The 115,343-nt window shown below is 60.3% G+C and carries 100 protein-coding genes, 1 tRNA gene, 1 pseudogene and 1 riboswitch (2 of these 103 only partly in view); of the genes and pseudogenes, 48 read left to right on the top strand and 54 right to left on the bottom strand.

The window, feature by feature from the left end; genetic code table 11:
• From HPT27_RS02225 to HPT27_RS02210, 4 genes are all read left to right on the top strand, one after another.
• Window positions 1-648: the 3' portion of a type IV pilus twitching motility protein PilT gene (locus HPT27_RS02225; protein WP_172238333.1), read on the top strand. Its footprint begins 387 nt before the window's first position; the window shows 648 of its 1,035 coding nt (coding positions 388-1,035); its start codon lies off the left edge, out of view; the stop codon is at window positions 646-648.
• A 231-nt stretch (window positions 649-879) separates the two neighbouring features.
• Window positions 880-2,013, top strand: coding sequence for a PilT/PilU family type 4a pilus ATPase (locus tag HPT27_RS02220; protein WP_172238330.1), 1,134 nt, complete (start codon window positions 880-882; stop codon window positions 2,011-2,013).
• Window positions 2,014-2,141: 128 nt separating this feature from the next.
• Entirely contained in the window at window positions 2,142-2,639 is a 498-nt protein-coding gene (locus tag HPT27_RS02215; protein ID WP_172238327.1) for a DUF4124 domain-containing protein, read from the top strand.
• A 64-nt stretch (window positions 2,640-2,703) separates the two neighbouring features.
• The gene (locus HPT27_RS02210; RefSeq protein WP_172238324.1) at window positions 2,704-3,003 is read left to right on the top strand and encodes a hypothetical protein; all 300 of its coding nucleotides are present in this window, start codon (window positions 2,704-2,706) and stop codon (window positions 3,001-3,003) included.
• A 38-nt stretch (window positions 3,004-3,041) separates the two neighbouring features.
• Here the strand turns inward: HPT27_RS02210 and HPT27_RS02205 are convergent, their stop codons facing one another.
• The 12 genes from HPT27_RS02205 to gshB form a co-directional block, all read right to left on the bottom strand.
• Window positions 3,042-4,247: an ABC transporter permease gene (locus HPT27_RS02205; RefSeq protein WP_172238321.1), complete on the bottom strand. Its 1,206-nt coding sequence runs from the start codon at window positions 4,245-4,247 to the stop codon at window positions 3,042-3,044.
• A 10-nt stretch (window positions 4,248-4,257) separates the two neighbouring features.
• A complete protein-coding gene (locus HPT27_RS02200) occupies window positions 4,258-5,589 on the bottom strand; it encodes an ABC transporter permease (RefSeq protein WP_172238318.1) in 1,332 nt (443 codons plus the stop codon).
• 9 nt (window positions 5,590-5,598) lie between these two features.
• On the bottom strand, window positions 5,599-6,336 hold the full coding sequence (locus HPT27_RS02195) for an ABC transporter ATP-binding protein (RefSeq protein ID WP_172238315.1): 738 nt from the start codon (window positions 6,334-6,336) through the stop codon (window positions 5,599-5,601).
• Window positions 6,337-6,402: 66 nt separating this feature from the next.
• Window positions 6,403-7,674, bottom strand: coding sequence for an efflux RND transporter periplasmic adaptor subunit (locus HPT27_RS02190; protein WP_172238312.1), 1,272 nt, complete (start codon window positions 7,672-7,674; stop codon window positions 6,403-6,405).
• 377 nt (window positions 7,675-8,051) lie between these two features.
• Window positions 8,052-9,659 carry an EAL domain-containing protein gene (locus HPT27_RS02185; RefSeq protein WP_172238309.1) on the bottom strand — a complete coding sequence of 536 codons (1,608 nt, stop codon included), beginning with the start codon at window positions 9,657-9,659 and terminating at the stop codon, window positions 8,052-8,054.
• Window positions 9,660-9,898: 239 nt separating this feature from the next.
• The gene (locus tag HPT27_RS02180) at window positions 9,899-10,450 is read right to left on the bottom strand and encodes a hypothetical protein (protein ID WP_172238306.1); all 552 of its coding nucleotides are present in this window, start codon (window positions 10,448-10,450) and stop codon (window positions 9,899-9,901) included.
• Complete coding sequence (gene ruvX, locus HPT27_RS02175; RefSeq protein WP_211197816.1) at window positions 10,447-10,890, bottom strand: Holliday junction resolvase RuvX; 444 nt, start codon at window positions 10,888-10,890, stop codon at window positions 10,447-10,449. Before ruvX ends, HPT27_RS02180 begins: the two co-directional genes overlap by 4 nt.
• Complete coding sequence (locus tag HPT27_RS02170; RefSeq protein ID WP_172238303.1) at window positions 10,883-11,908, bottom strand: hypothetical protein; 1,026 nt, start codon at window positions 11,906-11,908, stop codon at window positions 10,883-10,885. Before HPT27_RS02170 ends, ruvX begins: the two co-directional genes overlap by 8 nt.
• Complete coding sequence (locus tag HPT27_RS02165) at window positions 11,901-12,497, bottom strand: YqgE/AlgH family protein (protein ID WP_172238300.1); 597 nt, start codon at window positions 12,495-12,497, stop codon at window positions 11,901-11,903. Before HPT27_RS02165 ends, HPT27_RS02170 begins: the two co-directional genes overlap by 8 nt.
• The gene (locus HPT27_RS02160; RefSeq protein WP_172238297.1) at window positions 12,494-13,387 is read right to left on the bottom strand and encodes an energy transducer TonB; all 894 of its coding nucleotides are present in this window, start codon (window positions 13,385-13,387) and stop codon (window positions 12,494-12,496) included. Before HPT27_RS02160 ends, HPT27_RS02165 begins: the two co-directional genes overlap by 4 nt.
• Before the next feature lie 69 nt (window positions 13,388-13,456).
• Window positions 13,457-14,590: an FAD:protein FMN transferase gene (locus HPT27_RS02155; protein WP_172238294.1), complete on the bottom strand. Its 1,134-nt coding sequence runs from the start codon at window positions 14,588-14,590 to the stop codon at window positions 13,457-13,459.
• Window positions 14,591-14,615: 25 nt separating this feature from the next.
• A complete protein-coding gene (gshB, locus tag HPT27_RS02150) occupies window positions 14,616-15,560 on the bottom strand; it encodes a glutathione synthase (protein ID WP_172238291.1) in 945 nt (314 codons plus the stop codon).
• Window positions 15,561-15,777: 217 nt separating this feature from the next.
• On the opposite strand from gshB, the gene pilG reads away from it, so the two are divergent.
• The 9 genes from pilG (at window position 15,778) to HPT27_RS02105 (ending at window position 29,938) form a co-directional block, all read left to right on the top strand.
• Entirely contained in the window at window positions 15,778-16,176 is a 399-nt protein-coding gene (gene pilG / locus HPT27_RS02145; protein ID WP_172238288.1) for a twitching motility response regulator PilG, read from the top strand.
• A gap of 94 nt (window positions 16,177-16,270) precedes the next feature.
• Window positions 16,271-16,639 carry a response regulator gene (locus tag HPT27_RS02140; protein ID WP_172238285.1) on the top strand — a complete coding sequence of 123 codons (369 nt, stop codon included), beginning with the start codon at window positions 16,271-16,273 and terminating at the stop codon, window positions 16,637-16,639.
• Window positions 16,639-17,181, top strand: a complete 543-nt coding sequence (locus HPT27_RS02135; RefSeq protein ID WP_172238282.1) for a chemotaxis protein CheW — start codon at window positions 16,639-16,641, stop codon at window positions 17,179-17,181. Before HPT27_RS02140 ends, HPT27_RS02135 begins: the two co-directional genes overlap by 1 nt.
• A gap of 172 nt (window positions 17,182-17,353) precedes the next feature.
• Window positions 17,354-19,411, top strand: a complete 2,058-nt coding sequence (locus tag HPT27_RS02130; RefSeq protein ID WP_172238280.1) for a methyl-accepting chemotaxis protein — start codon at window positions 17,354-17,356, stop codon at window positions 19,409-19,411.
• Window positions 19,412-19,462: 51 nt separating this feature from the next.
• On the top strand, window positions 19,463-20,344 hold the full coding sequence (locus tag HPT27_RS02125) for a CheR family methyltransferase (protein WP_172238277.1): 882 nt from the start codon (window positions 19,463-19,465) through the stop codon (window positions 20,342-20,344).
• Window positions 20,345-20,346: 2 nt separating this feature from the next.
• Window positions 20,347-26,592 (top strand): hybrid sensor histidine kinase/response regulator, encoded by a 6,246-nt coding sequence (locus tag HPT27_RS02120; RefSeq protein WP_172238274.1) that lies wholly within the window; start codon window positions 20,347-20,349, stop codon window positions 26,590-26,592.
• 10 nt (window positions 26,593-26,602) lie between these two features.
• Window positions 26,603-29,089, top strand: coding sequence for a chemotaxis protein CheB (locus HPT27_RS19560; protein WP_172238271.1), 2,487 nt, complete (start codon window positions 26,603-26,605; stop codon window positions 29,087-29,089).
• Window positions 29,090-29,125: 36 nt separating this feature from the next.
• Window positions 29,126-29,605, top strand: coding sequence for a chemotaxis protein CheW (locus tag HPT27_RS02110; protein WP_172238268.1), 480 nt, complete (start codon window positions 29,126-29,128; stop codon window positions 29,603-29,605).
• Window positions 29,606-29,683: 78 nt separating this feature from the next.
• On the top strand, window positions 29,684-29,938 hold the full coding sequence (locus HPT27_RS02105) for a hypothetical protein (protein ID WP_172238265.1): 255 nt from the start codon (window positions 29,684-29,686) through the stop codon (window positions 29,936-29,938).
• 59 nt (window positions 29,939-29,997) lie between these two features.
• Here the strand turns inward: HPT27_RS02105 and cobB are convergent, their stop codons facing one another.
• Window positions 29,998-30,762: a Sir2 family NAD+-dependent deacetylase gene (gene cobB / locus HPT27_RS02100; RefSeq protein ID WP_268935759.1), complete on the bottom strand. Its 765-nt coding sequence runs from the start codon at window positions 30,760-30,762 to the stop codon at window positions 29,998-30,000.
• Window positions 30,763-30,980: 218 nt separating this feature from the next.
• The gene (locus HPT27_RS02095) at window positions 30,981-31,712 is read right to left on the bottom strand and encodes a 16S rRNA (uracil(1498)-N(3))-methyltransferase (RefSeq protein ID WP_172238259.1); all 732 of its coding nucleotides are present in this window, start codon (window positions 31,710-31,712) and stop codon (window positions 30,981-30,983) included.
• 286 nt (window positions 31,713-31,998) lie between these two features.
• On the opposite strand from HPT27_RS02095, the gene HPT27_RS02090 reads away from it, so the two are divergent.
• From HPT27_RS02090 to HPT27_RS02040, 11 genes are all read left to right on the top strand, one after another.
• A complete protein-coding gene (locus HPT27_RS02090; RefSeq protein WP_172238256.1) occupies window positions 31,999-33,102 on the top strand; it encodes a Re/Si-specific NAD(P)(+) transhydrogenase subunit alpha in 1,104 nt (367 codons plus the stop codon).
• A 96-nt stretch (window positions 33,103-33,198) separates the two neighbouring features.
• Window positions 33,199-33,492, top strand: a complete 294-nt coding sequence (locus HPT27_RS02085; protein WP_172238253.1) for a proton-translocating transhydrogenase family protein — start codon at window positions 33,199-33,201, stop codon at window positions 33,490-33,492.
• A 224-nt stretch (window positions 33,493-33,716) separates the two neighbouring features.
• Window positions 33,717-35,102, top strand: a complete 1,386-nt coding sequence (locus HPT27_RS02080) for an NAD(P)(+) transhydrogenase (Re/Si-specific) subunit beta (protein WP_172238250.1) — start codon at window positions 33,717-33,719, stop codon at window positions 35,100-35,102.
• 33 nt (window positions 35,103-35,135) lie between these two features.
• Window positions 35,136-36,086 carry a hypothetical protein gene (locus HPT27_RS02075; RefSeq protein WP_172238247.1) on the top strand — a complete coding sequence of 317 codons (951 nt, stop codon included), beginning with the start codon at window positions 35,136-35,138 and terminating at the stop codon, window positions 36,084-36,086.
• A gap of 1,174 nt (window positions 36,087-37,260) precedes the next feature.
• Window positions 37,261-38,715 carry an alpha/beta fold hydrolase gene (locus HPT27_RS02070; RefSeq protein WP_211197815.1) on the top strand — a complete coding sequence of 485 codons (1,455 nt, stop codon included), beginning with the start codon at window positions 37,261-37,263 and terminating at the stop codon, window positions 38,713-38,715.
• An 89-nt stretch (window positions 38,716-38,804) separates the two neighbouring features.
• Window positions 38,805-39,539: an ABC transporter ATP-binding protein gene (locus tag HPT27_RS02065; RefSeq protein ID WP_172238244.1), complete on the top strand. Its 735-nt coding sequence runs from the start codon at window positions 38,805-38,807 to the stop codon at window positions 39,537-39,539.
• Complete coding sequence (locus HPT27_RS02060; protein WP_172238241.1) at window positions 39,536-40,717, top strand: ABC transporter permease; 1,182 nt, start codon at window positions 39,536-39,538, stop codon at window positions 40,715-40,717. The genes HPT27_RS02065 and HPT27_RS02060 overlap by 4 nt, the downstream gene beginning before the upstream one ends.
• A gap of 18 nt (window positions 40,718-40,735) precedes the next feature.
• Window positions 40,736-40,891, top strand: coding sequence for a hypothetical protein (locus HPT27_RS02055; RefSeq protein ID WP_172238238.1), 156 nt, complete (start codon window positions 40,736-40,738; stop codon window positions 40,889-40,891).
• A 75-nt stretch (window positions 40,892-40,966) separates the two neighbouring features.
• Window positions 40,967-41,494, top strand: a complete 528-nt coding sequence (locus tag HPT27_RS02050) for an RNA polymerase sigma factor (protein WP_211197814.1) — start codon at window positions 40,967-40,969, stop codon at window positions 41,492-41,494.
• Window positions 41,491-42,078: a hypothetical protein gene (locus HPT27_RS02045; RefSeq protein ID WP_172238232.1), complete on the top strand. Its 588-nt coding sequence runs from the start codon at window positions 41,491-41,493 to the stop codon at window positions 42,076-42,078. Before HPT27_RS02050 ends, HPT27_RS02045 begins: the two co-directional genes overlap by 4 nt.
• 63 nt (window positions 42,079-42,141) lie before the next feature.
• Window positions 42,142-43,452 (top strand): deoxyguanosinetriphosphate triphosphohydrolase, encoded by a 1,311-nt coding sequence (locus HPT27_RS02040; RefSeq protein WP_211197997.1) that lies wholly within the window; start codon window positions 42,142-42,144, stop codon window positions 43,450-43,452.
• A gap of 45 nt (window positions 43,453-43,497) precedes the next feature.
• On the opposite strand, the gene HPT27_RS02035 is transcribed toward HPT27_RS02040, so the two are convergent.
• Window positions 43,498-43,638 carry a hypothetical protein gene (locus HPT27_RS02035; RefSeq protein ID WP_172238226.1) on the bottom strand — a complete coding sequence of 47 codons (141 nt, stop codon included), beginning with the start codon at window positions 43,636-43,638 and terminating at the stop codon, window positions 43,498-43,500.
• A 256-nt stretch (window positions 43,639-43,894) separates the two neighbouring features.
• Here HPT27_RS02035 and HPT27_RS02030 point away from each other — a divergent pair, with 256 nt between their 5' ends.
• From HPT27_RS02030 to HPT27_RS02020, 3 genes are all read left to right on the top strand, one after another.
• Window positions 43,895-45,742, top strand: a complete 1,848-nt coding sequence (locus tag HPT27_RS02030) for a DUF885 domain-containing protein (RefSeq protein ID WP_172238223.1) — start codon at window positions 43,895-43,897, stop codon at window positions 45,740-45,742.
• A 12-nt stretch (window positions 45,743-45,754) separates the two neighbouring features.
• Complete coding sequence (locus HPT27_RS02025) at window positions 45,755-46,459, top strand: phospholipase D-like domain-containing protein (protein ID WP_172238220.1); 705 nt, start codon at window positions 45,755-45,757, stop codon at window positions 46,457-46,459.
• Window positions 46,460-46,716: 257 nt separating this feature from the next.
• A complete protein-coding gene (locus HPT27_RS02020) occupies window positions 46,717-47,418 on the top strand; it encodes a substrate-binding periplasmic protein (RefSeq protein WP_172238217.1) in 702 nt (233 codons plus the stop codon).
• Window positions 47,419-47,549: 131 nt separating this feature from the next.
• Here HPT27_RS02020 and HPT27_RS02015 read toward each other — a convergent pair whose 3' ends face one another.
• From HPT27_RS02015 to HPT27_RS01995, 5 genes are read right to left on the bottom strand one after another with little or no spacing between them, the layout of a single operon-like run.
• Window positions 47,550-48,275, bottom strand: coding sequence for a lipopolysaccharide kinase InaA family protein (locus HPT27_RS02015; RefSeq protein ID WP_172238214.1), 726 nt, complete (start codon window positions 48,273-48,275; stop codon window positions 47,550-47,552).
• The gene (locus tag HPT27_RS02010) at window positions 48,275-48,979 is read right to left on the bottom strand and encodes a class I SAM-dependent methyltransferase (protein ID WP_172238211.1); all 705 of its coding nucleotides are present in this window, start codon (window positions 48,977-48,979) and stop codon (window positions 48,275-48,277) included. Before HPT27_RS02010 ends, HPT27_RS02015 begins: the two co-directional genes overlap by 1 nt.
• A 55-nt stretch (window positions 48,980-49,034) precedes the next feature.
• Entirely contained in the window at window positions 49,035-50,558 is a 1,524-nt protein-coding gene (locus tag HPT27_RS02005; RefSeq protein ID WP_172238208.1) for a PIG-L family deacetylase, read from the bottom strand.
• 5 nt (window positions 50,559-50,563) lie between these two features.
• Window positions 50,564-51,460, bottom strand: a complete 897-nt coding sequence (locus tag HPT27_RS02000) for a GNAT family N-acetyltransferase (protein WP_172238205.1) — start codon at window positions 51,458-51,460, stop codon at window positions 50,564-50,566.
• Window positions 51,461-51,498: 38 nt separating this feature from the next.
• The gene (locus tag HPT27_RS01995) at window positions 51,499-52,866 is read right to left on the bottom strand and encodes an adenosylmethionine--8-amino-7-oxononanoate transaminase (protein ID WP_172238202.1); all 1,368 of its coding nucleotides are present in this window, start codon (window positions 52,864-52,866) and stop codon (window positions 51,499-51,501) included.
• Between the two features lie 353 nt (window positions 52,867-53,219).
• On the opposite strand from HPT27_RS01995, the gene HPT27_RS01990 reads away from it, so the two are divergent.
• Together HPT27_RS01990 and HPT27_RS01985 are read left to right on the top strand one after the other, a co-directional pair.
• On the top strand, window positions 53,220-55,208 hold the full coding sequence (locus HPT27_RS01990) for an alpha/beta hydrolase family protein (protein WP_172238199.1): 1,989 nt from the start codon (window positions 53,220-53,222) through the stop codon (window positions 55,206-55,208).
• Between the two features lie 75 nt (window positions 55,209-55,283).
• Window positions 55,284-56,042: an RNA methyltransferase gene (locus HPT27_RS01985; RefSeq protein ID WP_172238196.1), complete on the top strand. Its 759-nt coding sequence runs from the start codon at window positions 55,284-55,286 to the stop codon at window positions 56,040-56,042.
• A gap of 57 nt (window positions 56,043-56,099) precedes the next feature.
• On the opposite strand, the gene HPT27_RS01980 is transcribed toward HPT27_RS01985, so the two are convergent.
• The 5 genes from HPT27_RS01980 to HPT27_RS01960 are packed head-to-tail and all read right to left on the bottom strand — an operon-like array spanning window position 56,100 to window position 63,946.
• Window positions 56,100-57,875, bottom strand: a complete 1,776-nt coding sequence (locus HPT27_RS01980; RefSeq protein ID WP_172238193.1) for a cytochrome c3 family protein — start codon at window positions 57,873-57,875, stop codon at window positions 56,100-56,102.
• A gap of 3 nt (window positions 57,876-57,878) precedes the next feature.
• On the bottom strand, window positions 57,879-58,700 hold the full coding sequence (locus HPT27_RS01975) for a hypothetical protein (protein WP_172238190.1): 822 nt from the start codon (window positions 58,698-58,700) through the stop codon (window positions 57,879-57,881).
• A complete protein-coding gene (locus HPT27_RS01970) occupies window positions 58,688-60,370 on the bottom strand; it encodes a cyclic nucleotide-binding domain-containing protein (RefSeq protein WP_172238187.1) in 1,683 nt (560 codons plus the stop codon). The genes HPT27_RS01975 and HPT27_RS01970 overlap by 13 nt, the downstream gene beginning before the upstream one ends.
• Window positions 60,370-62,040, bottom strand: coding sequence for an FHA domain-containing protein (locus HPT27_RS01965; RefSeq protein WP_172238184.1), 1,671 nt, complete (start codon window positions 62,038-62,040; stop codon window positions 60,370-60,372). Before HPT27_RS01965 ends, HPT27_RS01970 begins: the two co-directional genes overlap by 1 nt.
• A gap of 22 nt (window positions 62,041-62,062) precedes the next feature.
• Window positions 62,063-63,946, bottom strand: a complete 1,884-nt coding sequence (locus HPT27_RS01960) for a multiheme c-type cytochrome (RefSeq protein ID WP_172238181.1) — start codon at window positions 63,944-63,946, stop codon at window positions 62,063-62,065.
• Between HPT27_RS01960 and HPT27_RS01955 the strand changes: the two genes are divergently transcribed.
• The 5 genes from HPT27_RS01955 (at window position 63,945) to HPT27_RS01935 (ending at window position 70,605) form a co-directional block, all read left to right on the top strand.
• Entirely contained in the window at window positions 63,945-64,199 is a 255-nt protein-coding gene (locus HPT27_RS01955; RefSeq protein ID WP_172238178.1) for a hypothetical protein, read from the top strand. The genes HPT27_RS01960 and HPT27_RS01955 overlap by 2 nt on opposite strands.
• 75 nt (window positions 64,200-64,274) lie before the next feature.
• Window positions 64,275-66,002 (top strand): multiheme c-type cytochrome, encoded by a 1,728-nt coding sequence (locus HPT27_RS01950; RefSeq protein WP_172238175.1) that lies wholly within the window; start codon window positions 64,275-64,277, stop codon window positions 66,000-66,002.
• Window positions 66,003-66,013: 11 nt separating this feature from the next.
• The gene (locus HPT27_RS01945) at window positions 66,014-67,573 is read left to right on the top strand and encodes a hypothetical protein (protein ID WP_172238172.1); all 1,560 of its coding nucleotides are present in this window, start codon (window positions 66,014-66,016) and stop codon (window positions 67,571-67,573) included.
• 33 nt (window positions 67,574-67,606) lie between these two features.
• Window positions 67,607-68,515 (top strand): PP2C family protein-serine/threonine phosphatase, encoded by a 909-nt coding sequence (locus HPT27_RS01940; RefSeq protein ID WP_172238169.1) that lies wholly within the window; start codon window positions 67,607-67,609, stop codon window positions 68,513-68,515.
• Entirely contained in the window at window positions 68,512-70,605 is a 2,094-nt protein-coding gene (locus HPT27_RS01935; RefSeq protein WP_172238166.1) for an FHA domain-containing protein, read from the top strand. The genes HPT27_RS01940 and HPT27_RS01935 overlap by 4 nt, the downstream gene beginning before the upstream one ends.
• Window positions 70,606-70,776: 171 nt before the next feature.
• Here HPT27_RS01935 and ahcY read toward each other — a convergent pair whose 3' ends face one another.
• A complete protein-coding gene (ahcY, locus tag HPT27_RS01930; protein WP_172238163.1) occupies window positions 70,777-72,177 on the bottom strand; it encodes an adenosylhomocysteinase in 1,401 nt (466 codons plus the stop codon).
• 31 nt (window positions 72,178-72,208) lie between these two features.
• Window positions 72,209-72,326, bottom strand: a riboswitch (S-adenosyl-L-homocysteine riboswitch).
• Window positions 72,327-72,547: 221 nt separating this feature from the next.
• On the opposite strand from ahcY, the gene HPT27_RS01925 reads away from it, so the two are divergent.
• Window positions 72,548-72,847, top strand: coding sequence for a hypothetical protein (locus HPT27_RS01925; protein WP_172238160.1), 300 nt, complete (start codon window positions 72,548-72,550; stop codon window positions 72,845-72,847).
• Between the two features lie 76 nt (window positions 72,848-72,923).
• On the top strand, window positions 72,924-74,069 hold the full coding sequence (locus tag HPT27_RS01920) for a serine hydrolase domain-containing protein (protein WP_172238157.1): 1,146 nt from the start codon (window positions 72,924-72,926) through the stop codon (window positions 74,067-74,069).
• A 102-nt stretch (window positions 74,070-74,171) separates the two neighbouring features.
• Here HPT27_RS01920 and HPT27_RS01915 read toward each other — a convergent pair whose 3' ends face one another.
• The 4 genes from HPT27_RS01915 to metK form a co-directional block, all read right to left on the bottom strand.
• Complete coding sequence (locus tag HPT27_RS01915; RefSeq protein WP_328819928.1) at window positions 74,172-74,675, bottom strand: GNAT family N-acetyltransferase; 504 nt, start codon at window positions 74,673-74,675, stop codon at window positions 74,172-74,174.
• Between the two features lie 10 nt (window positions 74,676-74,685).
• Window positions 74,686-75,078: a nuclear transport factor 2 family protein gene (locus HPT27_RS01910; RefSeq protein ID WP_172238154.1), complete on the bottom strand. Its 393-nt coding sequence runs from the start codon at window positions 75,076-75,078 to the stop codon at window positions 74,686-74,688.
• A 333-nt stretch (window positions 75,079-75,411) separates the two neighbouring features.
• Window positions 75,412-76,323 carry a glutaminase gene (locus tag HPT27_RS01905; protein WP_172238151.1) on the bottom strand — a complete coding sequence of 304 codons (912 nt, stop codon included), beginning with the start codon at window positions 76,321-76,323 and terminating at the stop codon, window positions 75,412-75,414.
• Window positions 76,324-76,509: 186 nt separating this feature from the next.
• Window positions 76,510-77,703, bottom strand: coding sequence for a methionine adenosyltransferase (metK, locus tag HPT27_RS01900; protein ID WP_172238148.1), 1,194 nt, complete (start codon window positions 77,701-77,703; stop codon window positions 76,510-76,512).
• Between the two features lie 215 nt (window positions 77,704-77,918).
• Here metK and HPT27_RS01895 point away from each other — a divergent pair, with 215 nt between their 5' ends.
• Entirely contained in the window at window positions 77,919-80,033 is a 2,115-nt protein-coding gene (locus HPT27_RS01895) for an LTA synthase family protein (RefSeq protein ID WP_172238145.1), read from the top strand.
• 201 nt (window positions 80,034-80,234) lie between these two features.
• Here the strand turns inward: HPT27_RS01895 and HPT27_RS01890 are convergent, their stop codons facing one another.
• The 12 genes from HPT27_RS01890 to HPT27_RS01835 form a co-directional block, all read right to left on the bottom strand.
• Window positions 80,235-80,837 (bottom strand): hypothetical protein, encoded by a 603-nt coding sequence (locus HPT27_RS01890; protein ID WP_172238142.1) that lies wholly within the window; start codon window positions 80,835-80,837, stop codon window positions 80,235-80,237.
• Entirely contained in the window at window positions 80,834-82,192 is a 1,359-nt protein-coding gene (locus HPT27_RS01885; RefSeq protein WP_172238139.1) for a sialidase family protein, read from the bottom strand. The genes HPT27_RS01890 and HPT27_RS01885 overlap by 4 nt, the downstream gene beginning before the upstream one ends.
• Window positions 82,193-82,408: 216 nt before the next feature.
• Window positions 82,409-82,484, bottom strand: a tRNA-Phe gene (locus HPT27_RS01880).
• Window positions 82,485-82,606: 122 nt separating this feature from the next.
• Window positions 82,607-82,879 (bottom strand): oxidative damage protection protein, encoded by a 273-nt coding sequence (locus HPT27_RS01875; RefSeq protein ID WP_172238136.1) that lies wholly within the window; start codon window positions 82,877-82,879, stop codon window positions 82,607-82,609.
• An 87-nt stretch (window positions 82,880-82,966) separates the two neighbouring features.
• On the bottom strand, window positions 82,967-84,013 hold the full coding sequence (mutY, locus tag HPT27_RS01870) for an A/G-specific adenine glycosylase (RefSeq protein ID WP_211197813.1): 1,047 nt from the start codon (window positions 84,011-84,013) through the stop codon (window positions 82,967-82,969).
• A gap of 347 nt (window positions 84,014-84,360) precedes the next feature.
• On the bottom strand, window positions 84,361-84,801 hold the full coding sequence (locus tag HPT27_RS01865) for a hypothetical protein (RefSeq protein WP_172238130.1): 441 nt from the start codon (window positions 84,799-84,801) through the stop codon (window positions 84,361-84,363).
• A 2-nt stretch (window positions 84,802-84,803) separates the two neighbouring features.
• Window positions 84,804-85,709 (bottom strand): 30S ribosomal protein S6--L-glutamate ligase, encoded by a 906-nt coding sequence (gene rimK / locus HPT27_RS01860; RefSeq protein ID WP_172238127.1) that lies wholly within the window; start codon window positions 85,707-85,709, stop codon window positions 84,804-84,806.
• Between the two features lie 18 nt (window positions 85,710-85,727).
• Window positions 85,728-86,372 (bottom strand): ATP-dependent zinc protease family protein, encoded by a 645-nt coding sequence (locus HPT27_RS01855; RefSeq protein ID WP_172238124.1) that lies wholly within the window; start codon window positions 86,370-86,372, stop codon window positions 85,728-85,730.
• A gap of 338 nt (window positions 86,373-86,710) precedes the next feature.
• The gene (locus HPT27_RS01850) at window positions 86,711-87,805 is read right to left on the bottom strand and encodes a nucleotidyltransferase domain-containing protein (protein ID WP_172238121.1); all 1,095 of its coding nucleotides are present in this window, start codon (window positions 87,803-87,805) and stop codon (window positions 86,711-86,713) included.
• Window positions 87,802-88,755, bottom strand: coding sequence for an HprK-related kinase A (locus HPT27_RS01845; protein ID WP_172238118.1), 954 nt, complete (start codon window positions 88,753-88,755; stop codon window positions 87,802-87,804). Before HPT27_RS01845 ends, HPT27_RS01850 begins: the two co-directional genes overlap by 4 nt.
• Window positions 88,752-89,093: a hypothetical protein gene (locus tag HPT27_RS01840; protein ID WP_172238115.1), complete on the bottom strand. Its 342-nt coding sequence runs from the start codon at window positions 89,091-89,093 to the stop codon at window positions 88,752-88,754. The genes HPT27_RS01845 and HPT27_RS01840 overlap by 4 nt, the downstream gene beginning before the upstream one ends.
• Before the next feature lie 6 nt (window positions 89,094-89,099).
• Window positions 89,100-89,702, bottom strand: coding sequence for a hypothetical protein (locus HPT27_RS01835; protein WP_172238112.1), 603 nt, complete (start codon window positions 89,700-89,702; stop codon window positions 89,100-89,102).
• A 303-nt stretch (window positions 89,703-90,005) separates the two neighbouring features.
• Between HPT27_RS01835 and thiS the strand changes: the two genes are divergently transcribed.
• From thiS to trmB, 3 genes are all read left to right on the top strand, one after another.
• Window positions 90,006-90,206 (top strand): sulfur carrier protein ThiS, encoded by a 201-nt coding sequence (thiS, locus tag HPT27_RS01830; protein WP_172238109.1) that lies wholly within the window; start codon window positions 90,006-90,008, stop codon window positions 90,204-90,206.
• Between the two features lie 80 nt (window positions 90,207-90,286).
• Window positions 90,287-91,072 carry a thiazole synthase gene (locus HPT27_RS01825; protein ID WP_172238106.1) on the top strand — a complete coding sequence of 262 codons (786 nt, stop codon included), beginning with the start codon at window positions 90,287-90,289 and terminating at the stop codon, window positions 91,070-91,072.
• A 116-nt stretch (window positions 91,073-91,188) separates the two neighbouring features.
• On the top strand, window positions 91,189-91,911 hold the full coding sequence (trmB, locus tag HPT27_RS01820) for a tRNA (guanosine(46)-N7)-methyltransferase TrmB (RefSeq protein WP_172238103.1): 723 nt from the start codon (window positions 91,189-91,191) through the stop codon (window positions 91,909-91,911).
• 53 nt (window positions 91,912-91,964) lie between these two features.
• Here trmB and HPT27_RS01815 read toward each other — a convergent pair whose 3' ends face one another.
• Window positions 91,965-92,531, bottom strand: a complete 567-nt coding sequence (locus HPT27_RS01815) for a nucleoside deaminase (RefSeq protein ID WP_172238100.1) — start codon at window positions 92,529-92,531, stop codon at window positions 91,965-91,967.
• Between the two features lie 134 nt (window positions 92,532-92,665).
• Here HPT27_RS01815 and HPT27_RS01810 point away from each other — a divergent pair, with 134 nt between their 5' ends.
• Complete coding sequence (locus tag HPT27_RS01810) at window positions 92,666-93,340, top strand: hypothetical protein (RefSeq protein ID WP_172238097.1); 675 nt, start codon at window positions 92,666-92,668, stop codon at window positions 93,338-93,340.
• Window positions 93,341-93,382: 42 nt separating this feature from the next.
• Here the strand turns inward: HPT27_RS01810 and HPT27_RS01805 are convergent, their stop codons facing one another.
• The 4 genes from HPT27_RS01805 to HPT27_RS01790 all read right to left on the bottom strand — a co-directional run bounded on the left by HPT27_RS01805 (window position 93,383) and on the right by HPT27_RS01790 (window position 101,860).
• Complete coding sequence (locus HPT27_RS01805) at window positions 93,383-93,988, bottom strand: outer membrane beta-barrel protein (RefSeq protein WP_172238094.1); 606 nt, start codon at window positions 93,986-93,988, stop codon at window positions 93,383-93,385.
• A 362-nt stretch (window positions 93,989-94,350) separates the two neighbouring features.
• Window positions 94,351-95,778, bottom strand: coding sequence for an exonuclease domain-containing protein (locus HPT27_RS01800; RefSeq protein WP_172238091.1), 1,428 nt, complete (start codon window positions 95,776-95,778; stop codon window positions 94,351-94,353).
• On the bottom strand, window positions 95,775-99,182 hold the full coding sequence (locus HPT27_RS01795) for a UvrD-helicase domain-containing protein (protein ID WP_172238088.1): 3,408 nt from the start codon (window positions 99,180-99,182) through the stop codon (window positions 95,775-95,777). Before HPT27_RS01795 ends, HPT27_RS01800 begins: the two co-directional genes overlap by 4 nt.
• Window positions 99,179-101,860: a PD-(D/E)XK nuclease family protein gene (locus HPT27_RS01790; protein WP_172238085.1), complete on the bottom strand. Its 2,682-nt coding sequence runs from the start codon at window positions 101,858-101,860 to the stop codon at window positions 99,179-99,181. The genes HPT27_RS01795 and HPT27_RS01790 overlap by 4 nt, the downstream gene beginning before the upstream one ends.
• Before the next feature lie 141 nt (window positions 101,861-102,001).
• Between HPT27_RS01790 and HPT27_RS01785 the strand changes: the two genes are divergently transcribed.
• Complete coding sequence (locus HPT27_RS01785) at window positions 102,002-102,847, top strand: M90 family metallopeptidase (RefSeq protein WP_172238082.1); 846 nt, start codon at window positions 102,002-102,004, stop codon at window positions 102,845-102,847.
• A 2-nt stretch (window positions 102,848-102,849) separates the two neighbouring features.
• On the top strand, window positions 102,850-103,185 hold the full coding sequence (trxA, locus tag HPT27_RS01780) for a thioredoxin (protein WP_172238079.1): 336 nt from the start codon (window positions 102,850-102,852) through the stop codon (window positions 103,183-103,185).
• Between the two features lie 595 nt (window positions 103,186-103,780).
• Here trxA and HPT27_RS01775 read toward each other — a convergent pair.
• The 4 genes from HPT27_RS01775 to rsmD form a co-directional block, all read right to left on the bottom strand.
• Window positions 103,781-103,951, bottom strand: a complete 171-nt coding sequence (locus HPT27_RS01775) for a hypothetical protein (protein WP_172238076.1) — start codon at window positions 103,949-103,951, stop codon at window positions 103,781-103,783.
• Window positions 103,952-103,984: 33 nt separating this feature from the next.
• Window positions 103,985-104,698 carry an SIMPL domain-containing protein gene (locus HPT27_RS01770; protein ID WP_172238073.1) on the bottom strand — a complete coding sequence of 238 codons (714 nt, stop codon included), beginning with the start codon at window positions 104,696-104,698 and terminating at the stop codon, window positions 103,985-103,987.
• Window positions 104,699-104,810: 112 nt separating this feature from the next.
• Entirely contained in the window at window positions 104,811-106,517 is a 1,707-nt protein-coding gene (dauA, locus tag HPT27_RS01765; protein ID WP_172238070.1) for a C4-dicarboxylic acid transporter DauA, read from the bottom strand.
• 86 nt (window positions 106,518-106,603) lie between these two features.
• On the bottom strand, window positions 106,604-107,242 hold the full coding sequence (rsmD, locus tag HPT27_RS01760) for a 16S rRNA (guanine(966)-N(2))-methyltransferase RsmD (RefSeq protein ID WP_172238067.1): 639 nt from the start codon (window positions 107,240-107,242) through the stop codon (window positions 106,604-106,606).
• A gap of 207 nt (window positions 107,243-107,449) precedes the next feature.
• Between rsmD and ftsY the strand changes: the two are divergent.
• From ftsY to ftsX, 4 genes and pseudogenes are all read left to right on the top strand, one after another.
• Window positions 107,450-108,412, top strand: a pseudogene (gene ftsY / locus HPT27_RS01755) (signal recognition particle-docking protein FtsY); the annotation flags it as partial.
• Between the two features lie 70 nt (window positions 108,413-108,482).
• Window positions 108,483-108,872 (top strand): hypothetical protein, encoded by a 390-nt coding sequence (locus tag HPT27_RS01750; RefSeq protein WP_172238061.1) that lies wholly within the window; start codon window positions 108,483-108,485, stop codon window positions 108,870-108,872.
• A 75-nt stretch (window positions 108,873-108,947) separates the two neighbouring features.
• Entirely contained in the window at window positions 108,948-109,622 is a 675-nt protein-coding gene (gene ftsE / locus HPT27_RS01745) for a cell division ATP-binding protein FtsE (RefSeq protein ID WP_172238059.1), read from the top strand.
• The gene (gene ftsX / locus HPT27_RS01740; protein WP_172238056.1) at window positions 109,615-110,583 is read left to right on the top strand and encodes a permease-like cell division protein FtsX; all 969 of its coding nucleotides are present in this window, start codon (window positions 109,615-109,617) and stop codon (window positions 110,581-110,583) included. The genes ftsE and ftsX overlap by 8 nt, the downstream gene beginning before the upstream one ends.
• 87 nt (window positions 110,584-110,670) lie before the next feature.
• On the opposite strand, the gene HPT27_RS01735 is transcribed toward ftsX, so the two are convergent.
• Window positions 110,671-112,572 carry a tetratricopeptide repeat-containing diguanylate cyclase gene (locus HPT27_RS01735; RefSeq protein ID WP_172238053.1) on the bottom strand — a complete coding sequence of 634 codons (1,902 nt, stop codon included), beginning with the start codon at window positions 112,570-112,572 and terminating at the stop codon, window positions 110,671-110,673.
• Between the two features lie 291 nt (window positions 112,573-112,863).
• On the opposite strand from HPT27_RS01735, the gene rpoH reads away from it, so the two are divergent.
• A complete protein-coding gene (rpoH, locus tag HPT27_RS01730; protein ID WP_172238050.1) occupies window positions 112,864-113,715 on the top strand; it encodes an RNA polymerase sigma factor RpoH in 852 nt (283 codons plus the stop codon).
• A 95-nt stretch (window positions 113,716-113,810) separates the two neighbouring features.
• Here rpoH and HPT27_RS01725 read toward each other — a convergent pair whose 3' ends face one another.
• A complete protein-coding gene (locus tag HPT27_RS01725) occupies window positions 113,811-114,464 on the bottom strand; it encodes a PEP-CTERM sorting domain-containing protein (protein WP_172238047.1) in 654 nt (217 codons plus the stop codon).
• A gap of 217 nt (window positions 114,465-114,681) precedes the next feature.
• A protein-coding gene (locus HPT27_RS01720; RefSeq protein WP_172238044.1) for a hypothetical protein crosses the window boundary here: on the bottom strand, window positions 114,682-115,343 show its 3' portion. Its footprint extends 85 nt past the window's final position; 662 of the gene's 747 nt are visible here — the last part of the coding sequence; its start codon lies beyond the right edge, outside the window; the stop codon is at window positions 114,682-114,684.

Below are 115,343 nucleotides of genomic sequence, written 5' to 3'. Positions count from 1 at the left end.
GGCCCGACCGGCTCCGGCAAATCGACCACGCTGGCCGGCATGGTCAACTACGTCAACGAAAACAAATACGACCACATCCTGACCATCGAAGACCCGATCGAATTCGTCCACGAATCGAAGAAATGTCTGGTCAACCAACGCGAAGTGCACCGCGACACGCTCGGCTTCAACGAAGCCCTGCGCTCGGCGCTGCGGGAAGATCCGGACATCATCCTGGTTGGCGAAATGCGCGATCTGGAAACCATCCGGCTAGCGCTGACCGCTGCCGAAACCGGCCACTTGGTGTTCGGCACGCTGCACACCACCTCGGCCGCCAAAACCATCGACCGGGTCATCGACGTGTTCCCGGCGGCGGAAAAGCAGATGGTCCGCTCGATGCTGTCGGAATCGCTGCAGGCGGTCATCTCGCAAACGCTGCTGAAGAAAATCGGCGGCGGCCGGGTCGCCGCGCACGAGATCATGATCGGCACCCCGGCCATTCGTAACCTGATCCGCGAAGACAAAGTCGCGCAGATGTACAGCGCCATCCAGACCGGTGCCCAGTTCGGCATGCAGACGCTGGATCAAACGCTGAAAGAGCTGATTCAGAAAGGTCTGATCACGCGCCAGGATGCTCGCGAGAAAGCCAAGGCAAAAGAAGACTTTTAAGCCGCTGGCACTGGTTGCCTTGTGGTGGCTGGCAGCGCCGAGTGAGAACCGGTTCGCAATGCCAGCGACCAGAAGCAAGTGTGACCTGCGCCGCCGCTACACTGCCGCCGCCTGATTTCGACAGCCGAGCTCGACCCGGTCGAGCGGCGGTCGGTTCATTTCGGCAAGACCAAAACAAGTGCGCAAGCTGCGCTGACCCCGCAGCCCGCTTGCCGCACGGAGGATGACGCAATGGATTTTGAAGGCCTGCTCAAGTTCATGGTCAGCAAAAAAGCCTCGGACCTGTTCATCACGTCCGGCGTGCCACCGTGCATGAAAATCAACGGCAAGGTCGTGCCGGTCACGCAAAAGGAATTGTCGGCCGAGAAGGCCCGCGAAGTCGTGCTGTCGATCATGAACGAAGAGCAGCGGCGCGATTTTGCCCGCACCAAGGAATGTAACTTCGCGATTTCGGCCAGCGGCGTTGGCCGCTTCCGGGTCAGCGCCTTCCAGCAACGCAACAACGTTGGCATGGTGCTGCGCCGCATCGAAACCACCATTCCGACGCTGGAACAGCTGAAGCTGCCGGAAGTGTTGAAGCAGCTGGCGATGACCAAACGGGGTTTGGTCATTTTCGTCGGCGCCACCGGCACCGGTAAGTCGACCTCGCTGGCCGCGATGATCGGCTATCGCAACCGCAATTCGACCGGCCACATCATCACCATCGAAGACCCGATCGAATTCATCCACCAGCATGAAAAGTGTATCGTCACCCAGCGTGAAGTCGGTATCGATACCGATTCTTTCGAAGTCGCCCTGAAGAACACCTTGCGGCAGGCGCCGGACGTGATTTTGATCGGCGAAGTCCGCTCGGCCGAGACCATGGATTATGCGGTTGCGTTTGCCGAAACCGGCCACCTGGCGCTGTGCACGCTGCACGCCAACAACGCCAACCAGGCACTCGACCGCATCCTGCATTTCTTCCCGAAAGAAAAACACAATCAGGTGCTGCTGGATCTGTCACTGAACCTCAAGGGTATTGTCGCGCAGCAACTGATCCCGACGCCGGATGGCGCCGGCCGCCGGGCCGCCATTGAAGTGATGCTCGGCACGCCACTGGTCAGCGACCATATCCGCAAGGGCGAAGTGCATCTGCTGAAAGAAATCATGAAGCGCTCGAACGAGCTCGGCATGCAGACCTTCGATCAGGCGCTGTTCAAGCTGTTCAAGGCTGGCGAGATCACCTACGAAGACGCGTTGCATCATGCCGACTCGGCCAACGATTTGCGCCTGTTGATCAAACTCGACAGCGGCGAAGTCGGTCACGACATGGATGTGCAGGGCGGCCTGCAACTGGAAGGTCGCGGTGGCCAGCGACGGTTGTAAACGGTTGTGCCGTGACAGCAAAAGGGGGCGCGGCAGCGCCCCTTTTTTTTATCGCTGATATCGCCCGGCTGGCAGCGGCGGCGGCAAGCGGTACAATTCCCTCCATTCAAGCGAACAAGGACGATGTCATGGTGAAGTGCGGTTTCCAATGCATTGCGAGTGGCCTGCTGGTGTTCGCCGCGGCGCTGGCTGGCAGTGCCGACGCCGGCGGCACCATGTTGTACAAAACCGTCGACAAGAACGGCAACGTCATTTTCACCGATCGACCACCGGCCACCAATGCCGAAGCGCTGGTGGTTGATGAAAGCAAGAAAGCCGGTCCGGTGGTGCAGCGGGAAGTGGCGACCAAACTGTATTGCGGTCAGCTGCAATTGAATTTTGTCCGACAACCGGGTGAGTCGGTTGCCGCGGCACTGAACCGTTTGCAATCGCAGCGGCTCATCTACCAAACCGAACAGGAAAATGCCGAAACCCTGCTGCGTATGCACCAGCGCAAACTGGCCGCCGATCCGGCCGACCGCGATGCCAAGACCGGCTCGCAGAAAGCGTTTCAGAATGCTGGCGACTACCGCTGCGCGGTCAACTATCTGAACAAGCAGGAAGCGATCCTGCAGGCGATTCCATGAGCGCCATGGCAGGCGCGCGCTGAGCAATCCCGCAGGATTTCACCGGCAACCTCAGGAGACCGTATTGGCAATTCTCAACATCGAACGACCGTGGGGCTACTTCGGTTTTGCTCGTTCGTTAAAAATCTGGATTGATGGTAAACACGTGGGCTCAGTTGCCAGCCAGGCAATGGCAACGTTTGAGCTGCCCGCCGGCCAACACCGAATTCAGGTGTCAATGGATTGGTGCAAGTCGGTTCCGGTCGATCTCCTGCTCGAGGAAAAAGCGCCGTGTCACTGCCGTGTGACGACGCCACTTTTCCTGCTCGCCACGTTGTATTGCTTCTTTCGGCCATCGCGCGTCTTTGTTGTTCAGCAGCAATAAAAAAACCGGGCGAAACACCCGGTTTTTTCTCAGCGAAATCAGACGGTCCGGGTCGCAATCGCCGGTGGTGTCCGCGCCGCTTTCAGCGCCGGGGCAAACACTGCCAGCAAACCCAAGGCCCAGATGAACAGCGCGCCGAATGGCAGGTAACGCCAATCGAGCTTGTCCAGTGAATAGCTTTCGACCAGCCAGATGTTCAGGCCGACGCTGAGCGCAATGCCAGCGACGACACCGACGCTGGTGATCAGCCAGTTCTCGGTCAGGAAGTAACGCAGGATGTCCTGCTGGCTGGCGCCCAGTGCGCGCCGGGTGCCAATCTGGCGGGTCCGGCGGTTGACGCTGAAGGTTGCCAGGCCAACGATGCCGAGCGCGGTCACCGCCACGATCAGTCCAATGGCCGAGACCAGCAGAATCGCCATCGCCTTGTCTTCCTGATAGGCGCGTTTGACCACGTCGCTGTGTGCCTTGACGTCGCGGATGATGCGACCGTTGTTCAGCTTGTTCAGGGTTTGCTCGATCACCGGCATCAGATCATCGCGCCGGCCCGGTTCGGTCCGGATCATGTAGCGCATGTATTTTTCGGTGGTCACCAGTGGCAACATCACGGTGCGTTCAAAGCCGCGCCAGTTGATCCACGGCGCCTGCATCCGTTCGACGATGCCGACAATTTCGTAGGCATTCTTGGCGCCGCTATACAAGGTCTTGCCGAGCGCGCCACCGTTCGGGAATAGCTCCTTGGCCATTGCCTGCGAGATGATCACGGCGCGCGGATAATCGAGCGTGCGCTCCGGCAGGTATTTCTGTTCTTCCGGCCGGAAATTGCGGCCCTCGATCAGCTTGAGGCCGAGCGTGTTCAACGCATGCGAATCCACTTCGTAGTACGAAGCACCGGTGTCCTGTTTTTGCTCTTCCGGTACTGCCCGGAAGCCCGACGAGCTGCCGCCGCCACTTTGCGGAATGGCATTGATCGGCGTCGCATCGACCACACCGTCGAGCGCGCGCAACGCCGCCAGATCGGTGTCGACCGTGGTTTGGCCATTGAAGTCATCGACAAAGCCAATGCTCATGACGCTGATCAGGTTGTCGTCGTCCATGCCGGTCGGTCGACCCATCTTGTCGATCCGGCTTTGAATGATGAACACCGCGTTGACGACAATGGCCAAGGTCAGCGCGCATTGCAGCGCGATCAAAATCGCGCCGGTCTTGTTGCGCAATAGCGCACGAAAAATTGGTCCCAATTCCATGAGGTTCCCCTTACTGGGCTTTCAGCAGGCCAGCCGGCGCGAGCCGTCCGACCCGAACGGCGGGATACAAACCGGCCAGCAAACTGGCGGCGATGGCGATGATCAGGGCTTGCATGGCCAGACCGGCATTGAGCGAGGTCAGTGCGCCATAACCGTCGCCATACAGCGCGCGCACGGCGATCAAGCCAAACCAGGCAAACAGCAAACCGAGCAGACCACCGAGCACACCAATCAGCGCGACCTCCACCAGATTCAGCTGCATCACCTGCCACTGACTGGCGCCCAGTGCGCGACGCAGCGCGAGCTCCGGTGCCCGGCCAAGAAACTTGGCCAGCAGCAACCCGATCATGTTGATGAGGCACACCGTCAAAAACAGAAATGACAGACCGACCAGCACCCGATTGTCTTCACCAACGACTTCGCGTTCGGCCATGAAGGTGTTGACGTCGGACAGCCGGTTGTTCAGCGGCCGCTGGAACCGACCGAGCTTCTTCTGCTCGCTGACATAGCTATCAATAAAGGTCTGGTAACGTGCTTTCTGCTCGGCGGGACTTTCTTTATCAGAGCCCCCGAGCTGCGCCCAGAACTGAATCCAGACCAGCTCGGAATTCAGGAAGCTGTCATAGGTGTCGATGTCTTCCGGCTTCCAGCCATTGGTGTTACCCGCCGTGCGCACCTGATACGGCACGGCAATGCCCCATGGCAGGTAAACATCTTCGGCATCGTCGAAGGCGCCATTGTTGACGTCGTAGAATTTCGGCGACGGATCCCAGGTGTCGAGCACGCCAATGACTTTGTAGGCCTTGTCGTTCAGGCGCACCGTTTTGCCGACGCTGTTCTCGCCACCAAACAATTTGTCATTGGCCCGTTTGCCGAGCACGACGACCTGGCTCAGCGCCTTGTCGGCGCTGCTGTCCCAACCGCTGCCGTACTGGAACGGCACGTCGAACAGCGTGAAGAAATCGGCAAAGCTGATCCGCCCCATCACCAGATAGGCCGGCACCGATTTGTCATCCGGCTGCAAGGCAAACGCGCCCTTGTACATTGCCGCCTGATGGCTCGGAATGTCCGAACGCATCAAGGCCATCGCGTCACGATAAGTCAGTTCCGGCGGCGGCTCGTTTGGCTCGTCCCAGGGTTGGTTCGGGTCCCAGCTGTCCAGCCGCACCGCGAACAACTGCTCGCTTTTCTGCGGAATCGGATCGGCCGACATCAGCGAGTACACCGTCAGCGTGGTCATGCAGGCGCCGATGCCGATGGCAATGGCCAGCACCATCAGGCTGCTGAGTATGGGATTGCGCCGCAAGCTCTTCAGCGCCAACTGTAGATAGTAATGAAACATGGCGTTACCTCAGGCTGTTTCTGCGACAACAGCCGCGACCGCAGCAGCAGTACGATTCGATTCGTTTTGATCGCGGACGATATGCAGGTCCGACACCCGGCCATCGAGCACCTGAATATGACGCTGGGCGCGTTTCGCCAACGACGGATCGTGGGTGACCATGATGATGGTGGTGCCGTCATCGTGAATCTGTTCGAGCAGCTCCATCACTTGCCGGGCCATTGTTGAGTCGAGGTTGCCGGTGGGTTCATCGGCCAGCAGGAAACGTGGCGAGCCGGCGAGCGCGCGGGCAATCGCGACCCGTTGTTGCTGGCCACCGGACAATTGCGAGGGCAGATGCTTGGCGCGCGCCGACAGGCCGACCTTGGCCAAGGCGTTATCAATGCGCTCTTTGCGTTCGGCCGCAGTGAACTTGCGATAGCGCAGCGGCACATCGACGTTGTCCCAGATGCTCAGATCCGGGATCAGGTTGAAGCTCTGAAAAATAAAACCGATTTTTTCGTTGCGCAGTTGCGACAGCTCACGATCATTCAGGCCTTTTACCGATTTGCCGTCGAGCTGGTAATCGCCATCATCGAAGGTCTCCAGCAAGCCCGCGATATTCAGGAAGGTGGTCTTGCCGGAACCGGACGGGCCGGTCACTGCAACGAACTCGCCATCGCCCACTTCCAGATGAAACTGGCGCAGGGCATGGGTCTCGACCAGATCGGTCCGGTAAATCTTGTTCAGGTTATTCATCTTCAGCATGGTGTGCTCCTCGCGGCGGCTGTGCGGCAAATCAGTTGATGTTCAGAAAAGTAAGTAGCCAGTGGCTCAGTCATTCAGCAGAACCGATTCGGCATCTTTGAAATCGCTGGTCGATGACACGATGATGCGTTCACCGACCTGCAAGCCTTCGAGTACTTCGACGGCGCCAACGCTGCTGGCGCCGGTGCGAATGGTTCGTTTATGGGCAACGCCGTCCTGAACGACGTAGACGATGCGACCGCCGCCGCTTTCGAAGAACGGGCCGCGCGGCACGGTCACCACCTGCTCGCGCCGTTCGAACAGCACCCGTGCCGACAGCCGCTGGTTCTGGCGCAGATTGGGCGGCGTCTCGCCCTGCCATTGCACGCGGGTCTTGACCAGGTTGTTCTGCACTTCCGGTGAAATTGCCGAGACGTTGCCGAGATAGTTCTGGCCGTTGATTTGAATTTCGGCGGCCATGCCGATGCCGATGTCATCGGCGTAGCTTTCCGGCACATCGAGTTCAGCGGCATACGCGGTCAGATCGACCACGGTGATCAGCTTGGTATTGATCGGTACCACGGCTTTCTGGGCGATGTGGATCGTGCCGACCATGCCATTGACCGGCGATTTCAGCTGCAACGCTTCCACCTGCCGCTTCAAATTGTCGGCGACCAGTCGCTGCCGGGTTTGCTGCGACTGCTTGGTCTTGACGTCGAACTCGGTGCTCTCTTCCAACAATTTGTAATGGGCGACGGCGTTGTCGTAGGTTATGCGGGCCTTGTCGAGTTCGTCAGCCACTTTCTCGTATTCCAGCTTGCTCAGCGCTTGTGACAGCCGCGGGTCATCGGCGCGGCGCTTTTCCCGGTCGGCCGCGGTCAGCGCGACCTGGGCCAGATCGATCTGGCGTTTGGCCTCGAACAATTTTTGCTTGGCTTCGATGCGGGCACGACCGAGTTCACTGGTCATCGATTCATAGGTCGCTTGTTCGCGCGCCAATTCGTTGCGCAGTTCCGGGCTGTCGATGATGGCGAGCAAGCTACCAATCGTGACGCTGTCACCGGCCTGTACCTGCAGCGTTACGGTTCCGGTGGTCGAGCTGTACAAGGTGGGCGAATTGGCCGCGACAATCTTGCCCTGCACCGCGGCATCGCGTTCAAACACGCCGACGCTGACATCGCCAAAGCGCAGCCGCGCCGCCGGCACACTGATGCTGGCCGACGACCAGCGTTCATACGCCGGCCAGGCCAGTGTGCTCAGCACGGTGATGCCAACCAGACTGCCGGCCAGTACCAATTTCTTCCGGCGCGTCGGGGCGCTGGTCAGCACCACATCCTGGCCGGAGGTATCACGAATCATCTGCAGGTCCCCTGTTGCTGAACGGTTTGCCTCACCGGGCGGTTTTTTTGGGCAAGCGTCGGCCGCGACCGCCCGATGGGGCGGCCGGAACAGACGCATCCGCGTGGTGATTGCTGGCCATTACCCGCGAGCTGACGCTTTCTTCACTGCAAAAGGCGCAGGGCGGGTGTTAGGGGTTCTGACGAAACCGGTTCGGAAATGGTTTGGAGGCTGGGCAAAGAAAGGCGTTTTGGTCGGTGCGATGCGGCGGGGAATTGGCGTTACTGGTGGTGTTGGAAGGGGGGGGGCTGTGTGGTTGGACTGGATTCAGTCCGGACTTGCTGACTGGGTCTAGGGTAATTTCTGCTAGCGCCAGCAGCGCCTGAGACAGGCGCTCATCAGGTCGCCGGCCGACGCCCGTTCGGGTCACCGAGCTGACGGATAAAGGCGTCGACTGGCACCGGCTTGCCAAAATAGAAACCCTGACCGAACTGGACGCCCAGCGCTTTCAGCTTGCTGGCCTGCTCGGGGTTTTCGATGCCCTCGGCGATGGTCTCGGCACCGCAGGCGCGGGCGATGCTGACGATTTCCGCCAACAGATTCGATTTGACCGATGCGTCTTCCATTTCAAAAACAAACGACTTGTCGATCTTCAAATAGGTCGGCGCGATCCGCTTGACCAGATTCAGGTTGGAATAGCCGGTGCCGAAATCATCGACGGCAATGGCATAGCCGGCCTGCTTCAGTTTCGGGATCTGTTCGATCAATTCGGCGCTGATGCCGTACTCGGTAAACTCGATGCAGAGTTTCAGATCGTCGCGGCCACTTTGCGCCAGCTGCGGCCGCAGCAGGGCATCAATCTGTTCGAATTTCAGATCATAGGCAAAGAAATTCATCGCAATCTTGAACGGCAGTCCGGCCGGCAGCCGTGGCAACAATTCAGCTAGCGCCTTGCTGCTGACCGCGCGATCGAGCTGCCATTCCAGTTTGTTGCGCTGGATGGCCGGCAACGTTTCATCGGGGTGGCGCAGCAGCGGTCCGTCTTTCAGTCGCATCAGCACTTCGCAGCCAACGATGCGGCCATCGGCCAGACTGACGATGGGCTGGTAATGACAGATCAGATGGGTTTCGTCGCAGAGATAGCGAATGCGGTGATCAATATCGGACAACAGCGTCAGCTTCAGGCGCACGGCGATGGCGGTCAGCAGGCCGATAAAAAAAGCCAGCCCAAGGCTGCCGAGCAGCCAGAACCGGTTGCGTTGCAGCAGTTCACGGCTGCTGATCCTGCTGTGCAAAATCACCCGCGAATCGCCAACCGGTGTCAGCACTTCATAACCTTGCCAGGAGCGCAGCAACAGACTGTCAAAACCCTGCAGCTGCGAGGCGGAGGCGCGCAGCGCCGCAATCACCTCCGGGCGCTGGTCGCGCGCTTGCAGCAGCTTCGGGCCGCTGGCAAAACTCATCCAGATGGCATCGACCGATTCGTAAATCTGCCGGGTGACGTAAGGGTCCATCACCAAATCAAACTGATCACGCAGCACCAGCGTGGCCGGAATATTGCCGCCGCCGATAAACACCGGCACATCGATATACAGCGTGGTCCGGTCGGTAAAAACAAATTCCGATGGCGGGAAGACATAAGGCGACTGCAACGTGCCGAGACCGGTCGTGCACACCAGCTGATGGTCGGCATTGAATACGCCGACATCGCGGATGTAACGGTATTCAAACAGGGTGCGGTTGATGCCGGCCAGATAGTCCGGGGTGCAGTTGCCGGCACCTTGGCTATTGAGCGTGGTCAGCAGACTGCCGGCTTCACCAAACAGGATTTGCACCACCTCAGCGGTTTCGACATGGCGCGAGCGAGTACCGCTGATGTCCATGGCGACGATCATCAGCAGCGCGACGGCACTGACCAGCAGGAACAGCAGCAGTCCGGCCAGCACTGTCCAGGTATTGGCGTGCTGAATCAGCGCTTCGTTGAGTCGCTTCGCATTAAGCGGCATGGTGTACGGCTAACCTGGATAGCGGCATCCGATCGGACCGGACTGAGGCCGGTACGGTCAGTGCCGGCAATTCGCGCCAAAGCGGTGCGGGCCAACTCACATCAATCCGAAGCACATCATTCACGGTATGACGACATCCTGTCCCAGTCACTACTGTCACGGTTCCGGCCCCAGCAAAAGGCAGCCGTCAAAGCGTAGTTGAAATTCGTCCGGCAATTTTTCTGCGTATCGGCAGTCGCTTACACGACTGTCATGATCCGATCCCCAGCTTGTTGCCAGGCCGCTATCAATTGTTCCGGTTCGCCGTCAAAACAGCCGGGCATGCCATCGGGATGCGCGATGCGGCTGACAATCTGCCAGTCATCGAGTAGCGGCAACGCGGCCGTGACATGGCTCGGCAGCATGGGTGTCAGGTAGCGCGAGGGTTGTGGCCGGAACGGCAACGCCGTGTTGAACACCGCCAGCAAGCGCAGTGTGCCGGGCGCGACTTTGCGCCGATGCCGGAACAACCAGGCCAGCGCAGCAAACAAACCGTCATCGTGCGTTACCAGCAACAGCGATGCCGGTTCCGCCAGCACCAACGCCGAACCGGTTAGCTGCAGCGTGAAATCATCAGCTGGCGGCGAATGTGCAACGACATGAAGCGCATCGGCATCGGCACGCAGGATCGGCAGTGCCGCTGGCCCAGCCTGCAAGCGTTGCCCCGGCGCGAATTGCCCCGCCAGCGCGGTTGGTACCCGCCACAGCTGGCGGCCATCGGCGAGGGTTTCGAGTGCTTGCCAGCCCGTCATGACGGGCTCGATTGTTCATGCAGCCACTGCTGCAGCATCAACTCGGCGGCGAGGCTGTCGACGGATTGGTTCTTCAAGGTTTTGTAACCGCCGTAATCAAACAATTGCTGGCGCGCTTCCTTGCTGGTTACCCGCTCGTCAACCGGCTGCACCGGCAGACCAAAGCGGCCATGCAAGCGATTCATGAATTTGCGCGCATTGGCTGTCACCGACAATTCGCTGCCATCGATCGCCAACGGAATACCGATCAGCAACAAATTCGGTTGCCATTCTTTCAGCAGTTTTTCGACTACGGCCCAATCGGGCTGGCCATCGCGGGCCGCGATTGGCGCCAGCATTTGTGTGGTGCCGGTGATCGGTTGCCCGACCGCGACACCGATCCGCTTCAGACCGAAGTCGAAGGCCATCAGGCGTTGAACCGCCGGTTTGCTGTCAGTCATCGATAAAGGTCTCGCTGATGGCCTTGTGCAGTGAGCGGCCATCACGACAATTCAAGCTCGCCAGTGCCGGATCTTCGATCAGGGCAAACAACTCGCGCAGCGCCGCCTCGGCTTGCTGTTCGTCGTCGCTGATGGGGTGCTGCAAATTCCGCAAGGTGCCGCGCAGCAATTCTTCGCTGCGCTGTTTCAGTTGCTGCCGCTCTTGGTCGTTCATCAGCTGAAACGAGCCTTTGTCGAGAGCGTCGCCAAAATGCTGGGCGATGACCCGTTCGGCCAGCGTGCCAACGCGTGCCGTGGCCAGCTGCCATGCCTGCGCTTCGACCACCGCTGCCCGATTGCTCAGCGGCATGTTGTGCTGCACTTGCTTGCTCGACAGCAGCGCACGCAGCTTCAGCACATATTGCGTCAGATAGAGCGCTCCGGTCTGGCCTGCTTCCAGCGCCTGCTGCAGGCGCTGAAACGATTGCTCGAATTGCACGGCATTGAAGCCATTGCTGTTCGATTCGGTTTGGCTCAGATCGCGCTCGAGTTGGTGGGCTGAATAGAGCACATTCGCCACCTGATCCCCGTTATTGCCGAGCCGCAGCAAGGTGTCCGTGTCGTAGCTTTCGTAGCCCGGATAACTCAGCTTGCCGAGTTCACCAAACGCGTCGTTAAAAGGACCGGTCGATTCGATAAACCGGCGCTGCGCATCCAGTCGTTTCAAGCGCTGCGCCAATTCGGGCCGGTACTGTCCAATCAAGGCTTCAAAATCGCCGCTGCAATCGACCGCTGCCGTGCGCTTGCCGGCATCGTCGATACCCACGTCATTACTTTCGTTAATGACATCTGCAGCGGCAATGGCATGCGCGTTGTCGTCAGCAGGCTTCGGCAACCTTGCCGCCTGCGTTTCCGCAGGCAATGCCTTGTCCTGTCCTGGCGTTTCGCTCGTGGCCTTAAGCCACAGCAGTAGCGTAACCGCCGCAGCGCTGAGTAAAACCAGCCATGCCCAGCGATAGCGCCGTTTCGGTTCAGCCATGCCCGGCTACGCCCGACAATCGACTGATATCGATGCCGATCAATTTCGCTGCTTCATTCCAGCGTTGTTCGAGCGGGACATCGAAAATGACCCGGGCATCGGCGGCGACGGTCAGCCAGGCATTGTCGAGCAATTCCTGTTCGAGTTGACCGGCGCCCCAGCCCGCGTAACCGAGCGCAATGAAGGCATCGGCCGGACCCAGGCCTTGCGCCATCGCCTGCAGCACATCTTTTGAGGTGGTCAAGCTGGCCGCCGGGCTGACCGGCCAGGTGCTGATCCAGACACTGCCGGGCCGGTGAATGACAAAGCCGCGATCGGTCTGCACCGGGCCACCAATCAACACTGGCGATTCGATATCGCGGGTGCTGATCGGCAGCTCCAGATGTTGATACAGCTCACCGACCGAAACGTCAGACGCCCGGTTGATCACAATACCCATGGCACCGTCGCTGTTGTGTTCGCAAATCCAGGTGACGCTGCGGGAAAAATTCGGATCTTCAAGCGATGGCATGGCAATCAGGAAATGATTGGCCAGATAGCCGTCGCGATCAGCCTCGGCGGTCGGTTTGTTTGTTTGCTCGCGGCTCATTGCGCGCTGAAACCATTGCCGGGCTCGAACCGCCAGAGCCGGATCACTTGCAGGATGTCGGTGTCTTTGCGCATCTCCGGCGGCAGTGGCGCGAATGGCGCGGCCAAGCGGACGATGCGGACGGCAGCATCGTCGAGCACTTTTTGTTTGGACGACTCCAGCACCCGGATCTCGCGGATGGTGCCATCCGCGTTGATATCGACCCGTAGCACCAATTCACCGAACAGGGCACGCCGGCGCGCTTCCTCCGGATAATTGAGATTGCCGATGCGTTCAATCTTTCGTCGCCAACCGTCGAGATAGGCGGCGTCCTGGGTTTTTGCCGTGCTCGGCGCAACGATGCGACGTTTGGGTTCGCGCGCTTCCAGTTCCTGCTGCGCAGCGAGCTCGGCCGTCAGCGAGGCGATTTGCAGGCTGCGTTCGATCATTGACGCGGTGTCCAGCGACTGCTCACCCGGTTTGATATCCGGCGTTGCTTCGTTGACGTTTTGTTTCAGCGGCCCCTGGCTGGCGGTCAGGATTTTCTGCTTGGCGGTTTGCGGGGCCGGGCCGCCTTGCACCGGCTGACTGGTCGGGCGCGGATCCGGTGCCGGCATCTGCGCCTGACTGGAGGTGCGTGGTGGTTTCGAGGTTTTGCTTTTGCCGCCACCTTCCTGATTGGCTTGCGCCAGAAAATCCGGCCGCTCCGGTTTTTTCTCGTTGTAGCTGGAGGCGAGGATCACATCGAGGGTGATGGGCCGCTTCGGGTTCAGCAATTCCGGCGCAACAAAACCGATGCCGAACAGCACCAGGGCATGCAGGCAAGCCGCCAGAAACACTGAAAATGCCATCCGATCACCGGCACTCGGTTGCGGCGTTTCGACGGCAGGCAGGACAGCAGCAGTGCTCATGGCTCAGGGAGTTCTCAAAACGCTAAAAGTTTGCAATGGAATCGGACCGAACGGGTCGGTGAGTACGGCCTATTTGACGACCCGCCATTTTGCGCGTTCCTCGGCACTGGCCTCAAGGCGAACGGCCAGCGCTTCGGTGACTTCGATCACGCCTTCAGCGGTTACCACCAAGGCCAGCGGCGTTTGCAGTTTGTCGGCATAGCTCCGCCAGTCGGCGCCGGCGATCAGCAATACCTTGCTGGCGACTTGCAGCCGTTCACCATCGGCACCGAGCACGGTGGCGGCGCGGTTACCAAGCGCCGGATTGCCGGTGCGCGGATCCAGAATATGGTGCGCACTGCCGCCGTCGCCGGTGTCATGTCGGCGGGCGTAGGTGCCGGAGCTGAAGGCCAGTTCGCCGTCGCGCAGTTGCAGCGCCGCCAGCGGCGGGGTGTCGTCGACGGCGCCGGCCAGAATGCCGATTTTCCAGGGCCGGCCGCGGAAATCACCCAGCACACCGATGTCACCGCCGAGGCTGATCATGGCGCTGTCGACATGGCTGGCGCGCAAATCGGCCAGCAGCGCATTCATGGCGTAGCCTTTGGCGATGCCGCCCAGATCCAGTTGGACCGTACGATCTTCGCTGTGCAGTTGCTGGTCTGCGTCGATGACCAGCGCGCTCATCCGTGGCAGCGTCGCCGGGTCGATCGGTGCCGGGGCCGGCGTGGTGGCGGTCGGATCGGCCTGTTGAAAGCCCCAGGCGGCCAGCCGCTGGCCGATGGCGGGGTTGAACAGACCGTCGCTTTCGCTCGCGTACTGCTGACTGCGCCGCAACAGGCCCGCCAAATCCGGCCGCAGGGCGACGGCTTCGCCGCTGGCCAGCTTTTGGTTGATAGCGGTGAGCTCGGATGGCTGCCAGGCGTGCCAACGCCGGTGCCAGTCGGCCAGCTTGCCGTCGAGTCGTTGAAAGATTTCCCGGGCCTCGGCTTCACTGGCGAGTCCGAGCTTGATCTCGATTTCGGTGCCAAAGTGCTGCAGCCGGACCTGCTGCACTGGCGGCGGCGCGCAGCCGGCCAGCGCCAGCAGTCCGCCGGCGCTCAATCCGATCAGCTTGCTGCCGAGCAATCGATGCATCGATAAGAGACCAACCGATAACCGGCCAGCCAGAAAGGTCCCGCGCCATTGTGGCGCTGCCTGCCGGACGTCCTGCTGCGACTCGTGCATGCCCTGACTCCTGAGCGGGTGGCGGTCAGCCCGGCGCCAAACCGGCCAGGAATTCGTCGGCCAGATCGCGGCCGGTGGCCTTGGCGATCTCCCGCAGACAGGTCGGGCTGGTGACGTTGATTTCGGTCAGATAATCGCCGATCACGTCCAATCCGACGAAAATCAAGCCTTTTTCGAGCAACTTCGGCGCCACTTGCTCGGCGATCCAGCGGTCGCGATCACTGATCGGCTGGACCACCCCGGTGCCGCCGGCCGCCAGATTGCCGCGCGCCTCTCCTGCAGCCGGAATGCGGGCCAGACAGTGGTCGACCGGAACGCCGTGCAAAAGCAGGATGCGTTTGTCGCCGGCGCTGATTTCAGGCAGGTAGCGCTGGGCCATGATGGTCTGCTGGCCGCGCTGGGTCAGTGTTTCGAGGATCGAGCCGGTGTTCTGATCGCCCAGATCGATGCGGAAAATGCCGCTGCCGCCCATGCCATCCAGCGGTTTGACCACAATCCGGCCGTGCTCGGCCAGAAAACGCTTGATCAGCGCCATGTCGCGGCTGACCAGCGTCGGCGGCGTACACTGCGGAAACCAGGCGGCGAACAGCTTTTCATTGGCGTCGCGAATGCTGCCGGGGCGGTTGATCACGCGCAGGCCATCGGCTTCGGCCAGTTCGAGCAGATAGGTGCTGTACAGGTATTCCTGGTCGAACGGCGGGTCCTTGCGCATCAGCACGAGGTCGAGCTGGTCGGCCAGTGGCGCCTCAACGGCGGCGCCGAGCTCAAACCAGTGCGCCGGGTCGTCGCGCACGGTCAGCGGCCGGGCCCGGCCGTGGACGCGGCCGTTGTACAGATACAGATCGCGCTGTTCGAGGTAATGCAGCGACCAGCCGCGGGCCTGGGCCGCCAGTAACAGGGCAAAAGAGGTGTCTTTCTTGATATTTATGTGGTCAATGGGGTCCATGACCACGCCAAGACGCCGGCTCATGACTAGACTTTCCTGCGAAGGGTGTGGCGCGATTGTAGCGGCAACCGGCTCTTAACGTCGGTTTCAACTTTATTCGCTAACTCCTTCACTGACCGACCAAATCCGGCTTGGCCGGACCAGGGGGGTGTGATAAAAAGCTGGGTGGGGGCTCTCGTGCCCCATGCCCAGTTTTACGATTACAGCCCGTAGCAGCCTGCCAGGCGGAGAACCGACGGCGATGGAAGTGGATTTCAGCGGCCTCAAGGCCATGATCATCGATGACAGCAAAACCATCCGGCGCACTGCCGAGACGCTGTTGAAGAAAGTGGGCTGCGAAGTGATCACCGCGGTCGATGGGTTCGACGCGCTGGCCAAGATTGCCGACCACCGTCCGGACATCATTTTTGTCGACATCATGATGCCGCGGCTCGACGGCTATCAGACCTGCTCGCTGATCAAGCGCAACCGGACCTTCAAAGAAACCCCGGTGATCATGCTGAGTTCGAAAGACGGCCTGTTCGACAAAGCCAAGGGCCGTATCGTCGGTTCCGATCAATACCTGACCAAACCGTTTTCGCGGGATGAACTGCTCGGTGCCATCCAGCGCCATGTGGTCGATGTCCGGGCAACGCATTGAGGCGTTGTCAGGCCGCTAACCGTTAACCGATTCATTTTCATTACATGCAATAAGACCGTCTCCAGTGGCGGCAGCGTATTCAAGGGGAAGTTCCATGGCACAAGTACTGATCGTCGATGATTCGCCGACTGAAACCCATCTGCTGCGCGAGATGTTGGAGAAAAACGGCCACAGCGTCATCACGGCAGAGAACGGCGCGCTCGGCGTCAAAGTGTGCAAAGAAAAGAAACCCGATCTGGTGCTGATGGACGTGGTGATGCCGGAATTGAACGGCTTTCAGGCCACCCGCCAGCTCAGCAAGGATCCGACCACCGCCCATATCCCGATCATCATCGTCACCACCAAGGATCAGGAAACCGATCGGCTCTGGGGCCTCAAGCAGGGCGCTCGCGATTACCTGACCAAGCCGGTGTCGGAAAAAGCGCTGCTGACCACGCTTAAATCCTTGCTCGGACAAAGCTGATGAGTACGGCAGTCGATCCCTTTCTGGTTCTTGCTGATCTTGACGCCCGCTGTCGTCAGGGCGGTGCCGCCACGGCGCCGCGCATGGACGAACAGGGCGACGGCTGGAGCGGTGTCGCGTTCATTTTGAACGGTGTCCGGATGGTGGCGCCGCTCGGTGAAGTCACCGAAATTCTGCATTTGCCGCACACCACCAAAGTGCCGGGTGCGCGCGCCTGGTTGCGTGGCGTTGCCAACGTCCGCGGTTCGCTGGTGCCGATCGCGGATTTGCCAATGTTCTTCGGTCGCCGTCAGGGCGCTACCGGCAAACGGCAACGGGTGCTGGTGATCAACCACGATCAAAATCAAATCGGCATCATCGTCGACGACGTGCTTGGTCTGCAGCATTTCACTGCCGATCAGCGCCAGGAGTCGCCGGGCGACATCGACGAAACGCTGCGGCCGTATGTGCTCGGCGCGTTCAGTCGGGAAGAAAATCTGTGGCCGGTGTTCAGCCCGCAAGCGCTGACCCGCCATGCCAGTTTCAAGCAAGTGGCACTGTAATTTTTGAACACGGCAAGTTTTAAGTAGGCAGGCCGGCGCCTGGGTAGCCATGACGCGCTGGTGAACAAGTAAAAAAATTGAGCAGTAAATACGTTTTTGTGCAAATCGTTGCGCTCTGAGGGTGGGTCTTCAAGCGTGGTAACCAACACCAACAAGCAGTCGGGAAAGAAACATGAATGCTCCATTGAAAGGGCCTTTGAGCGAAGAACAGCGCAGCGGCATCGGTGGCCTGGTGACGACGCTGGGTGTCGTGTTGGTGCTGGGTGGCGCCAACGCTTACTGGGGTTTCCGCGAAGGCGACTTCGACGTAACCCGTGTGCAACGGTCGGAAGAGCTGCGGGTGTTGTCGCAGCAGCTGGCCAAGAACTCATCGGAAGCGGCGCGCGGTAACGAAGCGGCGTTTACCCAGCTCGAGCAGGTGCGTAACCAGTTCGACGGTCTGTTCAATACCCTGGTCTCGGGCGAAAGCCGAACCGGCTTGCCGGCCGCCTCGGCCGACATCCAGAAAAAAGAAATCGCGACCACCAAGCAATTGTGGGAAGAAGTGAAGGCCAACGCCGACACCATCCTGAAAGCGCGCGAAACCGTGCTGGATCTGCACGGCGTGGCCGCGGATCTGCAACAGAACGTGCCGCAGCTGCAGTTCGAGTACGAAAAAGTCACCGACATTCTGGTCGAGAACAACGCGCCGCAGGATCAGGTCCGGCTGGGTACCCGCCAGATTTGGTACGCCGAGCGTATCGTCCGCTCGATTCAGAAAGTGCTGGCCGGTGGTGATGATGCACCGCTGGCGGCGGAAAACTTTGGCCACGACGTCGACCTGTTCGGTCAGACCCTGAACGGTATGCTCGACGGCGATCCGGTCATGGGTGTGCGTCAGGTCACCAACCGCGAAGCGCGGGAATCGCTGAACGAAATCAGCACCATGTTCACCGGCGTCAAAGACAACGTCGGCTACATCATTCAATCGACCGGCGAACTGTTCAAGGTGCACGAAGCCTCGAACAAGATGTTCGCGCAAACCACCCAGCTGCTGACCCTGACCCGTGATCTGTCGAACGCCTTCCGCGGTTCGGCCGGCACCCGTCTGCTCGGCAACCCGTTTGTCTCGGCCGGCGCCGGTGTGCTGGTCGTTATCCTGCTGATTCTGCTGTACATCACCCAGCGTCGTGCCGAGAAGCAGCGGTTCGCCATCGCCGAAGAAGCCCGTGAGCAGGAAAAGCAACAGAACGAACGTAACCAACAGGCGATTATCCGACTGCTGGACGAAATGGGCGACTTGGCCGACGGTGACCTGACCGTTAACGCGACCGTTACCGAAGACTTCACCGGCGCCATCGCCGACTCGATGAACTTCGCTATCGACCAATTGCGTTCGCTGGTATCGACGGTACAAAGCGCGGTGGCCCGGGTATCAAACGCCACCGACGAAACCCGTCAGGTTGCAACCGAACTGGCGCAAGCGTCGCGTAACCAAGCGCAGGAAATTACCGGCGCCTCGGCCGCTATTAACGAAATGGCGGTGTCGATTGAGCAAGTGTCGGCCAACGCCGCCGAATCGGCCCAGGTGGCCGAACGCTCCGTGCAAATCGCGAAGAACGGCGCCGAGGTCGTGCGCAACACCATCCGCGGCATGGACACGATTCGTGAGCAGATTCAGGAAACCTCGAAGCGGATCAAGCGACTGGGTGAATCGTCACAGGAAATCGGTGACATCGTGTCGCTGATTAACGACATCGCCGACCAAACCAACATTCTGGCGCTGAACGCAGCGATTCAGGCAGCGATGGCCGGTGAATCGGGCCGCGGCTTCGCGGTCGTTGCGGACGAAGTGCAACGTCTGGCGGAACGCTCCTCGAATGCGACCAAGCGAATCGAGGCACTGGTCAAAACCATTCAGACCGACACCAACGAGGCGGTTATCTCGATGGAAAGCTCGACCTCGGAAGTGGTCCGGGGGGCGAAGCTGGCGCAGGACGCCGGTGTCGCACTGGAAGAAATCGAGCGCGTGTCCGCCGACTTGGCCGAATTGATTCAAACCATTTCGAACGCGGCGCGGCAACAGGCGGCCTCCGCCGGCCATGTCTCGAACACGATGCATGTCATTCAGGAAATCACCAACCAGACGCTGCACGGCACCCAAGTGACCGCGCAACAGATTGGCAAGCTGGTGGAACTGGCCGATGAACTGAAAGGTTCGGTCGCAGGCTTCAAGCTGCCCGGCCGCTAATCGGTGACGGCAAAGCTGGTGTCGGCAACGGCGCTTTCAGGAACGGCGGTCATGGCGGAAGCGGTAGTACTGCGACAAGCGCCAGACATGGGCGCAGCGGAATTTGCACGCTGGCAGAAACTGATTGAGGTGCGCACCGGCATTCATCTGCCGGAGCATCGCAAGCCGTTTCTGATGCTGGCGTTGTCGTCGCGCATGCGCGAAATCGGGGTAGAAGACTACAACGATTATTTCGTCAGCCTGCGTGATGGCGCGCCACAGGCCTCGTTCGAATGGGCCTGCTTGGTTGATCTGCTGACCGTGCATGAAACCCGTTTCTTCCGCCACGAAGAATCGTTCGAGTTGGTGCGCAGCTATGTTCGCAATCTGCTCAAGCAGAATGGCGAGCAACAAAAGCGCAGCATTCAGGCCTGGAGTGTCGGCTGTTCGACCGGGGAAGAGGTCTACAGTCTGGCGCTGGCGCTGCACGAGTTGCAGGACGAAACCGGGCCGTTCTATTACGGCGTCACCGGCACCGACATCAGTTATCCCGCGCTGGCCAGTGCGCGCGAAGGCATTTATCACCTGCGCCGCTTGATCGGTCTGAGCGACGAGCAGCGTGAGCGCTATTTTCAGGCCGTTGGTGACGACTACTACCAAGTGATGCCGGCGGTTCGCCAGCGCACCTGTTTTGTCCAAGGCAACGTTCACGACCTGCGGCACGCACCGAACCAGTTATTCGACATTATTTATTGCCAGAACCTGCTGATTTATTTCCAGCCCGAGCGCCGGCGCGATTTGCTCAATCAATTGGTTGAGCATCTGCGGCCAGGTGGCATGTTGGTGCTGGCTCCCGGTGAAGTGCTGCGTTGGCACCATCCGGCGTTGACCCGAATTCAAAACAAGCAGTGTCTGGCATTCAGCCATCGCGGTAGCAACCCGCAAGCGGAGTAGGCATGGCCGATAATTATGATCAGCTCGCCCTCAAATGGGTGCGCGAAGAAGTCAATAAAACGCTGGACCAGGCGCGTCAGGCGCTGGAAGCGTTCGCCGAAAATGCCGACGACAGTACCCAGATTCGTTTCTGCAGCAGTGCCCTGCACCAGGTGCGCGGTACCCTGCAAATGCTGGAGTTTTACGGCGCGGCCCTGTTCGCCGAAGAAATGGAATATCTGGCCGAAGCGATTGCCGAAGGCAAAGTAAAGAATCCGCCGCGGGCGCAGGAAGTGCTGATGGGCACCATCCTGCAATTGCCGACCTATCTGGAACGGGTGCAGGCCGGACAACGCGATTTGCCGGTGGTCCTGCTGCCGCTGCTTAATGATCTGCGCGCCTCGCGCGGCGAAACCCTGCTCAGCGAAAGCGCAATTTTCACTCCGACTTTGCTCGGCGTGAAAACGCCGCTGCGGCAACCGCTGCCGGATCAGCCGCAGAACAGCGACGACTACAAAGAGTTTGCCAAAAAACTGCGCCACCATTACCAGCGCGGCCTGCTCGGCGTGCTGCGCAATCAGGACGTCAAAGAAAGCCTGCAGCGGCTGGTCAAGGTGGTGGAGCGGCTGGAATGCGGCTGCACCAATACGCCCATTGCCACGCTGTGGTGGGTGGCTGGCGGCTTTATCGAATCGATCGCCGAAAATGATGTGTACAAAAATGCCTCGGTGCATGCGCTGCTCGGTCAGATTGACAAATACCTGAAGCAACTCGGTGAAGAAGGTAGCTTTGTGTTGCAGCACGAGCCGCCGGCCGAGCTGCTGAAAAACTTGCTCTATTACGTTGCTTGTGCCCAGCGCGAAACCGATCGCATCAAGGAACTGCAGAGCGCTTACGATCTGCGTTCTGCACTGCCGACCGCCAGCGATCTGGAAACTGAACGGCAACGCATGACCGGCTCCGATGCCGGCGCCATCCGCACCGTCCTCCAAGCATTGAACGAAGATTTGGCCGGCGTCAAAGACGGCCTCGATTTGTTTGTTCGCAGCAAAACCCGCAGCCCGCAGGATCTGTTGAACCTGCTGCCGACCCTGCGCCAGATTGCCGACACGCTCGGGATGCTCGGCCTCGGTGTGCCGCGTGATTCCGTGCGCCAGCAAGTCAATGCGCTGCAGAAATTGGCCGACTCCGGTCAGGCACCGACCGATGCCCACGTCATGGACATCGCGGGCGCGCTGTTGTTTGTTGAAGCCAACCTGACTTCGGTCGCCGCCAACGCGGCGGCGATGGCGGCAGAAGACGCCGATTCGCATGCACCAGCGGCAGGTAACGACGAAGAAATTGCCGCCGAAGCGCAATTCGACGCTGCTCGCGATGTGCTGATCAACGAATGCCGCGGCAATTTGCAGAAGTGCAAAGACAGCATCATCGATTTCATGGCATCGAGCTGGGACCATCGTCTGCTCGAAGGCGTGCCGACGCTGCTGGTCGAAGTGCAGGGCGGTCTAGGCATCATCGGCTTGCCTGATGCCGCGCAAATGATTGGCAGCTGTCAGCAGTTTCTGGCGACACGCGTACTGGGCGCCCAAGGGGTGCCCAATGCCGGCGTGCTGGATGCGCTCGCCGATGTGCTGACCTCGGTCGAATACTTCCTCGAATCGCTGCAAGAAGCCGGTGGCCAAGGTCTGGAGTCGGTACTGGCGGCTGCGCGCGAAGCGACCGGCATTATCGATGCCGAACTGGCGCGTGCGCCGACACCGGCAGCTTCTGCCGCCGCACCATCACCGGTCGCGCCGGCGCCAGCGCCGGTTTCGGCGCCCGCACCCGCACCAACGCCCGCACCGTCATTTGCGGCGACCGACAGCGACATGATCGATCAGGAAGTGATCGAGATTTTCATCGAAGAAGCCGGCGAGCAGCTGGCCACCATCAATGAGCTGTTGCCACGCTGGGCTGAGAACGAAGACGACAAAGATTCGCTGATTACCATTCGCCGCGCGTTCCATACGCTGAAAGGTTCGGGCCGCTTGGTTGGCGCGAAATTGCTCGGCGAAATGGCCTGGTCGATCGAGAACATGCTCAATCGCGTGCTCGACAACACCGTGCCGGTCACCCGCGAATTGCTTGCAGTAGTGCGCGAGGCCTCGCAGGTCGTCATCCCGGCGCTACGCGAAGCGTTTACGCTGCAAAGCGAGCCGACCATACGGCCGGAAGCATTGATGGCGCGCGCCGACGCGTTGTCACGCGGCGAGTCTATGACTGCAGCCCCCGCGCCTGCACCGACGCCTGTTACGGCACCGGCACCGGTTGCGCCAAGCGAACCGTCACACGACGAAACGATTGCCGAATTGCCGGTCGCGCAAGTTGAAGAACCGATCGTTGCCGAACCGGTTGCTACGGTCGAGCCGGTGGCAGAAGCATCAGGCTTCAGCGTCGAACCCGAATACAGTTTCGATGGCGCCGAAGAGCTGGTTGCCGAGCTGCCGGTTGCCGAACTACCTGCAATCGAAACTGGCAGCGAACCGGCCGCCACCGAAGACAGCAGTTTTGGCGAACTGGTCGAGACCATCGAGTTCAGCGACGACGCCTTGCCGGTGCTGAGCCTGGAAGAGCCTGCCCTGGAAGAACCGGGCGCCGCCGAATTGACCGATTTGGCCGCTGGTGAATTCGAGCCGATGGCCGAGCTTGCTGGCGAAGCCAGCGCCGGGTTGCCAACCGCGAGTGTCGAAGAAGAACCCGACAACACGCTCTACGATATTTTTGCTGGTGAAGCCGGCGGCCATCTCGACGCGATCGACAGCTATTTGGCTGACATGGCCTTGTCGCCGTTCTCGCCGAAAGTCAGTGATGAACTGATCCGCGCGCTGCACACGCTCAAAGGCAGTGCGCGCATGGCGCAGCTCGACAGCATCGCAGCCGTGATTTCGCCGCTGGAAAAGCAGGCGCGCGAATTGCAAAACCGCGATGCCAATGTGCCCAGCGATTATCTGGCCTTGCTGGCCGACGGCAAAACCGCATTGGCGCAAGCCTTGCCGGCGTTGCAGGCTGGTCAATTGCCGGACGCCGTGCCTTTGCTGGCGTTGGCGGCGCGTATCGAAGCGCTGGAATTGCAGGAACCGAGCGCAACGGCCAATGCCAACGAGCGCGATCCGGAACTGCTGAGCTTGTTCCTCAGTGAAGCGATGGATTTGGTATCCGATGCCGACATGGCGCTGAACGGCTGGCAGCAGCAAGCTGACAGCGGTCAGGCCGGTCACACCTTGGTCGAGCTGATGTCGGCGCTGAAGCAAGCATCCGAGACGTCGCGGTTGCCGCTGGTGGCGCAATTGGCGCAAGCCCTTGCCGGTCTCTATCAACGTGCGGCAATCGCCGATAGCCGCGATGCTGCATTCTTCCAACTGGCCCATCGTGGTCAGGGTGCCTTGTTCGATCAACTCGATCGCATTGCCGCCGATCAAAGTGTGCAAGTGCCCAGTGATTTGCTGGCCGCGCTTGATGCCTGGACCGGCACTAGCCCTGCGGCTGTTGAAGTCGCCGCCGGATTCACGCTGCGTGAGCTGCCGCGCGAAGAGACGCCGGCACCGGTCGCAAACGAACCGGAAGAAATCAGTTTTGACGCGGTCGCCGAACCGATGCTCGATGCACCGGCATTCGACGTACCCGCCGCTGTGGTCGAGCCGATCTCAGAAGCGGTTGCAGAATCGCCGGTTCATGACGAGCCGGTGTATCAGACGCCGACCGCCGACGTGGTCAGCGAAGGCCGCTTTGAAGACAACTCCTTCACTGGCGCGCGCGCAGCCGATTTGTTCACCCCGGGTCTGGCGCTGCCTGCCTACGACGAGACTGACGCACCACAAGCTATTACCATCGATGAAGACGGCGAAGAAATTCTGCAAATCTTCCTCGAAGAAGCGGACGAAATTCTCGACAGCATCGACGAAACACTGGCTGCCTGGCTGACCAATCCGGATGACATCGGGTCGGTCGCGATTTTGCAGCGCCATTTGCACACGCTCAAAGGCGGCGCCCGGTTGTCCGATTTGAAAGAAATCGGCGACTTGTCACACGAACTGGAAAACCTGTTCGAGGCGATCACCGACGGTCGCATGCAGAGTTCGCCGGTGTTCATCCGGGTCGCGCAGGAAGCGCGCGATCGGTTAGCGGATCTGGTGACCGAGGTGCGCAATGATCGCACCCAAACGCATCCGAGCGCCTATTGGCGCCGGTTGCAAATCGCCATTGCCGGCCAGGATCCGTACGCCGGTGTGCAAGCACCGGTCAGCGCGCCCACTCGCGTTCCGGCAAGCACGCCTGCCGGTGCCCCGACAACGCCAGCCGTGCCTGTCGTTTCGACGCCGCAGCAGCCCGCCGTCGGTGCACCGGTCAGCGAACCGGGTCGCGTGGTGCCGTTCCCGGCCAAGGAAAAACAGCCCGTCGAACCGGCCCGACCGGCAGCGCAGCAAGGCGAGTTTGTCCGGGTGCAAGCGAATGCGCTCGAATCGCTGGTCAACCTCGCCGGCGAAACCTCGATTTTCCGTGGCCGACTCGAACAGCAATTCGTCGTGCTGCGGCAAAACTTGCACGAAATGGAACAGACCGTTGCCCGTTTGCGCGAACAGCTGCGGGTCATGGAAATTGAAAACGAAGCGCAGATTCAACACCGTAAGGAAGCGGTCGGTCAGGAATACGAAGAATTCGATCCGCTCGAGTTCGACCGCTACACCCGTCAGCAGGAACAAACACGTTTGCTGTCGGAATCCGCCGGTGACTTGCTGAACCTGAAAGAAGCGCTCGACAACCTGGCGTCCGATTCGGAAACGCTGCTGCTGCAACAGGGCCGGGTCAACTCGGAACTGCAGGACGGCTTGATGCGCACGCGCATGGTGCCGTTCTCGTCGGTGGTACCGCGACTGAAGCGGATGGTCCGGCAGATTGGTGAGGAGCTCGGCAAGGGCGTTGAGATCGCCATTCACGCCGACGGTGAAATGGATCGCACCGTGTTGGAGCGGATGGTTGCGCCGCTCGAACACATGATCCGTAACGCCATCGACCACGGTATCGAGCGGCCAGAAAAACGGGTCGCCAATGGCAAGCCGGCGACCGGCCGGATCAAGATTCGCCTGCTGCGCGAAGGCGGCGAAGTCGTGGTCGAAATCGCCGACGACGGCGCCGGCATCAATCTTGGTGCGGTCAAACGCAAAGCGATCGAACGCGGTCTCATCACCGAGCAATCGCAGCTGACCGATCACGAACTGATGCTGCTGATTCTCGAAGCCGGTTTCTCGACGGCTGAGCAAGTCACCCAGATTTCCGGCCGTGGCGTCGGCATGGACGTGGTGGCGTCGGAAATCAAGGAGCTGGGCGGCCGCATCGACATCGATTCGGAAACCGGCAAAGGCTCGCGCTTCACCGTGCGGCTGCCGTTTACCGTGTCGGTCAACCAGGCGTTGATGGTGCAGGTTGGCGACGACATTTACTCGATTCCACTGGCCAACATCGAAGGTATCGTCCGGGTCTCGCCGTACGAGCTGCAAACCTATTACGGTGACGAGTCGGTACGTTATGAATACGCCGGCCAGCCGTACCGGATGCGCTATCTCGGCACCCTGATCGATCACAACCGGACGCCGCGCTTCGAAGGCGTGTTCAAACCGCTGCCGGTACTGTTGCTGCACGGTTCTGAACATCCGATTGCGCTGCAGGTTGATGAATTGCTCGGTTCGCGCGAAATCGTTGTGAAGTCGGTCGGCTCGCTGCTGTCGACCATTTCCGGTCTGTCCGGCGCCACCATTCTGGGCGACGGCCGGGTCGTGCTGATTCTCGATTTGCCGGCGCTGCTACGCCGCGCCGATGCGATTCAGGCCGCCGACGAAGTGGTCGAAGTCGTCGACGACACCTTGCCGCTGGCACTGGTGGTCGACGATTCGATTACCGTGCGCAAAGTTACCGCGCGTCTGCTCGAACGGCACAACTACCGCGTGCTCACCGCCAAAGACGGCGTCGATGCGGTCAACGTGCTGCACGATCACAAACCGGACATCATGCTGCTCGACGTCGAAATGCCTCGCATGGATGGCTTCGAACTGGCCGGTATCGTCCGTCACGATGATCGCCTGAAAGATGTGCCGATTATCATGATCACCTCGCGCACCGGCGACAAACACCGGGCCCGCGCTGAGGAAATCGGGGTCAACCGCTACCTGGGCAAGCCGTTCAACGAGGTTGAATTGCTCAACACCATGTCGCAACTGCTCGACGCTCGCAGTTGAGTAAGCGGCAGTGAAAAGCCAGGCATTGCGGATCGGATTGATTGGCAGCGGCGACGACAGCAGCAGTAAATTGCTGCGACTGCTCGCCGAGCAAGGCATGCAAGTGGTGCATGCCTTGCTGCCAAAAGATCTGACCGATGCGCATATCGCCGCCACCGATCTGGATGTCTGGCTGCTCGATCTCGATGACAACCACTGGCACGATCAACTCGACGAGTTGATGGACCGCTCCTCGGTACCGATTTTCTTCAACGAACACCAGGCCATTGAAAGCCAGCAGCACCTCGATTACTGGTGTCGCAATCTGATCAGTCGGATGTTCGAGCTGGTTGCCGATGTTCCCGGCCTGCCGCCAGTTGCCAGCGCGCCGGCGGCCGCTGCCAGCCGCAGCGGCGAGACCGTGCACATCGCGTTTCCGGCCAGCGCGCAAAAGAAGTCCGAGAGCAAACCTTCCGATGAACTGACACCCGCGCCAGCCGCGCTGGATCCGGATCTGTTGCAGGAAATCGAAGAGCTCGAGCAGTTGCTGCAGACTCCGACCAAGCAGCAGGAGGTGTTGCCGGATCTGGACGACAGTTTGCCGCTGCCTGCCGCGCAGGACGATTTCATTTTCACTCCGGCCGCGACTGCGAAAGCACCACCTGCACCACCGAAGCCGGCCCCCACTGCGGCGACCGCACCAGCAGAAAAGCCGGTCGAGAAAGCGGTGGAAAAAACCACAGAAAAAGCCGCCGAAAAGATCAGCGAAAAGGCTGCAGAGCAGACCACAAAAACACCTGCCGAAAAGCCTGCGAGTACGGCAACGCCGGTGGCCACTGCCGACAGCGCCGCCAAACCGCTGGATCCGGTCGCAGCCGCCAAGGAACGGGCCGCGAAAATCAAGCAACAGGCAGCGGCGAATCTCGGCAAAGCCGCACCTGCAGCGCTCACCGAAGCGGCGCCGGTTACACCGGCTGCGTCAACACCAATCTCAGCGGCTGATTCAGCGCCGAAGATGGCGCCCGCAGTTGCGAACATAGCCGCGAGCACTGTTGCAAATGCCGCCGCAAGTACCGCACATGCAGTGCCGGCAACGCCAGCAAAAGTGACCGCACCGGCGACAGCGACAACCGCATCAACGGCAACCCCGACAGCGACCCCGGTCGCCAGCAAACTGGCGCCAGCACCGCTGAGCGCGCCCACTGCGCCAGCCAATACGTCTGTGGTGCCGGCCAGTACGACAGCGGTGCCGGAAAAAGCGCTCGCGGCGAGCCAAGCGGCCGTTGCCAGTACGCAAACCACGGTATCTATTTCGACACCGGCAACAAAACCAAGCGAACAGAAAGTCGCAGATCAGAAAACAGCCGAACCGAAAGCACCAGAACAGAAAACACCGGAACAGAAAACACCAGAAGCCAAAGCCGGCAGCAATGTAACGCTCGATATTACCGCGCTGGAGCCGGTGGTTTCGCCGCCAGAAAAACATGATTGGCCGACCTTTCCGGCGCCGGCAGCCGAGCGCGGCGCGCAGCAGTTGGCAATCGAAGCAGACACCGCCGATTTCGCGCCGATTCAGCCGCAGCCCGCGAGCGGGCCGATGCGTGAACCGGCGCGACCGCTGGCAGTGGTGCCGGGCAGCGCTGCGGCAGCACATGCAAAGCCAACGATAAAAGCCACCGAGAGCAAGGCAGCGCCGGAATCTGATGCGGCCGGGCACAAGCCGATGCCGGCGGCCGGCAGTTATGTCGAGCCGGTGCCGACGCTGACACCGGCCCATATGGCGGACATGGAATTTGAGGCGGTTGATTTTGAACCGGCGGCCGATGAGTTGGAACCACACGCTGATTTTGATGTGCCGATGCTGGAAAGCGTCGCCAGTGCCAACGCCAGCGAATTCGAAGCGGTTACCGATATGCCGCCAGCATTGCCCTGTGATCTTTGGGTGCTCGGCGCTTCACTCGGTGGTCCGGCGGCACTGAAACGTTTCTTCACCGCACTCGATCAGCCATTGCCGATTTGCTTTTTGCTGGCCCAGCATATCGATGCCCATTTCCTGCCGGTGCTCGGCAAAATTCTCGAACAGGCCAATCCGTTTTACGCGGTGCAGGTGCTGGCGCGTCCGGGTCTCATCGAGCCGGGTTCGCTGTTGCTGGCGCCGATTGAAAAGCGGCTGCGCTTTCTCGATGCCGGTCAGATCGTGCACAGCGGCAAGAGCTGGACGCCGCCGTATTCACCCTGCATTGACGATGTCCTCAGCGATGTCGCCGCCGCGTATCCGGGTCAGGTCCATGCCATCGTGTTCAGCGGCATGGGCGAGGATGGCGTTGACGGCGCCCGGGCGATTCGCGATGGTCAGGGCCAGATCTGGGTGCAGGAAGCGGAAAGCTGCGCCAGTAGCGTCATGCCGGATGCCATTCATCAGGCCGGTCTTGCTCATCAACGGGCGACACCGGAACAACTCGCCACCCGCTTGATGGCGCGTTATCGTCAATCTGCCGACAGCAAAAATCTGGCGTAGTCTATTCACAAGGGCGCCACGCCAACGAGGTAAGCCATGGAAGTTCGTGCCAATGAAATTTATTCGCTGCTGATGCCGGCGGCCGGTGACAGCGTGTTGCTGCCCAACATCGCCGTGGCCGAGGTCGTGCCGTACTTCGGTAACGTCGACAAGCCGCTGCAAGGCGCGCCGCAATGGTTGCTCGGTTATCTGCAATGGCGTGGCCGTCACGTCCCGCTGATGGCAATGGAAGCGATCGATGGCGGTGAATTGCCGCAACTGACCCGCTTGTCGCGACTGGCGATTCTGAACACCGCCAATGGCAGCGCTGATGTGCCGAACGTCGCCATCGTCGTGGGCGGCATTCCGCGGCTGACCCGGGTCATGCCCGGTCTGTTGCAACCGGTCGAAGGCGGCGGTTCGGTCACCAAGGCTCGTGCATTCATGGCCGGGCAAACGATTCAAATTCCGGATCTGGACAAGCTGGAAGACCTGGCACGTGAGACGCTGGTCTACCGTCCGGAAAAAATGAGCTGAGCGCTGACGCGCAGACAGCGCCCATTCAGCAAACGGCCTGCATCATGCCGGCCGTTTTGTTTTGCGCCGGAAGCCATCATGCGTCGTTTGTTTTGCGCGAGTGTCGTGCTCGTTCTGTTAAACGCTTGTGTCAGTCAATCGGTCAACCATGATCTGAGCGATCGCAACGGGCGTCTGCCAACCGTTGCCGGTGCGCCCACGTGCCCCGGTGAGGATTGCTGGCAAGCGGAAGTCATGGCCGATGTCCTCGGCGCCGTGATCGAATACCGGTTTGATAAAGCCGAGCGACAAGACCGCGACGAGCCATTTCATCCGTTTGACGAGCGTCAGTGAATAGCCGGCACGCCGATAGCGGCAATTGCTGCGCCGCGCGTTCGCGCCACTGAGCGCTGCTAGAGCTCGGCAAAAAATGCCGGCACCAGCGCACTCGCCATGCCATGCCGCGCTTCGGTAAAGCGGCTGCGCTGCTGCGACGGTTCCAGATTCAATTCCACGCTATGCGCACCCGCGGTGCGCGCCGCCTCGACGAACCCGGCGGCCGGATAGACATTGCCGCTGGTGCCGATGCTGACAAATAAATCGCAGCGCGCCAGCGCAGCGCCAATCCGCTCCATCTCCAACGGCACTTCACCAAACCAGACGATGTGCGGGCGCAAGGTGCCTTTGAGCGCGCAGCAATCGCAGCGCCGCTCGCCATCCAGATCGGTGTTGATGGAAAAGATCTGCTGGCTCATGCTGCAGCGCATTTTGAGTAGCTCGCCATGCATGTGAATCAGCTGCTTGCTGCCGGCGCGGTCATGCAAGTCATCGACATTCTGCGTGACCAGCAAAAAATCGCCGTGGAAGCGCCGCTCGAATTCGGCCAGGGCAAGGTGCGCGGCATTCGGTTGCACGGCAGGGTCAAACAGCTTGCGTCGGCGTTCATTGTAAAAACGCTGCACCAACGCCGGGTTGCGGGCGAAACCTTCCGGTGACGCGACATCCTCAATGCGATGGTCTTCCCACAGACCATCGGCCGCGCGAAACGTGCGGATACCGGACTCGGCCGAAATGCCGGCACCGGTCAGTACGACAATCGAGTGATAAGTCATAGCCGTGGTCGCCTGCGATTGATCCCGTGCATATCTTTTCGGTGGGCGCGGCTTTAGCCGCGACAGTTGGCAGATACATCGTTTTCGCAGCTAAAGCCGCTCCCACAAGATGGTTCGATGATGGCAACCGTATTCTTCGCGGCAATACTTTTCCCGGATTGTCGCCGCTACACATCTTTGTGCTGTGTTTGGCGGGTCCGTTGCGCTTGACCCGCCCCACCGGCAAGCGCTGGCTTCGTCGTCATCAGTCAGTTTCGTTGCAACTAAAAAGCGGCTTTAGTTGCTCAGCAAAAATCGCCGGCCAACACTTGCAAGCCGGCCAAGGCCGCCATCGCCGCCGTCTCGGTGCGCAGAATGCGCGGGCCCAGACGCAGGCCGGAAAATTTGGCAGCGCGGGCGTATTTCATGTCCATTTCGCCTAGGCCACCTTCCGGACCGGCCAGCAAGACCACCGCCGTTTGCAGCGGCAGATCGCGCAGGTTGTGCTGACCTTCCGGATCCAGCATCAGCCGCAAATTGCCGGCGGCCAATTCACTGAGCGCGATATCCAGCCGGCGCACGGTGGCGATTTGAGGCACCACATTGCGGCCGCTCTGCTCGCAGGCGCTTTCGGCAACGCGTTGCCAGTGCTCGCGCTTTTTTTCCCAGCGATCGGCATCGACCGAAACGCCGCAGCGCTCGCTGATCACCGGCTCAATGCGGCTGACGCCCAGCTCGACCGCTTTCTGCACCGTGTAATCCATGCGCTCGCCACGCGAAATGCCCTGCATCAAGGTGATTGCCAGCGGCGATTCGCGATTGACTGTCGTTGCCGCATCGACGCGCGCGCGCACGGCTTTCTTGTCGCACTGGGTCAGCACGGCGTCGTACTGGCTGCCATCGCCATTGAACAATTGCAGCGCATCGCCTTCTTTCAGCCGCAACACCCGGCTGACATGGCCGGCTGCCTGCTCCGCCAGAGCGACGGTAACGCCGATGCTCAAAGGCTCGGCAACAAAGACGCGAATCGTGCGCATGAGAATCACTTTATAAAAAGGGGGAACTTCCCCCGGGCGAAAGTTTGGATCAAATTGTCCGGCCGGTTTGACCGAGGCCGGCAAGCCCCATAGGATACCGGACAGAAGGCCCAGGCAGTCAGCGTCATCGCCAGGGCCTGATGTTGGTTCTGATTCTGGCTTTGCTGCCGGAGCGGTGGCCAACATCATGCGGACCCGGGCCATGCAGAGCCGGATCGCATCAGGGAACAAACGCCGTACGGGACATGCAGTCAGCACGGCGACCACGCTTCTAGGGAAAAACCAGATGAAAATAAGCATTCCCGCCGAAACCCTGCCTGGCGAACTGCGCGTCGCCGCCACCCCCGATACCATCAAGAAGTACGTGAGCCTTGGCCACAGCGTCGCGGTACAGAGCGGTGCTGGCGTTGCCGCCGGCGTCACCGATGCCGCCTATAGCGCGGCCGGTGCCAGCATCGTCAACGCCGCCGAGGCCTTTGCCGGCGAGCTGGTGCTGAAGGTGCGGGCACCCAGCGAGGCCGAGCTCGGTCAGCTCAAAGCTGGCAGCGCCGTGCTGGCGCTGTGCAATCCGTATCGTAATAACCTGCTGGGACAGTACGCGCAGGCGGGCATCACGCTGTTTGCCATGGAATTGCTGCCCCGCATCACCCGCGCCCAAAGCATGGACGTGCTGTCGTCGCAGGCCAACATCGCAGGCTACAAGGCAGTGTTGATGGCGGCCAACCATTACCCGCGTTATTTCCCGATGCTGATGACCGCGGCTGGCACCGTCAAAGCGGCGCGTGTGCTGATCCTCGGCGCCGGTGTTGCCGGCTTGCAGGCCATTGCCACCGCCAAACGCCTCGGCGCTGTGGTCGAGGCGTTTGATGTCCGCACGGCCGCGAAAGAACAGGTCGAATCGCTCGGCGCCAAGTTCGTCGAAGTACCCGGTGAAGCGGGCGATGCCGCCGGTGGTTACGCCAAGGAAATGTCCGACGATTACAAACGCAAACAGGGTGAGCTGGTGCACGAGCGGGCACAGCAAGCCGACATCGTGATCAGCACCGCGCTCATTCCCGGTCGGCCGGCACCACGGCTGATTCATGCGCCCACCGTGGCCGCGATGAAACCCGGTTCAGTGATTGTCGATCTGGCCACCGAAGCCGGCGGTAACGTCGAAGGCTCAGTCGCCGATCAGGTGGTCAATCTCAACGGCGTCACCGTCATCGGCTACACCAATCTGCCGTCGCAACTGGCCGCCGATGCCTCGGCGCTGTACGCGCGTAACCTGCTGAACTTCTTGAGTCCGATGTTCGGCAAGGATGGCAGTTTCAGCATCAACAGCGACGACGAAATCATCAAGGCGTCGCTGATTGTGCGCGAGGGTCAGGTGTTGTTTGCTGCCAAATAAATTCAGTCATTCCGATAACTGAGCGTTCTGCGCTTCCACGCCCTCCCAGCCTGCACCGCAGGCAGGGCAGGGGAAAAACAAAAGGAGATCGTCACCATGGCCGATCCACTGATCATGAACCTGACCATTTTCGTGCTGGCGATTTTTGTCGGCTATCACGTGGTCTGGACCGTTACACCGGCGCTGCATACTCCGCTGATGTCGGTCACCAACGCCATTTCCTCGATTGTCATTGTCGGCGCCATGCTGCAAATCGGTTTCAACGCCGTGGCGCCGGACAGCATCGTCGGCGCGCTGGCCGTGGGCCTTGCCAGCGTCAATATTTTCGGCGGTTTTCTGGTGACCAAACGGATGCTGGAAATGTTCAAGAAGAAAGAGCGGAAAGGCTGAAGCATTTTCGTTTGTCGGGCGGGTTCACCCTCTCCCCAACCCCTCTCCCGTCGAGGGAGAGGGGCGAAATGCCCACTCGTTCGGTACGCTCCGTTCGATCCCCTCCCCCTTGGTGGGGGAGGGTTAGGGAGAGGGTGAACCAGCCGCATGAGCAGACCGAAAAATCCGCTGTACCGGCGAACTACTGACAACAACAACGACAGACCAGAACGCAAGGAAACACCATGGTCAACTACAACCTGATTGCACTGTCCTATCTGATCTCGTCAGTGCTGTTTATCCTGAGTCTGAAGGGTTTGTCGCATCCGGAGACAGCCCGGCGCGGCAACAGCTTCGGCATGATCGGCATGGCGCTCGCCATTGCCACCACCTTCTTCCTGATGAAAGAACTGACCAACAGCAGCGGCTACGTGCTGACGCTGGTGATGATACTGATCGGTGGTGGCGTTGGCACCGTGCTGGCGAAAAAGGTCGAAATGACCGCAATGCCACAGCTGGTCGCGGCGATGCACTCTCTGATTGGTCTGGCCGCTGTGCTGATCGCCGTTGCCGCCATTCTGAAGCCCGACAATCACATGGAAGGCGTGCACCGCTTCGAGCTGTTCGTTGGCGCTTTCATTGGTGCCATTACCTTCACCGCTTCCATCGTCGCGTTCGGCAAACTGTCCGGCCGCTTCTCCAGCAAAGCCATTCGTTTCGGCGGCCAGCATCTGCTGAACCTGACCCTAGCCATCGTCATGCTGGTTGGTGGCGTGCTGTTCTTCGTCAATGAATCGCACACCGCGTTCTATGTGATGTTGGCGGTCGCGCTGATGTTGGGTTATTTGCTGATCATCCCCATCGGCGGCGCCGACATGCCGGTGGTGGTGTCGATGCTGAACTCGTATTCGGGTTGGGCCGCTGCCGGCATCGGTTTCACGTTGAACAATTCGCTGCTGATCGTCGCCGGTTCGCTGGTCGGTTCCAGCGGCGCGATTCTGTCCTACATCATGTGCAAAGCGATGAACCGCTCGCTCATCAACGTGATCTTCGGCGGCATTGGCAGTGATGCCGGCACCGCCGATGCTGGCGATGGCAAAGAAAAAACCTATCGCAGCGGCTCGCCGGACGACGCCGTGTTCCTGATGAAAAACGCCGAGACCGTGGTGATCGTGCCCGGCTACGGTCTGGCCGTCGCCCGCGCCCAGCACGCGCTGCAAGAATTCGCCAGCAAACTCGAACACCACGGCGTCAAAGTTCGTTACGCCATTCACCCGGTCGCCGGTCGTATGCCCGGTCACATGAACGTACTGCTCGCCGAAGCCGACGTGCCCTATGACCAGGTGCTGGAAATGGAAGAGATCAACAACGATTTTGCCAACACAGACGTGGTGCTGGTGATCGGCGCCAACGACGTGGTTAATCCGGCGGCGAAAGACGATCCGAAATCGCCGATCTACGGCATGCCAATTCTGGAAGCACACAAAGCCAAAACTATTTTGGTGGTCAAACGCTCGATGGCAGCGGGTTATGCCGGCCTCGACAATGACTTGTTCTATATGGACAAGACGATGATGGTGTTTGGTGATGCGAAGAAGGTGGTGGAGGATTTGGTGAAGGCGTGTGAATAGGTGCGATTGATGCGGCACGCAATATGGATTGTGATGACAGCGCTGATGGCGGTGCCTGTTTTCGCAAAAGACTCATGCAATTTGGCAGCACTAAACAATTTCCAGCAACAGGCAAAGAGCCTCGAAAACGCAGAGAACAGAAGTGCTGCGCTGTCCGGAATAGCAAAGGCATATCTGGCGCACCAGGAAGTGGATCGTGCGTTGGCGTTGATGAGTGACTTTCGAGAGCCGTATGAGCGCGATCTTGTCAGATCGGATGCGGTTGAGTTTCTGGCCAAAGCGGGATTGGACCAGCAGGCATTGGCCCTGACAGAAGCGCATGAAAATGCCGCGTTCAAAATTCGGTCCTACGCAAAGATGGCCAGGTATGCGACTACCAATAACAAGGCTGACGAATACCTGAAAGAGGCCGAAGCTGTGCTGAATGCAGTGCCCAAAGACTTCTGGCGGGAACGCGGCTGTTCCAATCTATCCGATAGTTACGCCGCTTTGGGAAGGTTTGAAAGGGCGATGCAGCTGGCTGACGGCTCCTGTTCCGGCGAGTTCAGCGCAAGGTCTTACTATGAAATTGCGGCGTTGAGCAAGGACAGACAAGGTGTGATGGCTGCACTGAAGTCTGGCGATGCCGAGCTGTCGCGGTTAACCGATGCTCATCAGCAAGGCAAGTCCCAAGCAGAGCGGATTACCCCGCTGTTCAATCTAGGCGATAAAGATGCCGCTTTGAACGCCGTGGACGAAACCGCTCGATTCTTGGCTCAGCAATCCGACATGGATGCAGCAATCGGCTATGCCGATATGGCAGCTAACCTGTGTCGATTTGAACCGGCGATGGCCAAACGCTATTTTGAACAGGCCATTCATCGTTCGGAATTGATCCCGGAGCAGTATGACCGCATTGAAGCTGCAAGCGTGATATTGCTCTACATTGGCCGGTGCCAGAAATTGAGCGAACAGATTTGCTACCCCATTTTAAGCGACAAGTAGGTCCGATTAGCGCAGCGTAATCGGGCGAATGTTTGTTTCCAATTCAATCAGCTGCTTATCATGATGCAACATTGCCGGGTCTCGGCAATTGCTCCTGGATTGCTCTACCGCCGACATCCCTGTCGGCGTCGCCCCGGCGGGCGACCTACTTTTCTTGCTCGTGCAAGAAAAGTAGGCAAAAGAACACGCCCCAGCGCGCCAGAATCGGTTTGGTTGCTTCGGAAGCTCCGCCCGTCGCTTCGGCGTTATCGGCTTCGGGCACGTGCTGATGCGGCGTCCTGCCTTATCAGCACTGCGCCGGCAATCCCTGCCGGCGCACCCGGCCGCTAATACCGAATCGCCGGCTGGCGCGAATGGGGGCCCCGTTTTCTAGCTGAGTCAGTTGCTTCGGCAATGCATCTCAGTCTGTCATTCCGGCGAAGGCCGGAATCCATGGTGTTTTCCAAAAAACAAATTCAAATTGGATTCCGGCCTTCGCCGGAATGACAGGTGTGATTTGATTTTTTTGGCGCGCAGCGTGCCTTTGCCTTTCCCGCCGTCTGACGAGCCGAGCAACGTAATGGAAGCTGGGTTAATAGCCCGTAGCGCAGCGAAGGGGCGAGGCAGGACGCCGAAGCCTTTTCAGACTGCACACGGATGTGCTGTCTGAAAAGCCCCAGCTGGAGTGGAGTAGCGCAGGGAACCGCTAAAACAGTTTCATCGTTTTAGCGGCGAGGAATACAGGCAATGTTCTTTGCCTACTTTCGTGCGCCACGAAAGTAGGTCGCCCGCCGGGGCGAGACCCGGCAATCCTTCCGGCTGAATAGCAGCAGAAATAGACGGGAAGAGCCGGGCGGCAATTACCCCCTCCCGACCGTCCAGCCGCCAACGGAGTTGGCGTCGTTCAGTCGGCATGTTCGTCAACTGTGACGAACATGAATCCCCGACTTCACCCCCCTTCACAGGGGGAGGAGCAAACAACCGCCAACAGAGTTGGCGTCGTTAAGGTGGCAAGTTCGTCAACTGTGACGAACTTGAATTCCCACCGTTACCCCCCTGGCAGGGGAGGGAGCAACGCCACATTTACAACTTGTTACCACCACCTCTGTAAGCTATTCGCCACCCAACTGACTGTAAGCACAAGAACGTCCGAAACGGCGTTCACCACCCTCGTGTAGAGCAAGGAGAGAACCCAGTGAAACACTGGATGAGGATATCGTTGCCGATCATTGCGGTCGGTACGCAATTGCTGAGTGGCGCCGCGCAGGCCGATGGGCCTGCCACGCCGATCAGCAAGCAAGGCGAAAGCTGCCACCTGCCCAATTACGAAGAGCCACTGCGCTGCGTGCGCATCAATGTGCCGGTCGATTACGCGGCGCCAGCGGGCGACAGCATTTCGCTGCACGTCACGGTGGCGCCGGCGTTCCGGGAAACCGCGAAAGCAGATCCCTTGTTTGTGCTGGCTGGTGGTCCGGGTCAGGCCGGCAGTGGCATCGTGTTTCTGCTCGATCGGGCGTTCAAGAAAGTGCGGGCGACTCGCGACATTGTGTTGATTGATCAACGCGGAACTGGCAAGTCCGGCAAGCTCGATTGCGACGATTTGCGCGACAGCGAAACCGTCACCGAGGCCGAGCAGGAAGCGCTGATCAGCAATTGCCTGCGCAATTTGAAGGCGCCGGTTCAGCACTACAACACGGCCAATGCCGCCCGTGATCTGGACGAGGTGCGCAAGGCGCTCGGTTACGCCGAGGTGAATGTCTGGGGCGGTTCCTACGGCACCCGGCTGGGTCAGGCGTATGCACGCGCGTTTCCGGACCGCGTGCGGGCCCTGATCATCGATGGCGTCGCGCCGAAAGAGCAATTGCTCGGCGAGTGGGGCGCCGATGCCCAGCATTCGCTGGAGGCGGCGTTTGCCCACTGCGAGCAGGACCCGGTGTGCGAAAAAACCTATCCGACTTTGCGGGCGGACTTTCGCATGCTGGCTGACAACGTCGAGGCTGGCGCCGTGACGCTGTCATTCAATCATCCGCGCACAGCCAAGCCGCTGAGTTTTGTCCTGCCGTATTCGTCGTTCAGCGAGACCATCCGGATGATGTTGTATTCGGCGGAAATGAGCGCGCGTTTGCCGTTCCTCATCACTGAAAGCAGTCACGGTAACTGGAAACCGTTTATTGCCCAGATGTATGCCAGCAGCGACTGGAGCAGTGACTCGATGGCAATTGGCCTGACCCTGTCGGTGGTCTGTGCCGAAGACATGCCGCGGATTACCCCGGAAGTGCTGGCCGCAGAACAGACGGCGTCGTTTCTGCATGGCTTGCAGCTGAAGCAATGGCCGCGCTGGTGCGCCGTGCTGAACGTGCCGGCCATTCCTTACAGCGAGCCGACGCCGCTGGCAACACCGACCTTGTTGCTGTCCGGCGCGCTGGATCCGGTGACACCGCCGCACCGTGCTGAAACCGCGTTGAAATCCTTGTCGGCTGGGCAGCATCTGGTGGCCGCCAACGTCGGCCACGGCGTGTCCCATCTTGGCTGCGGACCCAAACTGTTGCGCGAGTTTCTCGACGCGCCAACGGAAAAAATCGATGGCCAGTGCCTGAACGATATTCCGCTGCCGCCGTTCGTGATCAACGTCGCGGGCCCGGCGCCGTAACCCGCGCTGATTTAAAAACGTATTGCGATATTGATTTGCTGACTCGACCTGCTGACCCAGTCACCGATTGGTGCAGCTAAGGAATATCCATGATCAAGGTAGACAATCTGCACAAAGCCTTTGGCAAGGTGCAGGCATTGAATGGCGCCAGCTTCAGCGCCGCCGATGGCCAAATCGTCGGCCTGCTCGGACCGAACGGCGCCGGCAAAACCACCGCGCTGCGGGTGCTGTTTGGCTTGCTGGCACGCGACACCGGCACGGTGAGCATCGATGGCATCGATCCGGCCAGCGATCCGATTGCGGCGCGCAAGAAACTCGGCATTCTGACCGATCAGGTCGGTTTGTATGAGCGGCTGACCACGCGTGAGCATTTGCGTTATTTCGGCGAGTTGCACGGCATGAGCCGCAGCGATATCGAATCAGGCACCACCGATGTAGTCGAACTGCTCGGCATGGCCGATATCATCGACCGCCGCGCCGCCGGCTTCTCGCAAGGTCAGCGGCTGAAAGTCGCGCTGGCGCGGGCGCTGCTGCACCGGCCGCGCAATCTGCTGCTCGATGAACCGACCCGTGGTCTCGATGTGATGAGCACGCGGGCGCTGCGGCGGGCGCTGCAAAGCCTGCGCGAGCGTGGTTGCTGCATCATCATGGCGACGCACGTGATGCAGGAAGTGACCCATCTGTGCGATGACGTGATCGTCATTGCCCAGGGCAAGGTGGTGGCGCAGGGTGCGCCGCAAGCGCTGTGCGAACAAACCGGCATCAGCAATCTGGAAGATGCCTTTGTCAGCCTGATCGGTACCGAAGAAGGAATCGCGGCATGAGTCGTTTTACTACCATCTGGCGCAAGGAAGTCACCGACACCCTGCGCGACAAACGCTCGCTGATGATGCTGGCGCTGTTTGTGTTCATCTATCCGCTGATCATGTGGTCGACGCTGAATAACGTGATCAGCAAAAGCACCAAGGCTGATCGGGAAACCAACGAGGTGATCGTGATCGGCGGCAGTCAGGCGCCGACCCTGATGCAGCAATTGAAGCAGCAAGGCATCACCGTGCTCGATCATGATGACATGGACGAGCCGGCGATTACCGCGCTGCTGAAAGAACGCAAGCAGGCGGCGGTGATCCGCATTCCGGAGTCGTTCAGCAAGGACTATCAGGATCTGCGTCCGGCCACCATCGAGCTGTGGTCCGACTCGGCAGCGGACCAGCGCTCGAAACTGGAGCGTGTCACCCAGGTGCTGAACAGCTACGGCATCAGCATTGCCCAGGCGCGGTTGCTGGCCCATGGCGTCTCGCCGGCAGTGCTGCGGCCGGTGCAGGTGCAGGAATACGACACAGCGACCAGCGCGTCGCGTTCGGGCAAAATCATCGGCGCGATCTTCGGCATCTTTTTTGTCGCGACCTTCTACTTCTGCCTGAACCTCGCCATCGACACCACCGCCGGTGAGCGCGAGCGCAAATCGCTGGAAATCTTGCTGGCCCAACCGGTGAAACCGCTGGAGTTGATTGCCGGCAAATGGTTGGCCGGTGCGCTGATTTGCGCGGTCGGTTTGGGCCTGGAGCTCAGCGTCGGCCACTTTGTCCTGAAGTCGATGCCGCTGGAAGAAATCAGTCTGTCGTGGCGGCTCGGTTTGCCGAGCCTGCTGCTGCTGATCGGTACGGCGCTGCCGCTGTGCCTGTTTGCCTCGGCATTTGAAATTGCCCTGGCGATGAACTCGAAGTCGTTCAAGGAAGCGCAGACCGCGGTCAGCTTCGCGCTGCTGTTGCCGCTGATACCGGTGATTGTGGTGCCGATGCTGGATCTGAATACGCAAAGCTGGATGTACGCCATTCCGGTGCTGGCCGAGCAGACGCTGATGCTGGAACTGGCCAAGGGCAATGCCGTGCCGGCAACTGCTTTTCTGACCACGGCCGGCGTGTCGTTGGCGCTGGCGTTGATCTGCGTTGGCTTTGCCAGCTGGAAGTTGAAGAGCGAGAAGTTTGTTCTCGGTGTGTGAACGGTGGGAGACCATGCCATGAAGTTTTCCTGTGCCATGCCGGAGCGTCGGTTTGGCGTGATTGGGCTGGCCTTCACCGCGCTCAGCGTCAACCAGCCGGAATTCCTGCCGATTGGCTTGGCGCTGCTGGTGATGGCCGCGACTCAGTATTGGCGCGCCTGTCGTCGGTCCTGAATGAGCGGCGCTACCGTGGTCTTTGCTGCGTTACAATCGCCGCCTTCCTCGGCATGGGGCGCAGCAAGGATCAGCGTGGCGGAGCAGTCGTTTGAACAGGTAGTCGGCGAACACGGTGCGGCGATCGCGCGGGTGGCGGCGGCGTTCGAGCGCAATCCGGCCCGGCGCGACGAGCTGACCCAGGACGTGCTGCTAGCCATCTGGCAATCACTGCCGCGTTTTCGCGGCGAGTCGTCGCTGAAGACTTTTGTCTTGCGCATCGCCCACAACCGCGCGGTCAATCATGTGCTGCAGCACAAGCGTGAGCTGGCCCGTGATGAACTCAGCGAAGAATTGCCGGACCAGCGCGCGAATCCGGAACAGCAAGCCAGCCTGCAACAGCGAAGCGAGCGTCTGCTCGATGCCGTGCGGGCGCTGCCGCTGATGCAACGCGAACTGGTGACGCTGGCGCTGGAAGGCTTGAGCCATGAGGAAATCGCCAGCGTGATCGGCATCTCGGTCGGCAATGTCGCGGTGCGCTTGTCGCGGGCACGCAAACAATTGATGGCCCAGCTTGGCGAGACGCCGCTCGGTGATGCCGAACCGTCGGGGAGCACGGTATGACCAACGGCATGCCCGACAGCAACGATTGGCAACAGCTGGCGCGCACCTGGCAGGCGCAGCCGGTCAATCTGCCGGCCCTGCAGCGCAGCACCCGCTGGTGCACGCTGCGGATGTACGCGCTGATGGCGGTCGAAATCGGCGTCGTGCTGATGATCTGGTCACTGGCGGTGTACTGGCAATGGTTCAAACCATTGCCGACCTTGTGGCAGATCTGGGCATGGTTGTGGTCCGTGCTGGCGCCGGTGATGACCTACTTCAATATCCGCTCCCGGCGTGGCACCTGGCGCGCGCACGAGAACGATGTTCACGCCTTGTTGGCGCTGCGCATCCGCCGGGCCAAAGCCAATCTGACGGTGATCCGTTACGGCGACTATTTTGGTCCGCTCGGCATTGTGCTGGGCTGGCTCTGGAACGGTTTGTCGGTCTGGCTGTACCCGGCCAAGGCGCACGGTTGGCAGGCGTTTTTCGGGGCGATTTTTGTCACCGTGATCGTCGGTGGCTGGATGCTGATCTGTCGCCGTTATGCCCGCCGTGAGCGGCGCAAGCTGGCCGAAACCGAAAGCCTGTTGCAGGATCTCAACTGAACTGCTTAGCTTGCCCGGACGGCTGCTTGCCGCGTCGCCCCAACCGGAGTACCAACGATGATGATGAACTGGGCCCAGCTGCTGACGCCGCATCGTTCGCATCATGAGTTGACCGGCACGCCGGAATCGGGCCGCTCGCATTTTCACAAAGATCACGATCGCATTGTTTTCTCTAGCGCGTTTCGCCGGCTCGGGCGCAAGACCCAGGTGCATCCGCTGTCGCTCAATGATCACATTCACACCCGGCTGACTCACAGCATCGAAGTCGGTTCGGTCGGCCGCAGTCTCGGCATCATGGCGGGTGAAGCCATGGCCGACGAATTGCCGCCGTGGATCACGCCGGCCGATCTTGGCGCCATTGTTCAGGCAGCTTGTCTCGCTCATGACATCGGCCATCCGCCCTTTGGCCATGCCGGCGAATATGCCGTGCGCGATTTCTTTCGTCGCCATCGTGGCAGTGCCTTGCTGGCGGAACTGTCGCCGGAAGAGCGCGATGATCTGTGTACCTTCGAAGCCAACGCGCACGGTTTCCGGGTGGTCACGCAAACCGAATACCACCAGTTTGAAGGCGGTATGCGGCTGACTTATCCGACGCTTGGCGCGTTGATGAAATATCCGTGGACATCGGTGCACGCCGGCATCAAGGAAAAATTCGGCTGTTATCAAAGTGAGCGCCAGCAACTTCACGAGGTGGCGCAAAAACTCGGGCTGCTGCCGGAAAATACCGACAAGTATTGCCGGCATCCGCTGTGCTTTCTGCTCGAGGCGGCCGACGACATCTGCTACACGATTCTGGATCTGGAAGACGCGCTGGAACTGAACATTCTGCAGTACGCTGATGTCGAGCAGACTCTGTTGCAGCTGTGCGGCTGGGAAACGCCGCACGAATATGCCCAAGATAGTTCACTGAGTCCGCGGCGCCGGATCAGTGCCTTTCGTGGTCGCGCCATGGAGCGCATGCTGGTATCGGCGCTGCAGGCATTTCTGGCGCACAAGAACGCCATGCTGGCTGGCAGTTATCACGGCGAGTTGTTGCTGGATGGCGACAGTGATGTTGCGGCCGGCGTCCGCGCGGGAAAAAAACTGGCCTACGAAAAAGTGTTCCGCAACGCCCGCAAATCGGAACTGGAGATCGGCGCGTTCTCGACCATCGGCACCTTGCTCGATGTGTTCTGTCACGCGGTGTACGAGCAGCACAGTCTGCCGTCACCGAGCTTTCGCTATCGGCGGGTGCTGGATCTGATGGGCGGCAATGCCCCGGCGCGCGAGCAGCCGCTTTATCACGCCTATATGCGTGTGCTCGATTACGTCGCCGGAATGACTGACCAATACGCGACTTACCTCGCGCACCAGATCGGTGGCATGGCGCGCTAGTCGAGTGTTGGTCAGTTGGGCTGGCTGATCAATCGAACAGGCCGGTCAGTCGAGCAAGCTGAGTTCATGCAACGCGTCGAGCGCGCAGTCGAGTAGCGCGAGTGCATCCGGCCAGGCCAATGGCACGGCATCGAACAGCGCGTTCAGGACGAGTTGGTGCGGTGAGCAGGACAAGTGCTCGGTCATGATGCGGTCTCCCCAACCTGATTAAAAGGGAGCCAATCCGTAGCCACACTGACCGGCGATCAGGACACCGGTACAGCAAATCGCGGTTTGGCTGTCGTGAGCCAGTCACGCCGCGCGGTAGTTTCGCTACCGGCCGTGACACTAGCATGACGACCGAGCTTGGCAATAGCGACGGCCAGCACAGTTTGTCGAAACAATTGCCGCGCGCTGCCGTTGTGGCACCATGGCACCCGACTTTCCTCGCCGGATGCCTGCCATGTTTGATCCCCGTACTGTTTTCCCTGCCCGTCGGGTCAGCGCCCTGCTGAGCGCGGCCGCGTTGTCCGTGCTGTCGGCACTGACTGCCGTGCAAGCGGAAGAAAACACGACCAGCACAGTCGCAGAAACAGCGAAAGCCGACAGCAGCTCCGCTGCAGATCGTGCGTTCAAGGCGGTCTATGACAAGGACTGGGCGTTCCGGCTGCAGCAGTTTCCGGAGCTGGCCGCCAGTCTCGGCGACCAGGACGCCGAACGGCGATTCAGCGACTGGAGCGATGCGGCGGTGCAAACCCGCATCGATTTTCTCAAACAGATTCAGCGCGAGCTCAAACAGATTAATCCGGACCAGCTGACCGGTGACGGTCGGGTCAACTACCGTATTTTTGCCGATCAAACCCGCAACAGCCTTGCCGATTACGAACTCGGTGGCTATCTGATGCCATTCACCAGCGACACCCAGTTCTGGGCCGATTACGCCCGCAGCGGCGATTACGTGCAATGCCAGCCGGCTGCCAACTGCGAACGTTATCTGGATCGGTTGGAACAATTGCCGCAGCTGTTTCAGCAGCTGACCGCGCTGATGCGAAAAGGTCTCAAGAAAGGCCTGAGTGTGCCGCAAGTGGTGCTGACCGGTCGCGATGCCAGCATTGCCCTGCACGTGGTCGACAGCGCTGAACAAAGCGCGTTCTACGCGCCGTTCAAGCAATTGCCGAGCGCGCTTGATGAGGCCAGTCAGACCGCGCTGCGGGCGCGTGCTGCCAGCGTGATTCAGGACAAGGTGATTCCGGCTTATCGCGAGCTGCTGCAATTCATGCGCAGCGAATACATGCCGAAAGCGCGCAAGACCATTGCCGCCAGCAAGCTGCCGAATGGCAACGCTTATTACGCTGCAGAAATTTTTGAGTACACCACGCTCGATGCCAGCCCGGACAGCATTCATCAAACCGGTCTGGCCGAAGTGGCCCGCATCCGCGCGGAGATGGATGCGATTCGGCAGCAGGTCAATTTCGCTGGCGATCTGAAAGCCTTTCTCCAGTTCCTGCGCACCGATCCGCAGTTCTATCCAAAGACTGGCCATGAACTGCTCGCCGAAGCCTCCTACTTCGCCAAGAAAATCGACGGCAAATTGCCGCAGTATTTCGGCACGCTGCCGCGCCAGCCTTACGGTGTCGCGCCGGTGCCGGCCGATATCGCCCCGACCTACACCACCGGTCGCTACTCGGGCAGCAATGATCCGAAGCAAGCCGGCTTCTACTGGGTCAACACCAGCCTGCTCGATCAGCGGCCGCTGTGGGCGATTCCGGCGCTGACCCTGCATGAAGCGGTGCCCGGCCATCATTTGCAAAATGCGCTCGCCAGCGAGCAAGGCGAGCAGCCGCTGTTCCGCCGTTATTCGTATCTGTCGGCGTACGGCGAAGGCTGGGGTCTGTACAGCGAACGGCTCGGCGTCGAGATGGGCATTTACGAAACGCCGTATCAACAGTTCGGCCGGTTGGTGTACGAAATGTGGCGGGCAGCGCGACTGGTGGTCGATACCGGCATGCACGCCAAGGGCTGGAGTCGCGATCAGGCGCTGAACTTCATGCGCGACAATACCGCGCTCAGCGAACACGAAATCACCACCGAAATCGATCGCTACATTTCCTGGCCGGGTCAGGCGCTGGCTTACAAACTCGGTGAACTGAAAATCCGCGAACTGCGCGCGAAAGCCGAAGCCGCGCTCGGCCAGAAATTTGATCTGCGCGCCTTCCACGATCACGTGCTGGCGCTCGGTTCAGTGCCGTTGTCGGTTCTCGAGCAGGAGGTGGATCGCTGGATTGCCAGCCAGCAGACACCGCAAGCGTAGGCTTGGGCAAACATGTCAGCACCCGCGTTACCGGATCTGCTCGATCAGCTAAGCGACACGCTGAACGATGAGCGGCTCAGCGACGACGAAAAGCGTTTGCTGGTGCTGGCCTTGCGCGAGGCCGAGCCACCGGAAGACGGCTTGCGCCAGTTGCGCAATCGCGCTTTTGAGCTGGTCCGGCAGCGCATCAACGATGGCAATCAGCAGGGCCTGATCAAATGGCTGGAAGGGGTGGTGCGCGCGCTCGATGTCGCGCGCACACCGAGCGGCGTCGCCATCGAATCGCAAGCTTACTTCAGTCCCGGCCCGGCTTGTCGCCTTGCCATCCAGCAGCAGCTGCGCAGTGTTCGGCAGCGCGCCGAGCTGTGCGTCTTTACCATTTCCGACGATCAGATCAGTGCAGAAATTTTAGCGGCGCATCGCCGTGGCGTGCAGCTCCGGCTGCTGACCGACAATGAAAAGGAATGTGATCTCGGCAGTGATATCGGTCGCTTGCGCGATGCTGGCGTGCCGGTACGGGTGGATCGGACCGAAGCGCACATGCATCACAAGTTTGCGCTGTTCGATGGCAGCTGGTTGCTGAACGGCAGTTATAACTGGACCCGCAGTGCCGCCGAAGTCAACGAAGAGAATCTCGTGCTCAGCAACGACCCGGGCCTGATACGGCAATTCAGCGAGCAGTTCGAGCGTCGCTGGCAGGCCTTCCAGTCAGACTGACACGGTGCCGACCGCGACAGCTATGCCCGGTTGAGCTCTGCGCTATCAGTTGGCGTAGCCCTGTTGGCGCCAACTCTCGCTAGCGCAATTTTCACGACCACTATCCGCACCGGCGTGCCATTCAGCGCCAATCGCACCGCCGCTGGTGACAGCGCCGCCGCGACTATACTCAGCCGAGTGACCCGATACGCATCCGCTCAGGCCGTGCAATGCCATGACCTGAGCGCTGCCGGGTGCAACGTGGAGTGGCGTCGACCATGCGTGTCTTCATTTGCCTGCTGCTGTTGTTGGCGCTGCCTGTGCAGGCGGACTGCAGCCGCGAATTCAAAACCATGGAGCGCGAAGTCAATCAGGACCGGATCTGGGTCGCCCGGGTGTTTGCCGAAGCGGGCTGTCCCTTGCAGGTTTTGCCGCGTGCCGAGCGCATGCTGGATCGGTTCTGGTCACTGAAAACCGGTCAGATTGATTTTGTCAGTGCCGCGACGCCGTTGCCGGAGCGCAGCGAGTTTGCCTGGTTTTCTCTGCCCTACGGCCGCGAGAAAATTGTCATGGTGACTCACAAGGAACTGGCCGGGCAGATTCGGGCAAAATCGATGGCCGATTTGCTCAGCGAGCAGCGCACCATCATCGGTCCGCATTTTGGCTATTACGGTGAGAACTGGCCGGAAATCAAAAAGCAGTTGCAGGCCGTTGATCGCTTCGAGGCGTATAACAATTGGGCCAAGGCGCGCGGCATGTTGCTGCGCAATCCCGACGGCATTTTGATGATCGTCGAAGACGCCGCCCGCGATGTCGTGGCGCACGAACGGCCTCCGCTGGTGATCCTTCCGGTGACGCTCAGTGAGTCCGAGCTGGTGTTCATGTTCAGTCGAAAGACGGTAACCGAGCCCGAGGTGGCGCTGATCAATGCCGCCATCACCCGATTGCTGGCGCGCGGAATCACGGCCACCGACAATTGATGGCGCGTTGCACGCCCACCATCGCATTTCGAACGAGCGCAGAACGGAAAAATTGGTGGCAGTGCGGAGCTGGCTGTTAGCTCTTTTGAGATCGTGTTGCAGCGTTGCGTCGAAAAAAAAGGCCTGAACACTCAGGCCTTTTTCAGTTGCTGATCAAACGCTGCTTCAAGCAGCTGGTGTTCGGCGGGGGAGCAGCAGCTGCTGTGCCGCAGCAGTTGCCGGATGTTCATCTCGGCCGCGCGACCGATGCTGAGCCGGCGCCGCATTTTCTCCAGATCAATGAAGCGGATGTCGTCACGGCCGAATTGTCCGGCCTGCGCCAGCTTGCGGACAAAAATGTGCTTGTCATACAGGCAGCCGTGTTGCCAGCGTTGCCGGGAAATCTGCGCCGCCCAATCGGCGATGGCAGTCAGCACGGCAGCGCGGGATTCGGCTTGCGGATGCGCTGGCCACCATTCATCCAGACTCTGAAAGTCATCAAGCGCCACCGTCATCAGCGCGGCACAGGAATGGCCATTGATCTTTTGCTCGCCGTAATAGACCAGCGGCACGGCGGGAATGCCGAGCGCCTGCAATTTGCCGATGTTGGCGAATTCGCGCCGGAAGGTCGGTTGGCCAAACGGATGGCGCAGGCTGCGGGTATCGTGGTCCTGCTGGCGTTTCAGAAACACTGCCAGCGTGCCGCCGGCCGGCGTTTTCAGTTCGACCCGGCTGGCGCCGCTCCAACCGGAGCGGCGTTCATTCGGTGCTTCAAACCAATCGGCTTTCAGCGCCCAGACGTCAGCGAAACTGTGCAGGCCGTTGTGGGCAAGAATGGCCTGATGGTTGGCATCCGGCGTCCAGTGTTGCCCGCTCATCAGCCGACCTTGCGCAGCACGTAAATGCGCCACATCAGGAAGAACGGCAGCACATCGTAATGGGCGACCACCTGCAGTCCGGCTTCACGGCACTCGGCTTCGAATTGCGCCGCCGGCGTGACGAAACGGTTGTTCGGATTCTTGCCTTGGGCAGCGCGTTTGGCGTCGAGCCGACGGCGTTTCCAGGCCTTGATGTTGCCATCGACCCACAGCGACAGGATGACGGTTTCGCGGCAGATGCGACGGAACTCGCGCAGCATGACCAAGCGATCCTTGCTCTGACCGACGTGGTGCATCAAGCGCATCGAAAACACGCAGTCAACGAAGCTATCCGGATATTGGGTATCGAAGGCCGACGCCTGCCTGCATTCAAACCGCTGCATCAGCGCCGGCGGGTGCACGCGCTGACAGGTGTCGAGCATGCCCTGGCTGTAATCGGCCGCGTACAGCTTGCGATCGGCTTTCTCGGCCAACAGGCCCCAGAAGCGACCGGCGCCGCAGGGCAAATCGATAACGGATTTCGGGTCGCCGGCCGTGGCGAGGGCTTTGCGCGCGGCCCGTTGTTCCAGCCAGTTGGAGAAGCGGCGCTGAAAGCCGGCTTCGTGTTTCTTCTGGTAGTCCGACGCGTGCTCGTGGCTGTATTTGTCGGAAAAGGCCAGATGGACGGCCGGTTTGTTCGGGTTGTTGCTGTTGTTGTCGGTCATGGACGGTCACCTCAAAGTGCGCGGCGATGATAGCAAAGTGCTTCTTGGCTGTACCTTAAACCGCGCCTGATTCCGCAGCGGTTGTTGCTGCAATGGCTGTTGTTTCCGTCGCCGCGGTGCCGGTCTCTGCCGTGCCGGTCGCCGGCTGGACAAAAAACAGCTCATGCCGGCGGACCGCCTTGCGGAAAAACTCGCTGTCGCCGAAGGCCGGCCAGCGCCGCCCGGCCAGCCCGCGCTGCAGCAGCCGGCGCAGCCGCTTTTTCAGCGGCAGCCGTGGCTGCAGGTCATGCATCATCGCCAGTGCCATGGCTTTGTCGATTTGCTGGCGGCGGTCGAGGCTCAGGCTCCACAGGCCGCTGACCGGCAACGCCGCCACGGCTGGCGGCAGCGTTACGCCATCGTGGGCGTTGCCCATCGGCCAGCGATCGTTGTCATGCAGATGGTTGGCGTAGTGCAGCTGGTATTGCGGTTGCCACTGGCTCAACTGAATGGCTTCGTTCAGCGCCGCCGTGCAGGCGACATGATCGCTGTGCGGATCGATGACTGGATGCGGCGTGATGACCACTTCCGGCTGCAGCGTCTCCAGCAGGGCGCGCAAATCGGCAACCAGATTGCGCCAGGTCGGCTCGCCGTTGGCGTCGGCCGGCAGGCGCTGACTGTTGCGCCGACGAAACGGTCGCACATCCTGCAGCGGTGCCACCCGTGAACCGAAACTTTGTTCCGGTGCTTGCTGCATGGCGCGCAATTGCAAACAGAAATAACCGAGCTGAAAACAGCGCTCGGCCGGAATACCGGCCCACTGCGGAATGGCCTGACTGTCCCAGACCCTGAGCCGTGCTTTCAATTCAGCCGCTTGCGCCGGTGCCAAGCCAAACGCTTGATAGGCGTCGGCTTCCAGTTCGCCGACCGTGACGGTAACGATGCTGGTCTCGGCGGACGACTGATAAAAACCAAACGCCGCCAGCTCGGCATCATCGGCATGCGGCGCGAGGATCAGCGTGCGCTTGCGGCGGTAATCGGCGTTGCGAAAACCATACAACACGGCGTCCTGTTCAAACGTGCAATGCAGTCCACTTAGTTGCAGTTGGCCGGCAGCCAGCTCGGCGCGAAAATCCGACAGATTGAGATAGCGCAAGCCAAAACTGCCGCGCTCGAACGTTTGCTGATCCGACCGAGCATCTTGAGTCTGTTGATTTGGCGTGCCCTGCGAATCAGCGGTGTAAATCCGCACCAGCGGATCGCGCCAGCGACTGAACCACGAGCCGCGCACCTGAATGGCGAGCAGCCAGGTATCGACGTCCGGTTCAATCGGTGCATTCAGGTGCAGGCGACCATTGGCCAACTGCACTGGCAGCCGGACGGCCGCGTGCAAATCGTAGCGATAATCCTGGCTCGGCGAGTAAAACAGATGATCGGAAAAAAACGCTTCATTCAGAACCCAGCCGAGCAGCGCCAGCAGCGGCAACAACCAGGCCAATCCGGCCAGCGCCAGGGCGATCAGTGCAATCAGCGCCAGCAGCAGGGCAAACCGTTTGCGCTGGCGATGCTGGCGCAGCAGCGTCTGTTTGTCGGCTTTCATGGTCATCACACCTGATACACCGGCACGCGATTGCACCAGCGATCCTTGTATTCGCGGTCGGCGCGACCAAACGAGTAGCGCAAGGTTTTGCCGAGCGCCTTGGCATCGGCCCACGCCGCTTGGGTATTGAGATAGGTCAGCACGCTGCCGGGACTGAAATCGCGGGTTTGCGGATCGACACCACCGTTGACGTATTCCACCGAAATCCACTGTGGCGACTCGACCCGATACAGCAACTGAATTGCAATCGGCGTCTCATGCAGATAAACCACCGAGCCGACCACGAATTCGCGCAGCAGCGCCAGCACCTCGGCGAGCCGTTCTCGACCAGCGGCGGCAAACCCCCAACGGCGCTCGAACAATTCGATATAGCTCTTTGCCTGCTCAGCTGCCGTCAGCTCGTGCATCGGCCGGATCACGCCGCCGGCTTCTTCCAGCAGGCGCAGCTCGCGGCGCAGGTTGTAACGCACTTTGCGCACCATGTCGTCGGGATCTTTTGCCAGCGTCAATTCTTCTTTCTGCTTGCGTGCGCCGGCAATTTGTTCTGCCTGCGTTGCCGTCAGATACTTGCAGCTATGACGCAACTGAATGTGCGCATCGGCCGCCATCGGCAAAATGATTTCGGCATTGCCCAGATCAAACAGACCAGGCTTACCCATGCGTTTGAGCGCTTGTCGCGACAGTGCCAGATAGCGGCCCCAGGTCGGAATGGCCGCGACCCACTCGCCATTGTCTTGCCAACCGAGATAACGCACGTCGGTTTCGGCGAGTGCGGACAAGCGCGCAACGACGTCTGGCTGGGTCAGCAGGCTGCCGCCAAAGCGCTGCCAGGTTGCGGCGTAGGTGTCAGCATCGATGACCTGCCAATTTTTTTCCCGCCAGAAGCGGAGCCGATTCAGCATTATGAAAGTCAGTCTCAGTGTGGGAAGTGTTGTGGGCGTCAGTCAGCAACGGCCAGCGTGATGCCGTCGATGGCGATGCGAACCAGTTGTTGCACCTGCTCCGGGCTGATGATGTATGGCGTCATGAAATAGACCACGCCGCCGATCGGGCGCAGCAACGCACCTTGGCTCAGTGCGTAATCAAAAATGCGCATGCCGCGCCGCTCTTGCCAGGCAAAGGCTTGCCGGGTTTGCTTGTTCTTGACCAACTCGATGGCGGTGATCATGCCGGTCTGCCGCACTTCAGCCACATGCGGATGATCCTGCAACGGTGCCACGCCGTCCCAGAACAATTTGGCCGTAGCGCGATTGCGGGTCAGCCAGTCACCTTGCTGCAGCAGATCGATGGTGGCGCAGGCCGCCCGGCAGGCGAGTGGATTGGCGGTGTAGCTGTGCGAATGCAGGAACCCGCGCATTGATTCATAACTGTCGTAAAACGCGCCGTAAATGGTCTCGCTGGTCACCACCAGCGACATCGGCAGATAGCCGCCGGTCAAGGCTTTCGACAAACAAAGAAAATCCGGACTGATACCGGCCTGCTCACAGGCGAACAGGGTGCCGGTGCGACCAAAGCCAACAGCGATTTCATCCGCGATCAGATGCACGCCGTATTTGTCGCAGGCTTCGCGCAGCAGCGTCAGATAAACCGGATGATACATGCGCATGCCGGTCGCACATTGCACCAGCGGTTCCAGAATGACGCCGGCAATCTCGTCATGCTTTTCTGCCAATACGCGTTCCATGTGGGCGAACTGGCGGCGCGAATAGGCCTCCCAGCTTTCACCCGGTTCGCGGTAATAGCAATCGGGTGACGGCACCATGATGGCGTCCATCAGCAGCGGGGCATAAGTGGTTTTGAACAGCGCCACATCACCTACGGCAAGCGCGCCCAGGGTTTCGCCGTGATAGCCATTTTGCAGCGCGACGAACCGCTTCTTGCCGGGCTTGCCACTGTTGAGCCAGAAATGAAAACTCATCTTCAGTGCGATTTCGATCGCACTGGAACCGTTGTCGCCAAAGAACAGCCGGGTCAGTCCCGGCGGTGTCAGTGCGGTCAATTTCTCGCCCAGAGCGATTGCCGGCTCGTGAGAAAAACCGGCAAAGATCACATGCTCCAACTGGTCCAGCTGATCCTTGATGGCGGCATTGATGTCCGGGTTGCAGTGACCGAGGATATTGGTCCACCAGGAACTGATGGCGTCGATGTAACGCCGGCCCTCGAAGTCTTCCAGATAAACGCCGCTGGCACGCCGAATCGGCGTCACCGGATAACGCTCGTGATCTTTCATCTGGGTGCAGGGGTGCCACAGATGGCGCAGATCGCGCTGCATCAGCTCGTCGTTGCGGGGCGGGGAGACATCCGGCATGAGAAAGTCCAGCACAAATCGCTAACACGCATTCTAGCAGCGACGGCCGTTGCCGGGCACGCCATAATGCCGGCCGTATACTGGGGCAGCGGGCTGGAACGTTGGTCCGCTTGCCAACGGAGCAAGCGTGGCTCCGCCCCGCCGGGGTGACTCGGAGCCGCCGACTTGCTCCTGGCAATCGTGCTGGTTTGCCGGGCAGCGATGCCACCACCAGCACACCATACACGTGCGGATATCGGCGACGGCCGGGGACAATCGATGTCCGCGCCGACGTGCAAACAGATAGGCGGGCGGACGGATCAGACCGGCGTTCGAGCAACACAAGCCAAGACCAAGAATGAAAGGGAGTTTAGATGTTCACCCAGTCGGTTCGATATATGGGATCGCGTTTGCTGGTGACGGCAGCAGTCGCTGTTATGCCGCTCGCGGTCATGGCAATCGATGTCAAGCCGTTTGTCCAGCAACCGCAGTATGAAGACATGGTGCTGTCGCCGTCCGGTGACTATCTGGCGATGATCGTCAAAGCCGAAGACTCCGATTACCCGTACAAGACCGAGCTGCGGGTCCTTGATCTCAAGAACAAGAAAATCACCTCGGTGCTGCGCTTTCCGCGCAACCTCAGCGTGGCCGACGCGCAATGGTTCAACGACGAACGGATCTTGCTGCGCGCGGAGAAGAAGCGTGGCAGCAGGGCGGAGTCGGTTCCTGATGCCAACATCGTTGCGGTCAATTTTGATGGTTCGAAACAGCTGACCATTTTCGGACCGCAGGCCGGCAGTGGCTCGGTCAAGGCGCTGGCCGCCCAGGAAGACTGGGCCAATCTCAAGATACTGCGACTCAAAACGGATGACCCGCAACGCATGCTGATTCAAAAGCAGCCTTGGGTTCGTGATCGTGATACCGAAGTCAAACCGGTGGTCACCTATCTGAATGTGTACAACGCCCGGCAAACCGGCGCCGAGACCATCGACATCCGTGACAGCGAACTGACCATCGACAATGCCGGGGTCGTGCGCTTTGCCGAGCACGTCTCGGAAGAGGGTTACGCCGAAATGTTCTATCGCGCCGATGCCGAATCTGACTGGAAGCAGTTGTTCCAACGTGGCGGCAATCAGGGCTTTTGGCAACCGCTCAGCTTTGAGCGTGACGACAAGAAGGTGTTGATCGAAGACAACACCGACAGTGAAACCACCGGGCTTGCCTTGCTGGACCCGGCCACCGGCGAACGGACAACACTGTATCGCGCCGAACGCGTTGATCTTGGCGAGATTTACTGGACCGCAGATGGTCGCGAGCCATTCGCTTTCTCGACGGCAGTGACCGGCAAACCCAGTTTGCATCTGCTGAACGCCGAGGTACCCGAAGCGGCTGTGCTCAAATTGGCGGCCAGTACCTTTCCGACCAGCAATATTGCTATCAGCGGCTACAGCGCGGATGGCAAACGCGCCGTGGTGCAAATCGGTTCTGACATTCAGCCCGCAGTGTTCTATCTGATCGACAGTGACAAGAAAGCGATAGGCAAAATTGCCGAAGCGGCACCCTGGCTGAAATCGGCGCAGCTCAGTCCGATGGAGCCGGTCACCATCAAGGCCCGTGACGGTCTGCAATTGTCGGCCCTGCTGACGGTGCCGAAAGCCAAACCGGCGAAAGACTTGCCGGCGGTATTGCTGGTCCACGGTGGTCCTTATGGCGTGCAGGACAAGTGGGGTTATGATGCAGAAGTGCAGTTGCTCGCGGCTGCCGGTTATGCGGTGTTGCAAGTCAACTTTCGTGGTTCCGGTGGCTATGGCAAATCGTTCCGGTTTGATGCCTACGGTCAGTGGGGCACGACCATGCAGGATGATCTGACTGACGCCACCAAATGGTTGGCCGGACAAGGCATCGCCGATGCCAACCGCATCTGCATCATGGGTCATAGTTATGGTGGCTATGCCAGTGTCTGGGGTTTGATCAAGACGCCTGAGCTGTATCGCTGCGGCATTGCGTCAATGGGCGTCTATGATTTGTCCTTGATGCACGAGGAAGGCAATATTCAGCGCAGCCGTATTGGCCGGCACTATCTGGAGCAGGCGATCGGTACGGATCCGCAATCGCTGGCAGCGCGCTCGCCGGTGCAGCACGTGGCCGCGATCAAGGCGCCGCTGTTGCTGAGCCATGGTGACGCCGATGAGCAGGTACCAATTGAGCATGTCGAACGGCTGATTGCTGCGCTAAAAGACAACAAGAAAACCTACGAGTATCTTGAGTTCGACGACGAAGCGCACGGCTTTGCCAGCGAGGCAAATCGGGTCAAATTCTATGAAGCTGTATTGGCCTTTCTGGATAAACAGATTGGTCATTAATGGAGTATTAAAACGTCGCGGCTATCTGCAGACGGAAGTGTATTGGGAGAGTTCAACCATGACTGAAGCGTTGCCATGCTGATCCGCAATACCGTCAAGCTGATCAAATCGCTGCAGCAGAAAAAATATCGTCGCGAGCATGCGCTGTTCGTGGTGGAAGGCGGCAAGAGCGTGCAGGAAGTGCTGGCCAGTGACTGGCCGCTGCACAGCGTTTACGCCACCGCGGCGTATTTGCCGGAGCTGGCGGCGGGTTTGCGCCGGCGCGGTCTTGACGCGATCACGGTGAAGGCAGCAGAGCTGGCCGACATGGGCAGTTACGAGCACAACGACAGCGCGCTGGCGGTGCTGGAGATTCCGTTGCCGGCACCGATCCGCTTTGGCGACGGCGAATATGTGCTGGTGCTGGATGACATCCGCGACCCGGGCAATCTCGGCACCATCATCCGAACGGCGGACTGGTTCGGTATTCGGCAAATTATCTGCTCGCCGGAAACGGCGGATCTGTACAACCCGAAAGTGCTTGCTGCCAGCATGGGCTCGTTCCTGCGCGTGCAGGTGCATTACACGGCGCTGCCGGCGTTTCTGCAGGCCCATGCCGATCGGCCGAGTTACGGTGCGTTTCTGGATGGCACCGATGTGCACCGGACCGCGTTCGAGCCGCGTGGCGGCCTGCTGGTGATTGGCAACGAGGCGCACGGCATCCAGCCCGAATTGGCTGGCCTTGTCACACATCGCATCACCATTCCGGCTTATGGTCAGGCCGAATCGCTCAACGCCGGGATTGCGACCGCGATCCTGCTCGACAACTGGCGGCAATCCGCACAGCGAAGCTGAAGACGCGCATTGCGTCTTCAGTGCCGGCTTCACGCAATACCGACAGATCTCCGTCTGTTAAGGCGTTTCCTCCGCTGCGATCGGAGCAGCTGTGCCGATGTGGTATTGGTGACAGCTGCTGCAATTGCCGGCGTCGGTTTTGCCGTCGTGACAGCTGGCGCAGGTGCTGACCGGAATGGTGGCAAAGGAGTGCATGGCTGTCGGCGTTTTCTGGCTCTTGTCGCTGCCGGGCTCGTTATCGCCATCACTCTCATTGTAGCGGTGGCAACTCTGGCAGCCGCTGTCACCCATCGACAACAAATGCTGACGATGGCCAAAGATCACCGTGCTGCCGGCTTTGACCGAGCGCAGCGGTGATTGCCAGCCCGCTTGCTGACCGGGCGCTGCCATTGGCGCATGGCAACTGCTGCAGGGTTTTGGAAAACTGGCGGCTGGCAAATCCGGCCGTGGCTGCAACAGCAGGGTCAGTGCCGCGGCGCCGTGACTCTCCGGGGTTACCGCCAGTTGCGTGTCACTCAAGTGGCGATTTTTTTGCGGCAGCTCGGCCAAGGCACTGCGCAATTGCGCCAGTTTGTTTTTGTCGAGATCTGACTTGTCTATAACTGGATTGTCCGTCACAGCCGCCGCAGGCAGGGCTTCCGCATTCAAGGCATGCAGGCTGCGGCGAATCGCGCTGCTGACTTGCGCCACCAGTTTGATCTGCGCCGGGCTTGCCGCCGACAAATCACTGACATCCTGATTCAGCAATTGCAGCGCCGGAATCTTGCCATCGCTCAGGTTGGCAATGCTGAGCAAGCTGGCATTGGCGAACACCACATCATCGCCTTCTTCCGGCCAGCCGCTGGTGTCGACACCGGCGCGCTGCAAGGCCGGCAGGTCCAGCGTGGGCAGCGCCAGCAACAACAGCGGTTCCGCCGTCAGGCTCTTCTGGTGACAGCTGGCGCAGGCATCGGCAAAGCGGTTGACCTGCATGAAGCGGCCGTCATCGGTTGCGCTGTGACAACTGACGCAACTCACCTTCGGCTGACCGGCGACCTGCTTGGCCGGGAAATGTTTTTCCAGATGGCTGCGATGATCAAAGCGCAATTGATTGACCCGCTGATACGGATAATCGGCAAAACGGCTGTGATCCGGGAAAGCATGCTGGCGCTGCTGGTGGCAATCATTGCAAACCGCCATTTGCTTGCTGCGGCCGGGCAACAACGGTGCGTCATGTTCCTGGTGGCATTCGCGGCACATCAGGTTTTTTGTTGCCGATGGATTTTCCGTTGCCGCCGCGGTAAAGGCCCCGTCATGCGCCGAATGCGGTGACGCTTTGTCGGTATGACAGTCGAAGCATTGCTGTTCGTTGGGGTGGTGCGAGAACGCGCCGGCAACCACCGCCATTACGCTGGCGCTGCCGTCCAGTTGATGACAGCTTTCACAACCGGCCGTGCCAGCAGCGTGCTTGGCTGACAACGGGCCCGGACTCAAACCTTTCGCCGGTGCCAGAGCAAAGATCAGCAGCGTCACGCCGAGCGCCAACACGAACAAACCGGCGATCATCTGGCGATAGCGCCGACGCGGGCTGCGGATCGGCGAGCAGCGTGGCAAACCGTGCGCGCAACTGCCCTGCGGAGTCGGGCCGTCGCTGCACGGGCCGCCGGCGCTGGCGGCGCGGGTGCAATGCCAGCGCGCGCCACGTTTGGCCGGAATGCATTCGGTGCTGGTCTGACACTGGCCTTGCGCGTCCGGCCCTTGCTGACAGGGTTTGCCGCAGGGCAAATGGCCGCACAGATACTGCGACGAAGGTCGCCAGAATGCGCCGCGATCCTTTTCAGTCGGTGCTGTCATGTATCAATCCAGATAGGCATAGATCACCAGCACATGCAGCACGATCGGCAGCAAGGCACTGACCGTGAGTACGCGGTGACTGACCAGCAACAAGCGATACAGCCATTGCACGCTTTCCTGAGCATCCAGTTCGACTTTCTGCAAATAAACGCTCAGCAATTCGTCGAGCAGATCCTGTTCGGTTTGATTCAGATAGCGGCGAATCGATTCGACCCGCTGTTCAGCCGCCTGAAACGGCAAGCGATTGCCGACAATATGCAGCAGCGTGTGCTGGCGGGCGTTGACCTTGGCAAACAGCCAGCCGGCCGTTTGCCGGAACACCAGATCCGATTTGGCGGTGTCGGCAATTTGTTGATACAAGGCTGCCATGCGGTCCGCACACAGTGCCCGATACTGGGGGATTTTTTCGTACAACACATTGCTGTCGAAATTGCGGGTGGTGCGCGGCAACCAGCGGGCGCCGAGGATCACCAAAACGCCAGACAGCACACTGGCCCAGACCAGCAGGAACAGCAGCCACCAGAACGGCCCGGATCGGCTACTGAACTCGCCGTGCAACAGCAAGGCGCCCAGAGCAAAAATGCCGACATACACATGCAACTGGGTCCAGTGATAATTGCTGCCCAGTGGCAGCAGACGCAGCAGCCGTTTCAGCCGCAGGCTGAGCAATAGCACGAGAGCGCCGGCCAGTACCCAGCCGGTCAGATTGCGCTGCGCCGACAACGACGGCGCCAGTTTCCACAGCAGCACCAGCAGCGCAAACGCCGCTGCGGTCAGGCCGGACTTAATCGCTCTGGCGCGCCAACGCGGACTTAGCTGCGCCATTTTTTCAAGCGCTCGCTATCGCTGACATCCATGCGCACCAGGGCGTCATGGGGGCAGGCATTCTGACAGGCCGGTGAGACCAGCTGGTTCATGCAGAAATCGCATTTGGTGGCTTTCAGAATCGGGGCCCGGGATTCATCCAGATAAATCGCGCCGCTGCGATCGCGGATCGTCGTCATCCGGATATTGTTGTAGGGACAGCTGTTCGAGCAGGTCGCGCAGCCGATGCAGATATCATCCTGAATGTGAACGTAACCCTGATCCGCCTCGCGCTGAATGGCGCCGGTCGGGCAGCCGATCATGCAGACCGGATCGTGGCAATGCATGCAGGCGTTGGCGACCAACAGGTTTTCGTATTTCGGTCCTTCCCTGACAAAGCGACTGTTGCCGTCGTGGGCATCGGCACAGGCCCGGATGCATTCGTCGCAGCCGGTGCAGCGGTCGGTGTTGACCAGCATGGTCTTGGTGCCGTTGATGAACCGGTTCTCGACCAGAAATTCAAGCAAGCCGGTTTCCCGTGGCGCCAGTGCCAGCGGCTCGGCGTTCAGTTTGGTTTCAGTCGCTGTTGCCGGCGGCGGCTGAAAGCCGGTTTCGAACAGCAATTTTTCGACCGCAGCAGTAGGCAGCAGAATGATGTCGGCATAGCCAATGGCACGCAGCGAAAAGCGAAACGCCTGACCGGTCTTCGATGACCAGGCCGCATAAGCTTCCTGCAAACCAAAGCATTCGCCTTTGCCAAGGTAGGCCAGCGTCTGTTCACCGTGATTGAATTGCCGGCTGATCCGGACAAAGCCGCTGCGCACGACATAAATGCCATTCGGATAGCTGCCTTGCTCGACGATCACCGGTTCGGCGGCGGCGCCGGCGGTAGCAGCCGTCTCGCGTTTGAAATCGACATGCCAGTCGAACCGGCCATGGCGTTCGAACAGCGCGGCATCGGCCAGTCGTTTGATGACAGTGTCGGCAGCGCCGGTCAGTGCCCGCAGCGAGCGCAGATACACATACAGATTGTCTTTGCGGAAACGGTTGTCGACGTGCTGCTTCAAAGCCGGGCTGAATCGCATCAGTGCCCGCAAACCCTGCCAGGTGATCTCCAACACCTGACTGCGTTCCATCGCGACGATATTGGCCGAGCGCGGTGTCCGGGTCACCGCCGAGGCTTCGCCAAACAGCGCACCGGGCTGCAGCTCGGCGCGGCCATCCGGCTGCACGACGCCGGGCAGATCCTGAATGAACAGCGCGGCATCTTCGCGGCGGGTGCTGGTGCCTGCTTTGCGACTACCGACATCGCGCACTTCCGGCACGACCGGCTTGTGAAAACTTTGCTTCAATGCGGTCAACCACGACAGTTCGCGTTCGTCACTTTTGCGGGCGCGAGTCTGGCCGGTGTTGACCCAGACCGCCAGTCGACCGGTCAGCAGAAAAAAGGCGCTGGTGCCGTAGTCACCTTGGCGGATCACGACTTGATCTGGTTCGATGGTCCGCAGCGCACATTCGTGCAGCAGAATATCGTCCAGCGAACTGTTGTCGGGAAAGGCGCTGCGATCCATGTCGGCAAACGGCGGTTTTGCCAACAGCGACTGCACCACCGCGGGCGTCATCGTCGGATCAAATTGCACATCCCAGATGGAGGCGCGCTTGGCCTGCAGCGCCGACGGCGGTGTACTCATCAGGCATCCACCGTGATATCGCTGTCAGGCGTGGCAATGCAGGCCAGACAGGAGCCGGATTCCGGCGTGACGTCATGCTGGCTGCTGTAACTGACTTTGCCGGACACCAGCGCCACCTGACAGGTGCCGCAGTTGCCGGCGCGGCAACCGGAATCGAGCGCGATGCCATTGCGTTCACAAGCTTCCAGCAGGCTGCCGTCGCTGGCGCTCCAGCGCATGGTTTTCTTGGAGCGGGCAAAGGTCACGGTGACTGCTGCGGTGGCGACCGGTTCGGCGGCGCCGGCTGCCGGTTTTGTGGCAACCGTGGACGGACCGAAGGCCTCGAAATGAATATCGCCGTCGGGCACGCCCCAACTGCGCAAATCGCCGACCAGCGCCGACATGAATGGCCCGGGCCCGCACAAATAAAATTCGTAGTTGTTCGACGGCAGAATCTTTTTCAGCTGCTCGACACTGAGTCGTTCAAACTGCACCGATTGCCTCGGCAACCGACCCTGCTCATCCGGACTGCTGCAGAAGAAATGCACGCTGATGTGGTCGCTGTGCAAATCGGCTTCGGCCAGTTCACTGATCCGGACAAATTCATCAGCGGCGCGAGCGGCATAAAACAGTTTCACTTCCCGGCGCCGGCCGCTGGCCAGCACGGAGTTGAACATCGCCAGCATCGGCGTGATGCCAACACCACCCGCCAACAGCACGACCGGCCGCGACGAACTTTCATCGAGATGGAACGAACCGCTCGGCGCCTTGACGTCGAGCAGCTCACCGACTTGCGCCTGCTCGTGCAGATAACCGGAGACCAGACCATCCGGCTCGCCCGGTTTGCTGCCACGGGCGCGCTTGACCGAAATGCGGTAATGGCCATCGCGAAAACAATCGGACAGCGAGTAACAGCGCACCACCGGTTTCGGTTGACCGGGAATCTGCAGCCGCAGCGTCAGATACTGGCCGGGCGCGTAAGGCGCCAGCGCCTTGCCATCGTGCGGCACCAGATAAAACGAGGTGATGCCGTTGGCTTCGTCGGTGCGCCGCGCCAACTGGAATTTACGAAAACCTTCCCAACCTTTGTTGTGCTCCGTCTGTTTGGTCTTGCGCTGGGTTTTCTGTTCGATTTCGTCGGCCAGCGCGCGCAGGCGCAAATCCAGATACTGGCGTTCGGCGCGGGCGCGGACAAACGTGCGGCGCAGATTGTCGCCGACCACCATGATGCCGGTGCTCAGCACCGCAATCCCGAGACTGGCGAGGATCAGATTCTGGCCACTGATCGCCTGACCGTTGATCTGCTGGCCGGACAGCAACAGCAAGCCGGCACTGGCAAGGCCGGCCAGCACCGCACCGATCAGCAGCAGCAGGCGAAACGATTGTGGCTTGCTGCGGCTCGCAGCGGCGGTTTTGCTGCTGCGGGTGACGCTGCCGAGCAGCTTCGGCAAGAACTCGTCCACCGCCAGCCGGCGATTGGCCAACATGATGGTGTCGGACAATTCGAACTCGGCTTCGGTGATGCGCTTGCCATTGAGAAAGGTGCCATTGGTCGAACCGAGATCACGCAGGCGAAATTTCAGGCTGGTCGGATCCTCCAGCGTGATCTCGGCATGCTTGCTCGACAGAAACGCCTCGGACAGGCAGATATCGTTGCTGGCATCGCGGCCTATGGATACGGAGTTCGCCATCGCTCTCACCTGTCGCTGCCGATCATTGCGTCACATACACCTGGAGCGCTGCGCCGGCGCTCTGCTGTAACTCGCCCAGCTTGTGCGTCAGCGTACTGGCATCGAGGGTCAGCGACTGTGCCCGCGAGCAGTCCACCATTGGCGTCAGGGCCAGGCTCGCCGTCAATTGCTGACGCTGACCGGTGCTGATTTGCACCAGCCACAGCTGCTGACTGTGTTCCGGCAATTGCAGTGTCGGCCACGGTTCCTGTTCCGGTGCTTGCCGCACCGCACCGCAATCGGCCGTGCTCCAAAGTGTGCTGATTTTGCCGGCCGGGTCGGCGACAAAAACATAACTGGCGAAGTCCGCGATCGGCGCGACAAAGCTCAGGCAACGTGGCGCCGGTGTTGGCAGGTGGGTCAACAGCGATTCGCCCAACCACCACGGCGACCGGGTCAGGCACAGCGCCGGCTGGGTCGGTACCAGCAGCCAGGCCGTGTTGTTGTTGACGTTGGTGCTGTTGGTGTTGTTGCTGGCAGTCGCAGTGATGCCGGCGTTGGTCACGACAGCCGTCGCTGGTGCTGTGACCGGCGCAGTAACCGGAGCGCTGACCGTGCTGTTGCTGGCAGCGGCCGGTTTATTGCTGCTACTCGCCGTTTCGGCAGCGGGTTTGCTGCTGACCGGTTTTGTGGTCGACGTGGTTGTCGGTGCGGCTGTTGTTTGTGTACTTGTTTGCGTGCTTGCTTGTGCGCTTGCCGGAGTGGTTACTGATGCAGTTGCGGGTGTACTGGCTGGCGCCGGACTGGGTTTCGCTGGCGTTGCTGCTGCGGGTGCTGCTGTCACTGGTGCTGTTGTTATCGATGCCGGTGTCGATGTCGATGCCGGCGTCGATGCGGGTGTCGCTGCTGCCGGTTTGGCCGGCTTGTCGGCGGCGGCTACCGCCTTGCCCGCGCTGACCGCAGGCAGTTTGGCGCCACGGATCGGTGACAGCGCATCGACAAAGGCCAGTTGGCCGCCATCTAGGGATTGCAGCGCGCTGTTCAATTGTTGCCGGACCTTGTCGGCGCCGGAGGCCAGCGCGGCATTGCCCGGATCAAAAGCGTTTTCGCTGGCGGCACCGAGCGCGGCACGCAGCGCCGGATTGCCCGCCTTGGCGTTGATTTCACTGAGCGAGGCATAGGCATTGGCCAGACGTTCGCGCAGGGTTTTCAGATAGACCGAGTCGGCCGCCTTGGCGCCGGCAATGCCGCGCAGACTCATCTCCACGGTGGCACCATAACCGGCGATCCGGATCAGCCGTTTGCGAGCGGCGTCGGGTTTGGGCCCGTGCAACACTTCACCGGTCATCCGATCAACCAGATCGAAATCCTTGCCGATGCCGTGACCGCCCTCGCTGACCAGGTTTTCGTTGATCACCAGATGGCAACCAAAACAGTTGCGGGCAAATTCGTAAATGCGGCCGGGCCGGATCATGCCGGCGGCTTCGACTGTGCGCAGCCGCTGCTCGCGATGCTCCTTGCTTTCCTGATCTTTCTTGATGGCCGGGCCACCGAAATCGTTGTGGATTTCAATCCAGCCCTTGGCCGGACCGTGACAGCTTTCGCAACTGACGCCACCAACAATCTTGACCCGGCCTTCGATTTCAGCGGCGGTGAAATGGCATTGCGCGCAGGGGCTGCCCGGATCCTTGATGCGCTTGATGCCGAGTTTGTCGGCGATCTCTTTGGCGCTGGCGGCTTTGGGCATGGCATCGCCGCTGCTGAAGTGATGGGTATTTTTCCAGACGTCGAACGGTGTCTCGTGGCATTCGATACAGCGACTCGGCCCGGTCAGGTCGGCCGGGCTGGCGGCCTGCGCGGCGCTGGCCAGCACGAGCGGCAAAGCCAACAGCAAGCAACGTGCAGATCTTGCAATCAGTGAACGCATGAGCGGCTATCCATCTCCATCCAGCGAACCGTACAGCAGCGTGTACGAGCGCATGCAACAAGTGCCAGTCAGCGCGATGGCCAAGCCGGTCTGGGTCGTTATGGTGCGGCCGACAGTTGCCGAATTCGGTGGCTGCCATCGGCGCGCGCTGCCGACTACTATAGAGGCGGTTATCCGGCTTGCCTACATTTTGTCTGGAGCCGCTGTATTGACGATGCAGGTTGCAGGTAAAGTGCAGGCGGGTCGCGCGTGATGGCTGCGGCCATGCAGGATTGTCCGGCACGACCGCCGTGCCGATGGCAATCGCAGGACAATAAGGAGAACAGGCATGTTCGTTTTGTTGCGACGCACAATTGCGTTGGTCGCAGGGCTGCTTTTCCTGCACAGCGGCATCGCCGGCGCCAGTGAGCCGGACCCGCATCAGGCACTGTATGGCGAAAGTGCCTATCCGTCGGCGACGCAATGCGCCGGCTGCCACAAACAGCATTACGAGGAGTGGAGTCGCTCCGCTCACGCCTATTCGGCTGTTTCGCCGATGTTTCACAAATTCGAACAAACCATCAACGGCCTGGCGCCCAGTCTCGGCGGCTTTTGTGTGCGCTGTCATGCCAGCGTTGGCTCGTCGCTCGGTGAAAGTCGCGCCATTGATTTGTGGAAGCGCAGTGCCGTTGGCCGTGAAGGTGTCACCTGCGTGACTTGTCACCGGGTCAGCACCGAATACGGCAAGGTCAACGGTGAGCGCCGCATCGATCCGGGCGAAATTTTTGCCCCGGTCTATGGTGCGAAAAATGGCCCCGAGCTAGCCAATGTAATCAGCAACAAAGAGTTCTACAAAGTTGCCACGGCTAAAGAAGAAAAAGGCAAACGCATTCACCTGGCCGCAGTGCCAATGGAGCAACTGCAGCGTTCGGAATTCTGCGCCAGCTGTCATCAGGTGGCGGTCAATCTGGGCATCAAGCTGGAAGTGGTCTGGGATCAATACCGCGCATCGCCGGCGCATGCGCAAGGCATCAGCTGCCAGCAATGTCACATGGGCAAAGTGCCGGGTAAGGCCGAAGGTTATGAGACCGGGCCGGTGGCGGTGATCGAAGGCAAGCCGATCGAACCGCAGCGCGAGCATCACAATCACGCTTTCTATGGTCCCGGCTATTCCATTGCCCATCCGGGCGTGTTCCCGCACAACAGCAAAGCCCAGCGCTGGTCGGTTGAAGACTGGCTCGGCTTCGATTTCCGCGCGCAATGGGGCTCGGAGGCGTTTGAGCGGCGGGTGGAAGACGGGCTCATCGACATCGAATTTCCAGAGGCCTGGGCGGAGCCGGCAGACCGGGAGGAAGCCTGGGCGATCATTCAGGAAAACCTCGGCAAGCTCGCGATCAAGCAGCAGGAACGGGCGGCGGTGATGGACAACGGCCTCAGTCTGAGCGGACCGTTTTTCCCGTCGACGCTGCAAGTCGGCTCCGATCTGAAATTCAATTATTTGGTCAACAACATCAATCCCGGCCACAACGTGCCATCCGGTTCGCTCGGTGCGCAACCGGAGCTGTGGATGAACGTGGCGCTGATCAATCCGGCTGGCGTGCGAATCTGGGAATCCGGTTATGTCGATTCCAATGGCGACATGGCGGATCTGCATTCACTGGATGTGCGCAACGGCAGCATCGCCCACGATGATCAGCTGTTCAATCTGCAAACCAAATTCCTGACCACCAATGTCAAAGGCACCGAGCGGGAAATGTATTTGCCGGTCAACCTGGACATCGATCAATTGCCGTTCCTGCGGCCGGCAGCGCAGCCGGTCACGGTGATGAATCACCCGCCGCTGGTGCGAATGGAACAGCGCAGCATTCCGCCGCTCGGCAATCGCACGGCGGCCTTTACCGTGCCGGGCGAGCTCGTCAAGAAACCCGGCACTTATCGCCTGTCCGTGCGCTTGCGATCGCGGGCAGAGCCCATTTACTTCATGCGATTTGTCGGCGCGACCCAGGACATGGAACGCGCGATGAATGAGGGCATGCTGAACATGCATGCCTACTCGGCTTCGTTTGAAGTGAAATAGGGGCAGCGTCAATGAAAACCATCTCCTCACTCCTGCTGACCCTGAGCGTTGCTGCGTGCTTGAGCCCGGTTGCGCTGGCATCGGATAGCGCGCCGGCAATGGATGCCAAAGCCAAACCGGCCGAAGCGGACAGCGGCGATTTCAAAACCGATCCGAAATACAGCGATGCCTACGATGCCGATGAGCAGCGGCGCATCTACGGTGACAAAAAAGAAAATCACAATCCGCGCCCGCCGATCGAATGGGGCCGCCGGATTTACGATACCGGTCCGATTTCGGCATCGGGCCATTATCTCGGCGCCAGCAATCCGACCAACAGCCAGTTTCTGTTGTACGGTGATGCCCGACTGGCCGTCGCCCGCAATGAAATTGATGATCCGGCCATCGACAGCGATGGCGCGGTGAGTCAGGTCGCGGCCCGGCTGAATCTGGAAGCGGATTGGCAAATCACCGCGACCGAACGCATCCACGTCAGCTACACGCCGCTGGAAGACGATGGCCGGTTTACCCGCTCGATCTTCTCGGCGCCGAATGACGACGATGAAGTTTCGGAGGTCGAAACCGACCACAATATCGACGCCGCCTTTTTTGAAGGCGATCTCGGTGCCATCGTCGCGGGCGTGACCGGTCACGCCCAGAGTTGGGATCTGCCGTTTGCCATCGGTCGGGTACCGCTGCAATTCCACAACGGCATCTGGCTCGATGATGCGTTCACCGGCATGGTGTTCACCTTGCCGGCCGGCCACAGCAAGGCGCTCGATATCTCCAATTATGATCTGACTTTCTTTGGCGGCAGTGCCGACTGGAACAGTCCGCTGCTGGCCGACGCCACGGCGGGTGGCAATATTCCGTTCAACAGCCGGCAACAGGACAAGGTCAGCGTGTTTGGCTTCAATGCTTTTGTCGAAGCCAATCGCGGTTACTGGGAATTGGGTTTCGCCCGCACCAAAGACGACACCGACGCCATCGCCGGTTTTGATCAGTCCTATAACAGCATTGCGCTATCGTTCACCCGCCGTTATGGCAGCTGGCTGTCAAACTCGCTGCGGATCATCGCCAGCCAGGGTCAGGACACCGCGCCAATCGGTTTTGACAACAGCGCCGACGGCACTTTGTTCATTATCGAAAACTCGTTTGTCACCAGCTCGCCATCGACCTTCATTCCGTATCTGAATCTGTTCTACGGTCTGGATCGGCCGCAATCACTGGCGCGCGGCGCCGGTACCGGGGGCCTGCTGCGCAATGTCGGTATCCTGTTTGAATCCGATGGCCTGACCGGCTACCCAACGCTGAATGACAGTGCCTTCAACACTTACGGCATTGCGGTCGGCATCGAGAGCCTGTTTGCACTGGATCAGCAAGTGGTGGTCGAACTCGCGGCGGTTGATCGGCACGATGACGAACACAGCGGCATCGACGGCGCCCAATATGGCCTGGGCGTGCGCTATCAGCGGCCGTTTCTGTCGCGCTGGATTTTCCGCGCCGATGCCATGATCGCGCAGGCAGAAAAGGAAGACGGCGACAGCATCGATTTGTCCGGGGTTCGGGCCGAACTCCGGATGAAGTTCTGATGTCGCGGTGCTCAACAACATGATCGCGCTGACATGATCACCTTGCACCATGCCGCCGCGACCCATACCGGTCGCGTGCGCCCGCACAACGAAGACGCCTATCTGGCGTTGCCGCAGGCCGGACTTTGGTTGCTGGCCGATGGCATGGGCGGTCACGAATCGGGTGAAGTGGCCAGCCGCATCGTTTGCGAGTCCATCACCGCCGCAATTGGCGCGGGTCAACCCTTGCCCGAAGCGGTTCAGCAGGCGCATCACGCCGTACGCACCGCCGCGGCCAACGGTGAAGGCGCTGCCGGCATGGGCTCGACCGTGGTGGCGCTGAAGATTCACGACGCGCATTGCCAGATCGCCTGGGTTGGCGACAGCCGCGCTTATCTCTGGCAAAACAATGTGCTGCGTCAGCTGACCCGCGATCATTCCTTTGTCCAGCATCTGCTCGACAGCGGCGCCATCACCGCGGCCGAAGCCAGCGTGCATCCGAAACGCAATGTCATTCTGCAATCCATGGGCTCGGCGCATACGACCGATGTCAAGGTTGGCGTGGTTGATCATGATCTGCAGCCGGGCGATTGCCTGCTGCTGTGCAGTGACGGCTTGAATGGCGAACTCAGCGACGATGCTATCGCCGCCATTCTGCGCCGGGCCTCGCCGGCAACCGGCGCGCTGCAACCGTTGATCAATGCCGCGCTGGAGCGTGGTGGCAATGACAACGTGACGGTGATCCTGGTTGCAGCGCTGACCGATGCCCAGTCACTGCAGCTGCGCACCACCGGCTCGGTTGACGTCACCGCCGTGCGCCGCGCCGTAACCGCACCGGCGGCAGCTGATGCATCGGCCGGCGCCGATTCGGACAAATCCTGGCTGGATAGCAGCAAAGAAAAAGCGGGCAAGTTGCTGAGCAAACCGCTGGCCTTTTTTCGCGACGAAGAGAATAACAAGTGAGCCGCCTGAACTGGACCCTGGAAAGTAGCGCCGCTGATCAACCGGCGATTGAAGTAACCGCGACGGCAGTGCTTGGCCGCGCCGCCGAGGTTGATATTGTGCTCGGCTCGCCGCATGTGTCGCGCCGTCATGCCGAACTCAGTTTGCGTGACGGCAAGTTATACGTGCGCGATCTGGGCAGCGCCAACGGCAGCTTCGTCAATGATCGCCGCATCGACGCCGAAACCGAATTGCACGATGGCGATTGGTTGCGCTTCGATACCCTGGCGTTCCAGATCAAGGCACCGGAACCCACCTTTCAGGCCACCGTGCTGCGGCCGGCCATCACCGAAGCGCAACTGGCCGCACATATCGCCGCCAGTCAGACTGCTGCACCTGCACCTGCACCTGCACCTGCACCTGCACCTGCACCTGTCGCTGAAATTAATACCGCAGCCAACACGGGACCCGTTTCCGGCACGCCGCGCCAGCACACCACCGTATTCGATACTCGCGATGCAGTTGCCGAGTTGAATGCGCGCGCGCCGGGTAAAGCTGGTTCGACACAATCGCTGGCCACCGTCAGCGCAGATACGCCACTGGCCGAACTGGAAGTGAATCTGCCGGATGGCAGCATGCTGATGGTGCCGCTGACCCAGCAGGACCTGCGACTCGGTCGCGGTCCGGACAATGATTTCGTGATCGCCGACGGCAGCGTCTCCGGTCAGCACGCGATCATCCGCTGGCAGGGCGATGGCTGGCAGCTGGTTGACTCGGGTTCCCGCAACGGTAGCTTCATCAACGATCAGCGGATCGAAAGTGCGGTTCTGGTGGTCGGCGACAAAGTGGGTTTTGGTCGCGTCACTGGCCGGGTGCAACCGATCAAGACGCTGACCGCTGACAGCAAACGCCGCGACGGTAGCAGCACTGGCGGCAGCGGCGCAGCGAGTAGCAACACAAATCAGAGCAACAAAGACCGAAACAGCCATCAGCGCAGCGCCAGCGCCGGCAACGGCAACAAGACCGCCTTGTTGGCAACGGCCGCATTGCTGCTGATCGCCGTGCTGGCCGCGTCGTGGTGGTGGTTCAGTCGGACGCCGGCAAATGCGCGCCCGACATCGACAGCTGCGTCTGCAGCACAAGCCAGTCGCGCGCTCTGGACGCAGCAGGTGGCCAGCAATGCCCGGCTGTTGAAACCGCTGTTGCTGGAAAATGCGGTCGTTGTTGCCGATGCCAATGGCAAGCTGAGCTGGCGCGATCTGCAGACCGGCGTCAGCAAGGCAAGTCACGATCTGAAAGCGCGTTTGATCGCCGACATTGTGCCGCTGGCCAACGACGGTGGGGTGCTCGCCGTCACCAGTACGGGTCACGCCGTGGTGTTCACCATCGATGGTGAAATCAGCGCCGAATTGTCATCGCCGCGCATCAGCGCCGTGCACAGTGTGCTGCCGTTGCCCGATGGCAATTTCATTGTGGCCGGACAATCGATGCTGGCCGCGGAAAACGCCGCGACCGGTGCCTGGCTATGGAGTCAGGTGCTGCCGCCATCGGTGGTCATGACCGCGCCGCCGTTGCTGCATGGCGAGCGCATTTATTATGTGGATTCCAGTCCGCAGCTGGTTGCTGTCGGCATCGATGGCAAACCCTTGTGGCGGCAACCACTGGCCGGTGTGGTGGTGCAGCCGGTGCAGGCGGTGAACGATCGCCTGCTGGTGCAAACCGCCACCGGGCAATTGCAGAGTTTCTCACTGGCCGGCGAGCCGCTGTGGTCGCAGCCGTTTGCCGCGACGCTGCAAGCGCTGCAAAGCCATGGCGATCAACTGGCACTGCGCCGGGATGATGGCACCGTCATCGGCATTGCCGCCGACAGTGGTGAGCAGCGCTGGCAACAAACCGGTGCCGACGGCGAAGGGCTATTCAGCAAAACCGACGCAGCTTGGATCTGGCTGACTGCGCAGGGCTGGACCAGCTGGTCGATGGCGGCGCCGGAACAGTCGACGCAGCAGGCATTGCCTTACCAAGGATTGCCGCAAACAGTGGCCAGCACGGCCGAACATGTCGCGATTGGTTATCAGGACGGCACGCTGATTGTGTTGGCGCAAGGGCAGTAGCCTTTACTCCCTCTCTCCTTGCGGGAGAGGGCTGGGCAGAGGGGTTCCGATTGCCATGATGCAGGTCGACATTCAATCAATCAAAACAGAGCCAAAAAAAAGAGCCGCAATTGCGGCTCTTTTTCTACTGCCTATTACAGAATTATCCTCTACAGAACCAGCCACCGTTACTCAGTAACGATAGTGCTCCGGCTTGTACGGACCTTCCTGCTTCAGGCCCAGATATTCTGCTTGCGCTTTGGTCAGCGTGGTCAGCTCGGCGCCAACTTTCTTCAAGTGCAGACGGGCGACTTTCTCGTCTAGATGCTTCGGCAACACATAGACCTTGTTCTGGTAGTCCTTGCCGCGCGTCCACAGTTCGATTTGCGCCATCACCTGATTGGTGAAGCTGTTCGACATCACAAAACTCGGGTGGCCGGTACCGCAGCCGAGGTTAACCAAACGGCCTTCAGCCAGCAGAATGATGCGGTTGCCACTCGGCAGAATGATGTGATCGACTTGCGGTTTGATGTTTTCCCATTCGTAGCGCTTCATCGCCGCGACCTGGATCTCCGAATCGAAGTGACCGATGTTGCAGACGATGGCGTTGTTGCGCATCTTGACCATGTGATCGTGAGTGATCACATCGGCATTGCCGGTCGCGGTGACGAAGATATCGGCCTTGTCACAGGCGTAATCCATGGTCACGACGCGGTAGCCTTCCATCGCCGCCTGCAGTGCGCAGATCGGATCGATTTCGGTGATCCAGACAGTTGCGCCCAAACCGCGCAGCGATTGCGCCGAGCCCTTGCCGACATCGCCATAACCGGCAACAACGGCGATCTTGCCGGCAACCATCACATCGGTCGCGCGCTTGATGGCGTCAACCAGCGATTCGCGGCAACCGTACAGGTTGTCGAACTTGGACTTGGTCACCGAGTCATTGACGTTGATGGCCGGGAACGGCAGTGCGCCTTTGCGGTCCAGATCGTACAGGCGCTTGACGCCAGTGGTGGTTTCTTCGGTCACGCCCTTGATGCAGGCCAGACGCTTGGAATACCAGCTCGGATCCTTGTCGAGGTAACGCGCGATGGAGGCGTACAGCGCCTTTTCTTCGTCGTTGGTCGGGCTGCTGATCACGCTGCGATCTTTCTCGGCACGCGAACCGAGCATCAACAGCAGCGTGGCATCGCCGCCGTCATCCAGAATCATGTTGGCGTGCTGATCGTTCTTCCAAGTGAAAATGTTGTGGCTGTATTCCCAGTAGTCATCCAGCGTTTCGCCTTTGTAGGCAAACACCGGAATGCCGGCAGCGGCGATGGCGGCCGCTGCGTGATCCTGAGTCGAGAAAATATTGCACGAGGCCCAACGCACTTCGGCACCGAGCGCGACCAGCGCTTCAATGAGCACCGCGGTCTGGATGGTCATGTGCAGTGAGCCGGCAATGCGCGCGCCTTTCAGCGGCTGTTGCTTGGCAAACTCTTCCCGCACGCTCATCAGGCCGGGCATTTCGGTTTCGGCGATGCGGATTTCTTTGCGGCCGAAAGCGGCCAGGTTCATGTCGGCGACATGGAAATCGGTAAAGTTCGTCATGGCGACGTCTCCCAAAGTTAACAAGTTGAGTTCACTTTGGGCGCCGTTGAAACCGATACCGGACAGCGTTGGCATCGAGTTGCCCCGTTCAAGCCTGGCGGCCAGTCCATCTGGAAAGATGTACCACCGTTGCAGCGCCCCTCGAACGGGAGGCAGGACCGCCGGGGACCTGAGGTCACTGGCGGGGCGGCAATTGTAGCTCAGCCGGGCAGGTCGGTCAGCCCTCTCACAGTGTTTCCTATCAACCAACCCTGATATTTGGCGAAGGAGCAAACGAGACTAGCGGCAACTTGCTGGCCCCGAAAGGTCTCGATAGGCTGGGCCAGGTCCACGCCAACAAATCAGGCAAGCCCCTAAAGAAGGAACAAGTATGGAGACTGAGAAGTCAGCAGCTCAAGTGAAGGAAGAATACGCATCCATGATGGTGCGGGCCAAGCTTGTATCTGCGATAACGCTTCTATTGATCTCACCACGATTGATACTCGGATTCACCGATCTCAATTCATTTCTGGGATTGAATTATGTGACCGCACTTATTCCGATGCTTCTTGGAACCATTGTTTACGTGGTCTTTTTTAAGAAGTATTGGCGCTGCCCCGCTTGTTTGGAACTTCCTGGCGGTGGCTGGACAAGAAAGCAATGCAAGCATTGTGGCGTGGCGCTGAGGTAGCAAGCCCATTGCATTGGCCCATTTCATGGTGAAGTTGTTGGGCTTTGCCGCTCAACTTACGATCTTGGGGAGTTAAATGGACCGTCGAAAGTTTTTGAAGAGCACGGTGGCATCGTTACTGGCAGGCTCACTGCCACTGCCAATTCTGGCCGCATCGGGTGGCCAATCACTGGCGTCCGTGCTTTCCAGCATCGCTGACCAGTCCATCAAGGAATTCACAACACCTGGAATCCAAATTTCAGTATGGGTGGACGGAATAGCTATCGCAGGAGCCATGAACGGATTAAGCAATCTGGAGACAGGCACGGTTGTTAGCTCATCCACCATCTTTCGTGCAGGCTCCATAACCAAGCAGTTCACAGCAGCGCTAATTGCGAGGCTTCATGATAAAGGCCTACTTTCTGTAAACGATCGCTTGGACAAACATCTTGGCTTCTTCAAGGGAAAGGACGCTCCTACCTTGCTTGAGCTCATTCATCAAACTGCTGGCGTTCATGAAGTACAGGGAGATAGCTTTTCCCAGCTTCCCATCACACAAATAGAACTTGCCAAGATCATTTCTGATCAAAATCCGCTATTCGACTTTCAATCAGGGTCGTCATGGCTATACAGCAACGCAAATTACATTCTACTCGGTGCCGTCATTGAGTCGGTCACAAAGCAACCCTTGAATGAGGCCGCAAGGCAACATCTGTTTGGGCCGCTGAAGCTCGCTCATACTGAGTTTGACCATCACTCCGAGGTCGTCAAGGGTCGAGCCGCTGGCTATACCGGAAATGAAGTCGACGGGACCCCTTTTGCAAACGCTGATTTCATTGCAATTGAACAGACTGGAGGCGCTGGCGCGATCAGAACGACTGCAGATGATCTATGTCGCTGGCATTACGCTCTCCTGTACGGTGATTTCTTGTCCGCGGAGTCGCGCCAAGCCCTTCTTGAACCGGCCAGGCTCAAGGATGGTCGCCCGATAACCGAGGGCAGATTTGACCCTAAAGATAACAACATGGGAGAAACGAGTTACGGATACGGACTCATGCTGGATCGCTCAGCGAAGGCTGGCGGCGTCATCGCCATGCACAATGGCTTTGTCAGCGGCTTCTCGGCTTACCTGGCGACTCATGTTCCAAGTAGGACCACGGTTGCCTGCATGTGCAACGCAGACCCCAGCCAGAACTTACCCTTTCGGTTACTGCGCAAGGCCGTATTCTCCGCCTCTTTGTAAGCGAAGTAACATGTCAATTGGCCCAGTTTCCGGTGTAGGGCGAGCTCGCGACGCAGACCAGCGGACCTGTTCAATGTCTGCTGCGTACTTCGAAATGGCGGGTCACGGCAAATTCCAGTAGTAGCTGTAGAACTCCACATCACGTACCCAACCTAGCGACTCATACAGCGCTTGCGCTTTGTGGTTGCTGATATGGGTTTGCAATGACAAGCCGCTGGCGCCTTGCCCAATGGCGTAGTCGGTAGCGGCGTTGAGCAATTGCGTGGCGATGCCAGAGCGGCGATGAGCGGGCGCGACAAACAGATCGTACAGCACAAACGATTGCGCCAGCGACAGTGACGACCAGGTGGGATACAGCTGCACAAAGCCTTGGATCTGGCCGTCGATTTCAGCCAGAAAAATCACCGATTCGTTTACCGTTATGCGCGCGCCAAGGAATTGCTGTGCACCAGCGAGATTGTCCGGCCGGCCGTAAAACAGCAGATAGTCGTTGAACAACGATGCCAGTGGTTTCAGGTCGGTAATGCCGGCGCGGCGAATGTGAACGGTTGTCATGGTATTGCCCATGCCGCAATAGTCGCGCTGATGCCAAACCGCCGATTGCACGCGGCCAGACTCATTTGACATCCACCGCTTTTGACGCATGAGCGTGAAGATTGCGCCAGCTACCATTCTCGCGGATGTAGGTGTCGGAGAACTTGACGTTGCTGTCAAACGCTTGACCTGCGTTTACGCCTTTTTGATGCAGCATGGCGACGACGATGGCGGTATCGCGATAGACCTTGACTTGCCACTGGCTGGTTTCGTTGATTTCCCAATGATTGGCGGGGTCGCGCACTTCAGCCAATACCTCCTGCTTGTTGCGTTCGGCGCCGCTGGCAAGCACCAGCGTGTAGTCGTCGGTGAAGATTTGCTGGAGCGACGCGATATCGCGGTCAACAAAGGCGCGCTGCATTTTCTTGTCGACGGCAATCAGCTGGGCAATATCATCGTTGAGTTGATCGGACATGGTGGCGGTGCTCCACAGGCTGCTGAGGACCAGAATGAACACGGTATTACGACCCCGGCCATTAAGTAACAGGACATTAGGAGCCCGGGATAGATGTTGTCGGGACACAGTTACCTCGCAATGCAGAGGACGCAAATAGCGTGCGCCGGAGCGAATTCGGTATGGTCTTGCATCTTGGCAGCAACGGCGATTTTGAGAAGAGCCACTTCGGTAAAGCATTGCTGTGCCACTCGCGACAGTTCACGACGAATGATGCTGCATGCGTCCGAAACGCTGCGCGGTTCGGACCTACAACGGTCAATCGAATCAAGCAGGTGAAGCCAACACGGCCACTCAGAACACCGACAACCCGGTTCGGGTGGTAAACAAATCCAGCGCTTCGACACCGGCCACCGAATTGCCGTGGCTGTCCAGACCAGGACTCCAGACACACAAGCTGTAGCGGCCGGGCACAATCGCCAGAATGCCACCACCGACGCCGCTCTTGCCGGGCAGGCCGACGCGGTAGGCGAACTCGCCGGCGGCATCATAAGTGCCGCACGTGAGCATGACCGCGTTCATCCGTTTGGCATCGCTGCGTGACAACAGCCGACTGCCATCGGCACGAATGCCGTGACGGGCGAGAAAGAGTCCGGCTTTGGCCAGTTCCGCGCAATTCATGCTGAGCGCGCATTGCTGGAAGTAATGGCGCAGCACGTCGCCGACCGGATTTTCCAGATTGCCGTAGCTGGCCATGAAGTGGGCGAGGGCGGCGTTGCGGTGACCATAACTCGCTTCCGAATTAGCGATCTCGCCGTCGAAATCGATCTGATCGTTACCGGTTTCGCTGCGCAGAAAATCGCGCACACTGGCCCAGCTGTCGCCGGTCAGGGTCAGCAAGCGATCCACGACCACCAACGCGCCGGCATTGATGAACGGGTTGCGCGGAATGCCTTGTTCGTATTCGAGTTGCACCAGTGAGTTGAACGGGTTGCCGGACGGCTCGCGGCCGACTCGTTGCCACAACCGCTCGCCATCGGCCGCCAGTGCCAGTGCCAGCGAAAACGTTTTCGCGACACTCTGCACCGAAAAGCGGGTTTGCCAATCGCCAGCGCCACAGACCTCGCCTTCGACCGTCGCGAGCGCCATGCCAAATTGGCGCGGATTGACCCGGGCCAAGGCCGGGATGTAATCGGCAACGCGGCCCTTATCCAATAGCGGTTGCACGTTGCGGGTAATGTCGTTCAGCAGCTGTTGCTCGTCCATGCGATGCGCTTCCTGTGATTGATGCCGCCATTGTTGGGCAGCTCAAGCGTAGCGGAGCTGTCTGATCTTTGTGCTGTCAGTTGGCGGGTCCGCTGCGCTTGACCCGCCCTACGACGCGCGGACAAACAAAAACGGCTCCGTCAGGAGCCGTTAATGCAAAAAGCGTCGCCCTACCGCGCTCGGCTTTTACTTCAACCCGGCATCGGCGCGCAACGCGTCGGCCTTGTCGGTGCGTTCCCAGGTGAAGGTGTTGTACTGCTTGCCTTTGTACTCGATGACGCCGGGCGTGCGGCCGAAGTGGCCGTAAGCAGCGGTCGGACGGTAGATCGGGTGCAGCAGGTCGAGCATCTTGGTCAGGCCGTACGGGCGCAGATCAAAATGCTTACGGATCAGATCGACCAGCTTGTCGTCGCTGATCTTGCCGGTGCCGAAGCTGTTGACCGAGATCGAAGTCGGTTGGGCCACGCCAATCGCATACGAGACCTGAATTTCGCAGCGATCGGCAAGACCGGCAGCAACGATATTTTTGGCAACGTAACGGCCGGCATACGCGGCCGAGCGATCAACCTTCGACGGATCTTTACCGGAGAACGCGCCGCCGCCGTGGCGAGCCATGCCGCCGTAGGAGTCGACGATAATCTTGCGACCGGTCAGGCCACAGTCACCGACCGGGCCACCGATGATGAACGAGCCGGTCGGGTTGATGTGGAACTGGGTGTCTTTGTGAATCCAGTGCGCCGGAATCACTTGCTTGACGATCAACTCCATCACGCCTTCACGCAGATCGCTGTATTTGACGTCCGGGTTGTGCTGGGTCGACAACACGACCGCATCGACCGCCACCGGCTTGCCATTTTCGTAGCGGAAGGTGATTTGCGATTTGGCGTCCGGGCGCAGCCACGACAGCAGGCCGCTCTTGCGCGCCTCGGCCTGGCGCTCGACCAGCCGGTGTGAATACTGAATTGGCGCCGGCATCAGCGCATCGGTTTCGTTGGTGGCGTAGCCGAACATCAGGCCCTGATCGCCAGCGCCCTGATCTTCCGGCTTGGCCCGGTCGACGCCCTGGGCGATATCGACCGACTGCTTGCCAATCAGGTTCAGCACGCCGCACGTAGCCCCGTCGAAGCCCACCGAGGACGAGGTGTAGCCAATGTCGCAGATGACATCGCGTACCAGTTGCTCCAGATCGACCCAGGCCGAGGTCGTCACCTCACCGGCGACGATGGCGACGCCGGTCTTGACCAGGGTTTCGCAGGCGACGCGGGCATACGGGTCTTCGGCGATGATGGCATCCAGCACGGCATCGGAAATCTGGTCGGCAACCTTGTCCGGATGGCCTTCAGAGACAGACTCGGACGTGAATACGCGGTACTCGGACATGGGTACAACCTCAGCAAAATTGGGAGACCGCGGCCGGGGGCCGGCGGCGGTGGTCGCGCATTGTACAGCGTTTGGATGGCTAAATCACCCGGGCCGCGCTGTGCCTATTACGCCAATACTGCCTATACAGATGACTGGCCGGTCTAACGCTGCTGTGGAACACTAGCGCCCCGCGGAAGGTCTGACTCTGGCCTCCTGATCTGAGGATATCTCGCATGTCGTGGTTGCGTACCCGTCGCCCGCTGTTTCTGCTGGCGACCGTAACGGTTTTCTTCCTGTTGTTTGTGGCACTCCGGGCCGCGTTCTACCTGTTCTTCTCGGAAGTGAACAAGACCGTGTTCTTGCCGGCCGAAACGGTCTGGCAAACCGTTTCCATCGGTCTGCGCTTCGATCTGCGACTGGCCATCCTGATGACCCTGCCGCTGGCGCTGCTGGCCTTTTTCCCGAAGTGGAATTTGCTCACTTCGGCCGCAGTGCGCTTGCTGGCGCGGATTTATTTGATCGTGGCGCTGTTGCTGGTGCTGCTGATTTACATGATCGATTTTGGTCACTACCAGTATCTTGGTATCCGGATTGATTCGACCGTGTACCGCTACTTCAAAGAAGCGGCAATCTCGGCGCAAATGGTCTGGCAGAGCTATCCGGTGATCTGGATTGTGCTCGGTCACCTGACCCTGACCGCGCTGGTCGTGCTCGCAGTCATCCAGTTGGAAAAACGCTTGCTGGCACGACCGGATGCCAAGTTGGCGCGCGGCAGCAAGATCGCGTTCGCCGTGGCGCTGGTGGTAGTGACCTTTCATGCCATGCTCGGCCGCGCCAGCAACATCAACTACGAAAACCCGGTGCCGTTGCGCTGGGCCGATGCGGCGTTCTCCGGTGATCGCGCGGTGACGGCGCTCGGGATCAATCCGGTGCTGTATCTGTACGACACCTCGGAACAGACTCAGGATGATTACGATCTGGCGGAAGTGAAAAAGCACTACCCGACCATGATCGCGCATCTGGGCGTTGATCAACCGACCCCGGACGCACCGAATTATGATCGGATGATTCCGCCGCAGCCGCATCGGCTGAACTACACCCGCAAGCCGAACGTTGTGTTCATCATGATGGAATCACTCGGCGCCAGCCGCTTGGGTGCCTGGGGCAATCCGCTGAACCCGACCCCGAATCTGGATCGCATCGCACACGAAGGCTGGATGTTCCAGCATTTCTATGTCCCCGTAACCGGTACCGCGAAAACGGTCTGGGCCAGCATCACCGGTATTCCGGATGTCTCGAAAAAAGATTCAGCCACGCGCAATCCGCGCACGCCGGATCAGCGGGTCGTAGTCAACAATTTCAAGGATCACAAAAAGTTTTATCTGATCGGTGGCAATGCCGGTTGGGCCAACATGAGCGCGTTGATTGTCAACAGCGTTGATGGCGTGACCATGCTGCAGGAAGATGCCTGGAAAGATCCGCTGGTCAATGTCTGGGGCATTTCCGATCTGGATCTGTTCAAGAATGCTGACAAGCTGTTCCGTTCACAGCCCGCCGATCAGCCGTTCTTTGCCATCATCCAGAGCGCCGGCAATCACAAGCCATTTACCATTCCCGAAGACCGGGAAAGCTTCAAGGTTCTCGATACCCCGGATGACGAGCTGGCCAAGTGGGGCTTCGAGAGCAATGCCCAGTTCAATGCGGTGCGGTTCTGGGATTACAGCGTTGGCCGCTTCTTTGAAATGGCGAAAGCCGGTGGTTATCTCGACAACACCATCTTCGTGATGTACGGCGATCACAACAACCGCATCACCACCATTCCGCACATGCCGAAATTTGTCGAAGATCTGAATCTTGATGGTCACCATGTGCCGGGCATCATTTACGCGCCGGGCTATTTGCAGCCGCGCGTCATCGACGAGCCCATGAGCCTGGTTGACATGTTCCCGACCGTGGCCGGCTTGCTCGGTGAGCCGTACCTGAACACGACGCTGGGACAGGATTTCCAGATGCGCAAGCCGGAGCAGCAGGCCATCTTTTTGTTGCTGACCGAGGGTTACCAGCCGACCTTGGGTGGCTTGAGCAAGGACTATCTGGTGCGAATGAAATGGGATGGCAGCAATGCCACGCTGCATGCGCTGCACTCGGATGATCCGAAGCGCGATGTCGCAAAAGAACACCCTGACGTGTTTGCCTGGTTGAGTGAATTCACCAAGGCCGAATACGAAACCGCGCGTTACCAGTTCTACCAGAACCGCAAATCGCAGAAGCAGGGTACGCTCGACCAATCCGCTGCAACAGCCGAGCCGGTTCCGGCACAGGCGGAACCGGCACAAACAGCGCAGTAATCACGAGAATCTGTCATTGCGCCACTGCAGTCATAAGCAGCGACGCAGTCACGGGAATGCAGTCGCGGCAGGGCAAACGCGGCAAGGCAACCTCAAGAACAACAGCACGTGGCCGATGCGGTTTGCCTGCAAGCCGCAAGGAAAGCAAAAGGGCGATGCCGGTTCCGGCATCGCCCTTTTCATTTCATCTCGGCAAATCCGCTAAGCGTTAGCGGTCTGACGTCGATGCCGATAGCGACGCCATTTCCGCAGCCCCTGGCGCAGCCACACCAGCAGGCCGAACACGCCCAGCATCGGGTCGAGCAGATAGTCCCAGTAATTGGTTGAGCTCAGCAGATCAAACGCGAACGCCGTGGTAGCAGCAGCCAGCAACAAGGCAGGCACAAACTCACGCTGATACCAACACCACAACGCCGCCAGCAGCGTCAGCATCAGCAACCCATGTGGTTGATAGCCGAGCCGGTACGGATCCAGCGGCGAAGCGCCCATGGTCAGCGGATAAAACACCAGCGCCAGCACACCGATGATTGGCAGGTAATGGCGCAGGCCGGTCGGCATGGTCGGCCGATGACCGTGCAATTTGTGCCAGGCCATCATCAGCAACAACAAGGCAGTGGTGATGGCCGGCTCGCCAATCGTGGCCCGCCAGTGGCCGGCCAACGCAACACCTTCAATCGGCAGCTGGGTCAGCGCCAGCAGCAGCAGTGCAATCAACAGGCGATAAGGCCGGCGCAAGCGGCGCAGTGGCAATGGCAACAACAGCAAACAGGCAAGCGTCAGTGCGCTGTATAGCTCAAGCATCATGGCTGCACCTCGGCTGCCACCGATGGGCGTTGCTGTTGAGCGCGCTGCTGTTCAATCCATCGCCGCGACAGCGACAGATGTTTGATCAGGCTTTTGTTCCAGGAATAGACCAGCTCGAACTGATCGGCATCGGTCTGGATTAAGTACGGATAGTCATAGTGAAATTCGCAGGCGTTGCGTTTGCAGCCACGCCGATCATCATCGCTCCAGCCGGCCAGATACGCGGCCAGCAAATCACGGTGATCGGCACCCGCTGTTGCGCTGAATTGTTCTGCCAAGGCCGGCTTGAATTGCGCGAACGGCACCGGTTTGCCGGCACCAACCGGCGCTTCGTCGAGCACGGCAATACGCTGCCACTGGCTGAAATCGTGATCGGTCAGGTAGGCGCTGAGCCGGTAACGCTCGGATTCCAGATCGTTGAGCACGACCAGAATTTCGCTGTCGCTGTAGCGCACGGCGGTGATCGCAGAATTGGGATTGGTCATTGTGGTCACCTGCGGGGTCGACCAGGCAATGCCGGTATCAGCGGTGTGGCTGATGTGCAGGCGATTCGACGAATCGGTGCCATCGCGCAGCAGAAAAATCGCCTTGCTGTCGTCAAGTACAACCGGGAACGGCTGCAGCGTGTCGCGGCCGTAATCGAGTCGAACCTTGTCGAGAATATGGCCCTGACGGTCGAGCCGCAGGTATTCCGGAAATTTGCCGGCCGCTTCGTGGTAGACCGGCAAACCGATGCTGCCATCGGCGTGAAAGATCGGCCGGCCGCGCACCAGCGTCGACAAATTGAAAAACGGTGAGGTGATCAGCCGGCGTGACGCTGTCCAGCTGTGGCCGTTATCGGTCGAGGTCATCAGATTGATGTTCGACGTCGCCCAACCGCCCAGCGACACCGACACATAAAACAACCAGAGCTTGCCATCCGGCGCCATACCCACCACCGGATTGCCACGCTTGCGGATGCGCTTGCCGAGCGCCTGCTCGGTCTGGGCGCGATCAATCACCACTTGCTCGGCGGACCATTGCCCGCTGTGCCGATCGAAATGGCTGCCGAAAATCCGCACGTCTTCAGCGCCCTCCCGGCTGCCGCCAAACCAGACCGCGAACAGGCCGTTGTCGGCCGTAGCAGTCACCGAGGCGGCATGGACGAACATGTCGGTTGCGTGCGAAACAAAGCGACTGCTGAATGGGAGCGCGTGCTCGTCGTGAACCGGGCCGCGGTCATTTTCCGGCCGCAGGAACGCGGCAGGCGTCAGATCACGGTGACCCAGCCAGGCGCTGGTAAAGGCCAGCACCAGCGCGAGCAGAACCAGACGGGAGCGTGGGCAACGGAGGTAACGCGGTAAAGAAGCAGGCATCAAGACAACCGGACAAGTGCAGCGGCGACATAGCGAGGCGGAGCTTAGCAAACGGCCTGTCGAAACTCACGGGCGATCGCTGGCGCTGGCGTCCGAGATAGCTGGCGACAGAGGGGCAGGCGGGAAAATCGCTCTCAGCAAAACCGGAAAGCGTCAGCCCGTATGGGCCAGAAAGCAAAACGGCCTGTCCGAAGACAAGCCGTTTTGTTTGATTCTTGGTGGCCCAGGGCAGAATCGAACTGCCGACACGCGGATTTTCAATCCGCTGCTCTACCGACTGAGCTACCGGGCCAAGGGCGCGCATATTGCCGACCCGGCCCGGCAAAGTCAAGGCAGCTGCCGGTCGTCCCGGGCGATTGCTCAAACTATCGCCAGCTGCTGCCGGCGCCCGTCGGCTGGCGGTCAGTTGGCCGCTCAGGCGCTCGGCGGCACGTAGCCTTCCGGCTTCTCGTAATCGCCGCCAAACAGGAACTTCTCCATCTCGCCTTCCAGATACTTGCGTGCGGCCGGGTCCAGCATCGACAGGCGCTTTTCGTTGATCAGCATGGTCTGGTGGGCTTTCCACTGCTCCCAGGCCTCGGCCGAGATGCTTTCATAAATGCGTTTGCCGAGCGCGCCCGGATACGGCGGCAGAGCCAGAGCGGCGGCCTCTTTGCCGAGTTTGGCGCAGTGAACGGTACGGGACATGGGGTTACCTCAAGTGTGCGTGCCAAAAGCGCGAACGTGGAGTTGTTGCTCCCCTCCTTGGCAAGGGCGATGAGGGGGAGCAAACAATCAGGCCCCGGCGGCAATTTGTTTCAGCAGTTTCTGGATCGGGGCCGGCAAGCCCACCGCTTTCAGCTCGACCATCGGCTGCCAGCGCCAAGGGGCGTCCATGATACGGGAGCTCGCGCCCTGCATCACCCCCGCGTATGTATGGATATCGAGGTGAAAGTGGCTGAAGGTGTGTCGCAGCGGCTCAAGCGCACGCAGATCGGTGGCCTGGCCGAACTGTTCGGCGAACTCGCCCGGTGACAACAACTCCGGCACTTCCGGCAACACCCAGAGCCCGCCCCAGATCCCGCTCGGCGGTCGCTGCTGCAACAGCACTTCATGGCGCGCGTTCAGCAGCACCAGCATCCGGGTCGATTTTTCCGGCAGGACTTTGCTGGGTTTGCTGCCCGGGTAGACGCTGAAATTCTGTTCGGCCTCGGCCACACAAGACTGGCTGAACGGACAGACGCCGCAATTCGGCGTGCCGCGCGTGCAGACCGTGGCGCCGATATCCATCATCGCCTGGTTGTAATCGGCGACTCGCTTTGTCGGTGTTAGTTCGTCAGCCAGTAGCCACAACTTTTGTTCGTTGCGACGCAGATCGTCATACAACCGAATGCCGGCCACGCGGCACAGCACCCGTTTGACATTGCCGTCGAGAATCGGCGCCCGGATATTGCTGCCGAGGCTCAGCACCGCACCGGCGGTCGAGCGGCCTATGCCGGGCAGCTCGCACATGTCTTCCACCGTTTTCGGAAACACACCGCCAAAATGCTCGACCACATATTTCGCCGCCGCATGCAGATTGCGCGCGCGCGAGTAGTAACCGAGCCCGGCCCAGAGCGCGAGCACATCATCGAGCGGCGCCGCGGCGAGTGACTGCACATCGGGGAAACGCTGCATGAAGGTTTCGTAATAACCGATCACTGTTGCGACCTGGGTCTGCTGCAACATGATCTCGGAGATCCAGACCCGGTACGGATTGCGATCCTGCTGCCACGGCAGCGATTTGCGACCGCTGTGATCGAACCAGGTGAGGACGGCGGTGGATGACATTTGTGAACTCAAATCATTTCATTCAACTGCGGGGAATCGGTTCTCGAGGGACGAGCAACGCGACAATGCTCCCACCCTAGCCCTCCCCCTCCCCCTCGCAGGGGAGGGAACTGTACGGCTCCTCCCCCTGCCAAGGGGGAGGCTGGGAGGGGGTGATTGCCGCTCGGTACAGGTAACACCGAGCGAAGCCTGAGGCGAGCGCTAATTCTTGATGCTTGCAAGCACGCCACCAAGCATCCTAACAAACCGAGCTAGGATGGCAAATCTGAACAATGCCCTTCGGTTAATGAGTCCAATCGATGCGCAAGATTTCTGCGAGCCCAGAAAGCTTCTGAGACAGGACCGTATCCATAAGTAAATTACAGCGATTCATTGTTAATTCCAGTCAGTACGTAACAGGAGCGTTTCCTTTGGAATAAATAACGAATCAGATAGTCAGTGTCGGATTTCTCAAGCTTAACAACAATAACATCGTCATTTTCCTGAACGGTCTCGAATGTCAGCCCAAGCCGTTCACGCTCATCTTTCGTCGGAAACCAGCCTGACTCAAAGAGCTTTATTTCGTCTTTCGGCCAGACTTTGACATCCAATGTAAAACCAGAACCAGTCTCGTCTTCATTTAATCGACCAAATTCAACACTTTCAGGAATTGCAGCCGCTTGCACCGATGCACTGTTCGCAAAGGCATTAACAAATGCCCCCACTGAAGACTCGCAAACTTCCGTTGCGTTACCTACGATGCAGCGCGCCGCGACGGTACAACAGAGAACAATGCGTAGTGCTGAGCTGCTGTGCCACATGTTTAACCCTCGCTCCGCTTCCGCGCCGCATCCGTCCCCATATGCCGCTCCAGAAACGCAATCATCTTGCTGGCGATATCAACGCCGGAGGCATGTTCAATCCCTTCCAGCCCCGGTGAGGCGTTCACTTCCAGCACCAATGGGCCGCGCGAGGAGCGCATCATGTCGACGCCGGCGACGTGCAGGCCGAGCGCTTTGGCGGCGGCGATGGCGGTGTGGCGTTCTTCGTCGGTAATGTCGATGGCGGTGGCTTGACCGCCGCGGTGCAGGTTGGCGCGGAACTCGCCTTCCTTGGCTTGCCGTTTCATCGCGGCGACCACTTCGCCGTCGATGACAAAGCAGCGGATATCGGCGCCCCCGGCTTCGTGAATGTATTCCTGCACCATGATGTTTTGATCGAGACTCAAGAATGCCTCGAGCATGCTTTCGGCGGCGGTTTGGGTCTCGGCGAGCACGACGCCGATGCCCTGAGTACCTTCGAGCAGTTTGATCACCAGCGGCGGCCCGCCGACCATTTTCACCACGTCCGGAATATCGTCGGGGGCGTGGGCAAAACCGGTGATCGGCAAACCGATGCCGTCGCGCGCCAGCATTTGCAGGCAACGCAATTTGTCGCGGGCGCGGCCGATGGCGGCCGATTCGTTCATGGTGAACACGCCCATCATTTCAAACTGGCGCAGCACCGCCATGCCGTAAAAGGTGATCGAGGCGCCGATGCGTGGAATCACCGCATCATAGCGGCTCAGCTCTTCGCCGCCGTAGCGGATGGTCGGTTTGTGGGTGACCACGTTCATCGTGCAGCGAAGCGTATCCAGCACTTCGATTTCGTGGCCGCGTTTGTCCGCCGCTTCGACCAGTCGGTAGGTCGAATACAGGCGGGGATTTCGCGACAGTACGCAAATTCTCATGGTGATCTCGGGGTCCGGTCAGGCGTTTTTGTCGGCGTTGCGGGTCGCGGCGCGCTCGGCTGTTGCCAGCGTGTTGCTTGCCCGTGTGCTGTCGGTTTTGTGGCTGGCAGTTGTGGCGCCGGGTTCGGTGTTGCCAACGGCGTTGCGATCGGTGTTAACACCGGTGCTGCCACCGGTACGAAACGCCTGCTTGTCGTAACTGGGTTGGCCTTGCAGCCAGGCGTGATGCGGCAGCACTTGCGCATCGAGTGGCAAGCCGGAGCGGCCGACCAGCATGCGATAACGCATGGTGTCGCGATTGGTCAGCGTGATTGCCAGCGGCCAGTGCGCGTTGCCAAAAACGATGGTGCTGGCGATCACATAGCGCTCTTCGGCGTGGCCGCCGGAGTCGGTGACCACGCGCCGATCCAGCATCGGCGCTTCGCACCAGTGCGCCAATTCGCCGTGCTTGCGCGACAGGTGCAAACCAAAACGCACCCAGGGTTGGCCGTTGCGTTCGAATGGCAGCACTTCAAACGCGTGCAGCGCCGAGGTGCGCGCACCGGTGTCGATCTTGACCCGCAGCCGCTTGATGCGCAGTTGCGGCAGCGCGGCCCATTCGCGCCAGCCGAAAAACTGGCCGCTAGGGTTCGACTGGGACGGGTTGGCAAGCACTTCCACCATTGCGGAACGGTCCTGATTTTCAGGCGCAGCGACTGTCGCAACAGACAGCGCCGGCCGACGCCGATGGCGTCAGGGATGAACGGGATTGTAGCGGCATACGCTCAGACGGCGGGCAAAATCGCCGGAGCATCGCCCGCTGTGGTGCCGACAAGGCGGTGGCGACCGGCGAGTCGCGCTGCCTGATGAGGCGCGGTCGCCGTTCGCATGTCGCCTGCTGATCGCCGAGATAACCCGAATGTAGTTCGGTTGTAGCCCGGATGCAGCGCAGCGGAATCCGGGGGCCACTCTGCGCCACCAAACCCGGCGGGAGCTGTTCTGAACTCGAGCGACGACGCCGCTCAGCGTTGTTTCCGATCGTCGGTATCGCTGTCGGCGTGGTCATCGTCGCGGCGCAGCGCCTTGCGGAGCAGATGCGGCAGCAACAGATGCGGTGGCATCCGCAGGTAATGGCCACGGACATAGAGCGCAAACCGGGCCAGATCATCGCGCCGACGATGGCAGCTTGGATTGTCCGGTCGCAGCGCCGCCAGAAACAGCACCCGCATGAATCCGGCGCCGCTGGCCGGTAGCGCTGCGGCGCTGGCGCGGCGGGTGCTGGCCGGAATGGCGGTGTCGAAGAGCTCGCTCAGCACTTCCAATGCGTAGGCCAGCGGCCGTTGCAAATCGAGAGTGATGGCTCGCCCGGGCAGCGCGGCCCAGAACTCCGGATCGGCGCCGAAGTGGTTCAGCAGTTGGTGGATGTCCCAGAGATCGCGCAGCGCATGATCCCACTCGCCGTCGTAGAACAAGTGGCAGATGCTGTGCAGCACCATGTCGACCGGGGACAGCGCCCAGAACGGTGTGCCGGCGACCGGCACGGCATGGGCAAACAGCTGTTCGGCCGAGGGTTTGGCGCGCGCGGTCAGCGGCAGGATGTTGTGGTGCACATCGAGCGTGATCAGCCGCTGCATGTGCTGCAGCGGCGGCAGCTCGTGCATCCACTGGCGGTAGTAGCGCTGGTCGTAGGCATCGAGATGGGTGCCGACATAACCGGCGTAGCGCAGGCTGTCTTCGACGGCAGCCAACCGTTCGCGGGGCACCAGCAGGTCGATATCGGAAAACAGCCGGCCGCGGCTGGCAGGCAGGCCATGGGCCAGGTAGGCCGCGCCTTTCAGCAGCAGCGGTTTGACCCCGACCCGGTTCAGGGCCGGCACCAGCTGATCAATTTCCCAGCGCATCCGGTTGGCGGTGGCTGCCGCACTGACTTTGGCGGTTGCAACAGCGCGCTGGACCGGCGCATGGTCGGGCAATAGCTTTTCAGGAATTTTCAGGGCGAGCGACGGCAGTAAGCGACTACTGCGGGCTTGCCGGAGTGCAGCATCCCAGTGCGCCAGCGACCACTCGGCGCAAACGGCCGGGTTCAGCAGGGCATCGACCAGTGGCAGCGCGCTCATGCGGTTGGCTCGCCAGATTCGGCAGCCGCTGCCGGTGGTACGGTCCAGTGGTCCAGCGTCTGCTGCAACAGCGGAATGGCATCATCGAGCTGGCTGTAGTGCAGGCTGTGGCAATGGCTGGCGCGGGCCAACTCCACCAGCGTGTGGAAGCCGGTTTCGCCGTGCAGACTGTAATTGAAACTCTGTTCGACACAGCGCAGCACCGCGACATGGCGCGGCACGGTTTGCCAGTCGGTGGCGCTGCCGGCGACGTAGCGCGGAAACACGATGAAGCCGGGCAGGGCCGCTTGCTCACCGCGCAAAACGGCATCCGACGGTGGCTGCATATGGGCGACGGTGCCTTTCAGGGTGTCGCGGGCGGCCTGGCTGAACTGCGCATTCGGGTAGCGCACCTGAATCAACGGAATCGAGGCGTTTTTCAGGCTGACCGGGCGCGGCACCGGGGTGATGGCCAGCGTCGCCGGGTCGATCAAACAGAGCTCATCGGACAGCAGGCGAAAGCCTTGCTGGCACAGTGCGGCCGTCAGCGTGCTTTTGCCGGCGCCCGGTTCGCCGGGCAGGATCAGCGCCCGGCCGGCCCGCTCCAGCACTGCGGCGTGCAGAATTACCCGGGTGTGGTCGAGATTGCCGACACACCAGTTCAGACCCCATTCGAACATCGCATGAGCCTGATCCGCTGGCAGCGGCTTGAACGGCGCGAACCCGTCGAACAGAAACTGTACCTGCGGCCGCCACCAGCGTCGCAAGAATGGCGCGGTCACCGCCACCCGGAAATCCGGACAGGCTTCGTTTTCGATCACGGAGTACTCGCCGTACAGCGCGTAAATGCCGTCGGCGGCGCGGCGCAGCGAGGTGCGGATATGGGCGCGATACGGTGCCAGCGCCAGCGTGATGCCGGCACCGGCCAGCCGTCGGCGAAATTGGCCATAGGGAAGCTCGGCCAGTTTCATGGCGCCGCCGGTGTGGTCGGGGGAATGGCCGCGCGGTTTGCGCTGACGGTAGTGGCACCATCAACTGGCGCATCGAGCCGGCAGATGAGCTGCTGCTGGCGCAGCAGGCGCAGGCAATCATCGAGCAGGGCATCGGCCTGTTCGGCCGGCAATTCGCCAGCCAGAACGGACAGCAATTCCGCACGTGTGGCGCTACGGCGCATCAGCGCCGTGAACGCGGCCAACAGGTTGTCGGTCAGGGCGACGGTGGCGCCGGAGCCAGGATGAAAAACAAGCAGCGCTCCGTGGAGCGCTGCTGTTTTCAAACCGGGGGTGACCAGATACGTGGTCAGAATCACTCTGCCTTAGTTGTAATAGGCCAGCATGTTCTGATGGTACGTGGCGTTGAAGAACTCGTCGAGATCGGCCAGCGTCATGGTGACGCCGGTGCCGGTGACATAGACCGAGCTTGGTGCCGTCGCGACGCATTGCGCCCAGATGGCTTTGACTTCTTCTTCGGTCATCACATAACCGAGCGGACCGAGCGCCGCGTTCAGCAAGCTGCCAACGCAATGCCGGCCCAGCATCTGCAGGCCGCCACCGCCGGTGCTCAGCACTTGCAGCATGGTTTTGGTGCCGAAGTAGTTGCCGGCAAACACGCTGTGGAATTTCTGGTTGGGGGTGTACGGCGACGGCCAGTTGGAATGGGTTTTCCAGTAGCCCGGCGACAGACCGTTGCAGGCGGAAGGGTTGTCCACCGCCGAGGTATTGCCTGAGGCAAAGCCCGATGGCGCGCACAGCTGACCGGCCAGCACCGGCTTGGAGGCCACTGCCATCAACACCGGGGTCGCCAGGGCGCCCAGCAGCAGGTTACGGCGGGTATTGGTCGGGGCCGGCTCGGCTCCGTTCAGTTCGGCTGGGGTGGCAGCGTCTTGAGTGCCCGCTACAGGCTTGATCTGGTCGCTCATGCGAATACGCCTTTGTTTCCCTACAGGGTGCCCCACTGCGGAGCGGGGCTGTCATCGCGCTTGCTGCGCGTACGTCGGTGTCACGCTCGGGAGCGTTTATATCTATGGCTGACCTGTAAAAGCATGTGCCGTGCCATGATCGGCAAACGCCGAGAGATCAGCGGTTTGCGCGGCCCGGTCGGTGTTCGCCCGGGTGGTAGCTGTAAAAGATCCCGACATCGCCCGCGCTTCGACCGCACTGCCGACGCTGGTATCATGCCAGGCCCCCGAACCGCTACGCCAGCTGGCTGTCCCGTCCGTCCCATGCAAATCGTCCTGAATGGCCAAACCCATGAGCTGGAAGCCGACCTGACCGTCGCCGATTTGCTGAGCCGTGAACAACTGGCCGGCAAGCGGGTGGCGGTCGAGCTGAACGGCGACATCCTGCCGCGATCGCGCCATGGCGAGCAGCGCCTGCAGCCGGGTGATCGTATCGAGATTGTCCATGCCATCGGCGGTGGTTGAGTCGGTACCGGCGATTAGCCGTTTCCCCATCGAATTCCGGTGACTGGCCACAGTCACCCTGCACTGGAGCAGCAACGCAGATGAGCACGACCGATTCGTTTGTACTGGCAGGCAAAACCTATCACTCGCGCCTGCTGGTCGGCACCGGCAAGTACAAGGATCTGGCCGAGACGCGCGCCGCCATCGAAGCGAGCGGCGCTGAAATCGTCACCGTTGCCATCCGCCGCACCAACATTGGCCAGAACCCGAACGAGCCGAACCTGCTCGATGTCATTCCGCCGTCGCGATACACCATTTTGCCGAACACTGCCGGTTGCTACACCGCTGACGATGCCGTGCGCACCTGCCGGTTGGCGCGCGAATTATTGGATGGTCACGATCTGGTCAAACTGGAAGTGCTCGGCGATCAGAAAACCCTGTATCCGGATATTCCGGAAACACTGAAAGCGGCTGCTAAACTGGTCAAGGACGGTTTCAAGGTCATGGCCTATACCAGCGATGATCCGATCACCGCGAAAAAACTCGAAGATCTCGGTTGCATCGCTGTGATGCCATTGGCCGCGCCAATCGGCTCCGGGCTCGGCATCCGCAACCCCTACAACATCAAACTGATTCTCGATAATGCCAAGGTGCCGATTCTGGTCGACGCCGGCGTCGGCACTGCCAGCGATGCCGCCATCGCGATGGAACTCGGCTGCGACGGCGTGCTGATGAACACTGCGATCGCCGCGGCGAAAGATCCGGTGCTGATGGCGAGTGCGATGCGCAAAGCGATCGAAGCGGGCCGCGAAGCCTTTCGTGCCGGCCGGATGCCGCGCAAGTTGTATGCGAGTGCGTCATCGCCAATTGACGGCACGATTTTCTGATCGAGCTTTAGCCTAACCCGACACCGTTCGTGCTGAGCTTGTCGAAGCATGAACGGGCTCTCGACTTTTCAGTTCACCCTTCGACAGGCTAAGGGTGAACGGACCGCAATGACATCATGGCACCCACCGATAATTCCGATATCGCCCGCACCGAAGATCGCCGCCCGCTGCGCCACATCCGTAGCTTTGTTCGCCGTGAAGGTCGGTTCACCGATCGGCAGAAAGCCGCAATCGACATGCTGCTGCCGCAATGGGGGCGCCACGTTGCCGACGGCCCCATCGCCCTGTCCGACTGGTTTGGCAATGACCATCCCACCTGGTTGGAAATCGGTTTTGGCATGGGCCAATCATTGGTGCAACAGGCCAGCGCCCATCCCGAAATCAATTTCCTCGGCATCGAAGTGCATCGTCCCGGCGTTGGCGCCTGCCTGACCGCGGCGCAAACGGCAAAAGTGACCAATCTGCGGGTGTATGAAGAAGACGCCATCGAGGTGCTGAACCGCTGTTTGGCCGATGGTGTGTTCAAGCGGGTGCAATTGTTCTTTCCCGATCCGTGGCCGAAAGCGCGCCACCACAAGCGCCGCATTGTCCAGACGGAATTTGCCCAGTTGATGCGCCGGAAACTGAAAATCGGCGGCATCTTTCACATGGCCACCGACTGGGAAAATTACGCCGAGCACATGCGTGATGTGATGAATGTCGCCGAGGGTTATCAGAACGAATCCGCCACCGGTGATTACGTGCCACGGCCGACTTCACGGCCACTGACCAAGTTCGAAGCCCGCGGTCATCGGCTCGGTCATGGTGTCTGGGATTTGATGTACCGGCGCATTAGCTGAGTAACTGCCGCGGCTAAAGCGAACGCTGCGTGGCGTCGCCGCCATGATTGCGTTCAGCCGTTGTAGCGCAGCCGATCCAGCTCGGCATAACGTTGCAGCACGGCGCGGCCTTCGTCGCGCAGAACATCGTGATCAATCACCATGCCGCGTTCGCGCAGATACTGTTCTGATGCCGGAAACACCGGGCCTTCTTCAAAGCCAATCGCCTGCGCATCTTCGCGCCGAGCGGCGATGACAATGCGGCGGACGCCGCTCCACAGGCTGGCGCCTAGACACATCGCGCAGGGCGAGCACGAGGTGTAAAGCGTTCGCGATGGTTGCCCCGGCTGATTCAGGCTGTGGCTGCCGACCCGCTGCTGGGCAAACATGAACGCCAGCATTTCGGCATGCAGTGTGCAGTTGTGCAGCGGCACCACCCGGTTGACCCCAACGCTGAGCAGCTCACCGCTATGCTGATCAAAGATGGCCGCGCCGAACGGGCCACCGCTGTCCTGTTCCACATTGCGGCGAGCCAGCTGCACGGCCAGCGCCATGCGGGACGGATCATCCGGATAGCGCTGGCCAAAATCGACCTCGTCGCGAACCCAGCCCGGCAGGCTGATGGTCAATTCGCTGTTCATTGCCCGGTTTCCCGCATGGCTGAATCTCCGGCATGTTTTGTGCGGCATACCGCGCTACAATCCAAGCGTAATCGAGCGCCGGGCAATAAGACAGCCAACAGTGCCAGCGCCGACAGCAGCGAGGTAGGGCAGCGATGGAAGGCTTCTTCGAAGTGGTGTTTGACGGCCGGATTGTGCCGGGTCGCGATCTGGCCGAGGTCAAGGCCAATGTCGCCAACCTGTTCAAGGCCAAACCGGAAGCCATTGAACGCCTGTTCAGCGGGCAACCGGTCACCATCAAAAAAGATCTCGATTACCCGGCCGCGCTGCGTTACATCGCCGCGCTGAAGGAAGCCGGTGCGCTGGCCCGTTTCAAGCAACAGGAAGGCGGCCCGAGTGTGGCGCGCAAAGCCAGCGACAGTTGGTCACTGGCACCGGTCGGAACCGATCTGCTGGGTTTGCGTCCGGCGCCGCCGGTGCCGCCGCCAATTGATCTGAGCGCCCTGTCGCTGGCGCCAGTCGGTGCCGACATGGCCGAACATCAGGATGTCGTGCCGGTGCCGGTCGGTGATATTTCGTCGATCACGCTGGCGGAAGTCGGTGCCGACATCGGCACACCGCGCGAGCTGATCCCGCTACCGGAACCGGATCTGTCGGATCTCTCGGTTGCCGAAGTCGGCGCCACGCTGGGCGCACAGCGCGCAGTCGAGCCGGTCAAGATCGGCGATATTTCTGGCATCACCATTGCTGAAGTTGGCGCCGTGCTCGACACCAGCGAAAAGAAAGCGCCACCGCCACCGCCGAAAACCGATCATCTGAAACTCGGATAAAAGAAAGGGGCCAGCGGCCCCTTTCTTTTACAACAACTCGGCTTAGAAGGTGAACTTCGCACCCAAGCTGAAGCGACCTACGTCATCGCCGATGTCGAAGCCTTCCAATTTATTGTCACCGACCTGGTCGATGATTTCGTAGCTGAACGATAGCATCATGTATTCAGCACCAATGCCGTAAAGGAATGATGTGCCGCTGTCATCGTCGCTGTAAAGTGACGTACTGTTCGACTTGTAATCAAAATCTTGTTCCCAGTACATCACGCCGAGACGACCGACCAAAGTAAATTCGTCGTTCAACTTCCAGCGGGCAACGCCAGTTACATCATAACCCTTGGTGTCCGTCATGAAACGAACCGAATCGGGCCCGGCGGATGCCTTGGCTTCGGCAGTGCCCAGATCCTGATAGCCACCTTCGACCGCGAACATGTCATCGATCATATAGCCATACGAAATGCGATAGGTGGTGTCTTTATCATCGCATTTCGTGGAAACACCAGGTGTACCAGATGTGACCGCATCGAGGTAATCGCAAAAATCTGCAACGCTATCCGTTGATGCCTGACCAATCTGGACCTGAACGTATTGTTCTGCTGCTACCAGTGGAGAAAGGCCCATAGCCAGCGCTATCACGGCAAATTTTTTCATTATGCTTCCCTGTTTCAAACGTATGCTCCGGAATGAGCGGCGACATTCTAATGAGACGCCTGAGGCTAGGCAAAGGTGCTTTTCTTTGATCACTGTAAGCAAATGCTCACAGTGATCATTGGGCGAGCAGAAATGGTGATGACGCTGAAGAACGGCGAGACGATGCGGGAGTTGGTCGATTTTTGGCCTTTCGTTGGCGTGCCAACGGGTGCATGACAGTCACCGCCAACGAACCACACTGTGTTGAGCTAGGAATAGTTTCCCGGCGGCTGACATCGGGTGAAAAAACGAACAAATAAAAAAGGACACTGTAAGCGACGGTGTCGATTTACTGAGCGCGTTACGGCACGTAGCACCTGCAATCAGCTGTCCTGAGCCCGGCGTGGCGTGGCAACCAGAAAGAGCCTTTCAGGGTAGCGGCGTAGCCAGCGCTGCAGAATCCGGTAAGTATCCAGATCAAACACTCGCCGGCCAGCGAGCAACTCATCGACATCGGCTTCGCTGCGGGCGGTGCCGAGATAGCACCAGTGATCAATAACGTGCCAGTCTTCCCGGTCGCCGTCGGTTTCAACGATTGCAATCGCGGAGCGGTAAGGCCAGCTGCGGGTTTGCACCGGCTTCAACGCCAGTTGCAAGCGCAGGTTGTACAACGCGCTGGCTTCCTGACCAGTGCAGGCACCGTTGCAGCGCTTCAGCTGCACATCAAAGCAGGCGCCTTTGCCGGCTTCCAGACCGAGCAGTTTCTTGCACAGCTTGTGTTCCTTTGCCAGCGCAAATAATTTCTCCCGCGCCTGGCTGCGAGTCCTGAACAAGGCAAAGCCGACGCCGTTGGCAGCAGTGGTGCTGGTGATCTCGCCGGTCGCAAAGCGGGTACACAGATAGCCATATTCGTTGGTGTAGGTTTCGACGGCAACCAACTCACGGACTCGTCGCTGGCGCCGGTTGAACAGCGGCGATTCGGTCTTGATCGCGGCATTTTCCCGCAGCAGCGCGCCAAGCTCGCCGGCCGTTCGCTCAAACGAAATATTCCGTATCAGCTCATGCAAGCGTTGGTTGCGCGAGAGAATCGGATCGGCGCCAAAATGCTGCATCACCCGCGCGCGCAAATTGTTGCTCTTGCCGATATACAGCAGACCATCATCCGGACCAAAGAAGCGATAGATGCCAGGTGCTTCCGGAATCTCGGCAATGCGCTCCGGCGTCAGCGCTGGCGGGATCGACGGTTTCTTCAGTTGATTGACCAACGCCGCGTGGCGCAGCGCCGGGTCAATCTGCGCACAGGTCAGCGCCAGAAATTGCCAAGTGGCTTCGGCGTCACCGAGCGCGCGGTGTCGCGCCACATTGCCAATGCCAAAACGGGCACAGACTGCATCCAGACCATGACCGCGGACGCCCGGATACAGTTGCCGGGACCAGCGCACCGTGCATAAACGGTCCGGATCAAACCGCATCCCGAGCCGGGCAAACTCGGCCTTCAGAAAACCGTAGTCAAAGCGGGCGTTGTGCGCGACAAAAACACGGTCCTGCAGCAGTGCAAACAACTCACCAGCGACGTCGGCGAATGCCGGGGCGCCGCGCAAATCCGCCGTGCGAATGCCGGTCAGTTGTTCGATGCCGTAGGGCAGCGCAAATCCCGGATCCACCAATCGCTGCCAACGCTGGGTGACCTTGCCGTCATCAATCAGCAGCACGCCGATCTCGATGACCCGATCAAACGCCGGGCTACCGCCGGTGGTTTCCAGATCCACCACTGCCAGCGCGCGATCCAGTGGCGCAGTCAGCACGGTCACGACGCGTCCCAACTGAACAGGCGTTGTTGCAACGGAAAATACAAGGCCAGTCGTATCGGCCGCGTTTCCAGTCGCCGGAGCAAATCGGCATAACGCTGCAACTGCGGCTGATATTCCTTGACCCGTTCGGCCAAAAAGCTGTCGACATCGGCGCCGTCGTGACGGGCCGTCTTGTAATCGACAATCCAGCGGACACCCTCGGCATCGACATAGCTGCGATCGATGATGTGCTGGCGCAGTCGGCTGTCCTGTTCCGGCTCAACTGAAGTCAGCGCCCATTCGGCGCTGGCGTCTTCACGCATGCGCAGCAAAGCAAGGCCGGCCGGATCGCTCAGGGTATTGGCCAGTGCGGTTTCCAGTTCGGCCAATGCCGCCGGCAATTCGCTGTCGGTCACGCCAAACCAGCACAGTTGTTTGCGCCACAACGGTCGCAGCGTTGTCAGCGCACTCAGCTCCGGTGGTGTTTGTTCGGCCCACTGCTGCAACCAGCGGTGCACCAGGGTGCCGACCGCGCGCGCGGTGTCACCGGCCAGCAGTTCTTGCAACCCCGCTTCCGGTGGACTGCTGCTGGTCTCGATCACCGCCGGCAGCTCCGGTATCGTCAGCGCAAAATCGCCAGGCAAGCGTTGCAGCGGCGCCGATTGCTGTGTCGGCTCGCTGTCATCGCTGCCCGGCAGCTGCTGAAAATTGTCAAGAAAGCCGGCACGGCAACCGGGCCACAACGGTGCCAGCAGACTGCTACTGGCCGGGCCCTTGTCCGGCGTCTCGGCTGGCAATGCCGCCAGCAAATGCAGGCGCTGCTTCGCACGGGTCAACGCAACATAAAGCAAACGCGCGCGCTCATGTTCGGCGCGTTCTTTTTCCAGTTGCTTGAGAAATGGATTGGCGCCTTCGCTGTCGCTGCGGACGCCGGCAATGGTGCCGATCAGCAAGCGGTCACGGCCGTCAATCGGCAGCAGATCCCAGCGCAGCAGCGGCGTCTCGTCGCTCTTGGTGGTCGCGGCCAAACGCGGCAGGATCACGGTATCGAATTCCAGCCCTTTCGATTTGTGCATGGTCAGCAATTTGACTGCAGCACCGCTGCTTGGCCTTGCGTATAGCTTGCCGAGTTCGCGATCCAGATCGGTCAGCACGTCATCGCTGTTGTCGTCCAGCTGTTCGAGCAGCTCGAAGAATTGCTGGGCGACCGCAAACTCGTCGTCACTCACGCAGGCGGCCGGGCCGCCGAGTTGCAACCAGCACTGACTGACCCGCGTCGCCAGACTGAGCCGCTGTTGCTGCGCCAGTGCGGTCAGTAACACCGGCGCGCAGCGCAGCAGCCGTTGCTGGCCGTCGGCGGACAGGTTCGCCAGCGTGATCGAACTGCGCGGCTGCTTTGGTGCCGGTTGCTGCAGCGCCTGCAGCAGCATCTGCAACACACTCGGCAGGGGCGTTTTGTCATCGCCGGCACAGAGTGCGTGGAAGTCAGTCAGCGTCAGCCCGCACCACGGCGCCCGCAACACGCACAGCCACGCCAATCGGTCAGCCGGGTGCAGCAGGGCGCGGGTCAATTGCAGCAGATCGATCACCACCGCCTGCTGCGCAAGTGGCTCGGTATCCACGGCCTCCATGGCAATGCCGGCGGCGCGCAACGCGGTCGCGATATCGATCAAATGGCTGCGCGCTCGCGCCAGAATCGCCACGCTGCCGTGTGGCAGCGCCTGTTGCACCAGCTGCACCACGCGCTCGGCTTCCGCGGCGGCATACGCATCGCCGGCGCTGAAACCGTGGCAGCGCACCGCGGCATCGGCGAGTGCCGGTTTGACCGCCACCGCGGCGCTGTACGGTACCGCGCCGCGCACGCTGTCTTCCTGCGCAGCGAGCAGCGCCGGACCCTGCGCGTTGAGCCATTCGACCAGACCGGATTGGGCGCGGAAATTGGCCTGCAAGGTGATGGCCTGCAGCGCGACGGCGCCAACGCCATTCTTGCGGGCATCGAGAAACAGACTGACTTCGGCTTTGCGAAACCGGTAAATCGACTGCATCGGGTCGCCGACCAGAAACAGGGTGTGGCCGTCGTCCGGTTGCCAGCCGGCGGTCAGCTTTTTCAGCAGCGCAAATTGCCCGACGCTGGTGTCCTGGCATTCATCGACCAGCAGATGACGGATTTTGTAATCGAGCGCCAAAGCGAGCTCGCTCGGCTCGTCAAATTCGCCGAGTGCGGCAATGGCCGATTGCGCCATCTGGCTGAAATCGATTTCATTGCGTTCGGCAAACACCAGCCACAACTGCGCCACGGCCAGTCGCAAGACACCAGCCAGATGCCAGAGAAACGCCGACTGATCGCGCAAGTCATCCGGCTGGCACAGCAGCCGCAAATCGGCGAGCGGTTGAAACGGGTATTCGGACAGCAGTGCGAGCTGTTCCAGAAACAGTTGCTTGGCCTGTTGATCGGGGCCGGATTTGGTTGCCGGAAAACCGAGCTTGACGTTGATGCCGCCGGGCTTGCGCCAGTTGCAATCGTCACCCTTGGTCAGCAGCAATTCCGCCAGTGCCTGCCAGCGTGGCAAATCCCGCGCGTCGGCCTGCAAGGGTTCATTCCAGTCATGCAGGGCGATGATCGCGGAATCGCTTTCTGCCGCCAGCAGCTGGCGCGCGGCATGTTGGGCCGGCGCCATCAACGCCCGTTGCAGACGGTCATCCAACAGTTCGCGCGCCGGGGCAATGCTGGCGGCGATCAACGCCGACCAATCGGCATGCAGCTGGTCATCGAGCTGTGGATGGCTGAGCGCGCCGACCACCTCCTGCCATTGCTCGCGCCGGGCCAGCATGCTGACCAACAGTCGCTGGGCCTTGCCGCCGTCATTGTCGAGGTGACGCAGAAACGCCGCGAGCGTGGCGTGGTAATCCGGTTCTTCGAGCAGCATCAGCGTGCGCAGCGCGGCTTGTTGATACAGCGCGTCGGCATCTTCGCGGATGTTTGCCTGACCGCCCAGCCGTGACAGATACGGCAATTGCCGCGCCAGCAAACTGCACAGCGAATCGAAGGTTTGAATGCGCAGGCGATTGGGCTGTTGCAACAACTGCCAGTCGCGCTCGGCATCGCGCGCGAGTACTGCGCGGGCGCGCTGCAGCGTGGCGCGCTCGTGCGCAGAGTCCGGCTCGGCCAATGTGCCAGCAGCTATCGCCCGCGCCTGCTCCAGCTTGTGCAGCAAGCGCACCCGCATTTCCGCCGCCGCCTTGCGGGTGAAGGTGATCGCGACCACTTCTTCCGGCTCATCGACACCGGCCAGAAGTACCAGCAAGCGATTGGTCAGCAGTTCGGTTTTGCCGCTGCCAGCGGGCGCCTGCACGATAAAGGATTGTGTCGGGTCGAGCGCTCGCTCGCGTTCGCGGCTGTCGACTACGGATTGCGACGGATTCATTCGCCGGCCTCCGCATCGACTGCGCTCAACCGCAGAAACGGCGCAGCCAGCGTGCCAGCCGCAGCGGGGTGATAGCAGACATTTTCTGCCTGACCGTCGACAAACTCCTGCGCCAGCTTGGTCAGGCGGTTGCGCCAGTGCTCGCGCAGCGTGTTCAGATCAGTGTCTTTCAGCGGCGAATCGGGTTTTAGTGGTAGCGCTTCCAGATCGGTATTCAGGCCTTTGAAGTGCGGTTCACCGGCGCGCACCCGCGCCGCGACCACAGCGGCGAGTGGCGCCTCGGTGGCGAGTGCATACAGCATCAGTTGCACCTCGTGCGGGCGTTCGGCTTGCCACGGCGGCATTTGCCAGCTGCTGCCGGTTTTGTAATCCATCACCACGGCCTGACCATCACTGAGCAGATCGACCCGGTCGATCCGTAACGACAACTCCAGTCCGGCCAGCGTCAATGCGGCGGTCTGTTCGATCTGGCTGACCTGAAACGGGGTCTGGCGCTGCCGCTCAAATTGCAGCCATTCGCGCAGCACCGTCACCAGCGCTTGTTGTTCCAGTTCTCGCCAGCGCACCGGCAAGGCTTGTTGCAGCAGGCGGGCTTGTTCGGCCAGGGCGCCGTCGGCCGCGGCGACGCAGCGCTGGTTGAGTTCAGCATCGCTCAGCTGCGCCAGTGCGCTGGAGCTTTGCAGACCCTGCCACAAGGTCGCCAGCGCCTTGTGCACCAGATTGCCGCGTTCGCTGGTTTGTCGCGCTTGCGGCAGCGGCGACACGGCATTGGCATGCAAACGGTATTCGACAAACGCGGCTTGCGGCTGCACAGCCTGCACCGCCAGCAAATGACTGTTGCGGCGGATCGGTTCATCGGCCTGCAGTGGCGGCGCCTGATCATCGAGTACGGATTCCAGTGGCAGCCGCGGCACGGTATGAAACGCAGTCTCGGCGCGCAGCAGCGCTGCCGGCATTTCGCTTTCGGGCATGCCGTGCAAAAACGGGCTGCCCCGTAACTCGCGTTCACCGTCGAACTGCGGACAGCTCCAGACGATCACCGGCGCGGTGGTCGTCAAGCGCTGCATCAGTTGTTGGGCGAATTGCGATTCGCGCTGATGGCTGCTGCGCGGCAGATTGTGGCTGCGTTGCCAGCGCATCGGCAGCAAGGGATTCGGTTGAATCGGTGCCGGCAGCAGATCATCGCGGGCGTCGCCGACCCAGATGGCATCAGCGCTGATCGCCGCCGCTTCGAGCAGACCAATCACCTGCACGCGGGCGGTGCCCGGTTGCTGCGGTTGAAACACTTCCTGACGGCAGCGCTGTTGCAAACTGCTGACCGCCTTGCCGAGTGCGACGGCGCCTTCTGGCACCCGGCAGCGCGCCAGTGCGGCAAGCGCCTGCCAGAACGCTTCGCGGGTTTGAAATTCGGTGGAATTGAGCGCCCGCGAACCGGGCCAGCCGGCCTGTTCGAGCAGCGCGCGCAAAGGTTCGCTCCAGTCACGCAGGCTGTGCTTTTTGCTGCGCAGCGTGCGGGCCTGATCCAGCGCCAGACTCCAGCGCTCGGCCAGCAGCGCACAGCCACGCTCACGCAGTAGGCGAACCACCGTTTCGGGCCGCAACTGAAGCATGCCTTGCTCACGCAAGCTGGCGTCGAGCCGGGCGCGGGCGTCGCGTTCAAACGCTTCGCCAAGATACGGCGACAGCAACAAAGGACTGAGTTCGCTGAGCGGCCACTCGCCATGACCGGCGAACAAACGCAGCGCACGCAGTGCGATCGCGACCAGCGGCCGATCCGCCAGCGCTTCGCCCAGTGACCAGTTCAGTACCGGGCTCGGACTGTCATCAAAGCGAAAGCTGTTGGCCGGCTCCAGCTCGCTGCGCAGCGCGCGCAGCAATGCCGTCTTGCGCGCATTCAGCGACGGCATGACCACGGCCAGACGCGCTTCCGGATTGGCCTGCAATTGTTCGCGGCACCAGCGCGCGATCACGGCGTCTTCCTGGCGCAAATCTTCCGGCCGGTACAGCGTCTGGCTGCCGGCAGCCTGCTGCTGATCCTGCCAGTGCAGGATCGACACGCCGCGTTCGCGCGCGGCATCGAGCACTTGCTGCAACCACGGCCGGACATCATCAAACCCAGCCAGCACAATGGCGGTCGGCAATCGGCCGCTGGTGCAGATTCGCCGCACTTGTTCGGCCCGCCATTCGGCAGCGCTCAACCAGCTGCGTTTGCGACAGTGCTGACGCAGCGCGCTGCGCCACGCCAGCAGACGCCGGTATTCCTCGGTAGCGAGAGAGTCGGGAATCGGCGCGGTGAACTCGCACAGCAGCGCGTGGGCATCGGCCGCTTGCGCTGCCAAATCGCTGGCCGACAGCAGCCGATGCTCGCTGTCATCCTGTTCAATCAGTTGTTGCCAGAGCGGCAGTTCTTCATTGCGGTCGAGCACCGCATCCGGCAGCGCCTCGACCGGCCAGTCGCCGGCGTGGATCAGCGCCTCGGCGGCGCCATCGAGCCATTGCTCAAAGGTGTGAATCGGAGGCGTCGGCCAGACCTGAGCGCCGCGCTGCCGCTGCCAGTCGCCATAGGCCTGCGCCAGCGTCAGCACCAGCCGGCGGTTGGCGGCCAGCACCAGCAGCGCTTCGCCATCGGCAAGGCGTTGGTACAAACTCCGGGAATCGATCGGGTCGGCAGTTGGCATGGCGGATTCGGCAATTGCGCGCAAGGCTGGCATCATAACGGGCAGCCATCATAAACCAGCAAGAGCGCAAGACCTGCGCTGACGGGCTCTTCAGCTCAACGCATACGACTGGCCCCCACAATGGCCAGCGCAAGGACAAGCATGCGGGAATTTCTGCGCCGGTTTTCCTGGCGCCACTACCAATTGAAGCGGCACGCGCTGGCCGATGCCGACTGGCAACACGCCTGCGCGCATCTGCCGCTGGTCACCGCCATGCCGGATGCCGCCCAGCAGCAACTGCGCGAGCTGAGCACCCTGTTTTTGGCGCAAAAAGCCGTGCTTCCAGCCGACGGTTTTGCGCTCAGCACTGCCCAGCAAATCGAAATCGCAATCTGGGCCTGTCTGCCGGTGCGGCAGATCGGCCTCGCTGTCTACGCCAGCTTTCATGCCGTCATTGTCTATCCGGACGAATTTCTGGCGCCGCGGGAAGAAATCGACGAAGCCGGCGTTGTCCACACCGGTCACGAACAGGTCAGTGGCGAAAGCTGGGATGCCGGACCGATTCTGCTGTCCTGGGCCGATGTCGAAGCCGCTCGCATTCCCGATGGCTACAACGTGGTGATCCACGAATGTGTGCACAAACTGGATCTGACCGACGGCGACATGAACGGCGTGCCCACGCTGCTCGGTCGCGGTATCGCCCCGAGCGAATGGCAGCAGGTGATGCGCGCGGCCTGGCAGACCGTCGGCCAGGAAGAAAAGTTGCTCGGTTACACCTCGGTCGATGATTACGCGCTGGAATCGCCTGCCGAATTCTTCGCGGTGCTGAGCGAGCATTTCTTCACTGCGCCGGCCGAGTTGCAAGCCGATTTGCCGGCGGCCTATGCGCTGCTTGAGCGCTACTACGATCAGCGGCCACTCGACTGGAACTGGGCGGCGATCGATGCTGCCTATCCCAAGCATGAGCCGGACGACAGCGGCTATCGCCGCAGCGGCGCCGAGCACTGACCATGCCGAGCCGCATCCCCGATGTGACCGCCGCCGATTTTGTCGAACGGGTGATCACCGCTTCCTTTCAGCAACCGGTGCTGGTCGAGTACTGGGCGCCCTGGTGTGGTCCGTGCCGCTTGCTGTTTCCCTTGCTGGAAAAAATGGCGCAGGAATTTGCCGGTCGCTTGTCGATCATGAAACTGGATGTTGAAGCGGCACCGGATATTGCCGAGCGATATGGCGTGCGGGGTGTGCCGCAATTGCAGTTGTTCAGGGATGGGGTTGTGGTGGCGGAGAAAAGTGGCTTGATGCCGGAGGCGAATTTGCGGGAGCTTTTGCTTCAGCATACGAGGTAATGCTGAACTGACTCCGTCGACGGCTAGACGGGCTGGCTTTTGCTCCCTCCCCTGTCAGGGGGAGGGTTGGGGTGGGGGCTTTGCCGCGCAGACCTTTCAATTATTCCAGCCACTTCGTAGCCGGCAGGTTTGCCGGGTCCCGCCCCGGCGGGCGGGTAACTTTCTTGGCGCAAGAAAGTCACCAAAGAACATTGCCCGGCTCCGAGCCGTGCTGCGCACGGTTCCCTGCGCTGCTCATTCCGTCTGGGGCTTTTCAGACAGCACATCCCTGTGCAGTCTGAAAAGGCTTCGGCATCCATGCCTCGCCCCTTCACTGCGTTACGGGCTGTTAACCCAGACTCCGTTCCGCTGCTCGGCTCGTCGAACGGGCGCCGAAGCGCGCTATGCGCGCAAAGAAATGCGGTTCAAGCCAGACAGAATCCTCTTAACACAGTCGTGTCTGGAATTGACTAAAAGCAGCTACATTTTTGTGCAAATTTCTGAAAAGAGGTGACCAGGCTCGCCTAGAAACCAGAACTCGCCATCATGCTTTACTTCTATGTGCTTCAACTCTGCAGGCAGCGTGGCAAGGACAAGTGTCAAGGCTTGAACAGAATCAATGCCAGCTAGACAGAAATTCTGTCTTGATGGTTGAGCCTGTAATTGAGTAAGCGCACCACCAAGTCTCAGGCTCATCCGCAGGAAACGGCTTTTCAATCAACACACGAATGGCTTCAACCTCCCCTGTTGAAAATCTGAATTCTAGGTCACGGCTGACGACCATCACGTTTGCTGGCTCCGTATCAATGACGACATCAATTTATTTCTTCATCATCGTAAACACCACATACGCTTCCGCCCGCAATTCGACATGATCTGGCAAAGTCGGGGCGCCTTCGCTGGCCTTGTCCATGCGCATCGCCATGGCACGGATGCCGCCGCCACCTTCGCCGATGGGCGAGTCGGAGATGGTGTGGACGCCGGTGACCACCTGATCCAGCGCGCCGGCCAGCCGCTCGGCTTCGAGTTTGGCGTTTTTCAGTGCGGTAACGCGCAACGCCGCCTCTTTCTCTTCGCGTTGGTCGACATTGACGCTGATGCCGGCAATGTCCTGCACGCCGGTCTGGACCAATGCTTCACTCCAGGCATTGAACTTGTCCATGTTGCGCAGCTTGACGTTGAACTGCCGCGAGACCTGGGTGCCGCGATAAATGCGCTTGCCGTCTTCGTAGTCATACATCGGGTTCACCGAGAAACCGGTGGCCTGGAAATCCTCGCGGGCAATGCCGGTCTTTTTCGCAGCGGCCCAGACTTTGTCGGTGATGGCGTCGACTTCTTTTTTGGTTGCCGGCACATCGGCGCCGGTGCGGGCGACCATGAAGCTGGTTTCGACGAAATCGGGTTTCAGTTTTTCAACGGCTTCGCCGGTGACGTACAGATGCGGTCCAGCAGGGAAGCGATCGGCCATGGCAGTTCCTGTCAGTGCGAAAGTGGCGGCGAGACTGAGTACGGTACCAGACAACCATTTGTTCATTGTTTGCTCCTTGTGATCGCAGGCGGGGTGCGATTGCGACCGGTATTTGCTCCCCCTCCTTGCCAAGGAGGGGGGTAAAAAGTTGAATTACGTTTACGCGTGTGCCCGACTTTTACAGACTGCCCAGTGCGGAATGAACATCGGCTGAATACCGGGCCCAGCTGCCGTTGCCGATAAGCCCGGCTTTGACCAGCTTGGCTTGCAGGCGTTCATTGAGCGCGACCAGCCGCACCGCGATGCCTTTGCGCTGCATGTCGGCAATCAATGACTCCAGCGCGACGATGGCGGTCAGATCCATTACCGGCACATCCTGCATGTCCAGAATTACCGCGGTCATGGCCGGGTCGATGCGCCAGAGCGTGTGCATGGCTTTTTCGGCGGCACCGAAAAACAGCGGGCCGTTGATATCGTATACCGCGACATGTGGTGGCAGCGCTTCATTGCTGTGCAGGTGATGGCGCGGCACCAGCGCGGTGTCGGACAACTCGGTCATCCGTTTGATGAACAACACGGCCGCCAGCAGCATGCCGACTTCGACGGCGATCACCATGTCAAAGATCACGGTCAGCAACAGGCAGATGAGCAGCACCATGGCATCGGCGCGCGGACTGAATTTGAGCACCTCGATGACCCGGTGCGCATCCGACATATTCCACGCCACCATCACCAGCATCGCGGCCAGTGTCGCCATCGGAATGTGTTGCAGCAGCGGCCCCAGCACCAGCAATGCCGCCAGCACCGTCAACGCATGGATGACGCTGGCGATTGGCGAACTGGCGCCGGAACGGACATTGGCCGCAGTACGGGCAATGGCGGCGGTGGCGGTGATGCCGCCGAACAAGGGCGCAATGACATTACCGAGGCCTTGGCCAATCAATTCACCGTTCGGATCATGACGAAAACCGGACAGGCCATCGCTGACCACCGCGCACAACAAGGACTCGATGGCGCTGAGCATGGCGATGGCAAACGCCGGGCCGATCAATGCCCGTACTGTGTCGAGCGACAGCGTGAAGCGGTGGTCACCGTCGGTGAGCTGCCACGGCCATTGCCAGTGCGGCAAGGTCGACGGAATGCCGTGCTGGATGACGCCGCCGGCGTCATAGCTGAAACGCGTGCCGATGGTCGCCACCGAGAAATCGGTCAGCAGCGCTTGCAGCAACAACGCCAGTGCCGTGCCGAACATCAGCGCCGCCAAATGCCCGGGCAGCGGCAGCTTTAATCGTGGCCAGAGGATCAATGCGCTCAGCGTCGCCATGCCGATCAGCAGATCCTGCCAGCGCGTGGCCGGCAGGTGTGACAGCGTTTGCCCGAGTGCCGGCAGAAAGTGGGCGTCGCGCAGAACCAGTTCAATGCCGAGCAAATCTTTCAGCTGCAGGGCAGCCAGCACAATCGCGATGCCGCTGGTGAAACCGGTGAGTACCGGATACGGAATGAATTCGACCAGCTTGCCGAGGCCGCTGACGCCAAGCCCGATCAGAATGAAACCAGCCAGCATGGTTGCCAGCAGCAATCCGGGCAAACCAAATTGCTGGGTAACCGGCAGTAGAATGACCACGAATGCAGCGGTCGGCCCGGAGACATTGACCCGCGAGCCACCGGTCAGCGCAATGACAATGCCGGCAACAATGGCGGTGTACAAACCGTATTGCGGCGCGACGCCGGACGCGATGGCCAGCGCCATCGCCAGCGGAATGGCGATCAAGCCAACGGTAATGCCGGCCAGCGCATCGTTGGTGAAACGCTGGCGATTGTAATCGCGCAGCGATTCACGCAATGCCGTGGCAATGGGCAGGGACAGACGCGGTGGCGCAGACAAGCCGGCAGTTCCTTGGCGGAGCGTGACTGTCAGTACAGGGCAAGCCCGGCAAAAATGCAATGCGGCCGATCACGTCGGCGTCGGGATTAGCTCAGGGTCGGGTTTGCGTTTGTGTCTGTTTCAACAACGGGATCAGCATCGGAGTCGGCATCGTCGCGCTGGGCCAGGGCATAGCGGACCTGGCCGGCTTCTTTCTCGCGATACCAGTGCCAACCGGCCGGCAACACCGGCGCGCCGGCGTCGCGTTCGTTTTCGATGTAAATCCAGCCGCCGGGACGTAGCAGCGCCCGCGCCGCGATCAGCGCCAGCACCTTGTCGAGCCAGTCGCCATGAAACGGCGGGTCGAGAAAGATCACCGCAAACGGCTGCTGCTCCTGTTGCAGGTAGTGCAGGGCGTCACCGCGAACCAAACGGATCTCGGTCGCTGCCAGTTTGCTGATATTGGCCTGCAGCGCCGCCGCGACCGAAGCATTGGCTTCGACCATCACCACGTCGCTGGCACCGCGCGAGGCCGCCTCAAAGCCCAGCGCACCGGAGCCGGCAAACAGATCCAGACAGCGGGCGCCCGGTAGCTCGGTTTGCAGCCAGCTGAACAGCGTCTCGCGCAGCCGATCGCCAGTCGGGCGCAGCCCGGGTGCCGCCGGAAACTGCAGCCGGCGGCCGCGATAACGGCCGGCGATGATGCGGACTTCGCCGGCGCCGGTAACGATTTTGGCTTTGCTCATGGTGCGGGAACGGTGAACCCTTGCTGGAGGTATCAGTGTCGGTGTCAGCTTCAGTGTCGGCGCCGACCGATAGGGCCGGAGCGCGTGCGGATGGTAGCATAGCGACCCTATACGCCCGGCAGCCGTCGGGCGCCCCGAATGCAGCAAGTGGAACGGTCAGGAATGTCGGAAAAGAAAGGGTTGTTTGGTTGGCTCAAGCGTGACAGCGACAGCGCCGCCGAACCGGTGCGCACGGCCGAACGGCAAAGCTTTTTCGGTCGCCTGCGCGACGGGCTCAAGCGCACCCGCGCTGGCCTTGGCGAAGGGCTGGCCACGCTGTTCATGGGCCGCAAGCAAATCGATGACGAGCTGTTCGATGAACTGGAAACCCAGTTGCTGCTCGCCGATGTTGGCGTTGCCACCACCCAGCGCATCATGGCCGACGTCACCGCGAAAGCCGCGCGCAAGGAACTGGCCGACACCGACGCGCTGTACCAGCACTTGACCGGTGAACTGGCCACGCTGCTGCAACAAGTGGAAAAACCCTTGCCGGTCGACAGCAGCAAGAAACCGTTTGTCATGCTGGTGGTCGGTGTCAACGGCGTCGGCAAAACCACCACCATCGGCAAACTCGCGCACTACTACCAAAGCCAGGGCAAAAGCGTGATGCTGGCCGCTGGCGATACCTTTCGCGCCGCGGCGGTCGAACAATTGCAGGTCTGGGGCGAGCGCAACAAAGTGCCGGTAGTGGCGCAGGCGACCGGCGCCGATTCCGCCTCGGTGCTGTTCGATGCACTGCAATCGGCGCAAGCCAAACAAATCGATGTGCTGATCTGCGACACCGCCGGACGCCTGCACACCAAAAGCAATTTGATGGACGAGCTGGCCAAAGTCGTGCGCGTACTCAAACGGCTCGATCCCGACGCGCCGCAGGAAGTGCTGCTGGTGCTCGACGCCGCCACCGGCCAGAATGCGCTCAATCAAGCCGAACAGTTCCACAAGGCGGTAGCACTGACCGGTCTGGCGTTGACCAAGCTCGATGGCACCGCCAAAGGCGGCGTGATCTTCGCGCTGGCCGAGAAAATGAAACTGCCAATCCGGTTTATTGGCGTTGGTGAAGGGATTGATGATTTGCGGCCGTTCAATGCAGAAGATTTTATTCAGGCGTTGTTTGAGCGGGACGAGAGCTAAATAGACAACATACGACATCGGGTGGCTTTCAAAAAAACAAAAAGTGCGACGCTGAAACAGGGGAAAGGAAATGCTGGTGGTGTTCGGTTGGGTAAAACAGATGGATTTGGTCGGTGCGCCGATGCCAGCCTATTGCTTCAATTGCCAGAGCTATCGCGAGTGGGGCCATTTGAAAGAAACAGAATGGGCGACGCTGTTCTTTATCAAGATCCTGCCCTTTATAAGCAAAAGTCGACTTATCTGTGACGGTTGTCGCGACGAAATAACCTTGAACAGTAAGGCTCAAGAAAAAATCAAAGAGCTGGCCAATGCGTCTGACGCGGAAGAGGTTGCCTGGATAAAAGCTGGGTTTGACAAACTTATCGAGGCGCACCAGTTACAAAACAAGACTGAAGCGCAAAAACAGTACATCCAGTCGATAAGAAGCAGTGCGTCGTCAGCCGAGCGCCACGTCAAATAAAAGAACCATGACCTCAGACAAGGTGTTGTTGCTTGGCACCGAAGAACAATACGGGTGGTCAGAAAGAGGATTCGCATGATCCGTTTCAGCGAAGTCAGCAAGCGCTATCAAAGCGGCCATGAAGCGCTGCGCAAACTCAGCTTTGAATTGCAGGAAGGCGAGATGGCCTTCCTGACCGGTCATTCCGGCGCCGGCAAATCCACCGTGCTGCGGTTGGTCGCGCTGATGGAGCGGGCAACGCAGGGTCAGGTCTGGGTCGGTAATCAAAATCTCAATCGGGTGGCGCGACGCGGTATTCCGTATGTGCGCCGGCAGATTGGCATGATCTTTCAGGATCACCGGCTGTTGTTTGACCGGCCGGTGTTCGACAACGTCGCGTTGCCACTGATCATCGCCGGCTATCCGCACAAGGAAATCGGCAAGCGGGTGCGGGCGGCGCTCGACATGGTCGGTTTGCTGTCGAAAGAAAAATCGACGCCGATCATGTTGTCCGGCGGTGAGCAGCAGCGGGTCGGCATCGCTCGCGCGGTAGTCAACAAGCCGCCAATCCTGCTGGCTGATGAACCGACCGGTAACCTCGATCCGGAACTGTCGGCTGAAATCATGCAGTTGTTCGCCAAATTCAATCAGGTCGGCTGCACCGTGCTGATTGCCTCGCACGATTTGCAACTGATCGAAAACATGGACAAGCGCATCATCAAACTGAAAAACGGCATGCTGGCGCCGGCAGCGGAGGTGGCCCATGGCTGAACTTCCCACTGGCGCCGTGATGGCCAAACCGAGTCTGGTTTCCCGTTTGAAGATGTGGGGTCATGGCCATCAGGACGATGCCAAGCGCAGTCTGCGTGATCTGCTGGCAACACCATTCAACTCGCTGCTTACGTTTTTGGTGATCGGTGTTGCGCTGGCCTTGCCGACCACCTTGCATGTGGCGCTGAAGAACGGCCAGCAGGTCGCCGGTTCGTTTGAAGGCAGCAGCCAGATCACGCTGTACCTGAAAGACAACACCAGCGCTGCCGCCGGTGAGACGCTGGCCAAACGTCTGCAAGGGGATGACGAAATTGCCAGCGCGACCTATCAGTCGCGCGAGCAGAGTCTGGCCGAATTCAAATCGCTTTCCGGTTTTGGCGATGCTCTCGATTACCTTGACGAAAATCCATTGCCGGCTGTGATCATCGTACAGCCGGCCATGAGCATCAAGGAGCCGGCGCAAGTGGAGCTGCTGCTGTCGCGCTTGAACGTGATGGCGGAAGTGCAGGAAGCGCAACTGGATCTGGCCTGGCTGCGGCGCTTGCACGCCCTTATGCAAGTTGGCGAGCGGGTGGCAACCGCGCTGGGATTGCTGCTGGGGCTGGCAGTGGTGTTGATCATCGGCAACACGATCCGGCTCGCCATTCAGAATCGTCGCGCCGAAATTGAAGTGATCAAACTGGTCGGTGCCACCGATGCCTTCATTCGCCGGCCGTTTTTGTACAGCGGGCTTTGGTACGGTTTGTTCGGCGGTGTCATTGCCTGGCTGCTGGTCAGCTTCGCGCTGTGGTGGCTTGATGATCCGGTCAATCAACTGGCCGGCCTGTATCAAAGCCAGTACCGGATGATCGGTTTGTCATTCAGCGAAGTGTTGAAAGTGGTGGCGTTTGCCACCGTGCTCGGTCTCGGTGGCTCGTGGCTGTCGGTAACGCGTCATCTGCGCGAGATTGAGCCGCGCTGATGTTGCGGCGGGTGGCCGGAAAACGGCCGCTCGCGCAAGTCTGTACCGAGCATTGCCAAGCCAATGCGGATCAACTGCGGACGCCAATCAATTGCCGAGCAGCTGCACCTGATCGCGGCCGGCGGATTTGGCCATGTACAGGGCCTTGTCGGCACGCGAGATCACGGCAGTGCTGTTGGCATCCTCGGGATGCCATTGGCTGACGCCGATGCTGACGCTGGTGCGCAGGCCCGGCGCGATGCTGTCCAGTGACAGATCATGGATTTGTTCGCACAAGCGGCGAGCGACATCGCCGGCGGCAGCGAGACTGGCATCCGGCAGCACGGCCAGAAATTCTTCACCACCGGTGCGGCCGATCTTGTCATTGCCACGCATCAATTGCTGACAGGTCGCGGCAACCCGCTTCAAGGCTTCATCGCCGGCGCCATGGCCGTAACGGTCGTTCAGTTGTTTGAATTGATCAATATCGAGCAGCGCCACCGACAGCGGTTTGCCGGTGATGCGATGCAATTTGATTTGCTCTTCCAGAAAGGTCAGGACACTGCGGCGATTGCCGATACCGGTCAGCTCGTCGGACAGCGCGAGTGAACGCAACCGGCCGGCGAGCCGCATCTGTCGGGCCAGAAAGGCTGCGGCAACTGTCAGCAGCAAACCGATCAGCACGATGACCAGGGTTTTCAGCCGATCCACGCGCGCCGCGGCTTCCAGCGCATTGTCGGCCAGCGTCCGTGCATTCTGCAGGTAGCGGTTTTCCTGATCTTTTTTCTCGGCGTCAAACTGGGCGCGCTGCTGGGCCAGCATTTCGTCGCGCCGGCTCTTGTCGAGCTGTTCGTGCACGGCCTGCTGTTTGAGCAAGGTCTGGCCGGCCCGCTCAAACATTTTGGCGTCCATCAGCACCGTTGCCAGCATGCCGTAACTTTTTTCCAGGCCGGGTTTTTGATCAATGCTTTGGTACAGCGCAATGGATTCTTCCAGCGCCGCGATGGCGTCGGCGTCGCGTTTCAACTGGTGCAGCGCATCGCCACGGTATTGCAGCAGACGGGCACTCATGTCGCTGTCACCAAGCTCGCGGAAAACCGTCAGCGCAGCGTCGAGCATGACCAGACCTTTACCCGGTTCGCCCTGTTTGGTGTGCAGCGCGCCGATGGCCTGCTGGGCGTAGGCAACGCCGGTGTTGTTACCGAGCTGGCGGGACAGCTGCATCATCTGGTCATAGCGCGCCAGCGCTTCGCTGATATTGCCTTTGCCTTCCAGCGAGCGGGCCAGGTTGAACACGGCGTCGGCCAGCATCGCGGTTTGCTGGCGGCGTTCACGCTCGGGAATGATTTCGTTCAGGTATTCAATGGCGCGATCGTAATCCTGCAGACGGTAATACAGGATGGCGATGGCCTGCAGGCAGGACAGCGCTTCATCGGTGTCGTTTTTCTCCTGATAGATCTTGCAGGCGGTTTGCAGATCGACCAGACCGTCGGCGAACTGGCCGAGGTAGCTGCGCAGCTCGCCGCGGACAAGCCGGATTTCCGCATCCAGCTCCGGGTCGCCGAGCATTTCGGCTTCGCGTTGCAGCTTGTCGTAGCCGATCAGCGATTCCGACAACGCGCCGAGGTATTCCTGTGCCTGTAGCTGACAGAGTTTCAGGCGGATGGTCAGCACGTGTGCCGATGGCGTCGCGAGTTCGCTGAGCAGCTTCAGGCCGGTGCCGGCAGCGGCGGCGCCTTGTTCGCCGTCCTGTTCGATCAGCGACAGGCAGTCGTTCAAATAGGTGCGGGCTTCCAGTTCCGGGTCGGGCTGGTTCTTGAGTTGTTCGCGGAGCTTGGCATTCAGCTGGCGGGATTCGCTGGGCGAGCGATAACGCGCGGCATCCGCCTCGGCCATCCGTTGCTGCAGTCCGGCGTCAGCGGCGGGCAGGGCGGTGCTGGCCAGCAGGCTGGCTACACTGAGCAGTGCGCTGGCGCAGGGACGAAACCGCGCCGACAACCGTGGCAACATGCCGTTGACCCTTAGGAATCGTGACTATTCAGTGTAGAAGCTGCAGGAGGGGCGGAGCATGCCACCGGCTGGTCAACTCTTCAGCAACTATCGATCGTGCACTGCCGTAGGCCGGGGTCTGGCTTTCTGTACGTTAGTACCTGTCAGTGCCGGCATTGACCGGCGACGGTCGGCGCGGCTGTAACAGCCTGTTACCGGGCGGAACTCGGGACTGGTCTAGCACTCTCAGAGGCCGAGTGCTAAATTGAACCCAGCCCGGTTACCGGGATGGCAGTTAAGGAGGGGAAACCCATGAGCAAGAGCCTGGCCCTGATGCCGATTGTCCCGCGGGGCAGTCTGGAGGCCTACGTCGCCACCATCAACAACATCCCGTTGCTGACGGCAGAAGACGAGCATGCCCTTGCGGTGCGTTACACCGCCGAAGGTGATCTCGATGCCGCCAAGCAGCTGGTGCTGTCGCATCTGCGCTTTGTCGTGCATATCGCCCGGTCCTACAACGGTTACGGCCTGCCGCAGGGCGACCTGATTCAGGAAGGCAATATCGGCCTGATGAAAGCGGTCAAACGCTTCAACCCGGACGTCGGTGTCCGCCTGGTGTCGTTTGCCGTGCACTGGATCAAAGCCGAAATTCACGAATACGTGCTGAAGAACTGGCGCATCGTCAAAGTGGCCACCACCAAGGCCCAGCGCAAACTGTTCTTCAATCTGCGCCGCAACAAAACCGGCTTGAACTGGCTGACCGCCGATGAAACCGCCGCGGTTGCCAAAGAGTTGAAAGTGCCGGAAGCGGAAGTGCGTCGGATGGAAGCGCGCTTGTACTCGCGCGATGCCAGCTTCGATGCGCCGAGCGACAGTGACAACGACGACGTGTTTGCCCCGGAACATTATCTGGAAGACAACCGTTACGATCCGGCCCGCGCGCTGGAAGAAGGCCAGTATCAGGCCCGTCAGGAAGATCTGCTGCTCGATGCGATGACCTCGCTGGATGAGCGCAGCAAGATGATCCTGAAGCGGCGCTGGCTGGACGACAACAAAGCCACGCTGCAGGAATTGGCCGATGAATACGGCGTCTCAGCCGAGCGCATCCGGCAAATCGAAAACAACGCGATGAAGAAGCTGAAGACCGCGATACTCGCAGCCTGAGCCCAGCTTTTTAACGCAAAAAAAACAGCCGCTGATGCGGCTGTTTTTGTTTTTGGTGCAAGCCGGTTCCGGCAGTGCGCCGCCTGTGGCCTAACTCAAATGGCGCGCAGTTTGCGTTGCCGCCCTACCATGGCCAACAGGCCGAGGCTCAGCAGCAACATGGTTGCCGGTTCCGGTACCCGGATGTCCTGCACGGTGATCAGGATGTGAATTTCATCGACACCGCGACCACCCAGATTGCTCCAGCCAACACCGCCGCCGTTGAAGAAGCCGCCATCCCACGGGTCGCTAAAATAGCTCGGGAAATAGTTGAACATGTCGCCATCGACCAGCAGCACGCTGTCGATGAACATGCTGAGCACTGCAGATTGAACCGAAACGTTGCCAATGACATCGAGCACGTCCGGGCCGATGTTGACGTAGCCGGTTTCCCCCAGAATCGGGTAGATGTCGCCATCAGCCATGATGATGACTTCGAGCGCATGCAGCCCGCCGCCGAGATCCCACTGTGTTTCATTGATACGCAAACCGATTTGATTGCCATCGTTGGTGGTGCGGGTGAATGACTCCCACAGACCGTCGAAGGTGATGGGGTCGGCGCTGGAGTTGCCGCTGTCGGACAGCAGATTCAGGCTATAGGTACTGCCGGGGACAATCAGATCGGCCTTGGCCGGCAGCGCCACGGTGGCGCTCAGGACCAGGGCCACTGCCAACAGAAAACGCGGCAGTCCGTGATGCGTTTGCTTCATGTCGTGCTCCTTCACTTGTGGGGGAAAGCCGCGACAGCGCTGCATAAACCGTACTCAATTCAAGCAACAGCAACGAGATCAATGACTTGGCGTGTTCTGCCCACATCAGCGGGCCAGGTCTGTATAAAAATTAGACAGTGATTGTAAAGTCCATGGACGACCAAGCCTCCGATGCAGCGCCGACGCAACTCCCACTCAGCTGCGACGCAGCGCCAATTTAGCGCCGACGCAGCAGCGCGGCCTGCACGGCTACCGCCGCCAGCAAGGCCGGCAGGAAGCTCAGCAAGCCCAGGCGCGGCAAAAGCAACGCCGCCAGCACGAAGAACAGCCAAAGCCCGTACAGGCCGGTGATCATGCCGCGCAGCAGGGCCGTGGCCTGGCCGGCGCCACCGCCACGCGCGGCGAAAGCGCCGAGCACGCTGCCGGCGACCGGAAACAGGGTCAGCAAACCGGACCAGCCCGGGCCGAGCCAGTCGGCGACCGTGGTCAGCAGCCAAACCAGCATTGCGGCACTGCCAAGCCGCCAGAACAGTTCGCTGCGCGGGACTGGCTGCGGCGCGTGATCGATCACGAGTTGCGGAAACGCCCGTGGCGCGAGCGTGATGACCAGCACGCTCAGCATCGCCGCCAACGGCAAGCTGATCGGCAGTAATCGCAAGAGGCTGGCGACGGCGACAAAGACCAGCCAGGCCAGCGGCAGACACAGCCACCAACGCAGCCGCAGCGCCAGCCAGCAAAAGCTCAGGCAATACGCACTGATGGCGAGCAGGCCATAAAGCGTCGAGATCGCCGACTGGGCAGCAAACGCCACGCCTTGCTCAAGCGCCAGAAACAGCAGGATCGGCCCGGCGACAATCGGAAAGCCGGCCAGGATGCCGG

The organism is Permianibacter fluminis (assembly GCF_013179735.1).
Taxonomy (GTDB): domain Bacteria; phylum Pseudomonadota; class Gammaproteobacteria; order Enterobacterales; family Permianibacteraceae; genus Permianibacter; species Permianibacter fluminis.
This window is presented reverse-complemented; position numbering and strand designations above follow the sequence as displayed.

Coding starts and splice junctions, on each gene's coding strand:
- HPT27_RS01895 (WP_172238145.1), top strand. CDS start 77,919: ATGTCGTGGTTGCGTACCCGTCGCCCGCTGTTTCTGCTGGCGACCGTA.
- HPT27_RS02215 (WP_172238327.1), top strand. CDS start 2,142: ATGGTGAAGTGCGGTTTCCAATGCATTGCGAGTGGCCTGCTGGTGTTC.
- HPT27_RS01940 (WP_172238169.1), top strand. CDS start 67,607: ATGATCACCTTGCACCATGCCGCCGCGACCCATACCGGTCGCGTGCGC.
- HPT27_RS01805 (WP_172238094.1), bottom strand. CDS start 93,988: ATGAAAAAATTTGCCGTGATAGCGCTGGCTATGGGCCTTTCTCCACTG.
- HPT27_RS01945 (WP_172238172.1), top strand. CDS start 66,014: ATGAAAACCATCTCCTCACTCCTGCTGACCCTGAGCGTTGCTGCGTGC.
- HPT27_RS02020 (WP_172238217.1), top strand. CDS start 46,717: ATGCGTGTCTTCATTTGCCTGCTGCTGTTGTTGGCGCTGCCTGTGCAG.
- HPT27_RS02110 (WP_172238268.1), top strand. CDS start 29,126: ATGGAAGTTCGTGCCAATGAAATTTATTCGCTGCTGATGCCGGCGGCC.
- HPT27_RS01735 (WP_172238053.1), bottom strand. CDS start 112,572: ATGTTGCCACGGTTGTCGGCGCGGTTTCGTCCCTGCGCCAGCGCACTG.
- HPT27_RS02045 (WP_172238232.1), top strand. CDS start 41,491: ATGACCAACGGCATGCCCGACAGCAACGATTGGCAACAGCTGGCGCGC.
- HPT27_RS01970 (WP_172238187.1), bottom strand. CDS start 60,370: ATGAGTACACCGCCGTCGGCGCTGCAGGCCAAGCGCGCCTCCATCTGG.
- HPT27_RS02090 (WP_172238256.1), top strand. CDS start 31,999: ATGAAAATAAGCATTCCCGCCGAAACCCTGCCTGGCGAACTGCGCGTC.
- HPT27_RS01905 (WP_172238151.1), bottom strand. CDS start 76,323: ATGGACGAGCAACAGCTGCTGAACGACATTACCCGCAACGTGCAACCG.
- ftsX (WP_172238056.1), top strand. CDS start 109,615: ATGGCTGAACTTCCCACTGGCGCCGTGATGGCCAAACCGAGTCTGGTT.
- HPT27_RS01855 (WP_172238124.1), bottom strand. CDS start 86,372: ATGGTGGAAGTGCTTGCCAACCCGTCCCAGTCGAACCCTAGCGGCCAG.
- HPT27_RS01750 (WP_172238061.1), top strand. CDS start 108,483: ATGCTGGTGGTGTTCGGTTGGGTAAAACAGATGGATTTGGTCGGTGCG.
- HPT27_RS01850 (WP_172238121.1), bottom strand. CDS start 87,805: ATGAGCGCGCTGCCACTGGTCGATGCCCTGCTGAACCCGGCCGTTTGC.
- HPT27_RS01960 (WP_172238181.1), bottom strand. CDS start 63,946: ATGCGTTCACTGATTGCAAGATCTGCACGTTGCTTGCTGTTGGCTTTG.
- HPT27_RS02155 (WP_172238294.1), bottom strand. CDS start 14,590: ATGCACGAGTCGCAGCAGGACGTCCGGCAGGCAGCGCCACAATGGCGC.
- rimK (WP_172238127.1), bottom strand. CDS start 85,709: ATGAGAATTTGCGTACTGTCGCGAAATCCCCGCCTGTATTCGACCTAC.
- HPT27_RS02130 (WP_172238280.1), top strand. CDS start 17,354: ATGAATGCTCCATTGAAAGGGCCTTTGAGCGAAGAACAGCGCAGCGGC.
- rpoH (WP_172238050.1), top strand. CDS start 112,864: ATGAGCAAGAGCCTGGCCCTGATGCCGATTGTCCCGCGGGGCAGTCTG.
- ftsE (WP_172238059.1), top strand. CDS start 108,948: ATGATCCGTTTCAGCGAAGTCAGCAAGCGCTATCAAAGCGGCCATGAA.
- HPT27_RS02015 (WP_172238214.1), bottom strand. CDS start 48,275: ATGAGCGGGCAACACTGGACGCCGGATGCCAACCATCAGGCCATTCTT.
- HPT27_RS02060 (WP_172238241.1), top strand. CDS start 39,536: ATGAGTCGTTTTACTACCATCTGGCGCAAGGAAGTCACCGACACCCTG.
- HPT27_RS01910 (WP_172238154.1), bottom strand. CDS start 75,078: ATGTCCGATCAACTCAACGATGATATTGCCCAGCTGATTGCCGTCGAC.
- trmB (WP_172238103.1), top strand. CDS start 91,189: ATGGCACCCACCGATAATTCCGATATCGCCCGCACCGAAGATCGCCGC.
- HPT27_RS01770 (WP_172238073.1), bottom strand. CDS start 104,698: ATGAACAAATGGTTGTCTGGTACCGTACTCAGTCTCGCCGCCACTTTC.
- HPT27_RS01790 (WP_172238085.1), bottom strand. CDS start 101,860: ATGCCAACTGCCGACCCGATCGATTCCCGGAGTTTGTACCAACGCCTT.
- HPT27_RS02220 (WP_172238330.1), top strand. CDS start 880: ATGGATTTTGAAGGCCTGCTCAAGTTCATGGTCAGCAAAAAAGCCTCG.
- HPT27_RS02075 (WP_172238247.1), top strand. CDS start 35,136: ATGACAGCGCTGATGGCGGTGCCTGTTTTCGCAAAAGACTCATGCAAT.
- HPT27_RS01785 (WP_172238082.1), top strand. CDS start 102,002: ATGCGGGAATTTCTGCGCCGGTTTTCCTGGCGCCACTACCAATTGAAG.
- HPT27_RS01835 (WP_172238112.1), bottom strand. CDS start 89,702: ATGAGCGACCAGATCAAGCCTGTAGCGGGCACTCAAGACGCTGCCACC.
- HPT27_RS01815 (WP_172238100.1), bottom strand. CDS start 92,531: ATGAACAGCGAATTGACCATCAGCCTGCCGGGCTGGGTTCGCGACGAG.
- HPT27_RS02165 (WP_172238300.1), bottom strand. CDS start 12,497: ATGAGCCGCGAGCAAACAAACAAACCGACCGCCGAGGCTGATCGCGAC.
- HPT27_RS02005 (WP_172238208.1), bottom strand. CDS start 50,558: ATGAAAGCCGACAAACAGACGCTGCTGCGCCAGCATCGCCAGCGCAAA.
- HPT27_RS01965 (WP_172238184.1), bottom strand. CDS start 62,040: ATGGCGAACTCCGTATCCATAGGCCGCGATGCCAGCAACGATATCTGC.
- trxA (WP_172238079.1), top strand. CDS start 102,850: ATGCCGAGCCGCATCCCCGATGTGACCGCCGCCGATTTTGTCGAACGG.
- HPT27_RS02035 (WP_172238226.1), bottom strand. CDS start 43,638: ATGACCGAGCACTTGTCCTGCTCACCGCACCAACTCGTCCTGAACGCG.
- HPT27_RS01795 (WP_172238088.1), bottom strand. CDS start 99,182: ATGAATCCGTCGCAATCCGTAGTCGACAGCCGCGAACGCGAGCGAGCG.
- HPT27_RS02105 (WP_172238265.1), top strand. CDS start 29,684: ATGCGTCGTTTGTTTTGCGCGAGTGTCGTGCTCGTTCTGTTAAACGCT.
- HPT27_RS01990 (WP_172238199.1), top strand. CDS start 53,220: ATGTTCACCCAGTCGGTTCGATATATGGGATCGCGTTTGCTGGTGACG.
- HPT27_RS01975 (WP_172238190.1), bottom strand. CDS start 58,700: ATGGCGCAGCTAAGTCCGCGTTGGCGCGCCAGAGCGATTAAGTCCGGC.
- HPT27_RS01920 (WP_172238157.1), top strand. CDS start 72,924: ATGGACCGTCGAAAGTTTTTGAAGAGCACGGTGGCATCGTTACTGGCA.
- HPT27_RS02140 (WP_172238285.1), top strand. CDS start 16,271: ATGGCACAAGTACTGATCGTCGATGATTCGCCGACTGAAACCCATCTG.
- HPT27_RS02030 (WP_172238223.1), top strand. CDS start 43,895: ATGTTTGATCCCCGTACTGTTTTCCCTGCCCGTCGGGTCAGCGCCCTG.
- HPT27_RS02055 (WP_172238238.1), top strand. CDS start 40,736: ATGAAGTTTTCCTGTGCCATGCCGGAGCGTCGGTTTGGCGTGATTGGG.
- HPT27_RS02200 (WP_172238318.1), bottom strand. CDS start 5,589: ATGTTTCATTACTATCTACAGTTGGCGCTGAAGAGCTTGCGGCGCAAT.
- HPT27_RS01955 (WP_172238178.1), top strand. CDS start 63,945: ATGAGCGGCTATCCATCTCCATCCAGCGAACCGTACAGCAGCGTGTAC.
- HPT27_RS01925 (WP_172238160.1), top strand. CDS start 72,548: ATGGAGACTGAGAAGTCAGCAGCTCAAGTGAAGGAAGAATACGCATCC.
- metK (WP_172238148.1), bottom strand. CDS start 77,703: ATGTCCGAGTACCGCGTATTCACGTCCGAGTCTGTCTCTGAAGGCCAT.
- HPT27_RS02170 (WP_172238303.1), bottom strand. CDS start 11,908: ATGGCTGAACCGAAACGGCGCTATCGCTGGGCATGGCTGGTTTTACTC.
- HPT27_RS01995 (WP_172238202.1), bottom strand. CDS start 52,866: ATGCCGGATGTCTCCCCGCCCCGCAACGACGAGCTGATGCAGCGCGAT.
- rsmD (WP_172238067.1), bottom strand. CDS start 107,242: ATGAGCAAAGCCAAAATCGTTACCGGCGCCGGCGAAGTCCGCATCATC.
- HPT27_RS02085 (WP_172238253.1), top strand. CDS start 33,199: ATGGCCGATCCACTGATCATGAACCTGACCATTTTCGTGCTGGCGATT.
- HPT27_RS01845 (WP_172238118.1), bottom strand. CDS start 88,755: ATGAAACTGGCCGAGCTTCCCTATGGCCAATTTCGCCGACGGCTGGCC.
- HPT27_RS01825 (WP_172238106.1), top strand. CDS start 90,287: ATGAGCACGACCGATTCGTTTGTACTGGCAGGCAAAACCTATCACTCG.
- ahcY (WP_172238163.1), bottom strand. CDS start 72,177: ATGACGAACTTTACCGATTTCCATGTCGCCGACATGAACCTGGCCGCT.
- HPT27_RS01725 (WP_172238047.1), bottom strand. CDS start 114,464: ATGAAGCAAACGCATCACGGACTGCCGCGTTTTCTGTTGGCAGTGGCC.
- HPT27_RS02180 (WP_172238306.1), bottom strand. CDS start 10,450: ATGACGGGCTGGCAAGCACTCGAAACCCTCGCCGATGGCCGCCAGCTG.
- pilG (WP_172238288.1), top strand. CDS start 15,778: ATGGAAGTGGATTTCAGCGGCCTCAAGGCCATGATCATCGATGACAGC.
- HPT27_RS02190 (WP_172238312.1), bottom strand. CDS start 7,674: ATGATTCGTGATACCTCCGGCCAGGATGTGGTGCTGACCAGCGCCCCG.
- HPT27_RS01950 (WP_172238175.1), top strand. CDS start 64,275: ATGTTCGTTTTGTTGCGACGCACAATTGCGTTGGTCGCAGGGCTGCTT.
- thiS (WP_172238109.1), top strand. CDS start 90,006: ATGCAAATCGTCCTGAATGGCCAAACCCATGAGCTGGAAGCCGACCTG.
- HPT27_RS01985 (WP_172238196.1), top strand. CDS start 55,284: ATGCTGATCCGCAATACCGTCAAGCTGATCAAATCGCTGCAGCAGAAA.
- HPT27_RS02185 (WP_172238309.1), bottom strand. CDS start 9,659: ATGCCGCTTAATGCGAAGCGACTCAACGAAGCGCTGATTCAGCACGCC.
- gshB (WP_172238291.1), bottom strand. CDS start 15,560: ATGAGCCGGCGTCTTGGCGTGGTCATGGACCCCATTGACCACATAAAT.
- HPT27_RS02000 (WP_172238205.1), bottom strand. CDS start 51,460: ATGCTGAATCGGCTCCGCTTCTGGCGGGAAAAAAATTGGCAGGTCATC.
- HPT27_RS01810 (WP_172238097.1), top strand. CDS start 92,666: ATGGAAGGCTTCTTCGAAGTGGTGTTTGACGGCCGGATTGTGCCGGGT.
- HPT27_RS02065 (WP_172238244.1), top strand. CDS start 38,805: ATGATCAAGGTAGACAATCTGCACAAAGCCTTTGGCAAGGTGCAGGCA.
- HPT27_RS01980 (WP_172238193.1), bottom strand. CDS start 57,875: ATGACAGCACCGACTGAAAAGGATCGCGGCGCATTCTGGCGACCTTCG.
- HPT27_RS02095 (WP_172238259.1), bottom strand. CDS start 31,712: ATGCGCACGATTCGCGTCTTTGTTGCCGAGCCTTTGAGCATCGGCGTT.
- HPT27_RS02125 (WP_172238277.1), top strand. CDS start 19,463: ATGGCGGAAGCGGTAGTACTGCGACAAGCGCCAGACATGGGCGCAGCG.
- ruvX (WP_211197816.1), bottom strand. CDS start 10,890: ATGACTGACAGCAAACCGGCGGTTCAACGCCTGATGGCCTTCGACTTC.
- HPT27_RS02010 (WP_172238211.1), bottom strand. CDS start 48,979: ATGACCGACAACAACAGCAACAACCCGAACAAACCGGCCGTCCATCTG.
- HPT27_RS02195 (WP_172238315.1), bottom strand. CDS start 6,336: ATGCTGAAGATGAATAACCTGAACAAGATTTACCGGACCGATCTGGTC.
- HPT27_RS02080 (WP_172238250.1), top strand. CDS start 33,717: ATGGTCAACTACAACCTGATTGCACTGTCCTATCTGATCTCGTCAGTG.
- HPT27_RS01875 (WP_172238136.1), bottom strand. CDS start 82,879: ATGTCCCGTACCGTTCACTGCGCCAAACTCGGCAAAGAGGCCGCCGCT.
- HPT27_RS02025 (WP_172238220.1), top strand. CDS start 45,755: ATGTCAGCACCCGCGTTACCGGATCTGCTCGATCAGCTAAGCGACACG.
- HPT27_RS02205 (WP_172238321.1), bottom strand. CDS start 4,247: ATGGAATTGGGACCAATTTTTCGTGCGCTATTGCGCAACAAGACCGGC.
- HPT27_RS02040 (WP_211197997.1), top strand. CDS start 42,142: ATGAACTGGGCCCAGCTGCTGACGCCGCATCGTTCGCATCATGAGTTG.
- HPT27_RS01885 (WP_172238139.1), bottom strand. CDS start 82,192: ATGCCTGCTTCTTTACCGCGTTACCTCCGTTGCCCACGCTCCCGTCTG.
- HPT27_RS01865 (WP_172238130.1), bottom strand. CDS start 84,801: ATGTGGCACAGCAGCTCAGCACTACGCATTGTTCTCTGTTGTACCGTC.
- HPT27_RS02135 (WP_172238282.1), top strand. CDS start 16,639: ATGAGTACGGCAGTCGATCCCTTTCTGGTTCTTGCTGATCTTGACGCC.
- HPT27_RS02160 (WP_172238297.1), bottom strand. CDS start 13,387: ATGAGCACTGCTGCTGTCCTGCCTGCCGTCGAAACGCCGCAACCGAGT.
- HPT27_RS01890 (WP_172238142.1), bottom strand. CDS start 80,837: ATGATGCTTGAGCTATACAGCGCACTGACGCTTGCCTGTTTGCTGTTG.
- HPT27_RS02120 (WP_172238274.1), top strand. CDS start 20,347: ATGGCCGATAATTATGATCAGCTCGCCCTCAAATGGGTGCGCGAAGAA.